Raw genomic sequence first — 92,069 nt, forward strand, 5'->3', positions numbered from 1 at the left:
CGGGGCTTCTCATCCCCCTCAGCGCAGAATATGCAAAAAAAAAGTCCAGAGGTTAGTCTGGACTCTTCTTTGAATGTGGCGGTGAGAGGGGGATTCGAACCCCCGATACGTTGCCGTATACACACTTTCCAGGCGTGCTCCTTCAGCCACTCGGACACCTCACCGCAAATTGTCGCTGACCGCGCTGGGTCAACGGGGCGCTACTATAGGGAGTCGGCCTGAAACGGTCAAGCACTATTTTTCTCTTTTGTTCTATTCGCTTAAGCTCTGAACGAATCGCATTAAGGCTGCGCAAAAGTCGGTTTTTTAGTGCAAAAAACGCGACAGTGCACAGCGCATTTGTCGGGAAGATTCGCCAGGATGCGTAAGCTTACTGCGCGCTTTTTACCCGGTTAGCAAAACTCTTACGCAGCTTTTGCAGTTTAGGTGGAATCACCGCCATGCAGTAACCGTTGCGCTGACCGGCACCTTCCCAATAATCCTGATGATAACCTTCCGCCGGATACCATGCTTTTAACGGCTCAATGGTTGTCACGATCGGGTCATTGTGATCCTGCTGAGCGCGCGCAATGGCCGCCCGGGCTTCTGCTTCCTGATCCGGCGTCTCAACAAAAATAGCGGAACGGTACTGTGTACCGATGTCATTGCCCTGACGATTAAGCTGGGTCGGATCGTGGGTCGCAAAGCTGATGTCCAGCAAATCGCCGTAGCTCACCTTCTCAGGATCAAAACCAATACGAATGGCTTCGGCATGGCCGGTGGCACCGCTGCATACCTGCTCATAGGTCGGATTAGGGCGCTCGCCGCCGGTATAACCACTTTCCACTGACTCAACGCCGATCACATCTTTAAATACCGCTTCTGTACACCAGAAACAGCCGCCTGCGATCACTGCATATTCGATAGCCATAAAGTTACTCCTGTCTGGTCTGAAGGAAAGAGGTGGGGATGGGATCGATCGTTTTCAACGCCACAAGGCAATTCACTCCGTGTCAGCCTGTGGCAGGGTCAGGAAATGACGTGAGGCGAATGACTTAGCGTAGCAGGGATTGCTTGCCTGTGCCTGAAGGGAAACCTGAGGGCAGTGCGGTTTAATGTTTCCTTAATATAAGGAAGAGATACTGCATAAAACGTTACCGGAGAGACCAATGAAAACCACTAGCGTATCCGTCAGTTCTGTTTCGTCGCGCAGCAGCAGCGAATATCTTGCTACCATGATTGCCGTCTGCACAGTGATTGCCTTCCTGGCCTGCTGGTTCAACGGCTAAAGCACGCCAGCGAAGTTTACCCTGGCGCGGCAGCCTGAACGGTCAGGGCGATTTTCCAGCAGAAATTTTCCGTTATGCAGTTGGACAATCCGGCTGACAATACTCAATCCTAGCCCGATGCCGCCATAGCGCGTATCCATGCGCACAAACGCTTTGCTCAGTTCACCGCTCATACTCTCATCAATCCCGGCCCCTTCATCCTCTATAACCAGCGACATGCCGGTGGCGTTTTCAAGCCGAACCGTAATGTTGCCTTCGGGTGGGCTATAGCGATGGGCGTTCTCGACCAGATTACGCAGCAGCATCCTGAGCAATATGGCATCGCCTTTAACCACGAAAGCGTTTTCAACGTCCAGAGTGAGTGTCTGGTTACGCGCCTCAAGCATCGCGCTCAGCTCGGCTTCCATCGGCAGGATCACCTCATCCACCATCGCGACATTCTGGTAGCTGCCAGAGGTAAACTGCTGACCGGCACGCGTGAGTTGCAGCAACTGGGCGACATTTGCAGTCATCTGATCCAGCCGCTGTAATAAAGGCTGAGTATCGACCGCCTGATTACGTTGTAACAGCTCAAGATGTAACCGCAGCCCGGCCAAAGGCGTCCGCAGTTCATGGGCAACATCGGCAGTGAAGAGTCGTTCACGTTCCAGACTGGCGGTTAAGCGCGCGACGAGCCGATTAATAGCCTGCGTCACCGCGTCAATCTCCTGCACCGAGCCTTCAAAGACAATCGGTTCCAGATTCACTTCACTGCGACTTTCGAGTTCGTGCTGCAGTTGATAAAGCGGGCGCGTAATCCATCTTACCGCCTGATAGCACAGCAGCAGCGTCAGGGTAATCATCACCAGGCTTGGCAAGGCAAGGCTGACGATGGCTTCGCGCACTTCTTTATTAACGTGCTTATCCATATTGCGGTTATGCAGATGGGCTTCAACCAAAAACTGTACCTGCTCTTTGCTTTCATGCCAGAGCCACGCAACGCTGATCAACTGAAAAAACAGCATGATCAGTCCAATCGTGAGCATCAGCCGAAAACGCATCGTGGTGCCAGAGCGATAAGGATTCATGGTTATCACGACTCTTTTTCTGTACGCGACGGCGATAAGGCATAGCCGAAACCGCGCACTGTACGGATCATGCTTTTGCCAATCTTGTCACGCAGGTTATGAATATGAACTTCAAGCGTATTGGTGGAAGGTTCATTATCAAAGTTGTAGATGTCCTGATACAGCAACTCGCGATGAACAGGATGGCCCGCCTTAAGCATCAGGCGGGACAGGATGGAGAACTCTTTTGGTGTGAGGTCCAGTAGCGTATTGTCCAGATGAATCTGGCGGTGAGTCATATCCAGCGACAGATTACCCACCTCGACGCGGGAGTCACCCTGATTAACGTGACGCCTGATCAGCGCACGAATCCGGGCCAGCAACTCATCCAGTGCAAAAGGCTTTATCAAATAGTCATCAGCCCCGGCGTCCAGTCCCGCAATGCGCTCCTCTATGGTATCGCGAGCGGTCAGGATCAACACCGGCTGCATCTGCTTTTGCCGACGCAAACGTTGCAACAAATGCAGCCCGTCTTCATCTGGTAGGCCGATATCCAGAACCAGCAGGCTATAGAGCCCATTAGCCAGATGCGCTTCTGCGGAACGCGCCGTCGAAACACCATCACAAACGTAGCCTGCACCTTCCAGCGCCAGTACCAGTCCCTGTAAGAGCAGGGTATCGTCTTCAACAATCAATATCTTCATAATCGTTTTTTGGGGACCTTTACCAACCAGCGCAGGTTATTGGAAGAGAGGTTGCAGCGCCTCCGCCTCAACAGACTCGGATTTCTCAGGACATGCATGTTGAGCATTTTGACCGAAAACCAGAAGGCCGCCTATCGAATCCGGGGAAATGCGACTTTTACATCGCACGACGAATATCTGTTACAGGCATCCCGTACTCAATGCCTGAATGATACCGCGTTTACGCCGGCGGCCTGCCCGCATTTGCTAAGACCAGAAAGCGCGTTAACGTGCACGTTTATCGTAAAGCACGCATCCCTTTCGGCAAATACAGCGTTCAGCATTGGTAAAAATAATCTAATCAGTAAAAAAGGACAGTGCGCCAATTTAAAAAGGAATCATCAGAAAAAGAGGGTAGCCATACGCTATAAGAAAAAACAATTAATCACCCTTATTATCAATTGAGGAATATTCATTTAACCCAGAAGCAAAAGCCGGGATCAAAATGTCCAGAACAGACAGGACATATTTGCCGACAATAATATTGTCGAGTCTGCCTGTGAAAGATTAGGAAAACCTTAAACAGGTCCATTTATTACATTTATGTTTCGTCTGGATTTGCGCAAAAACGATCCAGTAATCGCGAAATGCAAGTGAAATTTTCTACGACCCTGTTAAAGCGAGACGGCTGGCACGGGAAATGCATATTTCTGGCAGAACAGAAGATAGCGACTACACTTTATGTGGCGACAATGACAGTCAGCGGGTTTATCAGCATTGAAACGCGTTTGTTTTTGGAGATAACGTTATAGAATTGCAGGGTTTTACCACGCACTCTCCTTACTTCATATGGCCTTGAGCCAACCTCTTGCTGAAATCCCTCTGCTGTAATGTCCTGATGATGAACCTATTTACAGGAGAAGACACGTGACCCAGACGGCAGATAGTGATGCCTCATTCCCGTCATTGAGCGGCGGTCTGTATGCCTTCTTTTTTGATGTTGATGGCACGCTGGCAGCGATTCAGTCCCAGCCAGATGCCGTTTTCATTCCAGAAAATGTCGTCGCACAACTGCAACGGCTCTCATTTTTATGCCACGGCGCACTGGCGCTGGTCTCAGGTCGACCCGTTGAACAACTTGACGCACTGGCGGCTCCTCTGCGTGCACCAGCAGCGGGCGTTCATGGCGCAGAACGGCGCGATGCGACAGGCGAGCTGCACCGGGTGACCTTGCCGGACGACGTTGAACGTCCGCTAAAAATCATGCTTGAGAATGCGATGGCGCAGTGGCCCGGCACGCAACTTGAAGCCAAAGGCATGGCGTTTGCGCTGCATTTTCGTCGCGCACCGCAGTACGAGCAGGATGTCATGCAGCTGGCAGAGGCGGCAGTCAGCCGTTTTGATGGCCTTGCGCTGCAGCCAGGCAAATGCGTCGTTGAAATCAAACCTACCGGTATTGATAAAGGCGCAGCCGTCCATAAATTTATGCAGGAAGCGCCATTCTCAGGCCGTATCCCCGTATTTATCGGCGACGACCTCACAGATGAAAAAGGATTCGCTGCAGTGAATGCGATGCAGGGGATCTCGATAAAAGTCGGAGAAGGCCCAAGCGAGGCACGTTATCGTTTACATGACGTTACGGATGTCCATGCCTGGCTTGAAAGAACACGATTACAATTAGAGAAAGACAACGTTGGTAAGGAGTTTAGGTTATGAGTCGTTTAGTGGTTGTATCTAACCGTATCGCCATGCCAAATGGTAACAAAACCAGTGCAGGCGGCCTTGCAGTCGGTATTCTGGATGCGCTTAAGAGCACTGGCGGACTCTGGTTTGGCTGGAACGGTGAGATTAGTGAGTTTTCAGGCGAGGAAGAAAACCCGGTATCGGTCATGGAGCACGACGGTATTGAGTACGCTTCTTTCCCTTTGAGCCAGAACGAGTACGATCTCTACTACTGCCAGTTCTCCAACACCGTTATCTGGCCTGCCTTCCATTACCGCCTGGATTTAGTGCAGTTCCAGCGTGAAGCCTGGGAAGGCTACTGCGAGGTAAATGATGCGGTGGCACAGCGCCTGAAGCCATTGATCCAGCCGGATGACATCTTGTGGATTCATGATTACCACTTTTTGCCGTTCGCCGCCGCGCTGCGTCGGGCAGGCATCAACAACCGCATCGGTTTCTTCCTGCATATTCCGTTCCCTACGCCGGAAATTTTCAATGCGCTGCCTCCGCATCAGGAACTGCTGGAGATGCTGTGCGAATACGATTTACTGGGTTTCCAGACAGAATCAGATCGCGTCGCCTTTCTCGACAGCGTCAGCCAACTGACCCAGTTGCAGAACAAGGGTGATAAGAAACATCGCGCCTACGGCAACACCTTTATGACGGAGGTTTACCCTATCGGGATTGAACCAGACAGCATTAAAGAGATGGCAGAAGGGCCATTGCCACCGAAGATGGCCGCGATGAAAAAAGAGCTCGGCGATGCGCGTAATATCATTGCCTGTGAACGGCTGGATTACTCCAAAGGGCTTCCCGAGCGCTTCCTGGCTTATGAAGCGCTGCTGGAAAACTATCCTCAACATCGGGGTAAAATCCGCTACTCGCAGATCGCGCCAACGTCACGTGGTGATGTGCAGGCTTACCAGGACATCCGCCATCAGCTTGAAACCGAAGCAGGGCGCATCAATGGTAAATACGGTACGCTGGGCTGGACACCACTCTATTACCTCAACCAGCACTTTGATCGTCGCTTGCTGATGAAAATCTTCCGCCTAACCGACGTCGGTTTGGTCACACCGCTGCGTGATGGTATGAACCTGGTGGCGAAAGAGTATGTTGCGGCGCAGGACCCGGATGACCCAGGCGTACTGGTGCTGTCCCGTTTTGCCGGTGCAGCTAATGAGCTGACCTCGGCATTGATAGTGAATCCTTATGACCGGGATGAAGTGGCCGCAGCGCTGGATAAGGCCATTACCATGCCCCGTACAGAAAGGATTTCACGCTATAACGACATGATGGCGGTATTACGCAAAAACGATATCACCGCCTGGCGTGAAAGCTTCTTACGCGATCTGGAAAAGATTGCGCCACGTAGCGCAGATCATGGAATAGCGAATAAAGTGGCAACCTTTCCTAAACTCGCCTGATGCCTCAGCAAGCCACGGATGGCTTGCTGTTTGCCGTACTTATCCCTTACCTCGCAAAACCCTTTCTCACCCCCACAAAACGCGTCTGGCCTCGCCAGTCCCATGACTCAGGTTTCTAATAGGTTATCCTTAACGCAAAGCCTCACCTGACCTGCGGCTGTACGGTATGACGCCATCCTGACCTCAGGATGAGTAACAAAAATGGCAAAACACTATTTTTACCTGGTTAAGCTAAAGTTCTCTTCAATTCTGCCGATAGTCTAAGTGCACAAAAGTATCCTGCCTGCAATTCATTCACGTTCTTAATGTAACTCCTTGTTACATCGACGATCGCCTCCTAAACACCTTGCTGTCGGCCTTTATACCGGATTGTCAGAAAGCGCCTAATCCTTCTGAGCTGCCTTTCATTACTGGTTGTCTTCAGGGGCCAGTAAACGTCTAACTGTCTAATTTGAATACGAATAATTGTTTCTGGTGACAGAGTATTCCACTGGTTTTATGGTTTTGGCTGGTTCTAAATAGGGCGCAAATTGCATTCGCGAACATAAACGTGAGCTCAACCACCCTGTTTCAATTCCGTCTTGGTTTTGTTGCCAATTAAGTCCTTGTCAGGACAAATCCCTACAAAAAAAACACGGATTTGTTCAAAAATTAGCCATGCAAAGTGTGATCATAAAGTATTTCTGAAGAAAATAGGGGCAAAAGTGTGACCTGCGTCACACTTTATCTAAAATTTAACCTAACTGTCGTTGTATGTGAGGATCAGACGATATAGATTTGCCTTGTTTTCGGATTAGTCTTAAAAAATGTGAAAAGACCTCACGGAAGAAGGTTAACGACTTAAGAATAAAGTGGACTGAAAAATGACTTCTGACCCGGACGTAAAAGGGTCACAAAAAGAAGCAGTGCTCAGAACCATTGGCTGTTTATGATTAATTATTTTGCCATCTTTAGATTTACCAACCAGCAGCTCGATACGCAGAGAAGTTATCTGCGGTAAGTTACGTCGCGTCTCTCAGGATGGAAAAATGGGTACATCTGAATTACTAAAACATATTTACGATATCAACTTGTCATATTTACTGCTCGCGCAGCGATTAATTAACCAGGAAAAAGCTTCGGCAATGTTTCGCCTCGGGATTGATGAAAAGATGGCAGACGCATTGTCTGAATTAACCTTACCTGAAATGGTAAAATTAGCTGAGACCAATCAACTTGTGTGTCAGTTTCGTTTTACCGATAGCACCGTTATTAATCGCCTGACGCAGGAATCACGCGTGGATGATTTACAACAAATCCACACCGGGATTCTGTTATCCAGCCGTTTACTACGCAGCGCGTCTAAAGACGCCGCGCCTACTAAAAAGAGGGCGGTATAATGGGTGAAAAAAGTATTGTTCAGGAAGCACGTGATATTCAGCTCGCGATGGAGTTGATCACACTGGGTGCGCGCTTACAAATGCTGGAAAGTGAAACCCAGCTTAGCCGCGGTCGCCTGATTAAACTGTATAAAGAGTTGCGTGGTAGTCCGCCACCAAAAGGCATGTTGCCTTTCTCTACTGACTGGTTCATGACGTGGGAACAGAATATTCACTCTTCCATGTTCTGTAACGCCTGGACTTTCTTACTGAAAACCGGTTTGAGCAAAGGTATTGATGCGGTAATTAAAGCCTATCGTCTCTATCTTGAGCAGTGCCCGCAATCGGACGAGGGCCCGCTGTTGGCGCTGACACGCGCCTGGACCCTGGTGCGATTCGTTGAAAGCGGTATGCTGGAATTATCTGACTGCAAAAGCTGCAATGGTAGCTTTATTAATCATGCACATCAGCCCATTGGCAGTTTTGTTTGCAGCCTGTGCCAGCCGCCATCACGTGCCGTAAAAAGACGTAAACTTTCTGCAGATACTGCCGATATCTTTCCACAACTGCTGGATGAACAGGTTAAACAAGCCGTTTAAATTTGTTCGCAATGTGGAAGTCATCCAGCAGCGGTTAATCCCGCTGCTTTTTTTTTGCCTCCATGTGGTGAATATCACCTGGGTCTCTGGCTTAACGTCGACCAACACGTTACGGACGTAAGGATTTTTTGTGCTGATAATTATAGGTTACATCGTTGTATTAGGTTCCGTGTTGGGCGGATACGCTTTAGTAGGCGGCCATCTTGGCGCGCTGTACCAGCCTGCTGAACTGTTGATGATCGCCGGTGCAGGTCTGGGTGCTTTTCTGGTGGGGAACAACGGTAAGGCGATTAAAAAAACGCTGAAAGCCCTGCCGATGCTGTTTCGCGGGTCCAAATACAACAAAGCGGTGTACATGGATTTAATGGCCCTGCTTTACAGGCTAATGGCGAAATCTCGCCAGCAAGGCATGTTATCGCTGGAGCGCGATATTGAAGATCCTGCGCAGAGCGAAATTTTTGCTAATTATCCCCGCATCTTAGCCGATAAACAGTTAGTAGATTTCATCACTGATTATTTACGCCTGATGGTCAGCGGCAACATGAATGCGTTTGAGATTGAAGCATTGATGGATGAAGAGATTGAAACCTACGAACACGAGTGTGAAGTGCCTGCGCAAAGTATCTCAGCAGTAGGCGATGGCCTGCCAGCCTTCGGTATCGTGGCAGCGGTAATGGGTGTGGTACATGCCCTTGCATCCGCCGACCGCCCAGCTGCAGAGTTAGGCGCGCTGGTTGCACATGCGATGGTGGGAACCTTCCTCGGGATTTTGCTGGCATACGGTTTTGTTTCGCCTCTGGCGTCAGTATTACGTCAGAAATGTGCTGAAACGACCAAAATGATGCAGTGCGTCAAAGTGACATTGCTGTCCAGCCTGAATGGCTACGCACCGCAAATCGCCGTCGAGTTTGGTCGTAAAACGCTTTACTCAGCCGAACGTCCTTCGTTCAGCGAACTGGAAGAACACGTTCGCAACGCGAAGAACCCGGCTAAACAGACTTCGGATCAGACCTCATGAAACATGGCAATCGCCCAATTGTGCTGATTAGAAAGCGCAAACATAAAAAACATGAAGGAGGACATGGCTCATGGAAAATTGCCTATGCCGACTTTATGACGGCGATGATGGCATTTTTTATGGTGATGTGGCTGCTGTCGATCGCCAGTCCACAGCAGTTGATCCAGATAGCGGAATATTTTCAGACGCCATTAAAAGTGGCGCTGACGGGTGGACAGCGAAGCAGCGATAGCAGCAGTCCTATCCCCGGCGGCGGTGACGATGCGACCAAGAAGGATGGCGAAGTTAAAAAGGTTGTGGATATGGATGCGCAGAAACGCAAGCTGGATGAGATTCGCCTCAACCGGTTGCGTGAAAAGCTCGACCAGCTGATTGAAGCCGACCCACGCCTGAAAGCACTGCGTCCGCATTTGATCATCAATATGGTGGAAGAAGGGCTGCGTATTCAGATTATCGATAGTCAGAATCGCCCAATGTTCAAAACCGGCAGTGCTGAAGTTGAACCTTATATGCGCGATATTTTGCGTGCGATTGCACCGGTTTTGAATGATATCCCCAACCGAATCAGTATCGCGGGGCACACGGATGACATTCAGTATGCCAGGGGCGATAAAGGCTACAGTAACTGGGAGCTGTCGGCTGACCGTGCCAATGCTTCACGTCGTGAGCTGGTGATTGGTGGCCTGGATGGTGGGAAAATTCTTCGTATCGTCGGCATGGCTGACACGATGAAACTGAAAAACCGCGGTGGTGATGATGCAGTAAACCGCCGTATTAGCCTGCTGGTCTTGAACCATGATACCGAAGCCGCGATTGAAAAAGAGAACGCTGAAAGTGACGCCGTTCAGGTCAGCGATCCGGCAGCCATTGAAAAGGTGACAGCACCCTCAGCTTCAATAGGGAATGCGATAGACAACGTGACGTCTGCGCCTTCATCCGCTGCCACATCCGCGGGTGCGGCTAAATCAGCCACATCCACGCCGCCATCATCATCGAGCGGTGCGGTAAAAACAGGAACTTCCACGCAGCCAGCGTCTTCGACGGGTGCGGTGAAAACAGCAACATCCGCACAACCAGCGTCTTCGACTGGTGCGGTAACCACAGTATCTCCTGCACCGTCAGCTTCGTCGACGAGTGCGGTGATAACAGTAACCTCTGCACCGCCAGCGTCATCGGCTGGTGCGGGTAAAATAACCTCCGCGCCGCCAGCGTCATCGGCGGGTGCGGTGACTACAGCAGCCCCCTCACAGCAGAGGTGATTCCCGTGAGCATGGACATCAGCGATTTTTACCAGACGTTTTTTGATGAAGCCGATGAGCTGTTAGCGGATATGGAGCAACACCTGTTGGGACTCGATCCCCAGGAGCCAGACTCTGAACAGCTTAACGCCATCTTCCGCGCCGCCCATTCTATTAAAGGCGGAGCCGGAACCTTTGGTTTTACGGTTTTACAGGAAACAACCCATATCCTGGAAAACATTCTGGATGGTGCTCGTCGCGGCGAGATGCAGCTCAGCACCGACATCATCAATCTGTTTTTGGAAACTAAAGACATTATGCAGGAACAGCTAGATGCTTATAAAACCGCGCAAGAGCCTAACGCGGAAAGCTTCAAGTATATCTGTGAAGCATTACGCCAACTGGCGTTAGAGGCTAAAGGTCTTCCGGTTGCAGCACCGGTTGTGGTTTCACTTGATGTGCCAGTAAGTCAGGCAGAATCAGCGAAAGCGGGCGCAGACAGCGTCCACCTGCAGCTGGTCGATCTGAAAGAAAAAGACATCGACCTGATGCTGGAAGAGCTGGGTAACCTCGGCACGCTCAGCGACGTCAAGAAAGGCTCGACGTCTCTTGAGTGCCACATCACTGGCGTCGGTAAAGACGATATTGTTGCCGTACTCTGCTTTGTGATTGATGAAGCACAGATTCGCTTCCCGAGCGCAGACGCCGACGCTGCTGCAGCGGCGGAAAGCGATGCTGAGCCTGAGGTTGCAGAAGTGCAGACCGCCACCGTCACCGAATTGCCGGTTGCTGCCGTCAAGCGCGAAAGCAAACGTGTTGCCGCACCGGCCAAGACCAGCGAATCAAGCAGCATCCGCGTAGCCGTAGAAAAAGTCGATCAGTTGATTAACCTGGTGGGCGAACTGGTGATTACCCAGTCTATGCTGGCGCAGCGTTCAGGTGAGCTGGACCCGGTTGCCCATGGCGAACTGCTGAACAGCATGGGGCAGTTGGAGCGTAATGCACGCGACCTGCAAGAGTCGGTGATGTCGATTCGTATGATGCCGATGGAATATGTGTTCAGCCGCTTCCCGCGTCTGGTTCGCGATTTGGCCAGCAAACTGGGCAAAGAAGTCGAGCTGACCTTACTCGGCAGTTCTACCGAACTGGATAAGAGCCTGATCGAACGTATCATCGATCCGTTAACGCATCTGGTGCGTAACAGTCTTGACCACGGTATTGAGTCGCCGGACAAGCGTATTGCCGCAGGAAAAGTGGCAACGGGCAACCTGACGCTGTCGGCAGAACATCAGGGCGGCAACATCTGTATTGAAGTGTCAGATGATGGTGCGGGCCTTAACCGTGAACGTATTCTTGCTAAAGCACTCACATCCGGCTTGCCGGTTCACGAAAACATGAGCGACGAAGAAGTTGGCATGTTGATTTTCGCCCCAGGCTTCTCCACCGCAGAACAGGTAACCGATGTGTCTGGTCGTGGTGTGGGCATGGATGTGGTGAAACGGAACATCCAGGAAATGGGTGGTCACGTTGAAATTGCCTCTAAACAAGGTAAAGGCACCACGATCCGTATCCTGCTGCCGCTGACGCTGGCCATTCTGGACGGTATGTCAGTGCGCGTAGCCGATGAGGTCTTCATTCTGCCGCTGAACGCGGTGATGGAATCATTACAGCCTCGCGCAGAAGAGTTAAAACCGCTGGCGGGTGGCGAGTGTGTTCTGGAAGTCCGTGGTGAATATCTGCCGCTGGTTGAGCTGTGGAACGTCTTTGATGTGAAAGAAGCCAAAACAGAAGCGACGCAAGGCATCGTGGTGATTTTGCAAAGCGCGGGCAAGCGTTACGCGCTGCTGGTAGACCAGTTAATCGGTCAGCATCAGGTTGTCGTTAAAAACCTGGAAAGCAACTATCGCAAAGTACCAGGTATTTCAGCCGCCACCATCCTCGGCGATGGCAGCGTGGCGTTGATTGTTGACGTTTCGGCGTTGCAATCACTTAACCGTGAAAAACGTGTGGCCGGCGCTGCCGCCTGATTGATAACGAAAAGGTAAATAACATGAGTGGAATGGCAACCGTGACAAAAATTGCTGGCGAAACCGTTGGTCAGGAATTCCTGGTGTTCACGCTGGGCGATGAAGAGTACGGCATCGATATTCTTAAGGTTCAGGAAATTCGCGGTTACGATCAGGTAACGCGCATTGCTAACACGCCTGACTTTATTCGCGGCGTGACCAACCTGCGTGGCGTTATCGTGCCCATCATCGATTTGCGTGTGAAGTTTGCACAGGCCGATGTTGAGTACAATGAGAATACGGTCGTAATCGTCCTTAATCTGGAAAACCGCGTAGTCGGTATCGTGGTTGATGGCGTTTCTGATGTCCTGTCGTTGACGCAGGAACAGATCCGTCCTTCACCAGAGTTTGCGGTGACAATGTCCACCGAGTACCTGACCGGTCTGGGTGCACTGGGCGACCGCATGTTGATTCTGGTTGACATCGAGAAGCTGCTGAGCAGCGAAGAGATGGCGCTGGTAGACAACCTGCGTACTGCCTAATCTTCCTTCACGGGTCAGTGAAGGCTGGCCCGTGTTGATCTCCATAGCTTTCTGCATTCTCGCCTGCTTCAAACGCGTTAACAGCGTTCGCAATATGTTAATTCTTCTCGCGTTGTCTGTGATCGTTCCCGCTAAATAACACAATTAACTGATATCAATAATTACAAAAGCCTTAAACGCTGCTTTTTCCTCGAACTTCACTAAAACATCTCATCTTCCCGCCGATACAGCCCCTGCACTTTACTTATTACGCTCGGGGAAAACGATGTTAAAACGAATAAAAGTGGTGACCAGTCTTATTACGGTACTGATGCTTTTCGGTGCCATGCAGCTGCTATCGGGCAGTCTGTTCTGGTCAGCGCTGCACAAAGATAAAGAGGCTTTTGCCCTGTCGCAAATTTCCACCCGAAATGTTGCGGCGATGACCGATGCTTATATGGCGCTGAATCAGTCACGTACCACGCTCAACCGCGCCATGCTGCGCTTACAAACCAGCCTGGCGACACAGATGAATGGCGGTCAGCTGGAGAGCCTGACAGATAAAGCCATCAGCGAGGCTAACAAAGGTGAACAGTTCCTGACGGAGTTTAACGCCATTCCTGAAACGCCAGGGGCCGATACCGAATTGCGCGATCAGCTGCAACACAATTTTGCCGCCTACCTGACCGGACTGCGCGGCATGATCGCCAGCCTGAAAGCGAAAGACCTGGAAGGCATGTTTAAACAAAACATTGAGCAGAAGCAGCAGGCGATGCAGGCCACCTATTCAACATGGCGCATGAAGCAGAGTGAACTGTCTGCGCACGGGGCAGAGCAGAACCAGCAGGCCTTTACCCAGATGATGTGGCTGCTTGGCATGGTTGGCGTACTGGTTATTGTTGTCATCATGGGCTGTTGGTTTGGACTGCGCCAGCTTCTTATCCATCCTCTGCAACGTCTGCTGGTGGATATTCGGACCATCGCCTCTGGCGACCTGACGCAACCCATTCTGGTGGAAGGCCGCAATGAGATGAGTCAGCTGGCAGAGGGCATTCATGAGATGCAACGCTCTCTGGTTTCCACGGTGGGTGAGGTGCGCAGTGGATGTGATGCCATTTTCACCGGTGCCAGCGAAATCGCCGCTGGAAACAACGATCTTTCTGCCCGTACGGAAGAGCAGGCAGCATCGCTTGAACAAACCGCTGCCAGCATGGAGCAGTTAACCGCGACGGTGAAACAGAATGCGGATAATGCCCGCCAGGCTTCTCAGCTGGCGCAAACGGCATCGGAAACTGCGCTTCAGGGCGGCAAGGTAGTGGACGGTGTTGTAACCACCATGAAAGAGATTGCCGGTAGTTCGAAGAAAATTGCTGACATCATTAGCGTGATCGATGGCATTGCTTTCCAGACCAACATTCTGGCGCTTAACGCCGCCGTCGAAGCGGCACGTGCAGGTGAGCAGGGCCGTGGCTTTGCCGTCGTGGCGGGTGAAGTGCGCAATCTGGCGCAGCGCAGTGCCCAGGCCGCTAAAGAAATTAAAGGCTTGATCGAAGACTCCGTCGCGCGCGTTGACAGCGGTTCGCTCCAGGTTGAAAGCGCAGGCAGCACCATGAATAACATCGTTGGCGCTGTAACGCGCGTCACCGACATCATGGGCGAGATTGCGTCTGCCTCTGACGAACAAAGTCGCGGCATCGACCAGGTAGGTCAGGCCGTAACGGAAATGGATCGCGTGACGCAACAGAACGCCTCACTGGTTGAAGAGTCCGCCGCCGCCGCCGCTGCGCTGGAGCAACAGGCCAGCTCACTGTCACAGGCCGTGGCCGTATTTAAAATTTCCCGCTTATAAGTTTTCCAACACTTTTTACGGCCGGCGTGAACCTCTCTTCACGCTGGCCGTAAAGTTCCGCACGTCCGGGCCGATAAACAGAATCGAATTGCTAATGAATGAGGTTTCTATGTTTAGTCGAGTACGTGTTGTCTCCGGTCTTCTATGTGTATTGGCACTGTTCGCATTACTGCAAATTTTTTCAGGTGGTGTGTTTTACAAGACGGTGACGGAAGATAAAGAAAACTTTGCCTATAACCAACGTCTGAGTACTCTTCAACGCGCCATGGGCACCTCCTGGGTGGCACTGGTTCAGGCGCGAAATACCTTAAACCGCGCCGGAATTCGTTATTTACAGGACGGACAAATGGCGGGTTCAGGTGCCACGGTAAAAGAATTAGTGGCGCTGGCAGATAGCGAATTAAAGCGCGCCGAGGAAGGCTATGCCTTGTTCAACGCGAATCTTTCTGAGAAAGGCAAAAGCGCAGCTAACGTGCTGACGCTGCAGGCGAACTATAAGCAGTTCCATGACGGGCTCGCTGAACTGATTGTGTTTCTGGGTAACGGTAACTTTAAGGGATTTGTTGATCAGCCGACGCAGAGCTATCAGGACAAATTCCAGAAAGACTACGATGACTGGCTCAATTATAACCTTAAGCTGAGCCAGCAGGGTGTGGATGCCAATGATGCCGCCTATAAGAGCATGATTATGCTGGTGATCGGTACGCTGGCGGTCACGCTGTTAGTGATCGTGCTGGTATGGAACCTGATGCGAAGCCTGCTTATTCGCCCGCTTAAACAAAGCATCGAACACATTCAACATATCGCGAATGGCGATCTGACGCAGCCGATTCATATCTCGGTGCGTAACGAAATTGGCGATTTGCTGACCTCCCTGCAAGACATGCAACAGGCGCTGGTACGTACTGTCAGCACCGTACGTGACGGTGCTGATGCGATTTATACCGGTGCCAGCGAAATTGCTGTTGGCAATAACGATCTCTCGTCCCGAACGGAACAGCAGGCGGCGTCGCTGGAGCAAACGGCGGCCAGCATGGAGCAGCTTACCGCCACCGTGAAGCAAAATGCGGAAAACGCCCGTCAGGCTTCGAAGCTGGCGCTTAACGCCTCTGAAACCGCGCAGCAGGGCGGCAAAGTCGTGGATGGCGTGGTGACAACCATGAAAGAGATTGCCGGCAGTTCGCGCAAAATTGCCGACATTATCAGCGTGATCGATGGTATCGCTTTCCAGACCAATATTCTGGCGCTTAACGCCGCCGTTGAAGCCGCGCGCGCAGGCGAACAGGGCCGTGGCTTTGCTGTCGTCGCGGGTGAAGTGCGTAACCTGGCCCAGCGTAGTGCGCAGGCGGCCAAAGAGATTAAAGGGCTGATTGAAGATTCTGTTGGTCGGGTTAACACCGGCTCAGTCCTGGTCGAAAGCGCGGGCGACACCATGAGTGAAATCGTCAGCGCGGTGACGCGCGTTACCGACATCATGGGTGAAATTGCCTCTGCATCCGACGAGCAAAGCCGTGGCATTGACCAGGTGGGCCAGGCGGTGACGGAGATGGATCGCGTGACACAACAGAATGCTTCACTGGTTGAAGAGTCTGCTGCAGCCGCGGCTGCACTGGAAGATCAGGCCAGTAACTTAAAACAAGCAGTTTCTGTCTTCAATATTGGTAAAGAAATTGTCACGCAGGCCGTTAACAAGACTACGGCGGTAAAAAATTTACGTTTAGAAAGTCCGTCAGAAGGTATTCGCCAGCCATCACCACGCGGTGATGAGAACTGGGAAACCTTCTAATTGCCTGGATGGCCCAACCGCTGATGTGCGGTTGGGCGTAGCAGCAGATGTTCAACAGGTTTAGTTCAGGCCAGGTGCAAAGATGAAGAAATCGACGTTATTAGATCAACCGGAGGCGACCACGCTGCTGTCACAAATGGTACAGCGCCTGCCCCTCTCCGATACCCATTTTCGCCGTATCAGCCAGCTCATTTATCAGCGTGCGGGTATTGTGCTGGCCGATCATAAGCGCGAGATGGTTTACAACCGTCTGGTTCGTCGTCTGCGCACGCTGAATATTGATGACTTTGGTCGCTACCTGGCGCTGCTAGAGAATGATCAGAACAGTGCAGAGTGGCAGGCGTTTATTAATGCGTTAACCACCAACCTGACGGCTTTTTTCCGTGAGGCGCATCATTTTCCAATCCTGGCGGAACATGCACGTAAACGTCAGGGTAATTTTAGCGTCTGGAGTACGGCTGCCTCAACCGGCGAAGAACCTTACTCTATCGCGATTACGCTGGCAGAAACATTGGGCGCGGGACCGGGTAAATTCCAGGTTCACGCCAGTGATATCGATACCCAGGTGTTGGAAAAAGCCGTGGCGGGCGTTTACCGCCAGGAAGAGCTGCGCACGCTGTCGCCTGCACAGTTACAGCGTTTCTTTTTACGTGGCACGGGTCCGCATGCTGGCATGGTTCGTGTACGTTCCGAACTGGCGAACATGGTGAACTACAGCCAACTTAATTTGCTGGCAAACGACTGGGCCTTACCCGGACCTTTCGATGCGATTTTTTGCCGCAACGTAATGATCTATTTCGATAAAGAAACACAAGAAAAAATTCTACGCCGTTTTGTTCCACTGCTTAAGCCTGGCGGCATCCTGTTCGCCGGACACTCAGAGAACTTCAGCCAGATTAGTAAAGAGTTTTGGCTGCGTGGGCAAACCGTGTATGGACTGACGAAGGAAAGATGATGAGCAAAATTACCGTGATGTGCGTAGATGACTCTGCGCTGATGCGGCAACTGATGACCGAAATCATCAACAGTCATCCTGATATGGAAATGGTGGCGACTGCCCCCGATCCATTAGTGGCACGCGATTTAATTAAACAGTTTAATCCGCAGGTGTTAACGCTGGATGTGGAAATGCCGCGCATGGATGGCCTGGATTTTCTTGAAAAACTGATGCGTTTACGGCCGATGCCCGTCGTTATGGTGTCATCACTGACCGGACAGGGCTCAGAAATCACGTTGCGCGCGCTGGAGTTAGGCGCCATTGATTTCGTCACCAAGCCGCAGTTGGGTATTCGTGAAGGCATGCTGGCCTACAGCCAGATGATTGGTGACAAAATTCGCGCCGCTGCCCGGGCACGTCTGCATGTGCGTAACGTGATGCCAGCACCGCTCACGTTGAAAGCCGGCCCGTTGCTGAGTAGTGAAAAGTTGATTGCCATTGGTTCATCAACGGGGGGCACAGAAGCGATTCGTCACGTTTTGCAACCGTTACCCGCGACCAGCCCGGCGCTGCTGATTACACAACATATGCCGCCAGGTTTTACCCGTTCCTTTGCTGAACGGCTGAATAAGCTGTGCCAGATCACGGTGAAGGAAGCGGAAGACGGCGAGCGTATTCTGCCAGGCCATGCCTACATTGCGCCCGGCGCGATGCATATGGAACTGGGCCGTAGCGGTGCCAACTACGTGGTGAAACTGAATGAAGGTCCGCCGGTCAACCGGCATAAACCTTCCGTCGATGTCTTATTTAAATCGGTTGCGATCAACGCAGGGCGTAATGCCGTCGGCGTCATCCTGACCGGTATGGGTAACGATGGGGCTGCAGGCATGCTGGAAATGCATCGCGCCGGCGCCTGGACCATCGCACAAAATGAAGCAAGTTGTGTCGTTTTTGGCATGCCACGCGAGGCGATAGCCAGCGGTGGCGTGAGCGAAGTAGTGGATTTAAGCAACATCAGCCAGCATATGCTGGCGAAAATTAGCGCCGGACAGGCATTGCGTATATAACAGGCCCGTCCTGCCGGGCGAGATAACACAGGAGTAGATATGGCTGATAAAAACATGCGCTTTTTGGTAGTGGACGACTTCAATACGATGCGTCGTATTGTGCGTAACCTGCTGAAAGAGCTGGGCTTCAATAACGTAGAAGAAGCAGAAGACGGCGTTGATGCGTTAGGCAAACTCAAGGCAGGTGGTTTCGATTTCGTGATCTCTGACTGGAACATGCCGAATATGGATGGCCTGCAACTGCTGCAGACCATTCGTGCCGATGCTGCCATGGCGAGTCTGCCGGTACTTATGGTGACGGCGGAAGCGAAGAAAGAAAACATTATTGCTGCCGCTCAGGCGGGTGCAAGCGGCTACGTAGTTAAGCCGTTTACGGCCGCCACGCTTGAAGAAAAGCTGGGCAAAATTTTTGAAAAACTGGGTATGTAAGGAGATGTGATGAGCGACCTTCCGAAATCAGCTGAGCAAGCCGCGGCACATGATATTATTTCCCGCATCGGTTCACTGACCCGCATGCTGCGTGACAGCCTGCGTGAGCTGGGGCTGGATCAGGCCATTGCAGAAGCTGCTGAAGCCATTCCTGACGCCCGCGACCGTCTGGACTATGTAGTGCAAAAGACCGCCCAGGCGGCCGACCGGGCGCTGAACAGCGTCGAAGCTGCGCAACCGCACCAGGATAAAATGGAAGCGGGAGCGGTAGCGCTGAAAGGACGCTGGGATGCGTGGTTTGAAAATCCAATTGAACTTGCCGACGCGCGCGAACTGGTGACGGATACGCGTGAGTATTTAGGGGAAGTGCCTGAGCACACCTCTTTTACTAACAAGCAGTTGCTCGACATCATGATGGCGCAGGATTTCCAGGACCTTACCGGTCAGGTTATCAAGCGCATGATGGATGTGATCCAGGAAATCGAGCGCCAGTTGTTAATGGTGCTGCTGGAAAACATGCCAGAAGTCAGCGCCGAGAAACGTCAGGTTGGCACCACGCTGCTCAATGGCCCGCAGGTAAACTCTGCTGCGCCAGGCGTTGTGGCTAACCAGGACCAGGTTGATGACCTGTTGGATAGCCTGGGCTTTTAACCGCCAGCCTGTCTGGCGATGGCTGACCCACAACCGGGTCGCCATCGCCCCCTTCTTCAAGATGGCCTGTTTCTGACAGGCCACTTCTCTTTTCTCTTTTGCCATCCGTGAAAGAGCGCGTGTTTTTCACGTTTTATCCACGCTTTAACCAAACCCAAATTTGGCATTCTATGCTCAGAATTCCTGCCAACCGAGGTGTGTGGTGTCAGAAAATAGCGACGAAGACAAAACAGAATCGCCCACGGCCCACCGACTTGAAAAAGCACGTGAAGAAGGCCAGATTCCGCGTTCGCGCGAACTGACCTCATTGCTGATGCTGTTAGCCGGCATCATGATTTTATGGATTGGCGGCACCATGATGGCTCACCGACTGGGTGCCATGGTGTCAACCGGGTTACGTTTTGACCACGGCATGGTCACCGATGACAAAATCATTATTGCCCATGTCGGCAATCTGATTATGCAGGCTCTTGGCGCACTGTTGCCGTTACTGGGTGGACTAGTTCTGGTCGCCATCGCCTCGCCGATGCTACTGGGCGGCGTAGTGATTAGCGGTAAATCCATCAAAGTGGATTTCGGCAAGCTCAATCCGCTGACAGGCTTTAAACGTATGTTTGCGGCGCAGGCATGGACCGAACTGTTTAAAGGTATCCTGAAAACTATCCTGGTTGGCTGTGTGGCAGGCTGGTACATCTGGACGCACTGGCCGGATATGCTGCGTCTGATTGCCGAGTCACCCACAACAGCACTGATTCACGGCATGGATATGATTGCCATCTGCTGTTCGCTGGTCATGCTCGGGTTGATCCCCATGGTGGGCTATGACGTTTTCTGGCAGCTGTACAGTCACTTTAAAAAGCTACGCATGTCACGTCAGGAAATTCGCGATGAGCACAAGCAGCAAGAGGGTGATCCGCATGTTAAAGGACGCATCCGTCAACAGATGCGTGCCGCAGCCCGGCGTCGCATGATGGCCGATGTCCCCAAAGCGGATGTGATCGTCACTAACCCGACGCACTATTCGGTTGCTCTGCAATATAACGAGAAAAAGATGAGTGCACCGAAGGTCATCGCCAAGGGCGCAGGGGATATTGCCTTACGCATTCGTGAACTGGGCGCGGAACACCGTATCCCGGTTCTGGAAGCACCGCCGCTGGCGCGTGCGCTGTACCGACATACTGAAATTGGACAACACATTCCGGGCGCGCTGTATGGCGCTGTGGCAGAAGTGCTGGCCTGGGTCTGGCAGCTACGTCGCTGGAAGCGCGAAGGCGGCCTGATACCCGTAAAACCTAAAGACCTGCCGGTCCCGGCAGAGATGGACTTTGCAGGAGAGAACAAAAACGATGGCTAATCTGGCCGCTAAACTACGCCTACCGGGCAACTTCAAAGACATGCAGTGGCAGGTGCTTGCTGGCCCGGTCCTGATCATCATGATTTTGTCGATGATGGTCCTGCCGTTACCGCCATTCATCCTGGATCTGTTGTTCACCTTCAACATTGCCTTGTCGATTATGGTGCTGCTGGTCGCGATGTTTACCCAGCGGACGCTGGAATTTGCGGCGTTCCCGACCATTTTGCTGTTTTCGACCTTACTGCGCCTGGCGCTGAACGTCGCCTCAACCCGTATCATTTTGCTGGAAGGTCACACGGGTGCGGCCGCAGCCGGACGGGTGGTTGAAGCCTTTGGCCACTTTCTGGTCGGGGGCAATTTTGCCATCGGTATTGTGGTGTTTATCATCCTGGTGATTATCAACTTTATGGTTATCACCAAAGGTGCTGGCCGTATCGCTGAAGTGGGCGCGCGTTTTGTGCTTGATGGGATGCCCGGTAAACAGATGGCCATCGACGCCGACCTGAATGCGGGGTTGATTGGTGAAGATGAGGCGAAACGCCGCCGTGCCGAAGTCACCCAGGAAGCCGACTTTTACGGCTCAATGGACGGTGCCAGTAAGTTTGTGCGTGGTGATGCCATCGCGGGCATTATGATCATGGTGATCAACGTGATCGGTGGACTGTTGGTCGGTATCGTTCAGCACGGTATGGATGCAGGACATGCAGCAGAGACCTATACGTTGCTGACCATCGGTGACGGCCTGGTCGCCCAGATCCCGGCGCTGGTTATCTCCACGGCGGCAGGTGTGATTGTGACCCGCGTAGCGACCGACCAGGACGTGGGTGAGCAGATGGTGGGGCAGCTGTTCAAAGATCCCCGCGTGTTGATGCTGAGTGGCGGGGTGATTGGTTTGCTGGGCTTAGTGCCGGGCATGCCAAACTTTGTTTTCCTGCTGTTCACCGCCGCATTGCTGGGCCTGGCATGGTGGTTACGTGGCCGTGAAATGCAGCCTAAAACAAATATCGAATCGCCGGGCAGCCTCACCAAATCCATGGACACACCGGCATCGGCTGAAGCCTCCTGGACCGATGTCCAACTGGAAGATACGCTGGGCATGGAAGTGGGCTACCGCCTGATTCCGATGGTCGATCATAACCAAAACGGCGAACTGCTCGGTCGTATCCGCAGCATTCGTAAAAAGGTGGCGCAGGACGTCGGGTTCCTGCCTCCGGTGGTGCATATCCGCGACAACATGGAATTGCCACCAGCCCGCTATCGTATTCTGATGAAAGGCGTGGAAATTGGTAGTGGTGACGCCTATCCGGGACGTTGGATGGCGATCAACCCAGGCACCGCCGCAGGGACCTTACCGGGTGAAGCCACGGTGGACCCGGCCTTTGGCCTTGCCGCCGTCTGGATTGATGGCGCGCTGAAAGAACAGGCGCAGATTCAGGGCTTTACCGTGGTGGAAGCCAGTACCGTGGTGGCAACCCACCTTAATCATCTCATTGGTCAGTATGCCAGCGAGCTGTTTGGTCGTCAGGAAGCACAGCAACTGCTGGACCGCGTCTCTTCAGAGATGCCTAAACTGACCGAAGATTTGGTGCCGGGCGTTATCAATCTGACCACCCTGCATAAAGTTCTGCAAAACCTGCTGGTAGAGCGTGTCTCAATTCGCGATATGCGCACCATTATTGAAACCCTGGCGGAGCACGCCCCGGTACAAAGCGATCCGCAGGAATTAACCAGTGTGGTACGCGTGGCATTGGGTCGGGCAATTACCCAGCAGTGGTTCCCGGGTAACGGTGAAGTTCAGGTGATTGGACTGGATGCCACACTGGAGCGCCTGTTGCTGCAGGCCCTGCAGGGCGGTGGCGGACTGGAGCCGGGGCTTGCCGACCGTCTGTTAGCGCAGACGCAAGAAGCATTGCAGCGTCAGGAGATGATGGGCGCACCGCCGGTATTACTGGTGAATCATCCATTACGTGCCTTACTGGCCCGCTTCCTGCGCCGTAACATGCCGCAGCTGGTGGTGCTGTCAAATATGGAATTAAGCGATAATCGCCAGATTCGAATGACCGCCACCATCGGAGGCAAACAATGAGATCGATGATGCTGTTTGCGCTACTGCTGCCGATGTTTGCTCAGGCCGCAGATGGTGCATGGAGTGCCAGCGCCGCAGGGCCATTGCTGGTCAATCGCGGGAGCTGGCAATCGTCCCAGCCGTTGACGCCGCCGGGAGAGGTCAAAGGGGCAATCAGCCTCGTAAACTGGCGCTATCAGTTTACCCAGCCTGCGCCGTCAGGCCTGCAGGTTCGGCTTTGTGCTGAGCAGCGTTGTACCGATCTGGAGGGGGCAAATGGTGGGACGCGCGGTCTTACCGGGGTTGCCGCAGGTGAAACGTTGCACATGGTGTTTGGTTTCGCCGGCAGCGGAAGCTTACCGCCGGGACTAAAAGTGGTCAGAACAGAAGTGACGGTCAATTATCACTGAGTCGGGCCATCAACCGGCTCATGTCAGACCGACAGCGTGCGATCCTGTTGCCGCTGCCGGTCTGGGCGATGACCCACAGGTTCGGTCATCACCGTCATCCATTAGTCTTTACTTGCCAGCAAATAACGATAGAGCAACCCGCCAGTTACACCGCCCACCAGCGGCACCAGCCAGAATACCCACAACTGCTGTAACGCCCAGGTTCCCTGGAATACCGCCATCGCCGTACTGCGCGCCGGATTCACCGACGTATTGGTTACGGGAATGCTGATTAAATGAATAAGCGTTAAGGCGAGGCCAATCGCCACCGGCGCGAAACCCGCAGGCGCGCGTTTATCGGTCGCACCCTGAATGATGATCAGAAAAAAGGCGCTGAGCACCAGCTCAGTCACCACGGCTGCGCACAGTGAATAGCCGCCTGGGGAATGTTCGGCAAAGCCATTGGCAGCGAAACCGCTGGCTGCCACATCAAAACCAGCCTGGCCCCGTGCGATCAGATACAGCAGAGCCGCCGCGGCGATACCGCCAGCCACTTGCCCAATCATATAGGGGAAAATAGTCTGATATCCGATGCGGCCACCGGCCCACAGCCCCAGAGTGACGGCAGGATTAAAATGCCCGCCTGAGAGATGACCAACAGCAAAGGCCATGGTCAGCACGCAGAGGCCAAAAGCCAGAGCCACGCCAGCAAAACCAATCCCGGTTTGCGGAAAATTTGCGGCGAAGAGGGCGCTCCCGCAACCCCCCAATACCAGCCAGAATGTACCGATGAATTCGGCAAATGTTTTTCTTAACATCGATGGATTATCCTTTCTCGAAACACGTAAAGACCTGATGAAATGCGGGCTTATAGTAGAGTTCGGTACTGAGAATGGCATCACGTCATGAGATTTTGCCGATAAACAGGGGATGTAGGTTGTCTGCGCCGATAGGGCTGCCGCCAGGCATGACGATGTCTTGTTTTGAGGCAATAGTGTGCTGATTTATGTCGTTACCACCTTCAGGTGCGAAGACAGGCATGCAGAGGGGCGCAGAGGAAATCATGAGGCAGCGGGGGATAAGACAAATGGGAGGATGACAGACAGGCGCTGAGTCAGAGTGAGGACTCAGCGCCTTAAGCAATTACATGCGATCGACGGTTTTGATACCCAGCGTATCCAGCCCCAGCTTCAGGGTTTTAGCGGTCAGGGCAGCAATCTGCAAGCGGCTCTGGCGGGTCGCGTCATCCTCTGCCGCCAGAATCGGGCAGTGTTCGTAGAAGCCAGAAAACAGACCGGCCAGGTCGTAGAGGTAAGCACACATCACATGCGGCGTGCCGTCGCGGGCAACCTGGGTGATGACCTCTTCGAACTGTAGCAGGCGCGTTGTCAGGAGGGCTTCACGATCGTCGCTCAGGGTGATGTCTGCCTGAATCGTCTCGGCCTCGATGCCCGCTTTGCGGAATACGGACAGCACACGCGTATAAGCGTACTGCATGTAGGGCGCGGTGTTACCTTCAAACGCCAGCATGTTGTCCCAGTCAAAGATGTAATCCGTGGTACGGCTTTTTGACAGATCAGCATATTTCACTGCGCTGATGCCCACCACTTCCGCGAGCGAAACTACGTCGTCTTCGCTCATATCCGGGTTTTTTTCGCGCACCAGCGTGTAAGCACGCTGATAGGCTTCATCCAGCAGATCGGAAAGTTTAATGGTACCGCCACTGCGGGTCTTAAACGGACGACCGTCTTTGCCCAGCATCATGCCAAATGCGTGATGCTCAAGCGGGACAGATTCAGGTACATAGCCGGCTTTACGCACGATGGTCCATGCCTGCTGCAGATGCTGATGCTGGCGCGAATCGATGTAATAAATTACGCGATCGGCGTGCAGCGTCTCGTAACGGTATTTCGCACAGGCAATATCGGTTGTGGTGTAAAGATAGCCGCCGTCTTTCTTTTGAATGATGACGCCCATCGGCTCACCTTCTTTATTCTGGTATTCATCCAGAAAAACGACCGTTGCACCTTCGCTTTCGACCGCTAAGCCTTTTGCTTTCAGGTCGGCGACAATACCGGGCAACATATCGTTATAAAGGCTTTCGCCCATGACATCTTTACGGGTGAGGGTGACGTTCAGACGGTTATAAATATGCTGGTTTTGACTCATGGTGATATCAACCAGCTTTTTCCACATCTGACGGCAGTACTCGTCGCCGCCCTGTAACTTCACCACGTAGCGGCGCGCACGCTCCGCAAAATCAGGGTCTTCATCGTAGGTGCGCTTGGCTTCACGGTAAAAGCCTTCTAAGTCTGCCAGCGCCATTTCGGCGTGGTTCTCGTTTTGCTGTTTCTCAAGAAAGGCGATCAGCATACCGAACTGCGTGCCCCAGTCGCCAACGTGGTTGGCGCGGATGACGTTATGTCCCAGAAACTCCAGGGTGCGCACGGCCGCATCACCAATAATGGTGGAGCGTACGTGACCGACGTGCATCTCTTTCGCCACGTTCGGCGCAGAGTAATCCACCACCACCGTTTGGGGTTCAACGGTGCTGACACCGAGTCGCGGATGATGCAGTGCTTTTCTGGCGTTATCTGCCAGCCAGCTGCGATCGAGAAAGATATTAATGAAACCCGGTCCGGCAATCTCAACCTTGCTGGCGATACCGCTAAGGTCCAGATGTTGAATGACGGTTTCGGCTAGTTGTCGTGGCGCCTGGCCCAGTTTTTTAGCAACGGCCATAATGCCGTTTGCCTGATAATCACCAAACTGAACTTTGGCCGACTGGCGAACCTGAGGTTCACAATCGGAGGGAGCACCAGCCAGCACCATAGCCTGACTGACTTTTGCGGAAAGAAGCGCCTGAATATTCACCGGATTACCTTAAATATGCTGAGAAAAGCACGCTGACAGCGCAGCGAGCTGTCATCATCATTCTGCCGGATGGAGTGAAAAGATCAATCATCAGGCAGAACGGAAAAAATGAGGGAAAAAGTATACGTGAAATGTCAGCTTGAGTCAGTAACTGGATAAAGGCGGGGGAAACAGGCCCGAAGATGTTTCCCGGCGGCGTCAGCGACGGCGTGCGTGGCGCGCGTTTTTAACACTTTTGTCTTCTCGCACCTTCCAGTGGCGCGCAAGGGCAAATCCCATCAGTGCGATCAATGTTGCAACAACGATGAGCATAGTCATAAAAACTTTCCTTATAATGGTATCAATGCAAATTTATAAGAAAGGCGACGCAGCTGCAATCAGTTCGGGATTAAATGAGACTTATCTTATTGTATTAATTATATTCAATAAAAACATTATATTAGCTGGTGTTTATCAACTTAAGAGTGGATCTAAAAAGAAGATAACTCTGAATTAAAAACGTTATTTATTCGCTTTAGCTGAAAATAATCACCCAAATAAGATGAATCTCACCCTTTTGTCATTTACGATTCAACGTTGACAATGAGTTACGAACCTTAAGTAATTAAATTTGATCGGGAGAGAAGTAACAGTGAGTACCCCCTTTCCAGCAGAACTGGACGACTTACGCGACGATCTGGCCGCCTTTGAACAACGGTTACAAAAGTTTTCACAACGTTTGGGGTTAAAGGGTGACGAACTGCACGTTGATCACGTTGCTGTGCGCTGTCACCAAAATGCCACCGCCGAACGTTGGCAGCGGGGATTGGCACAAATGGGGCGGCAGTTCTCGGCGGCCATGATTAATGGTCGTCCTGTCTGCCTGTTTAAACTGTATCAACCTCTGGTCATTGCCAGTTGGCACATTGACGTGATTGAACTGCCGTGGCCGGGAGAGAAACGTTATCGCCATGAAGGTTGGGAGCATGTGGAAGTGGTATTGAGGGGCGAGCCAGAAACCCTTGGGATGCGTGCGATGGCGCTACTGTCTGACCACGCGCTCGCACAACCCGGTATTTCTTTTAAAACCAGCTCGCCTAAAGGGGAAAATGAGCGTCTGCCTAATCCGACCCTGGCGGTGACCGATGGGGAAACCACGATAAAATTTCACCCGTGGAGCCTGGAAGAGATCGTAGCCAGTGAGCAGTCTTAGGCGAGAGCCTCGACGGCGCGTTTAAGCCGTTTGACCGCTTCTTCCAGCAGGGCGCGCGGGCAACCGAAATTAATCCGCACAAAGCGGTCATCGCCAAAATCGCGACCCGGTGAGAATCCCAGTCCGTGCTTTTCGAAGTAAAGTGCCGGACTGGCCACCGGCAAGGCGCTGGCATCGATCCAGCCAAGATAGCTGCCTTCGGGGGATGTCATTGAGAGCCCGGGCAGCGCATTCACCTGAGAAACCAGCCAGTCGCGATTACCCCGCAAATATTCAAGCTGTGCATCAAGCCAGTCATCATTGTCGCGCCAGGCAACCTCGGCAGCGACCAGCGCCAGAATATCCACCGAGGGCACAATGCACTGACGCACGGCGGTAAAACGTGCGCGCAGTTCGGGGTTGGGGATGATGGCGACGGAGGCGCCCAGGCCCGCAATATTAAAGGTTTTTGAGGGGGACAGCAGCGTGACGCTGCGCTGGGCAGCATCATCGCTCAGCGAGGCAAATGGAATATGCTGCAAGCCCGGCGTTAACAGCAGATCGCAATGAATTTCATCAGAACACACGAGTAAATCATGCTGTTGGGCAAATGCCAGCTGTGCCTCCAGTTCCTCCCGACGATAAACGGTGCCGCCTGGGTTCTGAGGATTACAGAGCATCAACAGCTTTTTGTCCTGCATCTTTCCCTCCGCTGCGCGCAGATCCATCACCCAACGTCCTTGCTGCAAGGTTAATGGCAGGCTCAGCTGATCGCGCTCTGCCAGTCTGGCGGCCGAACGGAAAGGGGGATAAATCGGTAAGGGGGCAACGGTGCCTTGCTGTGGCGAGGTAAAGGCCCGAACCGACAGATTTAAGCCGCAGACCACGCCGGGTAAAACCACTATCCATTCGGAATCAACCTGCCAGTGATAGCGCGATGCACAACGTGCGATCAGCGCTTTTATCAGGCCGTGAGGCGCATCACCGTAACCAAAAACGCCGTGGTCAACGCGACTTTTAATGGCTTCAATGATCGACTCAGGCGATCGAAAATCGGTATCGGCGACCCACAGTGGCAGAATATCCTGACCCGCATATTTGTGCCATTTAAGACTATCACTGTGACGGCGGTCTATCCGTTGGTCAAAATTGAATGTCATAGTTAGTTTTCCACGTAAACTGTTCTAAGGGATAAGCATACCTGACGAATTTGGCGTGAACAGGAAGCCATGTAAAGGAGAAGAGAATGACCACACTGGAAATTTGTTGCTATGGCGTGGATTGTGCATTAACCGCCCAGCAGGCGGGAGCCGATCGCATTGAGCTTTGCGCGGCGCCACGTGAAGGCGGACTGACGCCTTCTGCAGGCATGCTGGAAGTCGCCCGTCGTGACATTTCTGTTCCGGTGCATCCTATCGTTCGCCCGCGCGGCGGCGACTTTTGCTATTCCAGCCGTGAATTTGAAACGATGAAGTCAGACGTAGCACGCATCCGTGAACTGGGGTTCCCGGGCATCGTGCTGGGTATGTTGGATGAAGATGCCAATATCCACGCCAGCCAGATGCGCCAGATTATGGCGCTTTGCGACGGTATGGCGGTGACCTTTCATCGCGCCTTTGATTTGTGCCATCGGCCTAAGCGATCGCTTGAGGTGTTGACGGACTTCGGCGTCCGGCGCATCCTGACCTCTGGCCAGCAACAAAGCGCGGAAAACGGAATTGCATTATTGAGGGAACTTAATGAATACAGCACAGGTCCAATCATTATGGCCGGTGCTGGGGTACGTCTCAGCAACCTGCAAAAGTTTCTTGATGCGGATATCCGCGAGGTACACAGCTCGGCCAGCCACCTTGTGGCATCGCCGATGCGCTACCGCAAAGCGGGTGTCTCCATGTGTTCCGAAGCCGAAATTGATGAGTTCAGCCGTTACTGCGTCGACAGCGATGTCGTTGAAGCAATGAAAAGCGTGATGCAGATGAATACCGCCCGAGTGGCCTGACTCACTACCAGTTTTGCCGCGCAGCACGCCGTTTGATGACGTGATGTTTGCAAGTACCAAACCCCAGCACATTTGCTGGGGTATTTTTTGTCCAAAATTCCGTCATGACGCCTCTGGGATGGCCTGTGAGGCAATCGTGCTGTCAAAATAATTCTGCTTTCCTTCATCAGTCGGTTCCTGCTATTTAAGGTAAACCGTTAACGACATTGACGTCCGAGGCTCATACCATGCGATGCGTTCTGCTGTCCGCTGTAATCACCCTGATTTCATTCCCCTCTTCATGGGCAGCAGCATGCCAGCCACACAATAAAGCGGTGACCAACAGCAATAACTGGATTCTGCTGGGCGGTAGCGCAAAGGGTGAGGTACGTCAGGTCATCGCCGGTGAGTTTGGCAAAGACGTTAATTCACAAAAGCGGGTGCTGGGGCAGTTCGACCGCTGTGGCGATCTGCTGGTGGCCGATATCAGCTACGACAAAAATGAGCGTAATGTCATCCTGAGTATGGAGCAACACCTGGTGCGGGTTCAGGGCGGCTGGGTCGCGGAATATGCCTATCTGGTTAAAGTGTTAAAGCAGGGTAGCGAAGTGGTGGTGGATAATCGCCAGGGCACGATTAACTGGCAGAAGGGTAAAAACGGCAACATCATCAGCGCGTCAGATAAATTTATCAGCATGGGCAAAGACGGTTTTACCGATACGACTTACCGTTATGACAACGGCTTCCGTTTGCTGAAAAGTGTTGCGCGGGGAACCGATCCCGTCAGTAACGGTGAATACCGTTATCAATGGAATTCGCAAGGTCTGGTAACGCGTTCGACCTCGGCCCGTCGCAAAGATACTTACACCTACGACAAGCAGGCGCGGGAACTGCGCCTGAATGGCACCGCGACGACCGACGTCAGCACCTTGCGCTCCGTGGATGAATGCCAGTTTTGGGATGAAAAGGGCAATTGCACGCTGAGTTATCTGAATGAAACCGAAGTGTTCGAAAAAGGGACCATTCAACGTCACCTCAGCGCGGTCTATAAATACCAGTACTGGGATAACCCCGCTGAGGCGACGGAATAGCGATTATTTTACCGTCTGACTAAAGGCATCCAACCCCAGCAGCGCATGGGCAATCTGCTCCGGTGCCAGGTTGGGGTTAAGGTTTTTCAGCGTATCGCCTTCACTGTTGGCCAGCGCCCCTATTTTTACCAGATTCTCCCAACTTAACCCGTCCAGATGCATCTCTTTCAGCGTTGTTGGCATATTGATCGAGCGGTAGAAACGGATGTAGCGGGCAATTTCCTCATCGGGACGCTGCTCCAGTACCATCTGGGTTAAGGTGCCGTAGGCCACTTTCTCGCCGTGAGTGAGGTGGTGAATATCGCCTTCGATGGCGGTAAAACCATTGTGAATGGCGTGCGCGCCTGCCAGACCAGCATTCTCAAACCCCAGTCCTGACAGCAAGGTATTCGCTTCCACCACCGCCTCGACCGCAGGCGTCACGCGTTTTTCTTTAACGGCCACATAGGCGCTGTAGCCCCACGTTAATAAGGTCTCTTCGCAGGCGCGGGCGATTGCCAGCCCGGCGATGGTCGGATCGCCATTCACCATCGATTTAGCATGGCTACGGGCTACTGCCTGGGCTTCGACCCAGGTGGCCAGACCATCCGCAATGCCCGAGGCAAATAAGCGAGCAGGCGCGGCGGCGCAGACTGCAGTATCGACCAAAACCAAATCCGGGTTTTTACTGTAGAAGCGATAGCTTTCAAAGACGCCGCTGTCAGAATAGATCACCGACAGGGCACTACAGGGCGCATCGGTGGAGGCAATCGTCGGGACGATAACCACCGGTTGCTTGAGTTCATCGGCAACTGCTTTAACGGTATCCAGCGTTTTACCGCCACCCAGCCCAATCACCACGTTACAGCCTTGTTGCTGTGCCTGCTGGCTGAGGCGGGTGATTTCATTACTGGACGCTTCACCATTGAACTGCTGGCGAATAACCTTCACGCCCGCCTGGGTCAGCGTAGAGTGCGCCCGCTCACCGACCAGTCCCCAGACGACATCGTCTGCCACCACAAAAGCATGATTACCCAACTCGGCGACATAGTTTCCCAGTTCATCGAGTACGCCAGCACCTTGCACATATTTGCGGGGTGAAGAGAAAATAAATTTCATAAACGTTGCTCCTGGTTACATAAATGAAGGCCGTTACCGGCCCGAAGATAAAGCCCTTAAAAAGAATAGCAGCTAATGCTTTTTTGCTGGCTGTACAGACAGAAATGCGCTTGATATCGTGAGTCGGTGTTTATCGGGGATACGCATATGACGGCTTCTTTACTCTCTTTCCTGTTTGCTATTGTGATTTTGACCCTGACACCGGGATTTGATACCGCCTTAATCCTGCGGTCGGCAGCGGCACAAGGCTGGCGGCGCGCCAGCGCCACGGCATTAGGCGTGGCCTCAGGGTGTTTGTTGTGGGGGATAGCGGTGGGGCTGGGATTGGGCGCGCTGCTGCTGGCCTCTGAAATGGCTTATAACCTGTTGAAGTGGATAGGTGCGGCCTACTTACTTTATCTGGGCGTCAAGCTGCTGTGGCACCCACGCACCCAGAGCGCGTCGCTGCCTGCTGAAGCCGTGGCTCAGCAAAGCCATCTGGTCTGCTTTAGCCGTGGCTTGCTGGGTAATCTGCTGAATCCCAAAGTCGGCGTTTTCTATGTGACATTTTTGCCACAGTTTATTCCGCAGGGTGCTTCCGTGGCGATCTGGTGCAGCCTGATGGCGTTGACGCATATGCTGGTGGGATTGGCCTGGAGCACGGTGCTGATCGGCAGCAGCCATTATTTTGCTGAGCAGTTAAAACGGCCTCGGGTACTGAAGGTCATGGACCGTTTAACCGGCTGTGTGTTTATAGGCTTTGCGGCGAAACTGGCGCTGTCTCGCCGCTGAGGGCTACGGTTTTGTGGCAACCAGCACGGCGCGCAGCGGGGCTGGATAACCTTCAACGGTTTTGCTGCTGTCGTCGGGGTCGAGAAACTCGGCCAGTGATTCACTGGTCATCCAGTCGGTACGGCGCTGCTCTTCGGTGGAGGTCAGGGCGAAATCAACAATACGCACGTCAACAAAACCGCACTTCTCCAGCCAGCTTTTCAGCGCCTCAGCCGAGGGGATAAAATAGACGTTGCGCATCTGCGCATAGCGTTCGCCTGGCACCAGTACCTGATTCACATCGCCTTCGATCACCAGCGTTTCCAGTACCAGTTCGCCGCCGTTCACCAGCTGATTTTTTAACTGAAGAAGGTGGTCAAGCGGGGAGCGACGGTGATACAGCACGCCCATGGAAAACACCGTATCAAATGCCTGAAGAACCGGCAGTTGTTCAATGCCGAGCGGCAGCAAATGGGCGCGCCGATCGTCATTCAGCAGTTTACGCACGGCTTCGAACTGGCATAAAAACAGCTGCATGGGATCGATACCTACCACCAGATGCGCGCCCGCACCAATCATGCGCCACATGTGATAGCCACTGCCACAACCGACATCCAGCACGGTTCGTCCGGCCAGCGATGAAATATGAGGCAGCACGCGCTCCCATTTCCAGTCCGAACGCCATTCGGTATTAATCTCAGTCCCATACAGAGAATAGGGGCCTTTACGCCACGGCATCAGGTTTCGCAGCAGTTTCTCAATGCCCTGACGATGACGATCGCTGATATCATCACGATCGGCGCTCACACTATTCAACAGATCCAGCCGCTGGGGTTCCAGCAGCGGTAAATATTCCAGCGATTTGTACCAGTCACGGAAATGTCCATGCAAATTTTCCCGCTGCCAGTCGCTGATCTGTGCGGGCAGCACTTCCAGCCATTTTGCCAGGGGGCCAACGGCGATTTGCTGATAAAAACGGCCAAAGTCGATCATTTTAATGCCACCAACGAACCAAAATTAAAGCACTGAAACCATAACTCAGCATGGGAAAAACCCGCCTGCTTCAGGCGTGCCTTATGCGCTTCCACGCTGTCGGTCAGCATGACATTTTCCAGCATGCTGCGCTTCTGGCTGATTTCCAGCTCGCTGTAACCGTTGGCACGCTTAAAGTCATGGTGCATGTTAAACAGCAGTTCGCCGACTTCAGGATCTTCAAAGCTAAACTTCTCAGAAAGCACCAGCGCACCACCGGGATTCAGCCCCTGCCAGATTTTACTCAACAGCGTAAGACGGGCCGGTGGCTCAAGAAACTGCAGGGTGAAATTGAGCACGACCAGAGAGGCGTTCTCAATGTCAATGTCACAGATATCCGCTTCAACCACGCTAACCGGCGTATCGGCGCGAAAGGCATCGATATGGCGGCGGCAGCGCTCGACCATGGCCGGAGAGTTGTCCACGGCAATAATCTGGCAGCCGGGCACGTGAATATTGCGGCGCACCGAGAGCGTGGCGGCACCTAATGAGCAGCCAAGGTCAAACACCTGGCTGTTGGGCTGGACGAACCGTTCAGCCAGCATCCCAATCATCGAAATAATATTGGAATAGCCGGGCACCGAGCGCTGAATCATGTCGGGAAACACTTCAGCTACACGTTCGTCAAAAGTCCAGTCGCCCAGTTTTGCAATGGGCGCAGAAAAGAGTTGATCGCGATCAGACATATCGAAAATCCGAAGAGACAGCGGAAAGGGCGCTATTCTGGCAGAAACTGCCGCGGCCTGCACCCTTTAAGCCGCGAACATTAATGCAGGGTGAGCACCAACTGCCAGGGCAGATAAATGAGGTTAAAAACCACCATTCCACACAGGGCAAACAGCGTCAGCATCATGCCATATTTGCGGCCGCTCATGGCGTCATTGCGCAACCCATAAGCGTGCAGGAAACGGCCAATAAAAAACAGGATGCCCGTCAGGTGAACCATCCAGACATCTGCGCCGTTCATTTCCAGCGTCACGAGTAGCAGCAACGCCAGGGGAATCGTTTCAATGGCATTGCCGTGAATACGGATAGCCATATTCAGGTCGTGATGGCCGCCATCCCCAAAGGCAACCTTGTGCTGACGCCGAAAGCGAACGACGTTGAGCGTGAACTTCATTATCAGTAAAGCACCTATAACCACATATAACGCGCTGATCATCATTGATTCCTTTTTTATCGATATCACCAGAGGGGGCGAGGCTGCCCATTGCTATCAGAATAGCGAATCCTGTTGCGGCCAGTCAGGTCCGGGACCGATGCTGGCATCAATTTTTTGGAGTTCAGGCCATAAAGCCTGCACCAGCGGAAAAACCTGTCCCATATCCGGCGTGTGAATAAACACCAGCGGTTCACTCTGGGTGTGCCATTCCGCCAGCTTTGTCAGCCAGATGTGAAACAGTGGCAGGCTTTCTTCCAGATTGTCGCTGCCGACAAAGCGAATCATGGGCCGCGAACCGGTCAACAGCGCGTGCGGCGGAACGCGAGGCTTTTGCTGACGGGCGTGAAGCGCTGCCGGACTTTGCGAGGTGGAGCTATGGACCGGGCGGCTGTCCAGTACGACGCGATTCACGCCACGCTGCAGCAGACCGCGGTTCAGGGCGCGTTCTGCCTCACCTTTGGCAAAAAACGCGGCATGACGCACTTCTACGCCATAGGAAAAATGCGCCGGTAAGCTGTCCAGAAAGCGCCAGAGATCGTTCAACTGGGCGGGCGAAAAGCTGGCAGGCAGCTGTAACCAGTACTGACCAATGCGATCGGCGAGCGGTGTCATCAGGCGAAAAAAGTCGGTGACTAAATCGTCAGTATTTTGCAGAGCTGCCTGATGGCTAATGCTGCTGGGAAACTTAAAACAGAAACGAAACTGGTCATGTGTCATATCCCGCCAGCGCAGGACCGTTTCGGTATCCGGCAGCGCATACAGCGTGGTATTGCCCTCCACCGTGCCGAAATAACGCGCATAGTCAGCCAGGGTTTCGATGCCCCATCGCTTCCAGTGCGCATGGTGCCATTGTGGCAAACCAATACGAAGTGTCACGCCTGACTCCCGCCGTTGAGTGTGATAGTAATTATCCTGTAAGGCAGTATATTGACGCAAACCGGTGAAAAGCGAACAGGAAATGCCGCGCTTTAATGTGGCTCCACTTATCCTGTTTGCCTTTTTCCATTATAATAGCGGCCTTTTTTACGACAGCACCTCATCAGGTTACGCGGCCCGGTGCTGTCAGCTGCAGCGGCGAAGTTAAAAGGATAGTGTTATGCGTACAGAGTATTGTGGACAGCTCAATCTGTCTCATGTAGGTCAGCAAGTCACGCTTTGCGGCTGGGTCAACCGCCGTCGCGATCTGGGAAGCCTGATTTTTATCGATATGCGCGACCGTGAAGGTATTGTGCAGGTATTTTTTGATCCCGATCGTCAGGATGCATTCAAGCTGGCTTCTGAACTGCGTAACGAATTCTGTATCCAGATCAGCGGAACTGTGCGTGCGCGTGACGGGAAAAACAAAAATGCCGATATGGCGACCGGTGAAGTCGAAGTGTTTGCCGAAACGCTGAATATCATTAACCGTTCCGAACCGCTCCCGCTCGATTCCAATCAGAACAACAGCGAAGAAGCGCGTCTGAAGTACCGCTATCTTGATCTGCGTCGTCCGGAAATGGTTGAGCGCTTAAAGACCCGTGCAAAAATCACCAGCTTTGTGCGTCGCTTTATGGATGAGGCGGGCTTCCTGGATATTGAAACGCCGATGCTGACGAAGGCTACGCCGGAAGGCGCGCGTGATTACCTGGTGCCGAGCCGCGTGCACAAAGGGAAGTTCTACGCACTGCCTCAGTCACCGCAGCTGTTTAAGCAGTTGCTGATGATGTCGGGTTTTGACCGCTATTATCAGATCGTCAAATGCTTCCGTGATGAAGATTTACGTGCTGACCGCCAGCCTGAATTTACGCAAATCGACGTGGAAACCTCCTTCCTGACCGCGCCGCAGGTGCGTGAGATTATGGAACGCATGATCCGCGAACTCTGGCAGAGTGTGAAGGGCGTGGATCTCGGTGAGTTTCCGCAGATGACCTTTGCCGAAGCCATGCATCGCTACGGGTCTGACAAACCGGACCTGCGTAACCCGATGGAACTGGTGGATGTTGGCGATCTGCTGAAAACAGTGGAATTCCAGGTGTTCTCCGGCCCGGCTAACGACGAGAAAGGCCGTGTTGCTGCGCTGCGCGTACCCGGCGGTGCGCAACTGAGCCGTAAACAGATTGATGAATACGGCAAGTTTGTCGAGATCTACGGTGCCAAAGGTCTGGCGTGGATGAAGGTAAATGAACGCGCGAACGGTCTGGACGGCGTGCAGAGTCCGGTGGCGAAATTCCTTAACGCTGAGATCGTCGAAACCGTTCTCAGCCGCACCGGCGCTCAGGATGGCGATATCCTCTTCTTCGGTGCCGACCGTGCCAAAGTGGTGGCGGATGCGTTAGGCGCACTGCGTCTGAAAGTGGGCCGCGACCTGCAGATCACCGATGAGAAAGCCTGGGCACCGCTGTGGGTTATCGACTTCCCGATGTTTGAAGAAGATGACGAAGGTGGCCTGGCCGCAATGCACCACCCGTTTACCGCACCGAAAGCGATGAGTGCGGAACAGCTGGCGGCCGATCCTACCCAGGCCGTAGCGAATGCTTACGACATGGTGATCAACGGCTATGAAGTGGGCGGCGGTTCTGTGCGTATCCATAACGGTAAAATGCAGCAGACGGTGTTTAGCATTCTGGGCATAGAAGAGCATGAACAGCGTGAGAAGTTTGGCTTCCTGCTGGATGCACTGAAGTACGGCACGCCGCCGCATGCTGGCCTGGCCTTTGGTCTGGATCGTCTGACCATGCTGTTAACCGGTACCGATAATATTCGTGACGTTATCGCCTTCCCGAAAACCACGGCAGCGGCCTGTATGATGACTGAAGCGCCAAGCGAAGCCAATCCGGCCTCACTGCTTGAATTAGGCATTCAGGTGGTCAAGAAAGATAAGCTTGAGAATAAGTAATGCCGTATAAACATCCGGTTTCTGTGTTAGTGGTGATTGTTGCGCAGGACAGTGGCCGGGTGTTAATGCTGCAGCGCCGTGATGACCCGGACTTTTGGCAATCGGTCACCGGCAGCCTTGAAGCGGATGAAGTGCCGCTTCAGGCGGCTGAGCGCGAAGTGGGTGAGGAATTAGGCATTGATGTGCAGGCCGAGCAGCTAACGATAGAAGACTGTCAGCGTGAAATCGACTTTGAGATTTTCCCGCACTATCGGCATCGTTACGCGCCCGGCACCACGCACAATCGTGAGCACTGGTTCAGGTTGACCTTACCGACTGAGCGCGACCTGCTGCTCACTGAGCATCTTGCCGCGTGCTGGCTTGAGCCTGCCGCCGCCGCGGCCCTCACTAAGTCCTGGAGTAATCGTCAGGCGATTGAAGAATTTATTTGAATGCTTGCCGCAACGCGTTATTTGCGCGGCGAATGCATTAAGTTTTATGAAGCGGGTAAGTTGCCACACAACTTCACCAACGCATTGAACAGTCGAGCGTAAACGGCGCAGCGAGGCCGGTTACCGCCAGCGTACCGCAACCGACGCGTACTTGGGTACGTGAGGATGACGGGTGATGCTCGCCCCTTCGGGGCCGCCTTTTCCGGGCGTTCAGGTTGTCTGCAACCTGGGTGAGCACTGGCGGGAGTCGGGGTCGCACGTCAGATAGCTCGGGCGAAATAAAAGATTGGAGAGAAAGTAAGATGGCTGGACACAGTAAATGGGCGAATACCAAGCACCGCAAGGCGGCACAGGATGCCAAACGCGGAAAAATCTTCACCAAAATCATTCGTGAGCTGGTCACGGCGGCCAAACTGGGCGGCGGCGATCCTGGCTCGAACCCGCGTCTGCGTGCGGCGATGGATAAAGCGCTGTCCAACAACATGACGCGTGACACCATGAACCGGGCGATTGCACGCGGCGTGGGCGGTGAAGATGATTCCAATATGGAAACCATCATTTATGAAGGTTACGGTCCTGGCGGGTCAGCCGTGATGATTGAGTGCCTGAGTGACAACCGCAACCGCACCGTTGGTGAAGTGCGTCATGCCTTCACCAAAACCGGCGGCAACCTGGGCACCGACGGCTCCGTGGCCTATCTGTTCAGCAAAAAAGGCGTGATCTCCTACGCACCGGGACATGACGAAGATGCGGTCATGGAAGCGGCGCTGGAAGCGGGCGCAGAAGATGTGGTCAGTTACGATGACGGTGCCATCGACGTGTTTACCGCGTGGGAAGAGATGGGTGCAGTGCGTGATGCGCTGGAAGCGGCTGGCCTGAAAGCCGACACGGCCGAAGTGGCGATGATCCCGTCAACCAAAGCGGAAATGGATGCGGAAACGGCCCCCAAACTGCTGCGTCTTATCGATATGCTGGAAGACTGTGATGACGTGCAGGAGGTTTACCATAACGGTGAAATCTCCGACGAGGTGGCGGAAACGCTTTAATGCTGTACTGCCGCACGCTCAGGCTGGAGACGCGTTATGTCGATTATTTTGGGGATTGACCCCGGCTCACGCGTTACCGGTTATGGGGTGATTCGTCAGACCGGTCGCCAGCTCACTTATCTGGGCAGCGGCTGTATTCGTACCAACACAACGGAATTACCAGCACGTCTCAAGCTGATCTATGCCGGGGTCTGCGAAATCATTACGCAGTTTTCCCCGGATTTTTTCGCGATAGAACAGGTTTTTATGGCGAAGAATGCGGATTCTGCCCTGAAGCTGGGGCAGGCGCGAGGTGCTGCTATCGTGGCGGCGGTTAACCATGATTTGCCGGTATTCGAATATGCGGCGCGTCAGGTGAAGCAAACGGTGGTGGGCACAGGCGGTGCGGAAAAAAGCCAGGTTCAACATATGGTCAAATCCCTGCTGAAACTGGCGGCGAATCCGCAGGCCGATGCCGCCGATGCACTGGCAATCGCCATCACGCACTGCCACGTTGCACAAAACGCGGCGCGCATGAGTGACAGCAAGCTGGTGCTGAGCCGTGGCAGATTGCGCCAGAGTTAACAGCAACCGCAGCGTAATCGCTATCAGGCTGGATATTCATCCAGCCTTTTTTATGGTATAAATTCCGCCACATACTTTGGATAAGGAAGGCATCAGGTGATTGGTCGTTTACGGGGCATTATTCTGGAAAAGCAGCCGCCGCTAGTGCTGCTTGAGGCGCATGGCGTCGGCTATGAAGTACATATGCCAATGACCTGTTTTTATGAGCTGCCTGATCTTAATCACGAAGCGGTGATCTTCACCCAATTTGTGGTACGTGAAGATGCGCAACTGCTGTTTGGGTTTAACAGCAAGCAGGAACGCGCGCTGTTCCGCGAGTTAATTAAAGTGAACGGCGTTGGCCCTAAGCTGGCGCTGGCGATTCTGTCGGGCATGTCGGCACAGCAGTTTGTGACGGCAGTGGAAAAAGAAGAGATCGCCGCGCTGGTTAAACTGCCGGGCGTGGGCAAGAAAACCGCTGAACGTCTGGTGGTGGAAATGAAAGATCGCTTTAAAGGCATGCATGGCGATCTGTTCGGCGGGGATTCGGCCTTTACGCTTACCACGCCTGGCCCGGAGCCGGAGACCAACGACGCAGAAGCGGAAGCGGTTGCAGCGCTGGTTTCCCTGGGTTATAAACCGCAGGAAGCGAGCCGTATGATCAGCAAAGTTGGCCGCCCTGATGCGGATTGCGAAACGTTGATCCGTGAAGCGCTCCGCGCCGCTATTTGAGGTAATTCATGATTGAAGCCGATCGCCTGATCTCCGCTGTCAGCATTAACGAAGAAGAGGGCCTCGACCGCGCTATTCGTCCGAAAATGCTGACCGAATATGTGGGCCAGCCTCAGGTGCGCGAGCAGATGGAAATTTTCATCAAGGCTGCGCAACTGCGCGGCGATGCGCTGGATCATTTGCTGATTTTTGGTCCGCCCGGATTGGGTAAAACCACACTGGCCAATATTGTGGCAAACGAGATGGGCGTTAATCTGCGCACAACCTCTGGCCCGGTGCTGGAGAAAGCGGGCGATCTGGCGGCGATGCTGACCAACCTCGAACCTCACGATGTGTTGTTTATTGATGAGATCCACCGCCTTTCGCCGGTGGTGGAAGAGGTCCTTTATCCGGCCATGGAAGATTACCAACTGGATATTATGATTGGCGAAGGCCCGGCAGCGCGCTCAATCAAACTGGATCTGCCGCCTTTTACCCTGATCGGTGCCACGACGCGGGCTGGCTCGCTGACCTCGCCCTTGCGCGATCGCTTCGGCATCGTACAGCGTCTGGAGTTTTATCAGGTAAAAGATCTCCAGCATATCGTAGGCCGGAGTGCCGCCTGCCTTGGCCTGGCGCTGAGCGAAGAAGCCGCGCTGGAAATTGCCCGCCGCTCTCGGGGCACACCACGTATCGCCAATCGCCTGCTGCGTCGGGTACGCGATTTTGCGGAGGTGCGTGCAAATGGTCTTCTGAGCGGCGAGGTGTCGGTAACAGCACTCAATATGTTGAATGTGGACAGTGAAGGCTTCGACTATATGGATCGTAAACTGTTGCTGGCCATTATTGATAAATTCACCGGTGGCCCGGTGGGGCTGGACAACCTGGCGGCGGCGATTGGTGAAGAGCGGGAAACGATCGAAGATGTCATCGAGCCATTCTTGATTCAACAGGGCTTTATTCAGCGCACACCGCGCGGCCGGATGGCCACGCAGCATGCCTATCGCCACTTTGGTATCACCAAAGACGCGTGATTACAGCGCCGGTTTGCGCACCATGCTGAGCATAAAAAGTATGGCTGCGCACAGCACCACTGAAGGGCCGGCAGGCGTGTCATAAAATGCCGAGAAGGTTAATCCACCGGTTACCGCTATGATCCCAATCAGTACGGCGACCGCCGCCATCATTTCAGGTGAACGGGCAAAGCGCCGGGCGGTGGCGGCCGGAATGATCAGCAGCGATGTGATGATCAGTGCGCCAACAAATTTCATCGCCACACCAATGGTCAATGCGGTTACCAGCATCAGCATCAGTCGGGTGCGTTGAATATTGACGCCGTCAACCTGAGCCAGCTCCGGGCTGATGGTCATCGACAACAGTGCGCGCCACTGCCAGGCCATCACGGCCAGGACGAACAGCACGCCAGCCGCCATCGCCCACAGATCGCTGGGCGTTACCGCCAGCAAATCACCAAACAGATAGGCCATCAAATCCACCCGGACATTCGACATCAGGCTTACCACGACCAGCCCAAGTGAGAGTGCACTGTGTGCCATAATCCCCAGCAGCGTATCAATCGCCAGATGTGGGCGGCGTTCCAGCCAGACCAAACCCAACGCCAGACAGACCGTCACCATGATCACGGCGTAATAGGGATTGACGTTGAGCAGTAAACCAAAGGCGACACCGAGCAGTGAGGCATGCGCCAGCGTATCGCCGAAATAGGACATCTTGCGCCAGACGACAAACGAGCCCAGTGGACCGGCCGCCAGCGCCAGCATCACGCCGCCCAGCCAGCCCGGAAGCAGTAATTCAATCATGATGGACCCGGTCCTTTGCGTAATACGATACGTCCCTGAAGATCGTGACGGTGATTATGATGATGACGATAGATAGCCAGTTCCTGCGCGCCACGCGGTCCAAACATCGCGATAAACTCGGGATGCTGTGACACCGCTTCAGGCGTACCTGAACAGCAAATATGATGGTTAAGACAGAGTACTTCATCCGTTTTTGCCATGACTAAATGCAAATCATGGGAAACCATCAGCACGGCACAATTCAGTTCATGACGCAGCTGATTGATCAGATCGTAAAGCGCGACTTGCCCGTTAACGTCCACGCCCTGAGTCGGTTCATCCAGCACCAGCAACTGAGGCTGACTGAGCAGGGCGCGGGCCAGTAACACGCGCTGGGTTTCGCCGCCCGACAGTTTCTGCAACGGTGATTTCAGCAGGTGTCCGGCCTGAACGCGCTTCAGGGCCGGCAAAATATCCTGATTACGGGCGCCGCGTGACAAACGCATAAACCGCTCGACCGTCACCGGCAGCGTAGGATCGATATGCAGTTTCTGTGGCACGTAACCGATACGTAAGTCCGCACTTCGGCGAACCTGACCGGACGTGGGCGCAAGCAGGCCAAGTACCACCCGAACCAGCGTCGATTTACCCGCGCCGTTAGGACCCAGCAGCGTTAAAATTTTACCAGGATGAAGTTCTAAACTCACGCCAGATAACACCGGGCGATGATCAAAACTAATGGATACGTTCTCAAGTGTGACAAGTGATGGCATAAGATTTACAGGTTGCACAGAATTTCGAATGTTATAATATCACATCCAATCTGTTGATGACGAAGGAATGACGCATTATGTTACATAATAAAAAAGGGGTATTTTTTACCCTGACTGCGATGGCTTTTGCGACCTCTGCTGCCTTACCCGCGCATGCCAATATCGTGGCCTCAATTAAGCCCGTGGGGTTTATCGCCTCGGCCATTGCTGATGGCGTGACGCCCGTGGACGTTTTGCTGCCTGATGGGGCATCCGAACACGATTATGCCTTGCGTCCCTCTGACGTAAAACGCTTACAAAACGCGGAGTTAGTTGTTTGGGTTGGTCCTGAAATGGAAGCTTTCATGACCAAATCGGCCGCAGCACTGCCCGAGAAAAAGAATCTTGAGATAGTGCAAATTTCCGGCGTAAAACCGATGCTGCTCCGCGGTGGTGAAGACGATGATCATCATGACCACGACGATACTGAGCACGATCACGATGCAGAGCATCACCATCATCATGGTGAGTTTAATATGCACTTGTGGATGTCACCAGAGATAGCGAAAAAAACCGCGGTTGCAATCCATGGCAAATTATTGGAACTTATGCCGCAGGATAAAGCCAAACTTGACGCCAACCTGCAGCACTTTGAGGCAGAATTAGCGAACACAGATAAGCGCATTATCTCACAGCTTGCTCCGGTTAAAGATAAAGGGTATTTCGTTTTTCACGACGCTTACACGTACTTTGAAAAACACTACGGTCTCTCGCCCACAGGGCATTTTACCGTTAACCCAGAAATTCAGCCTGGAGCACAGCGCTTACATCAAATTCGAACACAGTTGGTTGAGAAAAAGGCCGTTTGCGTCTTTGCTGAGCCACAATTCAGGCCGGCGGTCATCGATGCTGTTGCCCGTGGAACCCAGGTGCGAAAAGGCACGCTCGATCCACTGGGCACAGACATCAGCTTAGGAAAAGACAGCTATGTGAAATTCCTCTCACAGTTGTCGAGCCAGTATGAGACCTGCCTGAAAGGAGCATAGAGGAATAGTTCAACGTGCAGCAGATAGCCCGCTCTGTCGCCCTCGCATTTAATAATTTGCCGCGCCCCCACCGCGTTATGCTGGGATCGTTAACCGTTGTCACTTTGGCCGTCGCAGTCTGGCGGCCTTACGTCTACCACCCCAGTAACGATGTGACCCCCATCGTCAAAACCATCGAACTGGACAAAAACGAATTTCGGACACTGCTTCCTGAAGCCAGTGAACCCATCGATCAAAGCACCCCTGAACCGGATGAAGAGCTTCCTGCGGATGATGTCGATCAGGATGTCGCAGACAGCGCTGGTACGCATGAATACACGGTTTCTTCTGGTGACACGCTCAGTAGTGCATTGAATCAGTACGGTATCGACATGGGCGATATTAACGCCCTGGCCTCCAGCGATCGTGATCTGCGTAATTTGCAGGTCGGTCAGCAGCTTAGCTGGACGTTAAACGACGACGGCGCACTGAACACCTTTACCTGGGAAATTTCGCGTCGGGAAACCCGCACCTATGAGCGCATCGATAACGGTGGCTTTAAAATGCAGTCGCAGATGCAGCAGGGCGAATGGCGCAATAGCGTGATGCAGGGTGAGGTACACGGCAGCTTTGCCGCCAGTGCCCGCCGTGCCGGCCTGACCAGTGGTGAAGCCAGCAGCGTCATCAAAGCGATGCAGTGGCAAATGGACTTTCGTAAGCTGCGTGCAGGCGATAAGTTTAGCGTGCTGATGTCACGTGAAATGATGGACGGCAAGAGTGCTCAAAGCCAACTGCTGGGTGTGCGTTTACGCAGTGGGGGTAAAGATTACTACGCCTTCCGTGCGGATGACGGCAAGTTCTATGACCGCAGTGGCGCAGGCCTGGCTCGTGGCTTTATGCGCTTCCCGACCGTCAAGCAGTACCGCGTGTCGTCTAATTTTAATCCCCGTCGCCTTAATCCGGTAACGGGACGCATTGCGCCTCATAAAGGCGTCGATTTCGCCTTACCGATCGGTACCCCTGTTCTGGCGGTTGGCGATGGTGAAGTCGTGGTGGCCAAAAATGGCGGCGCAGCCGGTAACTATGTTGCCATTCGGCACGGGCGTCAGTATATGACGCGCTATATGCACCTCAAAAAAGTGCTGGTGAAACCGGGGCAAAAAGTGAAGCGTGGCGATCGTATTGCGATCTCTGGCAACACCGGCCGTTCAACCGGTCCACACCTGCATTTCGAGATCTGGATTAATAACCAGGCTGTGAACCCCTTAACGGCCAAGCTGCCGCGTATGGAAGGGCTGGCGGGTAAAGAACGAACACAGTATCTTGCTCAGGTGAAAGGCTGGCTACCCCAGTTGGGACTGAAGTAAGTTTTTGATAAAGTCGACGGTATTGCCGTCGACTTTTTTTATCTCTGGCGCAGGATGATTGCAAATTTACTCGTCGCCACTATCATTAGCCCGTCATTGATTGAGGCGAGTGCATGGAAACCCGTAAAAAAAATAACAGTGAATTTATTCCCGTTTTTGAACGTTCTTTTTTAAAACCAAAATACTGGGGCAGTTGGCTGGGCATTGGTGCGCTGGCTGGCATTGCGTTAGTACCGGCAAAAATGCGCGATCCGCTTCTGGGGCGGCTGGGTAAATTTGCCGGAAAGCTGGCGAAAGGGGCGCGTCGCCGTGCGCTGATTAATCTCTACTATTGCCTGCCTGAACTCAGTGAATCTCAGCGTGAAGCGATCGTGGATCAGATGTTTGCGACTGCGCCACAGGCCATGGCAATGATGGCGGAACTGGGCATGCGCGATCCGGCTCAGGTGCGAAAACGCGTTGAGTGGCACGGTCGTGAAATTATCGATCAGATGCTCGCCGAAAAGGAGAACGTGATTTTCCTGGTGCCGCATGGCTGGGCCATCGATATTCCCGCCATGCTGCTGGCGTCAGAAGGGCAAAGCATTGCTGCGATGTTCCATCACCAGAGCGACCCGCTGTTGGATTATGTCTGGAACCGCGCCCGACGCCGCTTTGGTGGACGTATGCATGCGCGCGAAAACGGCATTAAACCCTTTATCAGCTCGATCCGTCAGGGATACTGGGGCTATTATTTGCCCGATCAGGACCATGGCCCTGAACATAGTGAGTTTGTGGATTTCTTTGCGACCTATAAAGCCACGTTGCCTGCCGTTGGCCGGTTGATGAAAGTCTGCCGTGCGCGGGTTATACCGATGTTTCCGGTTTATAATGCCGAAAGCCACAAGCTGGACATTTATGTCCGTCCGCCGATGGACGATTTAGTGGAAGCCGATGACCGTCAGTTGGCTCGCCGGATGAATGAAGAAGTGGAAGTGTTTGTGCGCCCTCATCCGGAACAATATACCTGGATATTAAAGCTGCTTAAAACACGCAAAGCGGGAGACAAAGAACCCTATTCGCGTGACGAGCTGTATCCACGCAAATAACATGCAGGCCGCAAGGCGGCCTGCATGATTTAAAGTGGCGTCACTTTTGCGTGGCGCTTACGTTCGCGCAGAAACATCAGCACCAAACCAAACCACAGTATGCCGCTGATAAAGTTAATCAGGCTAAACCCGATCACCCCGCTGTTAAAATAAAAATGCTTAGCCAGTTCAATGCCCGTGGCCAGCGTCATAATGCTGACCATGCCCAGCATCGCCGCTACGCTGCCTTTGCCCTCATCGCTGGCATACAGCGTCAGACGATAAAGACCGGCATTGACCATTCCGCCGCCAAACGCATACAAACTGAGCCCCGCCGTAATAAACAGGTAGCTGTGCGCGTTAAGCAGTGTGGCTAACAGGGCGAGGCTCAGGCCCAGCAGTATCGGCCATGCCGCAAACCTGACGGGTTGTTCAATCGGCATCCGGCCTACCAGCTTACTCAACGTCACGTTGCCGGCGATCATCGCCAGAAAAACCGGGAGCTGGAGCAGGGCGTACTGCATACGGGAAAGCCCTTCATCCCGCATTAAAATCACCGGGGACAGCGCAACCCAGGTCAGGATGGGGATAAACACCAGCCCAATAGCGAAAGAGCCAAACATCACCTGACGATCTTTGAGAAGACGGCCGTAGTTGCGTGCCAGCACAGGCAGCGCAACAGACTGGGTGCGATCCCCGGCGGTTTCAGGCATGACGCGCCATAAAACGATAAATGCCACAGCGCTACAGGCGGCGAACAGCCAAAACATACTGCGCCAGCTTCCCACTGTCAGCCAGGCTGCGCCCGCCAGCGGGCCGGCAAGGGGAGCCAGTAAGGCCACGTTTGCCATCAGCGCCATGATGCGCACCGCTAAGGCTTCGTCAAAAGCTTCCTGGATGGCCGCATAACCTACCGCGCCAATAAAACACAAGCTGATGCCCTGGACGAAACGCAGGCTGACAAACTCCTGAATATCACTGACCCAGGTGGTCAGAATGCAGGCGGCAGCGAAAAACAGAATCCCAAACAGCAATACTGGCCTACGGCCATATTTATCTGACAGCGGGCCAAGTAACCACTGCAGCACAACGCCGCCCAGTAAATAGGCTGTGAGAGAGGTGGATACCCATTCTGCGCCTACATCGAATTCGGCAGTCACCAGCAACATGCCGGGTTGAATCATATCGTGAGCAATATAGGTCGCAAATTCGTACAGCACCATCGCCAGCGGAAACAGCATCATGCGACCAGTGAGCTGGCTGATGGGTTGGTAACGGGCCATCCGGCCTCCTTGTCAAAAAACAAAAACGCGACTGCAGGGCAGTCGCGTTTCCAATGGTAATACAGGTGAGGCTAAAAAGGCGGAATTAATCGACGCGCAGCACACGACCTGTATTGGTTGTGCCGGTGGCACCCATGACGTCACCCTGGGTTACTACAACCAGATCGCCAGACACCAGGAAGCCCTTGTCGCGCAGCAGATTTACGGCATCATGGGCGTTAGCCACGCCTTCATTGTTGCTGTCAAAGAACACCGGTGTGACACCACGGAATAAGGCCGTGATGTTCAGCGTGCGCTCATGACGAGACATGGCGAAGATGGGCAAGCCAGAGGTAATGCGCGAAGTCATCAGGGGCGTACGACCGGATTCCGTCATGGTGATAATCGCGGTTACGCCCTGCAGGTGGTTGGCGGTATACATCGCCGACATAGCGATAGCTTCTTCGATATTGTCAAACTGTACGTCCAGACGGTGTTTGGAGACGTTAACGCTTGGGATTTTTTCTGCACCCAGACAGACTTTTGCCATGGCAGCCACCGTTTCAGCAGGATACTGGCCTGCGGCGGTTTCAGCTGACAGCATTACGGCATCCGTCCCATCCAGCACGGCGTTGGCCACATCCATGACTTCTGCACGGGTTGGCATTGGGTTTGTGATCATCGATTCCATCATCTGGGTCGCGGTGATGATGGTACGGTTAAGCTGGCGGGCGCGGCGGATCAGCGCTTTCTGGATACCGACCAGTTCAGGATCGCCAATCTCGACGCCAAGGTCACCACGGGCGACCATAACAACGTCTGAGGCCAGAATGATGTCGTCCATGGCTTCCTGAGAGGCAACCGCTTCAGCACGTTCCACCTTGGCGACCATCAGGGCATCACAGCCGGCATCACGCGCCAGACGACGTGCATAGTGCATGTCTTCGCCGCAGCGCGGGAAGGAAACGGCCAGGTAATCAACGTTAATTTTTGCCGCAGTAAGGATGTCTGCTTTGTCTTTCTCGGTCAGCGCTTCGGCCGACAGACCGCCACCCAGTTTGTTAATGCCTTTATTGTTAGAGAGCGGGCCACCAACGGTGACTTCGGTAAAGACTTTTACGCCCTGAACTTCCAGCACCTTTAACTGTACGCGCCCATCATCCAGCAGCAGGATATCGCCAGGCACCACGTCTTCAGGCAGACCTTTATAGTCGATGCCCACGCGCTCTTTATCGCCTTCACCTTTCCCCATTGATGCATCCAGCAGGAAAGGGTCACCGACGTTCAGGAAGACTTTGCCTTCTTTAAAGGTTGAAACGCGGATTTTAGGCCCTTGCAAGTCGCCAAGAATGGCAACATGCCGCCCCAGTTTTGCCGCAATCTGGCGCACTTTGTCAGCACGTAGTTGGTGATCTTCAGCGGTGCCGTGGGAAAAGTTAAGACGCACGACGTTAGCGCCAGCAGCAATGATTTTTTCGAGGTTATTGTCGCGGTCAGTGGCTGGGCCGAGGGTGGTTACGATCTTGGTTCTTCTTAAACGTCGGGACATAGGGATTCCTTTGGAGGTTGGAACTGAGCTGAATCATTACATTTTAAGGGGTTAACCTATCAGATCATGCTTACCACACAGAGGTATTATTATACATTCGAGTGTGTCAGAACTGTGGCACCGGGCCTTAACGAAGTAAAGTAAAGGCATTTTTCTTAGATACAATACTGAGACTCACCAAGGAAGTCATCCCCTGGACGGCTTTAGCGAAAGCTTAATTGACCAGACGCAAGCCAGGTCGCTTTTTCGCACAGGCTACGCGCCAGCCAGATGCTGCCCGACCAGCCGGTGAATCAGGAGATATCGTTATCGGCGATAGCGGTTTTGTCGTAGCGCGAGGCCTTCAGGGCTTCTTTAACCCGCTTCAGGTTCTGCCGGAAGGATGGCCCCCGTTCCAGCGTAAATCCGGTAGCCAGCAGATCGATCACGGTGAGTTGAGCCAGTCGCGAGACCATTGGCAGATAGATATCGGTGTCCTCCGGCACATCGACGAGCAGCGCCAGCGTGGCGTTAAGCGCCAGCGGCGAGCCTGCTGACGTGATGGCGATAACGGTAGAACCGTTGGCGCGCGCGAGCTGCGCCAGCTCGACCATATTGCGGGTGCGCCCGGTATGGGAGATCAAAACAAACACCTCGTTGTCGCGGCTGTTGATACAGCTCATGCGTTGCATCACCACATCGTCTGACCAGATAACCGGCAGGTTAAACCGCAAAAACTTGTTGAAGGCGTCATGCGCTACCACGGCGGACGCACCTAAACCAAAGAAGGTAATTTTATCGGTACGCGTTAAATAAACCACGGCCTGTTGCAGGGCAGCAAGATCGAGGCTGTCCCGTACCCGCTGAAGACCGGCCAGGGCGGAATCGAAGATTTTCTCGCTGTAGCGCTCAACGCTGTCATCTTCCTGCACATCCCGACTCAGCCAGTTAGGTGACTTCACCAGGGCCTGGGCAAGCTGAAGTTTAAAGTCGGGGAAACCCGCCGTGCCCAGGTGTCGGCAAAAGCGGTTTACCGTGGGCTCACTGACCTCGGCTGCCCGAGCCAGCGTGGCAATACTGGAATGTATCGCTTGCTCAGGTGCGGCGAGAATATGGTGTGCCACTTTACGTTCTGACTTACTGAGCACAGTCATCTGCGCACGAATTTTATCCAACATAGTCCTGACCTGCTAAGCATGGCGTATCTGTTAAAATGAATAATTGCTGTTGTTACAGTTAATTAACAGAGAATATACCCTGCCTGACCGACAGGGGCGCAAGGTCTGATAAGTCTGCAGCACTTTTTTTTGCGATAATCAGGCCCACGCTGGATTTTTGCCAGACAATATTTGACACAGAAAAATAGAGGAAAGCGCACGGGTCAACCTACCTCAGATGCTAATTGGGTGCAGAGTTAGCGTCGTGACGCCGCTGGCTGGTTTACCTGGCCTGGGGAAAAAAGTACATTGTGCTGAAAGAACATGACAACGTGGACCCGGTGCTCAGGACGCAACGCCACCGGGACAATCCTGCAACGAGGAGAGGAAAATGGCGGTAACACAAATAGCCCAGGCATGCGATCTGGTAATTTTCGGCGCCAAAGGCGATCTCGCCCGTCGTAAACTATTGCCCTCGCTGTATCAGTTAGAAAAAGCGGGCCAGATTCATGAAGAAACCCGAATCATCGGTGTGGGCCGGGCTGAGTGGGATAAAGCTGAATACACCAAAGTGGTGCGTGAAGCGTTAGAAACCTTCATGAAGGAAAAGATTGATGAAGCGCTCTGGGACAAGCTCAGCAGCCGTCTCGACTTCTGTAATCTTGATGTGAATGATACCTCGCATTTCCCACGACTGGGTAAGATGCTGGATCAGAAAAACCGTACCACCATCAACTATTTTGCCATGCCGCCAAGCACCTTTGGTGCCATTTGTCAGGGACTGGGCAAGGCGAAGCTGAATGACAAGCCGGCGCGTGTCGTGATGGAGAAACCGCTGGGCACCTCGCTGGAAACGTCAAAAGAAATTAACGACAGCGTGGGCGAATATTTCGACGAGAGCCAGGTTTTCCGCATCGACCACTATCTGGGCAAAGAAACGGTGCTGAACCTGTTAGCCCTGCGATTTGCCAATGCCATCTTTGTGAATAACTGGGATAACCGCACGATCGATCACGTGCAAATTACCGTGGCCGAAGAAGTCGGTATCGAAGGCCGTTGGGGCTATTTTGATAAAGCTGGGCAGATGCGCGATATGATCCAGAACCATTTGTTACAGGTTCTGACGATGATCGCCATGTCTCCGCCTTCCGATCTCAGTGCCGACAGTATTCGCGATGAGAAAGTGAAAGTGCTGCGCTCGTTGCGTCCAATCGATCAAACCAACGTCCGCGAAAAAACGGTGCGCGGTCAGTACACGTCTGGCTTTGTGCAGGGCAAGAAGGTACCAGGCTACCTGGAAGAAGAAGGCGCGAATAAAACCAGCGCTACTGAAACCTTTGTGGCTATCCGCGTGGATATCGATAACTGGCGTTGGGCAGGCGTACCTTTCTACCTGCGTACCGGTAAACGTCTCCCGACAAAGTGTTCAGAAGTTGTGGTGTATTTCAAAAACCCTGAGATGAACCTGTTCAAAGATTCCTACTCTCAGTTACCACAGAATAAACTCACTATTCGTCTGCAGCCTGACGAAGGTGTTGATATCGAGATCCTGAACAAAGTGCCAGGCCTGGATCATAAACATAAACTGCAAACCACTAAGCTGGATCTGAGCTACTCAGAAACCTTCAACCAGTCTCATCTGGCGGATGCCTACGAGCGCCTGTTGCTGGAATCCATGCGCGGTATTCAGGCGCTGTTTGTGCGTCGCGATGAAGTGGAAGCCGCCTGGACGTATGTGGATTCGATTATCGATGCATGGGCCGCAGATGGCGATTCATCCAAGCCTTATCAGGCAGGGACGTGGGGGCCGGTTGCCTCCGTCGCCATGATTACCCGTGATGGTCGTTCCTGGAACGAATTTGAATAAATGTCTCAGCCCGCCGCGTGCGGGCTTTTTTTTGCACTCACTCTCAAAAATGAACTGCCGTTTTAAAAATCTCAACTGGCAATAGACGGATAAACCGTGAATCCTGTATGGTAGTAGCGCTGTTAACAGGGCTGACGCTGTGTTTTCTCCGGCGTGCCGCTCCCAATGTTATGCATCAGGGGATGTGATGAAAAACTGGAAAACGAGTGCCGAACAGATTCTGAAAACCGGACCGGTCGTGCCGGTAATTGTGGTTAATAAACTGGAACATGCGGTTCCTATGGCGCAGGCGCTGGTCGCAGGCGGCGTCAAGGTGCTTGAGGTGACGTTACGCACCCCCGTGGCGATGGAGGCACTGCGTGCCATTATCAAACATGTGCCTGACGCCATTGTAGGGGCCGGCACCGTGCTTAACCCTCAACAGCTGCAGGAAGTCACAGACGCGGGTGCTCAGTTTGTGATCAGTCCGGGTATTACTGAGCCGTTGCTCAAGGCTGCGGTGGAAGGCCCGATCCCGCTGATTCCTGGTATTAGCACGGTGTCAGAATTAATGACGGGTATGGATTATGGTTTGCGGGAATTCAAATTTTTCCCGGCGGAGGCCAACGGCGGGGTAAAAGCGCTGCAGGCTATCGGCGGGCCTTTCCCTCAGGTCCGTTTCTGTCCGACGGGCGGTATCTCACCAGCGAATTACCGTGACTATCTGGCGCTGAAAAGCGTGCTTTGCATCGGCGGCTCCTGGCTGGTGCCCAACGATGCACTGGAAGCGGGTGACTGGCAACGCATTACCCAACTGGCGCGTGACGCCGTCGCTGGCGCGAAGTAAAGCAAGTCAAAAGTGTGCGGTGAGTCCTGGACTCACCGCAAACGGTATTAACCCTGAACGCTGACTGCTGCCGCGCTGGCGACCGCGCGCGCAACGGCTTCTTCGGTTGTATCAGCACAGGCCAGGGCGACGCCTAAACGGCGCTGGCCCTCAATGTCCGGTTTGCCAAACAGGCGCAACTGTAAACCTGCACCCAGCGCGGCTTCCACATTCACGAACTGCACATTCTGGCTGGTTAACTGCGGCAGGATCACGGCTGATGCAGAAGGGCCGTACTGACGAATGGCACCAATGGGCAGACCAAGAAAAGCACGAACGTGAAGGGCGAACTCAGACAGGTCCTGTGATATCAGCGTCACCATACCGGTATCGTGCGGCCGGGGTGAGACTTCACTGAATACCACGTCATCGCCACAGACAAACAGCTCCACGCCGAACAGTCCATAGCCACCTAAGGCTTTTACCACGGTTTCAGCGATATGCTGAGCACGTTGCAGTGCCAGTTCGCTCATCTGTTGAGGCTGCCAGGATTCGCGGTAATCGCCGTCTTCCTGACGATGGCCAATGGGCGCACAAAAATGAATGCCGTCAACGGCACTGATGGTCAGCAACGTGATCTCAAAATCAAACTTCACCACGCCTTCGACGATAACGCGTCCTGCGCCCGCACGGCCACCTTGCTGGGCATAGTCCCAGGCTTTTTCCAGCTGGCTGGCATCCCGGATAAAGCTCTGACCTTTACCTGAAGAGCTCATCACCGGTTTAACGATGCATGGAAACCCTATCTCGGCGGCGGCAGACACAAAATTATCTTTACTGTCGGCAAAACGGTAGCTGGAGGTAGGAAGCACCAGCTCCTCTGCCGCCAGACGACGAATGCCCTCGCGGTTCATGGTCAGGCGCGCGGCGCGTGCGGTGGGCACCACGTGCTGGCCTTGCTGCTCCAGCTCCAGAAGCTTATCGGTCGCGATAGCTTCAATTTCGGGCACGACAAAGTGAGGCTTTTCCTGCGCGATAACGGCGGCCAGTGCATCGCCATCCAGCATGTTAATCACATGGCTGCGATGGGCAACATGCATCGCAGGCGCATCGGCATAGCGGTCAACCGCGATCACTTCCACACCCAGACGCTGACATTCCAGCGCAACTTCTTTGCCCAGTTCACCTGAGCCCAACAGCATAACGCGCGTTGCGGCAGGGCGCAGCGCAGTTCCGAGAGTCGTCATAAATCCACCTAAAATCAAAGCAGTCAAAATGCGCGCGCAGTATATACGAAAACGTTTGCGTTCTCACCCCTTCTGCTTTTGAGGCAGGGTTTGCGCTACTTTTCCTGCTCTGACGTTTCCTGACATCTTTTTGGTAATGATGATGTTTCCGAATGGTAAAGGGAGTGAACGATGAATAACTGGCTGCAACAGATTCAATCGCTGCTGGCTAAAAAAAGCAGCGATGGCAAATCCAGCGGTGGATTGAGCGATATGTTGGCTCCGGGTGCACTGGGTGGGCTGGCAGGCATGCTGGTGGCCAGCAAATCATCCCGGAAGTTGTTAACCCGCTACGGCGGCAAAGCATTGATTATCGGCGGCGGTGCAGCAGCAGGGGCTGTACTGTGGAACAAATACAAACAACGGGTGCGGGAAACCCATCAGAATGACCCCGGCTTTGGCGAATGGCAAACGCCTGTGGATCAGCGGGCAGAACGTCTGGTAACCGCTCTGGTCTTTGCCGCCAAAAGTGATGGTCATATCGACGATCGGGAACGCGCAGCGATTGAGCAAAATATTCATCAGGCAGGCTACGGTCAGGATGCCGAAACGCTCATCCAGCAGGCTATGCAGCGACCGCTGGACCCTGAGTGGCTCGCCGCTGATGTCAAAAATGAAGAAGAGGCACTTGAACTCTATTTTCTGAGCTGTGCCGCCATTGATGTGGACCATTTTATGGAGCGCAGCTATCTATCGGCACTGGGCGATGCGTTAAAAATCCCACAGGATGTCCGTGATGGCATTCAGCAAGATATCCTCCAGCAGAAAGCCAGCTAATCCCGTACAGGGCCGCCACATGGCCCTGAATTAATTAACAATGTTCGTACTTAACTTGGCATCTGATTACATTAGTGCCACGCTTAGTGTTCATTACATTCAGCGGGACGGATGACATGAAAGCACCGAGCGCAAAAAAAATACCTTATGAACTCTCGTTGCATGGCGAGACGCGCGTTGATAATTATTACTGGTTGCGTGATGACAGACGTGAAGACAGCGACGTACTGGACTATTTGCGCGCTGAGAACAATTACGGCCAAAAAATCATGGGTTCACAGCAGCCCTTACAGCATCGTATTCTGCATGAAATTATCGACCGCCTGCCACCGCAGGATCACTCCGTACCTTACGTGAAAAATGGCTATCGCTATCAAAGCCGGTATGAAAGCGGCAATGAATACGCTGCCTATTACCGACAGCCAGCCGCCAGCGAGGAGAGCGAGGCGTGGACGTTGCTGCTGGATGCGAATCTGCGTGCGTCGCACAGTGATTTTTACACCATGGGCGCGCTGCACATCAGCCCGGATAACCGGGTAATGGCGCTGGCAGAAGACTTCCTTTCCCGGCGTCAGTACGGTATCCGCTTTCGCAATCTGGATAACGGCAGTTGGTATCCAGAGGTGCTCAACGATGCGTCCTCCAGCTTCGCGTGGGCCAGCGATTCGCGCACGCTCTATTACGTACGTAAACATCCGCAAACCCTGTTGCCTTACCAGCTCTGGCAACATGAGTTGGGCACGCCGCAGAGCGACGACCGGTTAGTGTACGAAGAAAAAGACGATACCTATCACCTCAGCATCCATAAAACCACATCGAAACAATTCATCCTGGTCGTGCTGTACAGCACCAGCAGCAGTGAAATTCAGCTGATTGATGCCAATTTCCCGGACGCTATTCCACAGGTTTTTTTGCCCAGACGGCGCGATCACGAATACAGTCTCGATCATTATGACCATACGTTTTTTATACGCTCGAATCGCGATGGGAAAAATTTCGGCCTGTATCGCAGCCGCTATCTGGAGGAGTCACGTTGGGAAACCGTGATCCCGGCGCGCGACCATATTGTGATGGAAGACTTTCAGCTCTTCCGTGACTGGCTGGTGGTGGAAGAGCGCCAGCGTGGGCTGACCAGCCTGCGGCAAATCAACTGGCAAACGGGAGAAACCAGCGGCATTGCGTTTGACGATCCCACCTACGTCACCTGGCTGGCATACAACCCCACGACCCGCACCAGCAAGCTGCGCTATGGTTATTCGTCAATGACCACGCCCGCCACGTTGTTTGAACTGGATATGGACACGGGCGAGCGCCGCATTTTGAAACAGAGTGCGGTAAAAGACTTTAATCCGGATGATTACAAAAGCGAGCACCATTGGATCACCGTCTCTGACGGGACAGAAGTACCGGTCTCGCTGGTGTACAACCGCAAGTATTTCCAGAAGGGGCAAAACCCGATGCTGGTTTACGGTTACGGCGCCTATGGCAGTAGCATGGACGCTGATTTTAGCGTCAGTCGCCTCAGTCTGCTGGATCGGGGTTTTGTCTATGCACTGGTGCATGTGCGAGGCGGCGGGGAGATGGGACAGCAGTGGTATGACGGTGGTCGACTGCTGAATAAAATGAACAGCTTCACCGATTTTATCGATGTGACGAATGCGCTCGTGGCTCGCGGATTCGGTCATTCAGACCGGCTTTACGCGATGGGCGGAAGTGCGGGGGGATTACTGATGGGCGCGATCATTAATCTGGCCCCAACGCTTTATCATGGCGTGGTCGCACAGGTGCCTTTTGTCGATGTGTTAACCACCATGCTGGACGAGTCTATTCCTCTGACGACCGGAGAATATGAGGAGTGGGGGAATCCCAATGAGGCGGAATACTACCGCTATATCCGGCAATACAGTCCTTATGACAATGTTGAAGCAAAAACCTGTCCCCACCTGCTGGTGACAACCGGATTGCATGATTCACAGGTGCAATACTGGGAACCGGCTAAGTGGGTGGCAAAACTGCGGGAGCATAAAACGGATGACAATCTGCTGCTGCTCTGTACCGACATGGACTCAGGGCACGGCGGCAAGTCCGGTCGATATAAGGCTTATGAAGGCGTAGCCCTTGAGCTCACCTTCATTGTCGCCCTTGCGCAGGGCAGCCTGCCACCGGCAGATCTTACGGAAGCTGACTAAGACACTTACGCAGCGCCTGCCGCAATGGTGGGCGCAAATCTTTTACGTTATCCAGCATCCATTTCAAATAACCCGGATCTTTACGGGCAATCACGACCAACGCCTGACCACGATACTTGCCAAATGGCAGCACATCATCACGTTGAGCGGCAGGCTGCGAGCGTTGACACATTTCTTCCGCATTCCAGCCGGAGATTTCCATAATCCTGATGAGCAGGGCGGCCGTGACATAGCAGTCGTAAAGTGCCCGGTGGGCATGTAACTCCGCAGGCGGGGTAACTTCCAGCTTAAGGCTATGGCGCAGCGCCTGATTGCCATATTTGATGCCCGGCCACAGCTGACGTGCCAGCGTCATCGTGCAGATCCACTCGCCGTGCATTTCCGGCAACATCCGGCGATCGAAACTGGCGTTATGTGCCACATAAAAGGCACTGCCGTGATAGCGGGCGACGGCCTCTTCAATCGGCGGTTTGCCGATGACCATGGCTTCCGTAATGCGGTGCACGGCCATGGCCTGGCGACTGATTGGCCGGTCAGGTGACACAAGATCGCTCATTGGATTGACGATCTGGCCGTCAACCACATCGACCGAGGCAACCTCCACCACGCCGCCTTGCAGCCCGCAGGTTTCTGTATCAATTACGCGTAGCATCATTATTTCTGTTTAGGCTCGTAGGGCAGGCGTGACAAGTTGAGAGAGGCCTGACGGTAATGCATTAAACGCTGACGAAACCAGTCGCGCAGGGCTTCTGGTTGTTCATTCGCGACCATTTCAGCCACGACAGGCATGTTATAGCGCTCTTTAAACGCAACGCCTGCCGCCGCCAGATCGACATTAACTTTGTCTTTCTCTTCCTGCGACAGCAAGGCAAGGTTATGACTCATGATGTTCTCCCGATAAACGTGGCCAAACGGAATGTTTTCCTCCGCATAGCGCAAGGTACAGGATAGCATTGCTGGCCTCGACAGTTAAATCGCTGCGGCGTATTCTTGCGCCACGCTCGTGGCCTTAACGACAGCTAACAGGATGATGTGATGAACAAAACAGCGATTTCTCGTGTGGTAATCGGCCTGGTTGCCACTGGCACCCTGGCTTTTAGCCAGTTCGCGCTGGCCCATGCGCATCTGCAGTCTTCGACGCCTGCAGCCAACGCGGCGGTTTCACCCGCCCCACAGAACATTACGCTGACCTTTACAGAAGATGTGGAAGCGGCATTCAGTGGCGTTGAAGTAACCAATGCACAGCATAAAGCCGTAGGCGAAAAGGCCCGGCTGGATGGCAAGCAGCACAACCGCCTGCTGGTGGATTTTGCCCAACCGCTGGCGCAGGGCAGTTATCAGGTCAACTGGCACGTGCTGTCCGTGGATGGGCATAAGACGCACGGACGTTACGCTTTTACCGTGAAATAAATCTGTGACCCTGTTGTGGCTGGTGCTGCGCGCGCTGCATTTCACGGCGTTGATATTGCTGGTGGGAAGCACCTTTTATACCACGCTGCTGGCACCTGCTGCGTTTCGGCCATCACTGGCAACCCGTCTGTTTCCCTTGCTGAAGGCAAGCGCCTGGCTGGCGCTGTTAACGGCGTTGGGGATGCTGGCCACGCAAAATGTGCTGATGAGCGGCGACTGGCACAATCTGTCAGACATGTCTGTCTGGTTGGCGGTGTTCTCAACCCGCTGGGGATCGGTATGGCAATGGCAGCTACTGTTTGCGCTGTGCGGCCTGGCCGCGATAAGCCTGCGCGGGCGGCTACGTCAGCAGGTCTGGTTGTTGTCTGGCCTGCTGCAGACCGGCTCCCTGGCGCTCACCGGCCATGCCGCAATGCGCGAAGGTATAACCGGACTGCTGCAACAAGGTAACCACGCAGTACATTTAGTCGCCGCCGCCTTCTGGGCGGGCGGGTTAGTGCCGATACTGGTGCTGATGCGAGTGGCACGTAATATTGAATTCCGGACTGATGCCATCCGAACCATGATGCGTTTTTCCCGTTATGGTCACATTGCTGTAGCCTTAACGATCGTCACCGGTGTGATTAACAGCCTGCTGATTGCCGGGTCGCCAGTAGACTGGCATCTCAATGATTATGTTGTACTGTTGTTGTGCAAGGCAGGGCTGGTGTCACTTATGGTGCTGATTGCGCTCTGGAACCGTTACTGGCTGGTCCCGCGCTTTCATGTTGCGGGCCTTGCTGCGCAACGTCTGTTTATTCGTATGACTCAGCTGGAAATTGTGCTGGCATGCGGCGTAGTGGGGTTGGTCAGCGTGTTCGCCACGTTGTCGCCAACCTGATTGATAAGAACCCGATAAAGGTAAGTTATGTTGCTGAAGAGAGCGATCCCCACACTGCTGTTATTAACGCTGGCTGGTCAGGCGCTGGCGGCGCAAATCATCACCGTCAGCCGTTTTGAAATTGGCAAAGACAAATGGCCATTTAATCGTGAAGAGGTGATGTTAACCTGCGAGAAAGACGGATCGCTGTTTGCCATCAATCCCAGTACTCTGATGCAGTATCCGCTCAATGATAAAGCGGATGCCCAGCTCAATGCTAAGCGGGTGACAGCGCAGCCCATCAGTGTGATTCAGGCACCCGATAAAGCACATCCGGGTCAGATGATGAGTCTGCAACCGATTGTTGAACGCGCCCAGGCGCTCTGCACCCAATAAGACTCAGGGCACGGTGACGTGCCCGAATCACCGCAAATTTGTCTTACCGGTCACAAACCTGTCGGGTTTATGGACTGAGCCGCTGCGCTGGCTGGAAAATCTACAGGGTTGTCCTACGCTTTATTAGCAAGGCGAGAGCCTCTATCAATACCAACTTTTAGCGCACGGCTCCTTGAGAGCCATTTCCCTGGACCGAATACAGGAATCGTGTTCGGTCTTTTTTTGCCTTTCTGCACGCTACATGACGGCGCAGATTGTCTGATATGTTATCCACCCGACAGCACCCGGCCCCCGCAACCGGAGGGCCGAAACGTAACCGGCGCGGTCACGTTTCATTGCCTTGTGCTAAAGGGCGTTACACCTGGAACGCTGCAACCATGCCGCGCAGGGCGTGTGCCTGTTCAGAAAGTGACTGTGATGCCGAGGAGGACTCCTCAACCAGTGCGGCGTTGTTTTGGGTAACGCTGTCCATCTGACTCACGGCGATGCTGACCTGCGAAATCCCCTGCATCTGTTCGGACGAGGCCAGAGAGATCTCATCCATTGCCGTTGCCAGTTCACCCACCATGTTAACAATCTTCAGAATACTTTGACCGGTTCCACTCGCGACTGTCACACCGTCTGCAACCTGTTGAACGGCCTGTTCAATCAGCGTTTTTATTTCCTTGGCGGCGATAGCACTACGCTGGGCCAGATTTCGGACTTCCCCTGCCACTACGGCAAAACCGCGACCCTGCTCTCCGGCCCGCGCGGCTTCAACGGCGGCATTAAGCGCCAGAATATTGGTCTGAAAAGCAATGCCTTCAATGACGCCGGTGATATCACGGATCTTTGTCGCACTGTCTGAAATCTCTTTCATGGTTTCCGACATCCGTTGCATATCTGCCTCGCCACGCTGAGCCAGATTGGCTGTCTCGCGCGCTGATGTCGCTGTGTGCTGTGCCCCAGAGGTATTGCTCTTCACTGTCGCGGTTAACTGCTCCATGCTGGCAGCGGTTTCCTGTAAGGCGGCAGCCTGCTCTTCAGTACGGGAAGAGAGTTCGGTATTGCCTTGTGCGATTTCATCGGCGGCCAGCGCGACGTTAGCGGAAGAGCTTTTGATCTCTGAAACCAGGCTGCGGAGCCTGGCCTGCATACCGTCAAGGGAGGCCAACAGGCTTGAAGTATCGTTACGACGCAGTAGCACTGCGGAGGTCAAATCACCGTTGGCAATCGCAGCCGCAATAGACTGGGCCTGAGCAGGCTCGCCCCCTAACTGACGCATCAGCACACGGGTGATAATAAATCCGGTGACGACTGAAAACACGATGGAAAGCAGGCCCAGGATAACCAAAATGAGCGTTGAGGTTCGGGTTGAACGACTGTTATCTTCGACTGATTTACGGCTGTTATTCAACTGAACGGTAGTCATTTCGCTAAGAGAACTGAGAAGTGCACGTTGAGCAGGACGCACCGTTACCATCAGGTAATTTATGGCTTCTTGTGAACGGTTATCCAGACCAAACTGACCGGCCTTTTCCAGACCTGAGAGCACCTGATCTTCATTGACCTGAAGTTTTTCCAGCGCGGCACGCCCGGCGGCCGTGGAGTCCGTACGCATGATGGTTTCAAGGGCTTCACGATTTTTTAAATAAGCCGCTTTTTGCAGTTTCAGCCGCTCCCACTCAGGCTGCATTGCTTTGATATCGGTAAGAAGCGCGAGGTTTCTCGCTGCAATAGCCATATCTCTCAGTTCATCTCGCATATCAACGGCGAGTTGATATTTGCGCATCTTAACATTGACCGCATCATCCATACCGGCACTGGCGGAATTAAGGGCTTTGAAAGAAATAACAATACAAATAATAAAAAGCAGAATTAACAGGCCAAAACCTATTGCCAGACGCGTTGAGATTTTCATCGTAGAATTCCTGAAAGTTAAGTTCAGGGTTCTTATCGGCAGAAAATATATAAAAAATTAATAAAAATGCACATTTTTGAAATAATAAAATCTGTATGTAGGGTGAAAGTTTCTGGGGGAATGGTCCTTTAAAAGGACTTATAAATTTAATTAACCAATTGAACGTGGCTGATGATAGGGAGGAGGATAATTTTTACAAAGCTATTATGCAGCACAGCAGTGGATCGCTAAAGATGTGCCACGAGGAAAGAACTGCATTTTCCTTAATTTGAAATAAGTGCCCCCATTTTCCTTATGCGTGACGCTTTTGTTAAATTAACAGACAAGTTTATCCGATCGCCTGCTACATTAAATTTAACGACATTTTAAAATGTGTTAACGAAACTCTGTCTCAAAAACTAAACTGCGATTCGAACCGGTGATTTTCTTTCACGGGAGTGAAGCACGCTCGCGCCTTGATGAAGACTGCTGATAGCTTTAGTCACTCAACCCGGTGCGTCGTAAATGATAGTTAACCTGGTAATCGTAGGTGTTTCTGTACATCACTGCATAGTTGATAAATGCGCCCGTATTGCTGTATGAAAGCGAATCGACTCTGAGTAGCAGTGTTTTCTCAGCGATATTCATGAGGTGCGACAGGCGCTTATCTGATAAAACCGGGCTCAAAGATTCGTAATTGCCCTCTAAAACAATGCCACATTCCTGCTCGATATAGTCAAATTTAGATTTTTCCAGATGGGCCAGGGTAAGATCAGGAAATGTTTTAACTGGCATATAACTTTCTTCAAGCATCAGCAGCTTTTCATCAACATATCGTAACCGACGTGAGAAAAAGAGGCGTTCACCACTGTTTATGCGTAACTGACTGGCTACGGCGGGAGGCGCGGCGATTAATTCAAATGCCAGAACTTTACTAATAACCTCCTTTCCCTGCAGACGTAATACCTCAGCCAGCCCGGTGAGCGAACTGGTTTCATGACAAATATCCTTTCCTGAAACGTAGGTTCCGCTGCCATGTCGTCGCTCCAGCAACCCTTCACTGACCAGCAAATCTATTGCCTTACGTAGGGTCATTCTCGCCACGCCAAATTCTGTGGCGAGCACTTTTTCAGCCGGTATAACACTACCGACTGCCACGTAGGGTGAATTTAACCGGAGACGAAGTTTGTCAGCAATACATTTATAGATCACTTCTGTACCTCCTGGAATGGCGACATAACCGCCAACATACGTAGCATAACGTTAAGGCGTGCAGGGGTTATAAATAAACTCAATTTTTATTTTTTTTAACCGCACGGCAAGATGTCTGGTTATTACCATGAAAATAGACATCATGATTAAAAAATAAAACCATGAGGGTGCTCACAAATTCGCCAGTGACCACGTATGTCAGGTGAGCTATTGCCTTATTTTGACTGCGGTTACATTGACTATAACGATATATTCTTAGAGTCGTTGCGTGAGGAACTAAAATGCTCAGTCAAATACAGCGTTTTGGCGGCGCCATGTTTACCCCAGTATTGTTATTTCCCTTTGCCGGCATCATCGTTGGCCTTTCAATTATGTTACGCAATCCTTTATTTGTAGGGGAAGCACTAACGCATCCAGATAGTTTATTTAATCAAATAGTGTTCATTATTGAAGAAGGCGGCTGGACGGTTTTTAGAAATATGCCGTTAATTTTTGCGGTTGGCTTGCCGGTGGGGTTGGCAAAACAGGCTCAGGGACGTGCCTGCCTGGCCGTTGTCGTCAGTTTTTTAACCTGGAATTACCTGATTAATGCCATGGGCAGCACCTGGGGCGATTTTTTTTCCGTCGATTTTTCCAAAGGCACTGAAGCCGGAAGCGGACTGGCCATGATCGCCGGGATAAAAACGCTGGATACCAGCATCATCGGTGCCATCGTCATCGCCGGTCTGGTGACGGCGCTACACAATCGTTATTTTGATAAACCCCTGCCGGTGTTTCTGGGTATTTTTCAGGGCTCATCATTTGTGGTCATTGTTGCCTTCTTAGCGATGATTCCCTGCGCCTGGTTAACGCTGTTTGGCTGGCCCAAAATTCAAATGGGCATTGAGTCGCTTCAACAGTTTTTACGCGATGCGGGCGCTGTTGGCGTGTGGGTTTATACCTTTCTTGAACGCATTCTGATCCCCACCGGACTGCACCATTTTATTTATGGACCTTTCATCTTTGGCCCGGCAGTGGTTGAAGGTGGCATCCAGGTTTACTGGGCCGAGCATCTGCAGGCGTTCAGCCAGAGCACGCAACCCCTCAAACAACTGTTTCCTCAAGGCGGTTTCGCCCTTCATGGCAATGCCAAAGTGTTTGGCGCAGTGGGGATTGCGTTGGCGATCTATTCGACAGCCTCACCGCTTCAGCGGATCAAAGTCGCAGGGTTATTAATTCCGGCCACGTTGACGGCCGTACTGGTCGGCATCACAGAACCCCTGGAGTTTACCTTCCTGTTTATTTCGCCTCTGTTGTTTGCGGTGCACGCTGTGCTGGCCGCCAGCATGGCGACAGCAATGTATATGTGCGGCGTCGTGGGGAATTATGGCGGCGGCTTACTGGATCAGTTTCTGCCGCAAAACTGGATACCCATGTTCCCTAATCATGCTGGCATGGTCCTGACCCAAATAGGCATTGGCCTGGTTTTTACGGGCCTCTACTTTGTGGTTTTTCACCAACTCATCCTGCGGTTGAACCTGAAAACGCCCGGTCGTGAGGACAGTGAAGTCAGGCTTTACAACAAAGCCGACTACCGGGCAGCACGACACGCGTCTGCTTCATCTGATGGGCAGAACCCGCAACACGATCAGGTACGGGGTTTTCTGCATGCATTGGGCGGGGCCAGCAATATAGCCAACATCAACAACTGCGCCACGCGCCTGCGGATAACCCTGGTCGATGAGGCTAAAACGCAAAACGATGCCGCGTTTATGGCGCTGGGGGCGCACGGTGTCGTCCGGCGTGGCAACGGTATTCAGGTCATCGTGGGCTTACAGGTCCCCCAGGTGCGCGAGCAACTTGAAAGCCAAATGAAAGACCAGGCCGAATCTGAAGCAACACCTTCCATGGAGAAACCATTATGAAGACATTCTCAGTTTTAATTGCGGGCGGCGGCAGCACGTTTACGCCGGGTATTGTGCTGATGCTCCTGGCGAACCGGCACCGCTTTCCTTTGCGCCAGCTGAAATTTTACGATAATGACGCCGCCCGTCAGGAAACTATTGCACAGGCCTGTCAGATTATCTTGCAGGAACAGGCACCTGAGATTGCGTTCAGCTACACCACCGATCCGCAGGAAGCATTTAGCGACGTCGATTTTGTTATGGCGCATATACGGGTCGGTAAATATCCCATGCGTGAGCAAGATGAAAAAATCCCGTTGCGTCATGGTGTGCTGGGCCAGGAAACCTGTGGGCCGGGTGGCATTGCCTATGGGATGCGCTCAATCGGCGGCGTCCTTGAGCTCGTCGATTATATGCAGCAGTACTCACCCGATGCCTGGATGCTGAATTATTCTAACCCGGCTGCCATCGTGGCTGAGGCAACGCGGCGCCTGCGACCTGAGGCGAAGATCCTGAACATTTGTGATATGCCGATTGGTATAGAAGGTCGGATGGCGAAAATTGTCGGTCTGCAAGACCGCAAACAAATGCGGGTACGCTACTACGGACTCAATCATTTTGGCTGGTGGACTGCTGTTGAAGATCTGAAGGGAAATGATTTGATGCCACAACTGCGTGAGTACGTGGCGAAACACGGCTATGTGCCGCCTTCAGAGGCGTCGTCAGTAGAGCCGAGTTGGAACGACACCTTCGTGAAGGCGCGCGATGTGCAGGCGCTGGACCCACTGACGTTGCCCAATACCTATCTGAAATATTATCTGTTTCCAGATTATGTGGTCGCGCATTCCAATCCTGCACGCACCCGCGCTAATGAAGTGATGGAGCATCGTGAAAAGCAGGTATTCAGTGCCTGCAGGGCAATCAGCGATGCAGGTCATTCATCTGCCGGCGAGTTGGAGATAGACGAACATGCCTCCTACATTGTCGATCTGGCAACCGCGATCGCCTTCAATACTCAGGCGCGTATGCTGTTAATTGTGCCTAACCGGGGTGCCATTTCCAATTTCGACCCGGAAGCGATGGTGGAAATTCCCTGTCTGGTCGGTCATAACGGTGCGGAAGCGCTTCAGGTTGGAGACATTCCTACTTTCCAGAAGGGCTTAATGAGTCAGCAGGTTGCGGTCGAAAAGCTTGTGGTGGAGGCATGGGAACAGCGTTCCCGGCAAAAGTTATGGCAGGCCATTACCTTGTCTAAAACGGTGCCGAGTGCGACGGTCGCAAACGCGATTCTCGACGATCTTATCGAGGCGAATAAAGCCTTCTGGCCGCCATTGAGCTAAACCGCCAGCCAGCCTGGGATTGCGTTCAGGCTGGCTGACTTCAGCGCACACAGGGCGAGCCAACAGAATCGAATGCCGTTATGGATCACCCTGTGGATGGAGCGCGGGAGATGCCAATATTCTAACGTGCACTGAGCGGCGATAGCCGTGCTGTGCGCAGCGCGCGAGGTAGATACCTGTGAGCCATTCATCTTCACCGTAACCCATTCTTGATTTTCAACACGCATCCCGCCACATTACCTCCTCGCATCCTGCCTTTTGTAACGGAGTTGATAATGTCGACGGAAAACCAACTGGCTTTATTGCAGCGTATTGATGAACGCTACCGCGCACTCACCGGACGCGGCCTTTATTGCCCCGATGAGCGTGTTGATCGCTACCTGTGGCTGCATGAACATGCACCGTACAGCATTCTGGCCCACAGTAGCGAAGCCGATCCGGTATTTGTTTATGCCAATCGTTGTGCACTGAGCTGCTTCAAATACAGCCTGGAAGAGATGCTGCAATTGCCTTCACGACTCAGTGCCGGACCTTCCGACAGGGAAGCGCGGCAGCGCCTGCTGGACATTGTCAAACGCGACGGCATTGCCATCGGCTACAGCGGGCCGCGGGTAGATAAACAGGGCAAGCATTTCATCATCTATGAGGGCGAGGTATGGCAGTCAGACAGGGACGCAGAGGCCGGCTGGGGCCAGGCCGCACTGTTCTGGCCCGGTCCCCGTAACGGGATGGCAGAGATAACCTGATCGGTCAGGTCATCTCTGCCAGATGAAGAGGGCGCATTTATACCCTGAAGGCTTCGACCATGCCCCGCAGGGCGTGCGCCTGTTCAGAAAGTGACTGTGAAGCGGACGATGACTCTTCCACCAGGGCGGCGTTATTCTGCGTGACGCTGTCCATCTGGCTGACGGCAACGCTGACCTGAGAAATGCCCTGCATCTGTTCGGAAGAGGCCAGTGAGATCTCATCCATCGCACTGGCCAGATCGCCCACCATGCTGACAATCTTCAGGATGCTGTCACCTGTACCGCTGGCGACTTTGACGCCGCTACCAACCTGTTCCACTGCCTGCTCAATCAGTGATTTTATCTCTTTCGCTGCGGTAGCGCTGCGCTGCGCCAGGGTACGGACTTCGCCCGCCACCACCGCAAAACCGCGGCCATCTTCGCCGGCCCGTGCGGCTTCAACCGCAGCATTGAGCGCCAGAATATTGGTCTGGAAGGCAATCCCTTCGATGACGCCGGTGATATCGCGAATTTTAGACGCGCTCAGCGAAATCTCGTTCATGGTTTCCGACATCCGGTGGACGTCGCTTTCGCCGCTGCGTGCCAGTACGGCGGTCTCGCGAGCCGTAGATGCGGTACTCTGAGCACCGGCGGCATTACTTTTCACTGTGGCGGTAAGCTGTTCCATGCTGGCTGCGGTTTCCTGCAGCGCGGCTGCCTGCTGTTCGGTACGGGAGGAGAGCTCCGTATTACCCTGGGCGATTTCTTCAGCCGCCAGCGCGACATTGCCCGAGGTCTGTTTAATTTCCGATACCAGACCACGAAGTTTGGCCTGCATGGCATCCAGTGAAGCAAGCAGGCTGGTGGAATCATTACGACGGAGCGTGACGCTGGAGGTCAGATCGCCTGCGGCAATCGTGGCCGCCAGCACCTGTGCCTGCGCCGGTTCACCGCCAAGTTGGCGCATCAACACACGGGTTATCATATAGCCGGTGGCCACCGAGAACAGCACGGAAAGCACGGATAAAAACACCAGGGTCAGCGAGGCCCGACTGGTGGCATTGCTGTTGACTTCCACCGCATTTCGGCTGTTGTGCATCAGAATGTCGGTGGTTTTATTTAGGGCGTTCAGCATATCGCGTTGCAGCGGACGCAGGGTTTCCATGAGATAACGTGTCGCTTCATCTCGCTCATTTTTCAGTCCCAGTTGCCCGGCGGACTCAAAGGCACCCATCACCGTGGCCTCAAGTTCTTTGATGTGACTCAAGGCAGCTTGTTCTTCAGCAGTGGACTGGCTCTGCATAATGGTTTCGAGCGTTTCACGGTTTTTGGTGAAGAGGCTTTTCTGTGTTTCAATGCGTTCCCATTCTGGCTGCATCTCTTTCGTGTCAGAAAGTAAGGCCAGATTTCGCACGGCTATCGCCAAATCCCGCAGCCCGCCGCGCATATCAAGAATAAGCTGGTACTTCCTCATTTTGACATTCACGACCTCATCCATCCCCGTTTTAGCGTTATGCAGCGAGTTAAGGGAGACGGAGGTACAGATAATAAAAAGCAGAATTAACAAACCGAAACCGATTGAAAGACGAGTAGAGATTTTCATGTAGATGTTCCCGATGGATTACCGTTTTGTTCTCTATCGGCACCAGTCTGGAAAAGGATTAACGAAAAAAGCAAAATTTACATAAGTTTCTTTAATATTATTTTTATAAATCAGAAAAATGATCTTAATCAATAAAGAGGGATATTTTTGTTATGGGCAGTATATTCAGGCAGAAGTCAGGAATTTAAGATGGCAGGTTGATGTGTTTAATCGGTTTGAGCGCGGATTCTCGGTGAAAACATAAATTATAATGGTGGTTGCGATTAACCCTGATAGCGCTGATTCAGCGGACATCAGGATTATGCCCGCGACCTGCTATCAGGCTTTAGCCAGTGCCTTAACGCATAACGCCTATCGCACACGGCGATGCCATCCTCTCTCCGCGGAGAGGACGCAACATTACCGAACGGATAACACCGGGTGCCGAGATAGCAGGATGCAACCGGGTGCTGTGCCCGCAGAAAGAGAGGATAAACAGCAGCAAGAATATGTGATCAAGGTAACAATCTTGACGCGAATTTTAAGTTTATCAGACACTTCATTACGCCAGTTTCTTCACTATAGCGACTCCATTCACAGCATGGGAAAGCGCAATGAAGAAACCGTTAGCCGTGGCCTGGTTATTTTTGATGATTTCATTTGGGGCAACCGCACAAGGTCTGGTGCACACCAGGATCGATCGCGTTCATGTCGCCGGATTAAAAACCCATAGCAGCATCGCCGATACGCCGGAGTCACCGGATGAACACGTGAGGGAAAGGCAGCACGAGGTGGGTAAAGCCGTGTGAAGTGAATAAAATGGCTCGCACTCGCGAGCCATTGTTCGGTCAGCGTGCAGGCTTAGGCGCCAGGAACCTCTTGCCCAGATTAATCCCCGGTTTTTCCACGTATTTGAACAGTAACGATGCCAGTCCATAGGTCAGCGGAATCGACACGGCGCATACGATCAGGAAACGCGTCAGATCATGTTGATACTCGATATCCGTCTGATTAAGCAACAGCGCAATCGCTGGAATCACGATCAGCAGGTGCAGCAAATAAACCGAAAACGAGACGTCACCTAACCATGTACTCAGTCGGTTGTTCAAAAGCTTGCGTGGGATCTGGATCAGTTTCGCCATCAGACTGTTTTCCTGATACTGCCACAGCACGGCCGCCATACCGATAATCATGACGGCTTCCAGCATCACCTGCAGCTTGATGGCACCCAATCCGATAAGAACGCTGACTGCCGGACCGGCTAGGGCAAACACGATATAAAGCAGGGATTTGCGTCGAACAGCTTCGGCCAGCAACATACCTGAAATAAACATATTCAGTTTAATCAGAATCATCGATGGCATTTCAAACGCTTCATAGTAGTCGGGCAGCAGGTAACGACCGGCACAGCTCAGCGCCATAATGCTCAGCAGGGCGGTGGCATAGCCAAAGCGCATCACCGCCAGCATAATAAAGGGAAACAGCAGATAGAACTGCATTTCCAGCCCAATGCTCCAGTCGGGCAGCGTTGTATTGAACCCATAGGCGGGCAGCAAGCCGAACAGGAATGACAGGTGCGTTAGCACGTTCATCAACGACTGATCGGCATAGCGGGAGGATTCTGTCGCGGTGCCGGAATAAAACTGTGCAATGGTATCGCGCATTTCACCAAACCAGGGGCCGTAAATCAGCGCAACGGCCAGCAGCAAATAGTAGAGTGGGGCGATGCGGAAAAAACGACGTAACCAGAATTTCTTGATGGTTTCCGCACTTTGCCAGGGCTCTTTATGCTGGCGTTCTACGTAGTTTTTCGCCATCAGATAACCCGAAAGCAGGATAAACAGATCCACACCAATGCCGGGTGAGGAAATCAGGGTGATATGGCAATGGATAAGCAAACTGATGTGCCCCAGCAGTACCCAAAGAGAAGCAATGCCACGCAACCCCTCCAGCTCCGTGGACCAACCTCGTGTCGCAGACATGGTAAAACCTCGTTAATCAGTTAGTTATACTGGCTCTAAGGCGGTAACTAAGCCTTAACGCTGTTGCCAAGTCCACCCGCAAACAAAAAAGTGAGAGGATTCTGACGCTGTGGTTAATAATTGAACGGCGAGATGATGTGCTCGCTAACGCTGTCTGGTACGTCAAACGGGAACCGAAAACATGAAAAAGAGTGGCAATACGTTGTTGATTACTGGCGGGGGATCGGGCATTGGGCGGGCACTGGCACATCGCTGGCACGACGCCGGAAATCAGGTGATTATCACCGGACGTCGGCAGGAAACCTTAGACGATGCGGCAGCCGGACGAGAGCGCATTGCAACCTGGGTGATGAATGTTACGGATTCAGCCGACGTCAACAACGCCATTCCTCAACTACTGCGCACCTACCCGCACGTGAATGTTTTAGTGAATAATGCCGGTGTGTTCAGCCCCGAAGATATCACTACAGTGCGGGATCTGAGCGAGGTAGCCAGAATGACAGAAACCAATTTTATTGCTCCCATCAGGCTCACGGATGCGCTGATCGATCATCTCAGCGGTCAGCCTGATGCGGCCATCATCAACGTCTCCTCAGGATTGGCTTTTGTGCCTTTTCCGGCGTCACCAACTTACAGTGCGACCAAAGCGGCACTCCATTCTTATACGGCGGCTATTCGGCCGCTATTGCAGGGAAAGGTGGAGGTGATTGAGATTATCCCGCCCCAGGTGCAGACCGAGCTGGCGCCCGGACAGTCACAGGATGCCAACAGTATGCCGCTTGATGTGTTTGCCGATGAGGTGATGACGTTATTGCATAGCGGGGCAACGCCTGCGGAAGTCTGCGTGGCGCGCGTGCGCTATTTTCGCGAGGCCGAAGCGAAAGGCCACTTTGATGAGGCTTTGCAAATGCTCATGCAGTACAGCTAAGACCACGCGGGAACGGTCGGATAACCAGGATAGCCCCATTGGTATTGGCCGGGTCATCGGGGACGGAGGATGCTTTTTTGTCATTACGGATATTGCAGTGATCCCGCAGCATCAAAAGAAAGGCGTAGGCGATCGTATTATGCGTGCGCTGATGAATTATATTCAGCGTCACGCACCGCCGTCAGCTTATATCAGTTTAATCGCCAGCCACGGTACGCCCGTTTTTTATGCGCGCTATGGTTTTGAACCGGCACTGCCTCCCGAGCGCGTAGGGATGTTTTTGCGCATCGCCTGATACGCGTGACGTCATAAATGACAATGGGGGACGTCACCGTCCCCGCAGTGTCAGGCCAGTTTAAGGATAATCATTCCCAGTAATAGCAGGGCAAGCCCGGCCCAGCCTGTTCGGTTGAGCCGCTGATCAAACAGAATCCATCCTGCTGCCACGGTCGCGACGATGCCAAAGCCGCCCCACAGGGCATAAGCAATCGACAGCTCAATGCCTTTTACCGCTTGAGACAGCGCGCTAAACGCCAGCAGCACGCAGGCCAACGACAGAATCCCATAACCGGGTTTTTTAAAGCCGTTGCTGTACTTAAGTAAAATATTAGCGGCGATCTCCAGCAGTACGGCCAGCGCCAGCCAGGCAAAGTGAATCAGATCAGGCAGGATCATGTTCTGCCTCCTTGACCTCACCGCTGCCGGCTTTCATTAACAGGATGCCGACAACCAGGGTGAACAGGCCGCAGACTTTCATCAGCGATAAGGTTTCGTCAAACAGCTGCACGCTAAATACGGTGATCAGCATAATGCCAACGCCTTCCCAGAGCGCATAAGCGACACCCAACGCAATGCGCTTAATGGCGAAACTCAGAAAGAGATAAGAACAGGCAATCATCCCCAGCATGATCACATATCCCGTCTGGCTTTGATTCAGGCTGGACCATTTCATGGTTAAGGTGCCAATGATTTCCGTAACAATAGCGAGTGCTAATAATCCCCAGGCGCGCATGGGTTTTCTCCACAAATAAACGTCATGATTTACCGTGATGCGTAACGCAACGGCAGAAAGAGAAATTTGCTGGCAGAGAGGGGACTAAAGCGCGCTGCGCCAGTGCTGATCGACGGCGTTAACGCTGAAAGCGGTAAGGGTTAAAAGGGCGGTAAAAAGCGTAATGAACGTCCTGCTCATAATTTAACAATGCATCCACGTTGTTGCTTCTCTTCAGTGGACGGATAAAGCCTCCGGTAATAAATACCACAGCGTTATATCACGTAGTCAGATGAAGAGACAGTCTGTTTGTTCGGATATTTGACGAATATCAGGTGAATATGACGTGGGTTGAGGCGCGGTTTCGTTCTGGCAGAGAAATAAAAAAGCCGGACAGATGTCCGGCTTGGTGGTGGCACAGAAAACCGTTACGCCGTGCGTTCTGGCGCCGTGCGGACGGGAGCATCCCCTGCAACATAGTAGTCTGCCGTGCTGCGTGGCAGTGGTTCAAGGCCACGAATGCTGTCGGCAATTTTTTCACCGATCATGATGGTGGTCGCATTCAGGTTACCGGTGATAATCAGCGGCATGATAGAGGCATCGACAACGCGTAGCCCCTGCAGTCCGTGAACGCGGCCTTCACTGTCAACGACCGACATCTCATCGTTGCCCATTTTACAGGTGCCACAAGGATGGTAGGCCGTTTCGCCGTGGTTACGCACGAACTCATCCAGCTGTTCATCGGTCTGGCATTCAATACCGGGACTGATTTCGCGACCACGGTATTTATCCAGCGCGGGCTGATTAATGATCTCACGCGTGATACGAATCGCATCGCGGAATTCATGCCAGTCCTGTTCATGAGACATATAGTTGAACAGGATAGCCGGATGGCGACGCGGATCGCGTGATTTCAGGTGCACGTGACCGCGACTCGGTGAACGCATTGAACCCACGTGGCACTGGAAACCATGCGCATCAACCGCGTTCGAGCCATTGTAGTTAATCGCTACCGGCAGGAAGTGGTACTGAATATTTGGCCAGCTAAACTCTTCGCGGCTACGAATAAAGCCGCCCGCTTCAAACTGGTTACTTGCTCCCACGCCGGTGCCGTTAAACAGCCACTCCGCACCAATCTTAGGCTGATTCCACCATTTCAAGGCCGGATAAAGCGATACCGGTTCTTTACACTCGTACTGCAGATACATCTCAAGGTGATCCTGCAGATTTTCACCGACGCCTGGCAGGTCGTGTACCACGGGAATATCGAACTGCTTCAGTAGCGCTGAGGCACCGACGCCGGAGCGTTGCAGAATTTGTGGTGAGGCAATGGCACCCGCACACAGCAGGACTTCACGACGTGCGTGAGCCGTGTGCAACGTATTGCTGTCACCGATTAAATACTCGACGCCAATCGCGCGCTTACCTTCAAACAAAATGCGGTCAGTCGTGGCATGTGTGGTGATTTTCAGGTTAGGGCGGCTTTTCGCCCTGTCCAAATAGCCGCGAGCGGTACTGGAGCGTCGGCCTTCAGGCGTCACAAACCGATCCATCGGGCCAAAGCCTTCTTGCTGATAACCGTTAAGGTCATCGGTACGCGGATAGCCCGCCTGAACGCCAGCCTGAATCATCGCTTCAAACAGAACGTTATTGCCTTTCTTCGGCGTGGTGACGCTGACCGGGCCGTCACCGCCATGGTAATCGTTGGCACCGGTATCGCGCGTTTCTGATTTACGGTAGTAGGGCAGACAGTCCAGATAGCTCCAGTTCTCCAGCCCAGGCATGTCAGCCCAGTTGTCCAGATCCATGGCGTTACCGCGGATATAGCACATACCGTTGATCAGCGATGAACCGCCCAGGCCTTTGCCCCGGCCACATTCCATCCGGCGGTTGTTCATGTAGGGCTCAGGCTCTGTTTCGTACGCCCAGTTATAGCGTTTTCCCTGTAAAGGGTAAGCCAGGGCTGCAGGCATCTGGGTGCGAAAATCAAAACGGTAGTCAGGGCCGCCCGCTTCCAGCAGTAAGACATTTACGTTGCTGTCTTCGGTGAGTCGGGTAGCCAAAACATTCCCTGCGGATCCGGCTCCGATGATAATGTAATCAAATTCCATTCGTCGTTCCTCAGGTTAGGGGATTAAAATACAGACTGAAAACGCGTCAGTTCCACCTGAACCGCCTTGACCTGGGTGTAGCTTTGCAGCGTCATCAGGCCGTTTTCACGTCCCACGCCAGAGTGCTTGTAACCGCCAACCGGCATTTCGGCGGCGGACTCACCCCAGGTGTTAATCCAGCAAATGCCGGCTTCAATCTGATGGATCACCCGGTGTGCGCGGTTCAGATCCTGCGTCACCAGACCTGCAGCCAGGCCGAACTCGGTGTCATTGGCGCGGCGCACCACTTCGTCTTCAGAGGTGTAACTCAGAATCGACATGACCGGGCCAAAGATTTCTTCACGGACAATCTTCATCTCATCACGGCAGTCGCTGAATACGGTGGGTTCAACCCAGGCACCCTGATCAAAGCCTTCGCCGGTTAAGCGCTTACCGCCGCAAAGCAGACGTGCGCCTTCTTCAATGCCAGATGCAATAAAGCGCATGACATTATCACGGTGGCTAAAGCTGACCAGCGGACCAAAGTTAGTGTCAGGATCGCGCAGGTCGCCTGCTTTAATACGTGCAACGCGCTCAAGAATCCTGGCCTCAAAGGCAGACTGCAGCGCGGCAGGCACAAACACCCGCGTACCGTTGGTGCACACCTGGCCAGAACTGTAGAAGTTGGCCATCATGGCAATATCGGCTGCCAGGTCGAGATCGGCATCATCAAAAATAATCAGCGGAGACTTACCGCCCAGCTCCATCGTGACGTCTTTCAGCGTGGAACCTGCCGCGTTCGCCATGACTTTCTTGCCACTGACCACACCGCCGGTGAATGACACCTTATCAATGCCCGGATGTTCGGTCAGCAGTTGGCCGGTGACCGCGCCGGTGCCCGGCAGCACGTTAAACACACCATCTGGCACGCCGGCTTCTGTGTAGATTTCAGCCAGTTTCAGCGCCGTCAGCGGGGTAACTTCGCTGGGTTTAAAGATCATGGCGTTGCCCGCCGCCAGCGCTGGCGCAGACTTCCAGAGTGCAATCTGAATCGGGTAATTCCAGGCACCGATGCCTGCGACAACGCCTAGTGGTTCGCGGCGGGTATAAACAAATGAGGTATCACGCAACGGAATTTGTTGGCCTTCCAGCGCAGGGATCAGCCCAGCGTAATATTCCAGCACGTCGGCACCGGTAACGATGTCAACGCTTGCGGTTTCACTGAACGGCTTACCGGTATCAAGCATCTCCAGTTCAGCCAGCTCATCATTGCGCTCGCGCAGGATATCAACCGCACGACGTAGAATGCGTGAACGTTCCATTGCGGTCATGGCCGCCCAGACTTTTTGTCCTTTTCGGGCAGCGGCAACGGCGCGATCGACATCCTCGCGTCCGGCGATCTGAACATCAGCCAGTACCTCACCGTTAACCGGGTTAATGCTCTGGAAGGTTTCACCAGAGGTAGCGGCAACGTAAGTACCATTGATGTAGAGTTGTTGCTCGTTGAATCGGGACATAATTTCTCCTGGTTCCGTTACTCGTGTTCGCCAGCTAACTGCTGACGAATGAATTGGGTGGTCAGTGTCCGGGCGGTAGCCGGATCAAAAGGCTTTCCGCTCAGTGCGGCGCGTAACCACAGGCCATCTATCATGGCGGCCAGCCCGTGGGCGGCAAGGCGGGCCTTTTCTTTGGGCAACTGGCGGCGAAATTCCACTGCCAGCGCTGAAAACAAGCGCCGGTGGCTGACCCGTTCCAGCCGTCGAAGCTGAGGCTGATGCATGCTGCTTGACCAGAAATCAAGCCAGGCTTTCATTACCGCGCGTTCCACCTGACTTTCGTCAAAATTGCCGTCGACGATAGCGCGCAGCCGGACTTCTGCCGAAGCCTGCGCCAGTGGAGCCAGCCGATGCGCGACCGCTTCACGCAGTTGTCGGGTGACATCGCGCATGGTGGCTTCCAGCAAGCCATTCTTGTCCTTGAAATAATGACTAATGATGCCCGTTGAAACGCCTGCGCGCCGCGCAATCTGGGCAATGGTGGCATCATTAATGCCGACTTCATTGATGGTGCCCAGCGTGGCATCAATCAACTGCCGACGTCGTATTGGCTGCATCCCTACCTTTGGCATGACTTTCACTCCAGCCTGAAACCGAGCCTCTATTTAAACTTTTTTTGATTGGATGTTCAATATAAATAGAAACCTTGTTAGGATGATGTGTCTTAAAAGTTGAGTAAGTGAAGCGGTAAGTGTGGCAGATTGGCTAGTTTTGACCAGAATGTAACGGCAGGAAACGAAGCGTAAAAAAACACATGCCGCCAGGGCGCCGGATTTTTAACCGGATTGATCTCTTGCAGAATTTACAAGCCAACAACCAGAGGTAAACGATGACGAGTCCACCAACTAGTGAAAAAGACAGAATCAATCCTGTAGTGTTTTACACATCGGCAGGATTGATTCTGACGTTTTCACTCATCACCATTCTGTTTAGCAACGAAGCTGCAGGCTGGATTTTAAAGGCAGTTAACTGGGTGTCAGCCGCGTTTGGCTGGTATTACATGCTGGCGGCAACGCTGTACATTGTCTTTGTGGTTTATATGGCGTGTTCGCGCTTCGGCTCGATCAAGCTGGGGCCAGAGCAGTCAAAGCCTGAGTTCAGTGTACTGAGTTGGTCGGCGATGCTGTTCGCCGCCGGTATCGGTATTGACCTGATGTTCTTTTCGGTAGCGGAACCTGTTTCACAGTATATGCAGCCGCCGGAAGGTGCAGGGCAGACCATGGAGGCGGCCCGCCAGGCGATGGTCTGGACGCTGTTCCACTACGGCTTAACCGGCTGGTCAATGTATGCCTTAATGGGGATTGCGCTGGGTTATTTTAGCTACCGTTATAATCTGCCGTTAACCATCCGCTCGGCGCTGTATCCCATCTTTGGAAAGCGCATTAACGGCCCGATTGGACATACCGTGGATATTGCGGCGGTTGTCGGCACGATTTTTGGTATCGCAACCACGCTGGGCATCGGCGTTGTTCAGCTGAATTACGGACTGAAGGTGTTGTTTGATGTTCCCGAAGGGCTGACCGCCCAGACGGCCCTGATCATTCTGTCGGTGGTTATCGCGACCATCTCTGTCACCTCTGGCGTGGACAAAGGTATCCGTATTCTGTCCGAGCTGAATGTGGCACTGGCACTTGGCCTGATTCTGTTTGTCCTGTTTGCCGGTGATACCAGCTTCCTGCTTAATGCGCTGGTCCTTAATGTGGGCGACTATATCAACCGCTTTATGGGCATGACGCTGAATACCTTTGCTTTTGATCGGCCAACGCAGTGGATGAACAGCTGGACGCTGTTTTTCTGGGCCTGGTGGGTTGCCTGGTCGCCATTCGTTGGCCTGTTCCTGGCGCGTATATCACGCGGTCGTACCATCCGTGAGTTCGTTCTTGGCACGCTGGTGATTCCTTTTACCTTTACGCTGCTTTGGCTGTCTGTATTCGGTAACGCCGCCCTGTATGAAATTATTCATGGCGACGCGGGCTTTGCCCAGGAAGTGATGACGCACGCAGAGCGCGGTTTCTATAGCCTGCTGGCCCAGTATCCGGCATTTAAGCTGAGCGCATCGGTGGCAACCATTACCGGTATGCTGTTCTACGTCACCTCGGCGGATTCCGGTTCGCTGGTGTTAGGTAACTTCACCTCAAAACTGAAAGACATCAACAGCGATGCGCCCAACTGGCTGCGTATCTTCTGGTCGGTGGCGATTGGTGTGCTGACGTTGAGTATGTTGATGACCAACGGCATCACCGCGTTGCAAAATGCCACAGTGATTATGGGGCTGCCGTTTAGCTTCGTGATCTTCTTTGTGATGGCGGGATTGTATAAGTCACTCAAGGTTGAGGACTACCGTCGTGCCAGTGCGACACGCGATACTGCGCCTTACCTGGCACATGCGACCGATCGTCTGACCTGGAAAAAACGCCTGTCGCGGCTGATGAACTACCCCGGCTCGCGTTACACGCTGAAGATGATGGAAGAGACCATCTTCCCTGCCATGCAGGAAGTGGCAAAAGAGCTGGAGCTGCGTGGCGCCAGGGTCTCGCTGGATAAGGTGGCGGCTGACGACGAGCATCCGCTGGGTTATCTGGATTTGCGCGTTCAGCTGGGCGACGAGCAGGACTTCCTCTATCAGGTCTGGCCGCAGCAATACTCGGTACCTGGTTTTACCTACCGGGCGCGTAGCGGTAAGTCCACCTATTACCGGCTGGAAACCTTCCTGCTGGAAGGCAGTCAGGGCAATGACCTGATGGACTACAGCAAAGAGCAGGTGATTATTGATATCCTCGATCAATATGAACGTCACCTGAACTTTATCCACCTCCATCGCGAGGCACCGGGAAGCAACATTACCTTCCCCAACGCCTGAGTCAGCAGCCCGTAAGCCGAGAGGTTTACGGGCTTTTTTCATAGTCGGAATAGTCCCGACCTAAACCGTCACAAAATCAACTATCTTTAAAGATTACAGGACACCGATTACCGTGGTTGACAGGGAGTCGTATGCGAAAAATTCTTAGAACATTTCTGCCGCTTTACACCACTACGTTGCTGATGCTACTGGGGTCGGGGTTGCTGACGACCTATGTGTCGCTGCGCCTGGCGCATGAACAGGTTAACGGGGCGGTGATCGGTGCGATTATCGCAGCCTATTACATTGGCCTGGTGATCGGCGGAAAAGTGGGGCACAACCTGATTGCGCGCGTCGGCCATATTCGTGCGTATGTGGCCTGTGCCGGTATTATCACCGCGTCGGTGATAGGGCACGGGCTGACAGACTTTATACCGCTATGGGTTTTTCTGCGTCTGATTATCGGCCTGTGCATGATGTGCCAGTATATGGTGCTGGAAAGCTGGCTCAATGATCAGGCGGAATCTTCACAGCGCGGCCTGATTTTTGGCTTCTATATGGTGGCAACTTACCTTGGATTGAGTAGTGGCCAGGTGGTGCTGACGCTGCAAAGCGGGTTTGGTATCAATACGTTGTTGATTGTGGCCCTCTGTTTTGCGCTCTGTCTGGTACCCATCGCCCTGACAACGCGCACCCATGTGCGGCCCATGTCGCCCGCGCCCATGGAACTGAGCTATTTTATTCGCACGATTCCAAAGTTGCTCAGTACCACCTTGTTAACCGGTATGGTGGTCGGTGCCTTTTATGGTCTGGCACCGGTTTACGCCAGCAGTAAAGGGTTCAGCGATGCCCAAACCGGGATATTCATGAGCCTGACTATTTTCGCCGGGCTGGTTTCACAGTTTCCCCTCAGTTGGCTGTCTGATCGCTACGACCGCCAGCGACTGTTGTTCTATATTTCCGTCGTATTGATGCTGGCCTGTTTGCCGCTGGTTGTATTGCCAAACCTCTCTTTCAACTGGGTGCTGGGCATCGCGTTTGTCGCCAGCATGGTGCAGTTTTCACTTTATCCTTTACAGGTCGCTCTGGCTAACGATCAGGTGGCTGCCGAGCAGCGCGTGTCACTCACGGCCTGTTTATTGATGGCCTTTGGCATCGGTGCCAGTATCGGTCCTTTGCTGGTGGGGGCATTAATTCAGCCGTTTGGCAGCAACATGCTTTATCTGTTCTTCACCCTGTGTACGCTGCTGATTGCCGCATTGAGCTATATGAAGACGCCGCTTCCGTTGCCGACCACCGAAGTACCGCTGCCCCATGTGGTCTTGCCAGACAGCCTGGCGACATCGCCATTAGGTGCAGCGCTTAACCCGGTGCTGGAAGATGAGGCGATTCAGGCGGCGATGGTGAATAGCGACGAAGAGAAAGAGGATGACGAAGAGGATAAAGAGGACGATGACGATCGGGGCAGCAAGGATACGCAAAATCAGGAACACGCTAACCGCTGATAAAATCCATACGGCATCCTGATGGCAAGATGAAAATCCTCGACAAGCGGTGCGGCTTTTGCCACGCTGACAGCCGCTACCGCCAAGGAGGATGCCATGTTAGAACTGCGCCCTAACTGTGAACGCTGTGATACCGACTTGCCTGCCGCATCCTACGATGCACGCATCTGTTCGTTCGAATGTACCTTTTGCGCTCCCTGTGCTGAGCAGCATCTTAAAGGGCTGTGTCCAAACTGTGGCGGGGAATTAGTCCGGCGGCCAATCCGGCCTGCGGCTAAACTGCTGACGCATCCCGCCAAACTGCGCAACGCATAAAGGCTGAACGCGCCGGCGGCGTCCGGCGTGATCCTGTCCTGTTTAACGCATCTTCCATCACATCACGCCCGATTTAACCGCAATCCTGAGTCAAAAACAGGGCACCCAACGTGACAGTGTCACATTGCATGCGTGCGTGCGCTTAGCGGAACAGCCTGCCATCACGCACCAGCTCGCGCGGGTAGCTGTTTTTAATGCGGCTACCAACACGTTTGGCCAGCCCGAGCGGCTGATGTTGATAGGTCACTATCATTTCGTCGAGGGTTGGCGCATTTTCAGGATAGATATCACGACCGCGATACCATTCTTCGGCTTCCGCCGTGCTCAACGCAAACGTCTGCTCAGGGCGCGGTGAGGCCAGCGCGATAACCGCCTCGTGTTGCCAGCGATAGCCTTTTGCAAAGGTCTCTGCCAGCTTCAGGCCAATCCGCGAGAAGCGCACCTTACCTAACAGCGGTGTAACCGCGGTCGGGAACAGCCAGATCTCTTTATCACGCTGCCAGAGCTGCAAACTGTCATCCCATTGAATGGCGACCTTCGCGGCTGCCTGCACAATCTCGCTTTCGAGCTTGCGGCTCAGGTGGCTAAACGGCAGCTTACCGACTTTATAAGTCGGTTCGGGCAAACGCTCGACGGACGCCGTTTTACGTAAGCGGGCGACGAAGAAACCTTCACTGTCAAACAGCTGAGGAAAAACGTGCAGGAAACCCTCAGGCGTGGCTGCCCGCTCCGCACCTGCGAACAATGACTGCAAGGGGGCAATTTCGACGGCATTCGGATAGCGCTCAAGTAGCCCGGCTACCACCTGTTGGTTCTCAATCTGATTCAGCGTACAGGTGGAGTACACCAGCGTACCGCCTGGCTTCAGGGCATGAAACGCGCTGTCAATCAGATCGCGCTGGGTAGCGGCAATATCATGGGTACTGGCAAGCGACCAGTTTTTCAGGGCATCAGCGTCTTTACGCATGACACCTTCGCCGGAGCAGGGCGCATCCAGCAAGATCGCATCAAACTGCTCCGGTAGCGCAGGTCCAAAGACGCGGGCATCAAAGTGCGTGAGTGCGCTATGGGTGACGCCGCAACGGGTAATATTGGCGTGCAACACTTTGACCCGGCTGGAGGAGAACTCATTGGCAAGGATGACGCCCTGGTTATGCATACAGGCGGCAATCTGGGTGGTCTTTGAGCCGGGTGCCGCGGCCATGTCCATGACGCTCATCGCATCGGGGTGCGCATCAAACAATGCCGTTACCGGCAGCATCGAGCTGGCTTCCTGGATATAGAACAGGCCGCTCAGATGCTCGGCGACGCTGCCCAATGGCAGGCTTTCATCCTCGCGGGTGATCCAGAATCCCTCTTTGCACCAGGGCACGGGCGTTAACTGCCAGCCGTAGTGGGCCGTTTGTGCCAGAAAGTCGCTCACGCTGATCTTTAAGGTGTTAACCCGCAGGCTGCGGCGCAAAGGCTGCAGGCTGATATCCATAAACTGCTGCAGGCTGGTGTCATCGGGCAAACTCTGGCGTATCAGGTCGAGGAAGTCGTCAGGGAAGCGTGAGGCGGAGTCGGACACGGATAGGTTCTCTTTGAGGCAAAGGTGGCAGTGTAGCACGCAGAAAGAAAACGGGCAGCCTGCGCTGCCCGTCTGTCTTAAGGCTGATTCGGGTCCGGAATCGCCGTTCCCCAGTTCCGCCACGCTTTAGGCGGTTCATCCTGCAACAGGAAGTGTTTATCTGCGGTCGCCTGCGGAGCCAGCGGCACCGTTGGCGGCGTAGCAAACTGAATACCACCGCGAATAAACTGCTGGAAGGTGCCGGTTTTCACCACACCACCAATCAGTCCAAAGTCCAGGTTGTAGCCAGAGGCCAGCCAGAACACGGAATTATTACGCACCAGATGTTGGTATTTCTTACTGATGCGCAGGGCGATCTGGACGCGGTCCGCCATATTACCCAGCGAGGTGCCGGTCACCGTACCCACTTCCACCCCGCGGAACAGCACCGGCGTCCCCAGTGACAGGGAACCCGCCTCGGTGGCATCGACATAGATGTTCAGGCCGTTGAGGTAACGTGAGTCGGTAATGGTGCTTTCCTGCAGCTCAAACGTCCGCGCGCCACGGCCTTTACCCGGATCGACGTTAACGTAGGGCTGCAGGATGGTTTCCAGATGATTGACGCCCGCAGCAGAAATCTCTGGTGACACGACGGAGAACCGGCTGTCGACACGGGCGAAACTCTGGACATATTCAGGGTAAAGCACGGCTTTCGCCACCACCTGATTGTTGTCATTGCTCAGCGACAGTGACTCAATTTGCCCGACGTTAATCCCCAGGTAGCGAATTGGCATACCGGCGGACAGTTTGCTGGCGTCATAGGTATGTAACGTAATCTGGCTGCCGACCGCACGGGCCGCAGTTTCAGACGGATACAGCACCCGCTTAACGCCTTTATCAACTTTCGCGCCCGTCAGGTTATCAAAGCTGATGGCCCCTTTTAACGCACGGTTCAAAGGTGACGCCTGCACGGTTAAGCCGCTGCCGTTAAGCTGAACACGTGCGCCGCCTTCCGCCCAGAACACACTTTCGCCAGAGACCAGCTTGCGGTATTCCGGTTTGATGTGGACCGCAATATCAAACGCATCGGCTCGCGGCGTGACATTGGTAATTTCACCCACCTGGAATTTGCGATAGAGCACGATGGAGCCAGCCTGCACGTCAGGTAAGCTTTTGGCGGTCAGCATCAGTGTGGTTGACGGGCCATCGCCGGTAATACCTTCTTCTGCGCGTTCGGCATCGGCAAACAGCGGATAAGCCGTATTGGGTGCGCCTTGCTTACCCGGCTCCAGGCGAATGCCACCGTCAACCCATTCGCGGGCGCTGGCACCCAGCACCTGCATGCCATCCAGACCAAACTTCACGTCAAGACGACTGTTGACAATGAATTTGCTGTCACCATGGACCAGTTGCCGCTGTTCAGGATCGACTGCGACCACAAAGTTAACGCCGTTTTCATCCAGATCCCGCGAAATTACCTGGCCAATTTTCAGGCCGTGCAACATCAGCGGCTGTCCCGCATCAATGCCATAGCTCTCGGGAGCACTGAGCTTAACCGTGAGGACATTGGGTTTTTGCAGTAACGTCTTGTTGGGCGCGACCACCGTGAAATGCTGCTGCGGCGCACCGTCGCCCGGCACCAGTTCAAAGGTGTTACCGGTGAGTAAGCTGCTCAGGCTGGTATCGGTAAGGCTGAGTTTAGGACTGCGCATCTCAATGCGGGTGCCTGCGCGCATCAGGCCCACGACCGACGGATCGATCGTCATCTCGCCCGTCACTTTACCGCCATCCTGCAAATTCAGCTTGGTCAGGGTGCCCACTTCTAAGCCCTGGTACATCAGCGGCGTCCGGTTTGCCGAGAGGTTATCCCCGCTGGGAAGATCAAGTGATATCAGCACGCCGCGCTGGCTGTGTGCCAGATCGGGATACAGCTGGTAGTTCTGATCGGTTTTCGCGGCTTCAGCGCCGTCAGGGGAGTCGAAGGCGATAGCGCCGTTGACCAGTGCCGCCAGGCTTTCAAGCTGGACTTTGGCACCGCTCAGGCTGACGTCAGCGTTCATCCCCGACACATTCCAGAAGCGGCTGTTGGTTTTCACCAGGTTCACGAAGCGACGTTCAATAAGGACGTCAATCGAAACGCCGTTATTTTGACCGTTGATGCTGTAATCATAAACCCGACCTACCGGGATTTTACGGTAATACACCAGCGAGCCGGTATTCAGCGAGCCGAGGTCAGGTGAATGCAGGTGAATCATCAGTTCACCGGTGTTCACGCGGTATTTGGGCTGGGTATCCAGTGCGGTGAAGGTGTCACTTTCTTTACCATCACCTGGCATCATGCCGATGTAGTTACCGCCAACCAGCGCGTCAAGACCGGACACACCCGCCAGCGAGGCTTTCGGCGTGACCAGCCAGAACTGCGTATTTTCACGCAGCGCATCGCGCATATCGCTTTTGATGCTGGCTTTGATCTGAATCTTGCTGTAGTCATCGCTCAGATTGATGCCCTGCACCGTACCGACTTCCACGCCCTGATAGCGAATAGGCGTCCGCCCAGGCACGATGCCATCGGCCGTCTGGAAATTGATAGAAATGGTGGTGCCGCGCTCCTGAAAGCTTGTCCAGAGCAACCAGCCCGCAATCAGCATTGCGATAATGGGCAGAAGCCAAAAAGGCGAAATCTTACGCTTATTGCGCAGCGTAGCATTAGTCGGTGTAGTCGGCGTTTCCTGTTGCATGTGCATCCCAGAGCAGGCGGCTATCCAGCCACTCAACGGCCATAATGGTCAGGACAACAGCAGCGCCAAAGTAAAACGCGGCTGGTCCCATGGTAAAAGCCAGCAGTTGATCACGGTTGACCAACGACATGGTTAGTGAAATGACAAACAGATCCAGCATAGACCAGCGTCCAACCCAGGTAACAAAACGCAACAGACGAATGCGGGTTTTCATGCCTTGCTCGCAGCGGAAATGGATACTGATCAGCAGCGCCAGCATCACCAGCACTTTGGTAAACGGGACTAAAATACTGGCGATAAATACCACGGCGGCCACGGGGACGTTACCGGAGGCCAGCGAAAGGATACCGGAGAAAATCGTGTCCTCCCGGCGCGAACCATTCAGATACACCACAGAAATCGGCAGCAGATTGGCCGGAATCAACAGCACGATAGAAGCGATCAGTGCGGCCCAGGATTTTTGTAAGCTGTGGCGACGCCGAAAGTCGAGCGGCGTATGACAGCGCGGACAGCGCCCGCGCGCATCAGGAATGTCGGTATAGTGGCAGTTGAGGCAGACCTGCAAATCGTCCCGGCGCGTCACCTGAGGCTGTTGTGGGTAAAAATGTTCCCAGAGTTGCTCCATGTTCAGATGGATCAGGGTTATCACGCTCAGCACGGTTAACGCCACATAGGCCACCAGCCCATAGCCCAGTTCAAGATCGGCATAATCCTGCACTTTGATTGAGGCCACGGCGATGCCAATCAAAAAAATATCCAGCATGACCCATTCTTTAAGCTTATCCAGCATCAACAACACCGGACGGAGGTTCATGCCTAAACGCTGACCCAGCGCCAGGTAGCCGAGGCCCGCCACCAGGGTGACCGGCGCACCGATAGTACAGAACGCCACCATCGAGGCCGTCAGAACATTGCCCTGCAGCGTCATCTGCACGATGCCTTCCAGCACGCTGGCATTAATGCGCATGCCCAGGAGGCGAATGTCGATGAGCGGCATGCTAAAAGCAAAAGGCATCAGCACCAGCATGGTGGCCGCCATCGCCAGTAAACGCGTCATTGACCAGTCACGGCCGCTCACAATCTGCGCGTTGCAGCGGGGGCAGTGCGCTGACTGATGCGATTTCACATCTGGTAAGGAAAAAAGGGTATCGCATTGCGGACAACGCTGATAACGTGCGTGAGGCAATGTCTGGCTGATAGCGTGAATTTTCATCATTAAGTGCAAGTTTCGCTTATTGTCATTAACGCAAAGGGTCAGTAAGACATCGCCTGGGTACCTGTCTTGGGTATCACGCTTCGATCCACAGAATGTTAAGGTTATAGTAACTAACGCTATGATTCACCTTATGGCTATGGATTTTTAGTGCTTATTTTTAACAAGCGGAGTGGTTAGCCGCTCGGATGTCACTAGTAACGGTTGAATAATGAACAAAACTGCCTTTTACGCCGATTTAGATCGCGATATGCGCGCCTTACTGGCGGGAGAAACGGCGTTCCTCGCCGCGATGGGTAATTTTAGCGCGCTGTTGTATGAACGTCTTGAAGGCGTGAACTGGGCAGGCTTCTACCTGCTGACGGAAGCGGACACGCTGGTACTTGGCCCGTTCCAGGGTAAGATTGCCTGCGTCCGCATTCCGGTGGGTAAAGGAGTTTGTGGTACGGCACTGGCGCAGGAACAGGTTCAGCGTGTTGATGATGTCCATGCTTTCCCCGGACACATCGCCTGCGATGCGGCCAGTAATGCAGAAATTGTGATTCCTCTGAAAATAAACGGTCAGGTTGTCGGCGTTCTGGACATCGACAGCGTGGAATACAATCGCTTTGATAGTGAAGATGAAAAAGGGCTGGTCGCCTTGACTAACGGGCTTTGCGACGTGCTCGCGAACAGTGACTTAGAAAAATATTTGCAACTGACGCGCAGCTAATCGACTGGATTGCATGGCATTTGGCGATGTTGTCATTATAATGTCGCCTGTTCATGCCTGCTCTGGTCGGCAAACCCGTAGTAATCAGGAAATTTCATGGAAAATCAACCTAAGTTGAATAGCAGTAAAGAAGTCATTAGCTTTCTGGCGGAGCGCTTTCCGCACTGCTTTAGCGCTGAAGGTGAAGCGCGTCCGCTCAAAATCGGTATCTTTCAGGATCTGGTAGAGCGCGTTCAGGGCGAAATGAACCTGAGCAAAACGCAGTTGCGTTCGGCCCTGCGCCTTTATACCTCCAGCTGGCGTTATCTCTACGGTATCAAAGCGGGCGCAACCCGCGTGGATCTCGATGGAAACCCATGTGGTGTGCTCGATGAGCAGCACGTGGAGCATGCCCGCAAGCAGCTTGAAGATGCGAAAGCGCGTGTTCAGGCACAACGCGACCAGCAGCGAGCCGCGCGTCGTGAAGCCGGTGAAGGCGAAGAAGGTGCATCTGCACCACGTCGCCCACGTAAACCTGCTCCGCGTAAACCGGCAGAAGGCGAGGCCGCGCGTAAGCCGCGTCCACAGTCCGCTGAGCGTCCTACTGCATCACAGAATCGCAAACCGGCACCACGCCCGGAGCAGCAGACTAAACCCATCACTGATACCTCAACTTTGCAACCCGGCCAGAGTATTAAAGTTAAAGCAGGCAAAAGTGCGATGGACGCGACCGTTCTGGAAGTATCAAAAGACGGCGTCCGGGTGCAGCTCGCTTCCGGCATGGCAATGATTGTGCGCGCAGAACATTTGCAGTTCTGAAACGGAGGCTGACCCCGGCATGAACACCCTTTTAAAAGTTGGATTGATCGCGGGCCTGCTGTTGTCAGGCCCTTCCTTTGCGGCCGAGAACATCACGCGTGCCGATCAAATTCCTCAATTGCACGAGGACCCGCAGGATCCGACGGTGAGCGAGCGTGTGACCTCGCGGTTTACCCGTTCTCACTACCGCCAGTTCGATCTTGACGGTACGTTTTCCGCTAAGATTTTTGATCGCTACCTGAATATGCTCGACTACAGCCACAACGTATTGTTGGCGTCGGATGTCGCGCAGTTTGCCAGCAAGAAAGCCCAACTGGGTGATGAGCTGCGTAGCGGTAAACTGGATATTTTCTACGATCTTTATAATCTGGCGCAGAAACGCCGCTTTGAGCGCTATCAGTATGCGCTCACGGTGCTGGCTCGCCCGATGAACTTTTCCGGCAATGACACGATCGATATTGACCGTGCTAAAGCTCCGTGGCCGAAAGATCAGAGCGAGTTAAATGCGCTGTGGGACGCCAAGGTCAAATACGATGAGCTGAGCCTTAAACTCGCCGGGAAAGACGAAAAAGAAATTCGTGAAGTGCTGACCAAACGTTATAACTTTGCGATACGCCGTCTGGCGCAGAGCAACAGTGAAGATGTGTTCCAGCTGGCCATGAATTCGTTTGCACACGAAATCGATCCGCACACCAACTATCTCTCGCCGCGTAATACCGAGCAGTTCAATACTGAAATGAGTTTGTCGCTCGAAGGTATTGGTGCCGTGTTGCAGATGGATGATGACTATACCGTTATCAACTCGATGGTGGCAGGCGGTCCGGCGGCGAAAAGCAAAGCCATTACCGTTGGCGACCGGATTGTCGGCGTCGGTGAGCCGGGCAAGCCAATGGAAGACGTGATCGGCTGGCGTCTGGATGATGTGGTCGCCAAAATTAAAGGGCCGAAAGGCAGCAAGGTTCGCCTTGAGGTTCTGCCTGCAGGCAAAGGCACCAAGACCCGCATTGTGACGTTAACGCGTGAGAAAATCCGTCTGGAAGATCGCGCCGTTAAAATGAGCGTTCATAACGTCGGTAAACAGAAAGTCGGCGTGCTGGACATTCCGGGCTTCTATGTTGGCCTGACCGATGACGTTAAGGTCCAGCTGCAGAAACTGCAGAAGCAGAATGTGGACAGCATTGTTATTGACCTGCGTACCAACGGCGGCGGTGCGCTGACCGAAGCGGTTTCGCTTTCCGGCCTGTTTATACCCAGCGGCCCGGTTGTGCAGGTGCGTGATAACAACGGCCACGTGCGCCAGGACAGCGACAACGACGGCATTGTTTACTATAAAGGCCCGCTGGTGGTGCTGGTTGATCGCTTCAGTGCTTCAGCATCAGAAATCTTCGCGGCTGCCATGCAGGATTATGGACGTGCGCTGATTGTTGGCGAGCCGACGTTTGGTAAAGGTACCGTTCAGCAGTATCGTTCTCTGAACCGGATTTACGATCAGATGCTGCGCCCGGAATGGCCGGCACTGGGTTCGGTGCAGTACACGATTCAGAAGTTCTATCGCATCAACGGTGGCAGTACTCAGCGCAAAGGCGTTACGCCTGACCTGCTGATGCCGACCGGCGTAGAAGCGGCAGAAACGGGCGAGAAGTTTGAAGATAACGCGTTACCGTGGGACAGCATTACGGCCGCCACGTACACCAGGACCGGTGATGTCAAAGCGCTGGCACCGCAGCTGACCAAAGAACACGACGAACGTATCGCTAAAGATCGCGAGTTCCAGTACATCATGAAGGACATCGCTCGCTTTAATGCCATGAAAGACAAACGCAATATCGTGTCACTCAATCTTGCCCAGCGTGAGAAAGAGAATCACGAAGAAGATGCACTGCGTCTGGAACGGATTAATGCGCGCTATCAGGCTGAAGGTAAAAAGCCGCTGAAAAGCCTGGATGATTTACCGAAGGACTATAAAGAGCCCGATCCTTATCTGGATGAAACGGTCAAAATTGCCAATGATCTGGCGCAACTGGAGAAGTCATTACCCGACGCTCCCGCGGCAAAGACCAACTAACGGCATAAGATTGACGAAAAGCACCGCTCAGCGCGGTGCTTTTTTTTATCATTAATTTGGCAGTGATTAGCGAAGTTAATGTGTTCTTCCGGGCGGTTTTCGGCAGGTTACGCGGAAGGTTGTGTCATATTGTAAAGTTATGTCTTTTTAGGCACTTAAACGTTAAGGTCGCTTGAAAACCCGCGTAATGCTCATAGGATATGTATCCGCGCATGAGCGCATGAACTACTGAGGAAGATTAACCGTTATGATGCGTATTGCTCTTTTCCTGCTGACCAACCTGGCTGTGATGTTGGTATTCGGGCTGATTCTCAGCCTGACAGGAATTCAGTCAAGCAGTGTTCAGGGCCTGATGATAATGGCAGGTCTGTTTGGCTTCGGCGGTGCGTTTGTCTCACTGCTGATGTCGAAGTGGATGGCGCTCCGTTCGGTCGGTGGTGAAGTGATTGAACAACCACGCAATGAAACCGAGCGCTGGTTACTTGAGACCATTGGCCGCCAGGCACAGCAAGTGGGCATCGCGATGCCACAGGTCGCTATTTACCACGCGCCGGATATCAATGCGTTTGCAACCGGTGCGCGACGTAATGCTTCCCTCGTCGCCGTTTCTACCGGCCTGCTGCAAAACATGAGCCGGGATGAGGCGGAGGCCGTGCTGGCGCATGAAGTTGCGCACATTGCGAACGGCGACATGATTACCATGACGCTGATTCAGGGTGTGGTGAACACCTTTGTTATCTTTGTGTCGCGCATCCTGGCACAGATTGCGGCCGGTTTTATGTCCGGCAACCGTGATGGTGAAGAAAGCAGCAACGGTAATCCGCTGGTGTACTTTGCCGTTTCCATGGTGCTTGAGCTGGTGTTTGGTATCCTTGCCAGCATTATTACCATGTGGTTTTCACGCCATCGTGAATTCCATGCCGATGCCGGTTCGGCCAAACTGGTTGGGCGCGAGAAGATGATTGCGGCTTTGCAGCGTCTGAAAACCAGCTATGAGCCGCAGGAACCCAGCAGCATGATGGCGTTTTGTATCAACGGCAAAGGAAAGTCATTTAGCGAACTCTTTATGTCGCATCCGCCGTTAGACAAACGTATCGAAGCGCTGCGTAGCGGCGAATATCTGAAGTAAACTGACTAGTCCTGGCATAGGTTGACACTTTTTTTATCTTTTAAAACGCCTGATGTACCTCATCAGGCGTTTTGTATTTTAATGACAGATGAGGACGCTGGCTGTTATAGATCCTGACTGACTCACTGACCATCCTGCCTGCCTGCACCACGTCTGCCGGACGCGTAATCAGTAATTCATTTTTCAGTATGCCGTTAACCCTTTCTGCCAGCGCATTCTGATAGCAGTCGTAGCCGTCCGTCATTGAACAGACAAGACCGTGTTTTTTATGCACTGACTGATACATTGCCGAACAGTACTGAAGTCCGCGATCTGAGTGGTGGATCAGGCGGCCCTTTCCCTGCCGCTCCCTCAGTGCCATTTGCAGCGCCTTAATAACGTGTTCCGTATGCAGACTTTCATGAACATGATACCCCACGATTTTTCGTGAGAAAGCGTCCGTTACCAGACTGATGTAGGCCATACCTGTTCTTACCGGAAGCCAGGTGATGTCGGCAACCCATACCTGCTCCGGACCGGAGATTACCGTCTGCTCCGGCCCCGCTTTCAGCAGATTCGGATGTCTGTAAAAATGATGACGGCTGTTCGTTGTTTTATGATAAGCCCTTGCCGGATGAACCAGTAACCGGGCTTCCCGCAGCACAGCGAACAGACTGTCCCGCCCGATATGCAATGCGGCATCTTCCCGCTCGTTAAGAATATGCTGCAGTTTCCGGGTACCCAGGCGGGGCTGCTGTAACCTGATAAGTCTGACTTCTTCAGTAATGCGGTGTGCCTTTTCAGCCCTGCGCATTTCACGCCGGCATCCCTGATACCAGGCCTGACGGCTTATCTTTAAATACCGGCAGACCCTGACGACAGTCAGTTTCAGGGATTGTGTCTGTGCTTTCGCGATAAGGACGCTAACTGCTTCTTTGTGAGTGTGGCACCGAATTCGGTGTTCATCACCTTCACGACAGCTTCAAAAAACTGCGCTTTAACTTCGGATTCAGCCAGTTGCTGCTCAAGCTCTTTGATTCGCTGTTCAGGTGTGAGGGGGAGAGATTTTGTCATGTTTCCTCCACGGGTGGTGCGCTGCCGGGATGACTGCCAGTCCAGATGACCGTATTTACGTAACCACATGAGCACGGTGGAACATCCCTGGATGCCGTAGCGTTCCTGAGCCTGGCGGTAAGTCATCTCGCCTTTTTCAACCTGCTCCACGACTGCCAGCTTAAAAGACAGAGAGTAATCCCGCTGAGTGCGTTTAACATACTGTTTCATCACATTCTCCTCAAAACCAGTGGAAAATGTGTCAACGCTATTCAGGACGGGACA

At 53.3% G+C, this 92,069-nt stretch carries 83 protein-coding genes and 1 tRNA gene; 51 read left to right on the forward strand and 33 right to left on the reverse strand.

The window, feature by feature from the left end:
* Positions 1-76: 76 nt before the first annotated feature.
* The 4 genes from CMR03_RS06715 to pmrA all read right to left on the reverse strand — a co-directional run bounded on the left by CMR03_RS06715 (position 77) and on the right by pmrA (position 3,018).
* A tRNA-Ser gene (locus CMR03_RS06715) sits at positions 77-164 on the reverse strand.
* Positions 165-370: 206 nt separating this feature from the next.
* Positions 371-910: a peptide-methionine (S)-S-oxide reductase MsrA gene (gene msrA / locus CMR03_RS06720; RefSeq protein WP_096011139.1), complete on the reverse strand. Its 540-nt coding sequence runs from the start codon at positions 908-910 to the stop codon at positions 371-373.
* Positions 911-1,264: 354 nt separating this feature from the next.
* Positions 1,265-2,335 (reverse strand): two-component system sensor histidine kinase PmrB, encoded by a 1,071-nt coding sequence (gene pmrB / locus CMR03_RS06725; RefSeq protein ID WP_063881194.1) that lies wholly within the window; start codon positions 2,333-2,335, stop codon positions 1,265-1,267.
* Positions 2,336-2,340: 5 nt separating this feature from the next.
* On the reverse strand, positions 2,341-3,018 hold the full coding sequence (gene pmrA, locus CMR03_RS06730; RefSeq protein WP_063879929.1) for a two-component system response regulator PmrA: 678 nt from the start codon (positions 3,016-3,018) through the stop codon (positions 2,341-2,343).
* Between the two features lie 96 nt (positions 3,019-3,114).
* On the opposite strand from pmrA, the gene CMR03_RS06735 reads away from it, so the two are divergent.
* From CMR03_RS06735 to flhE, 18 genes are all read left to right on the forward strand, one after another.
* Positions 3,115-3,462, forward strand: a complete 348-nt coding sequence (locus CMR03_RS06735; protein WP_063879928.1) for a hypothetical protein — start codon at positions 3,115-3,117, stop codon at positions 3,460-3,462.
* A 462-nt stretch (positions 3,463-3,924) separates the two neighbouring features.
* The gene (otsB, locus tag CMR03_RS06740) at positions 3,925-4,713 is read left to right on the forward strand and encodes a trehalose-phosphatase (protein ID WP_096011140.1); all 789 of its coding nucleotides are present in this window, start codon (positions 3,925-3,927) and stop codon (positions 4,711-4,713) included.
* Positions 4,710-6,146, forward strand: a complete 1,437-nt coding sequence (gene otsA, locus CMR03_RS06745; protein WP_063879926.1) for an alpha,alpha-trehalose-phosphate synthase — start codon at positions 4,710-4,712, stop codon at positions 6,144-6,146. The genes otsB and otsA overlap by 4 nt, the downstream gene beginning before the upstream one ends.
* 1,028 nt (positions 6,147-7,174) lie before the next feature.
* A complete protein-coding gene (gene flhD, locus CMR03_RS06750) occupies positions 7,175-7,525 on the forward strand; it encodes a flagellar transcriptional regulator FlhD (protein WP_006120236.1) in 351 nt (116 codons plus the stop codon).
* On the forward strand, positions 7,525-8,103 hold the full coding sequence (gene flhC, locus CMR03_RS06755) for a flagellar transcriptional regulator FlhC (RefSeq protein WP_063879925.1): 579 nt from the start codon (positions 7,525-7,527) through the stop codon (positions 8,101-8,103). The genes flhD and flhC overlap by 1 nt, the downstream gene beginning before the upstream one ends.
* Before the next feature lie 130 nt (positions 8,104-8,233).
* Positions 8,234-9,121, forward strand: coding sequence for a flagellar motor stator protein MotA (gene motA / locus CMR03_RS06760; RefSeq protein ID WP_063879924.1), 888 nt, complete (start codon positions 8,234-8,236; stop codon positions 9,119-9,121).
* The gene (gene motB, locus CMR03_RS06765; RefSeq protein WP_063879923.1) at positions 9,118-10,380 is read left to right on the forward strand and encodes a flagellar motor protein MotB; all 1,263 of its coding nucleotides are present in this window, start codon (positions 9,118-9,120) and stop codon (positions 10,378-10,380) included. The genes motA and motB overlap by 4 nt, the downstream gene beginning before the upstream one ends.
* An 11-nt stretch (positions 10,381-10,391) precedes the next feature.
* A complete protein-coding gene (gene cheA, locus CMR03_RS06770) occupies positions 10,392-12,386 on the forward strand; it encodes a chemotaxis protein CheA (RefSeq protein WP_172823927.1) in 1,995 nt (664 codons plus the stop codon).
* Between the two features lie 23 nt (positions 12,387-12,409).
* Positions 12,410-12,907 (forward strand): chemotaxis protein CheW, encoded by a 498-nt coding sequence (gene cheW / locus CMR03_RS06775; protein WP_013026106.1) that lies wholly within the window; start codon positions 12,410-12,412, stop codon positions 12,905-12,907.
* Positions 12,908-13,172: 265 nt separating this feature from the next.
* A complete protein-coding gene (locus CMR03_RS06780; protein WP_096011141.1) occupies positions 13,173-14,735 on the forward strand; it encodes a methyl-accepting chemotaxis protein in 1,563 nt (520 codons plus the stop codon).
* Between the two features lie 109 nt (positions 14,736-14,844).
* The gene (locus CMR03_RS06785; RefSeq protein WP_063881193.1) at positions 14,845-16,521 is read left to right on the forward strand and encodes a methyl-accepting chemotaxis protein; all 1,677 of its coding nucleotides are present in this window, start codon (positions 14,845-14,847) and stop codon (positions 16,519-16,521) included.
* Between the two features lie 82 nt (positions 16,522-16,603).
* On the forward strand, positions 16,604-17,476 hold the full coding sequence (gene cheR, locus CMR03_RS06790) for a protein-glutamate O-methyltransferase CheR (RefSeq protein WP_096011142.1): 873 nt from the start codon (positions 16,604-16,606) through the stop codon (positions 17,474-17,476).
* Complete coding sequence (locus CMR03_RS06795) at positions 17,476-18,525, forward strand: protein-glutamate methylesterase/protein-glutamine glutaminase (protein WP_063879919.1); 1,050 nt, start codon at positions 17,476-17,478, stop codon at positions 18,523-18,525. The genes cheR and CMR03_RS06795 overlap by 1 nt, the downstream gene beginning before the upstream one ends.
* Before the next feature lie 39 nt (positions 18,526-18,564).
* On the forward strand, positions 18,565-18,954 hold the full coding sequence (cheY, locus tag CMR03_RS06800; RefSeq protein WP_013026101.1) for a chemotaxis response regulator CheY: 390 nt from the start codon (positions 18,565-18,567) through the stop codon (positions 18,952-18,954).
* 9 nt (positions 18,955-18,963) lie between these two features.
* Positions 18,964-19,605 carry a protein phosphatase CheZ gene (gene cheZ, locus CMR03_RS06805; protein ID WP_063879918.1) on the forward strand — a complete coding sequence of 214 codons (642 nt, stop codon included), beginning with the start codon at positions 18,964-18,966 and terminating at the stop codon, positions 19,603-19,605.
* Between the two features lie 202 nt (positions 19,606-19,807).
* Positions 19,808-20,959, forward strand: a complete 1,152-nt coding sequence (gene flhB, locus CMR03_RS06810; RefSeq protein ID WP_063879917.1) for a flagellar biosynthesis protein FlhB — start codon at positions 19,808-19,810, stop codon at positions 20,957-20,959.
* Positions 20,952-23,045 carry a flagellar biosynthesis protein FlhA gene (gene flhA / locus CMR03_RS06815; protein WP_096011143.1) on the forward strand — a complete coding sequence of 698 codons (2,094 nt, stop codon included), beginning with the start codon at positions 20,952-20,954 and terminating at the stop codon, positions 23,043-23,045. The genes flhB and flhA overlap by 8 nt, the downstream gene beginning before the upstream one ends.
* Entirely contained in the window at positions 23,042-23,434 is a 393-nt protein-coding gene (gene flhE, locus CMR03_RS06820) for a flagellar protein FlhE (protein WP_096011144.1), read from the forward strand. Before flhA ends, flhE begins: the two co-directional genes overlap by 4 nt.
* Positions 23,435-23,535: 101 nt before the next feature.
* Here the strand turns inward: flhE and aqpZ are convergent, their stop codons facing one another.
* Together aqpZ and argS are read right to left on the reverse strand one after the other, a co-directional pair.
* Positions 23,536-24,231, reverse strand: a complete 696-nt coding sequence (gene aqpZ, locus CMR03_RS06825; RefSeq protein ID WP_096011145.1) for an aquaporin Z — start codon at positions 24,229-24,231, stop codon at positions 23,536-23,538.
* Positions 24,232-24,556: 325 nt separating this feature from the next.
* Positions 24,557-26,287, reverse strand: coding sequence for an arginine--tRNA ligase (gene argS / locus CMR03_RS06830; RefSeq protein ID WP_063879913.1), 1,731 nt, complete (start codon positions 26,285-26,287; stop codon positions 24,557-24,559).
* A 631-nt stretch (positions 26,288-26,918) separates the two neighbouring features.
* Here argS and CMR03_RS06835 point away from each other — a divergent pair.
* Positions 26,919-27,479, forward strand: a complete 561-nt coding sequence (locus tag CMR03_RS06835; RefSeq protein ID WP_096011146.1) for a VOC family protein — start codon at positions 26,919-26,921, stop codon at positions 27,477-27,479.
* Here CMR03_RS06835 and CMR03_RS06840 read toward each other — a convergent pair.
* The gene (locus tag CMR03_RS06840) at positions 27,476-28,618 is read right to left on the reverse strand and encodes a MalY/PatB family protein (RefSeq protein ID WP_096011147.1); all 1,143 of its coding nucleotides are present in this window, start codon (positions 28,616-28,618) and stop codon (positions 27,476-27,478) included. The genes CMR03_RS06835 and CMR03_RS06840 overlap by 4 nt on opposite strands.
* A gap of 86 nt (positions 28,619-28,704) precedes the next feature.
* On the opposite strand from CMR03_RS06840, the gene cutC reads away from it, so the two are divergent.
* Together cutC and CMR03_RS06850 are read left to right on the forward strand one after the other, a co-directional pair.
* Entirely contained in the window at positions 28,705-29,457 is a 753-nt protein-coding gene (gene cutC, locus CMR03_RS06845) for a copper homeostasis protein CutC (RefSeq protein ID WP_063879909.1), read from the forward strand.
* Between the two features lie 227 nt (positions 29,458-29,684).
* Complete coding sequence (locus tag CMR03_RS06850; RefSeq protein WP_063879908.1) at positions 29,685-30,527, forward strand: hypothetical protein; 843 nt, start codon at positions 29,685-29,687, stop codon at positions 30,525-30,527.
* 3 nt (positions 30,528-30,530) lie between these two features.
* On the opposite strand, the gene CMR03_RS06855 is transcribed toward CMR03_RS06850, so the two are convergent.
* Positions 30,531-31,625 carry a glycerol dehydrogenase gene (locus tag CMR03_RS06855; RefSeq protein ID WP_096011148.1) on the reverse strand — a complete coding sequence of 365 codons (1,095 nt, stop codon included), beginning with the start codon at positions 31,623-31,625 and terminating at the stop codon, positions 30,531-30,533.
* Between the two features lie 147 nt (positions 31,626-31,772).
* On the opposite strand from CMR03_RS06855, the gene CMR03_RS06860 reads away from it, so the two are divergent.
* Positions 31,773-32,396, forward strand: coding sequence for a LysE family translocator (locus CMR03_RS06860; protein ID WP_096011182.1), 624 nt, complete (start codon positions 31,773-31,775; stop codon positions 32,394-32,396).
* A gap of 3 nt (positions 32,397-32,399) precedes the next feature.
* Here CMR03_RS06860 and cmoB read toward each other — a convergent pair whose 3' ends face one another.
* From cmoB to CMR03_RS06880, 4 genes are all read right to left on the reverse strand, one after another.
* Complete coding sequence (gene cmoB / locus CMR03_RS06865) at positions 32,400-33,368, reverse strand: tRNA 5-methoxyuridine(34)/uridine 5-oxyacetic acid(34) synthase CmoB (protein WP_096011149.1); 969 nt, start codon at positions 33,366-33,368, stop codon at positions 32,400-32,402.
* Positions 33,365-34,093 carry a carboxy-S-adenosyl-L-methionine synthase CmoA gene (cmoA, locus tag CMR03_RS06870; protein WP_096011150.1) on the reverse strand — a complete coding sequence of 243 codons (729 nt, stop codon included), beginning with the start codon at positions 34,091-34,093 and terminating at the stop codon, positions 33,365-33,367. The genes cmoB and cmoA overlap by 4 nt, the downstream gene beginning before the upstream one ends.
* Positions 34,094-34,173: 80 nt before the next feature.
* Entirely contained in the window at positions 34,174-34,569 is a 396-nt protein-coding gene (locus CMR03_RS06875) for an MAPEG family protein (RefSeq protein WP_063879904.1), read from the reverse strand.
* A gap of 54 nt (positions 34,570-34,623) precedes the next feature.
* Positions 34,624-35,445: a DUF72 domain-containing protein gene (locus CMR03_RS06880; RefSeq protein ID WP_063879903.1), complete on the reverse strand. Its 822-nt coding sequence runs from the start codon at positions 35,443-35,445 to the stop codon at positions 34,624-34,626.
* Between the two features lie 220 nt (positions 35,446-35,665).
* On the opposite strand from CMR03_RS06880, the gene aspS reads away from it, so the two are divergent.
* The 6 genes from aspS (at position 35,666) to ruvB (ending at position 41,209) form a co-directional block, all read left to right on the forward strand.
* On the forward strand, positions 35,666-37,444 hold the full coding sequence (gene aspS, locus CMR03_RS06885; protein ID WP_096011151.1) for an aspartate--tRNA ligase: 1,779 nt from the start codon (positions 35,666-35,668) through the stop codon (positions 37,442-37,444).
* On the forward strand, positions 37,444-37,875 hold the full coding sequence (gene nudB / locus CMR03_RS06890; protein ID WP_063879901.1) for a dihydroneopterin triphosphate diphosphatase: 432 nt from the start codon (positions 37,444-37,446) through the stop codon (positions 37,873-37,875). Before aspS ends, nudB begins: the two co-directional genes overlap by 1 nt.
* Before the next feature lie 302 nt (positions 37,876-38,177).
* Positions 38,178-38,921: a YebC/PmpR family DNA-binding transcriptional regulator gene (locus CMR03_RS06895; RefSeq protein ID WP_063879900.1), complete on the forward strand. Its 744-nt coding sequence runs from the start codon at positions 38,178-38,180 to the stop codon at positions 38,919-38,921.
* 36 nt (positions 38,922-38,957) lie between these two features.
* Positions 38,958-39,485, forward strand: coding sequence for a crossover junction endodeoxyribonuclease RuvC (gene ruvC, locus CMR03_RS06900; RefSeq protein ID WP_063879899.1), 528 nt, complete (start codon positions 38,958-38,960; stop codon positions 39,483-39,485).
* Between the two features lie 96 nt (positions 39,486-39,581).
* Positions 39,582-40,196, forward strand: a complete 615-nt coding sequence (ruvA, locus tag CMR03_RS06905) for a Holliday junction branch migration protein RuvA (protein ID WP_063879898.1) — start codon at positions 39,582-39,584, stop codon at positions 40,194-40,196.
* Between the two features lie 8 nt (positions 40,197-40,204).
* Positions 40,205-41,209 (forward strand): Holliday junction branch migration DNA helicase RuvB, encoded by a 1,005-nt coding sequence (gene ruvB, locus CMR03_RS06910; protein ID WP_063879897.1) that lies wholly within the window; start codon positions 40,205-40,207, stop codon positions 41,207-41,209.
* Here ruvB and znuB read toward each other — a convergent pair whose 3' ends face one another.
* Complete coding sequence (gene znuB, locus CMR03_RS06915) at positions 41,210-41,995, reverse strand: zinc ABC transporter permease subunit ZnuB (RefSeq protein WP_063879896.1); 786 nt, start codon at positions 41,993-41,995, stop codon at positions 41,210-41,212.
* Positions 41,992-42,747, reverse strand: a complete 756-nt coding sequence (gene znuC / locus CMR03_RS06920; RefSeq protein WP_096011152.1) for a zinc ABC transporter ATP-binding protein ZnuC — start codon at positions 42,745-42,747, stop codon at positions 41,992-41,994. The genes znuB and znuC overlap by 4 nt, the downstream gene beginning before the upstream one ends.
* Before the next feature lie 77 nt (positions 42,748-42,824).
* Between znuC and znuA the strand changes: the two genes are divergently transcribed.
* The 3 genes from znuA (at position 42,825) to lpxM (ending at position 46,206) form a co-directional block, all read left to right on the forward strand.
* Positions 42,825-43,772, forward strand: coding sequence for a zinc ABC transporter substrate-binding protein ZnuA (znuA, locus tag CMR03_RS06925; protein ID WP_096011153.1), 948 nt, complete (start codon positions 42,825-42,827; stop codon positions 43,770-43,772).
* A gap of 14 nt (positions 43,773-43,786) precedes the next feature.
* The gene (mepM, locus tag CMR03_RS06930) at positions 43,787-45,118 is read left to right on the forward strand and encodes a murein DD-endopeptidase MepM (protein ID WP_096011154.1); all 1,332 of its coding nucleotides are present in this window, start codon (positions 43,787-43,789) and stop codon (positions 45,116-45,118) included.
* A gap of 113 nt (positions 45,119-45,231) precedes the next feature.
* Positions 45,232-46,206 (forward strand): lauroyl-Kdo(2)-lipid IV(A) myristoyltransferase, encoded by a 975-nt coding sequence (gene lpxM, locus CMR03_RS06935; protein WP_096011155.1) that lies wholly within the window; start codon positions 45,232-45,234, stop codon positions 46,204-46,206.
* Positions 46,207-46,235: 29 nt separating this feature from the next.
* Here the strand turns inward: lpxM and CMR03_RS06940 are convergent, their stop codons facing one another.
* The 3 genes from CMR03_RS06940 to CMR03_RS06950 all read right to left on the reverse strand — a co-directional run bounded on the left by CMR03_RS06940 (position 46,236) and on the right by CMR03_RS06950 (position 50,153).
* Positions 46,236-47,468 (reverse strand): MFS transporter, encoded by a 1,233-nt coding sequence (locus tag CMR03_RS06940; protein WP_063879891.1) that lies wholly within the window; start codon positions 47,466-47,468, stop codon positions 46,236-46,238.
* A gap of 85 nt (positions 47,469-47,553) precedes the next feature.
* Positions 47,554-48,996, reverse strand: a complete 1,443-nt coding sequence (gene pyk, locus CMR03_RS06945; protein ID WP_063879890.1) for a pyruvate kinase — start codon at positions 48,994-48,996, stop codon at positions 47,554-47,556.
* 293 nt (positions 48,997-49,289) lie between these two features.
* Complete coding sequence (locus CMR03_RS06950) at positions 49,290-50,153, reverse strand: MurR/RpiR family transcriptional regulator (protein ID WP_096011156.1); 864 nt, start codon at positions 50,151-50,153, stop codon at positions 49,290-49,292.
* 370 nt (positions 50,154-50,523) lie between these two features.
* Here CMR03_RS06950 and zwf point away from each other — a divergent pair, with 370 nt between their 5' ends.
* Both zwf and CMR03_RS06960 read left to right on the forward strand, forming a co-directional pair.
* Positions 50,524-51,999 (forward strand): glucose-6-phosphate dehydrogenase, encoded by a 1,476-nt coding sequence (gene zwf, locus CMR03_RS06955; RefSeq protein WP_063879888.1) that lies wholly within the window; start codon positions 50,524-50,526, stop codon positions 51,997-51,999.
* Between the two features lie 187 nt (positions 52,000-52,186).
* Entirely contained in the window at positions 52,187-52,825 is a 639-nt protein-coding gene (locus CMR03_RS06960; RefSeq protein WP_096011157.1) for a bifunctional 4-hydroxy-2-oxoglutarate aldolase/2-dehydro-3-deoxy-phosphogluconate aldolase, read from the forward strand.
* A gap of 47 nt (positions 52,826-52,872) precedes the next feature.
* Here CMR03_RS06960 and purT read toward each other — a convergent pair whose 3' ends face one another.
* Complete coding sequence (purT, locus tag CMR03_RS06965) at positions 52,873-54,051, reverse strand: formate-dependent phosphoribosylglycinamide formyltransferase (protein ID WP_096011158.1); 1,179 nt, start codon at positions 54,049-54,051, stop codon at positions 52,873-52,875.
* A 171-nt stretch (positions 54,052-54,222) separates the two neighbouring features.
* Between purT and CMR03_RS06970 the strand changes: the two genes are divergently transcribed.
* Positions 54,223-54,867 (forward strand): tellurite resistance TerB family protein, encoded by a 645-nt coding sequence (locus CMR03_RS06970; RefSeq protein ID WP_096011159.1) that lies wholly within the window; start codon positions 54,223-54,225, stop codon positions 54,865-54,867.
* Positions 54,868-54,983: 116 nt separating this feature from the next.
* Positions 54,984-57,056, forward strand: coding sequence for a prolyl oligopeptidase family serine peptidase (locus CMR03_RS06975; protein ID WP_096011160.1), 2,073 nt, complete (start codon positions 54,984-54,986; stop codon positions 57,054-57,056).
* Here the strand turns inward: CMR03_RS06975 and exoX are convergent.
* Positions 57,040-57,708: an exodeoxyribonuclease X gene (gene exoX, locus CMR03_RS06980; RefSeq protein ID WP_096011161.1), complete on the reverse strand. Its 669-nt coding sequence runs from the start codon at positions 57,706-57,708 to the stop codon at positions 57,040-57,042. The genes CMR03_RS06975 and exoX overlap by 17 nt on opposite strands.
* 2 nt (positions 57,709-57,710) lie before the next feature.
* A complete protein-coding gene (locus tag CMR03_RS06985; protein ID WP_019105100.1) occupies positions 57,711-57,941 on the reverse strand; it encodes a DNA polymerase III subunit theta in 231 nt (76 codons plus the stop codon).
* 150 nt (positions 57,942-58,091) lie between these two features.
* Here CMR03_RS06985 and copC point away from each other — a divergent pair, with 150 nt between their 5' ends.
* From copC to CMR03_RS07000, 3 genes are read left to right on the forward strand one after another with little or no spacing between them, the layout of a single operon-like run.
* Positions 58,092-58,466, forward strand: coding sequence for a copper homeostasis periplasmic binding protein CopC (gene copC, locus CMR03_RS06990; RefSeq protein WP_096011162.1), 375 nt, complete (start codon positions 58,092-58,094; stop codon positions 58,464-58,466).
* 4 nt (positions 58,467-58,470) lie between these two features.
* Positions 58,471-59,346 carry a copper homeostasis membrane protein CopD gene (gene copD, locus CMR03_RS06995; RefSeq protein ID WP_096011163.1) on the forward strand — a complete coding sequence of 292 codons (876 nt, stop codon included), beginning with the start codon at positions 58,471-58,473 and terminating at the stop codon, positions 59,344-59,346.
* A gap of 27 nt (positions 59,347-59,373) precedes the next feature.
* Positions 59,374-59,721, forward strand: coding sequence for a YebY family protein (locus CMR03_RS07000; RefSeq protein WP_063879880.1), 348 nt, complete (start codon positions 59,374-59,376; stop codon positions 59,719-59,721).
* A 355-nt stretch (positions 59,722-60,076) separates the two neighbouring features.
* Here CMR03_RS07000 and CMR03_RS07005 read toward each other — a convergent pair whose 3' ends face one another.
* Together CMR03_RS07005 and CMR03_RS07010 are read right to left on the reverse strand one after the other, a co-directional pair.
* Entirely contained in the window at positions 60,077-61,621 is a 1,545-nt protein-coding gene (locus tag CMR03_RS07005; protein ID WP_096011164.1) for a methyl-accepting chemotaxis protein, read from the reverse strand.
* Positions 61,622-62,098: 477 nt separating this feature from the next.
* Positions 62,099-62,812 carry a GntR family transcriptional regulator gene (locus CMR03_RS07010; protein WP_096011165.1) on the reverse strand — a complete coding sequence of 238 codons (714 nt, stop codon included), beginning with the start codon at positions 62,810-62,812 and terminating at the stop codon, positions 62,099-62,101.
* 281 nt (positions 62,813-63,093) lie between these two features.
* On the opposite strand from CMR03_RS07010, the gene CMR03_RS07015 reads away from it, so the two are divergent.
* The 3 genes from CMR03_RS07015 to CMR03_RS07030 all read left to right on the forward strand — a co-directional run bounded on the left by CMR03_RS07015 (position 63,094) and on the right by CMR03_RS07030 (position 66,781).
* Complete coding sequence (locus CMR03_RS07015) at positions 63,094-64,716, forward strand: alpha-glucoside-specific PTS transporter subunit IIBC (RefSeq protein WP_096011166.1); 1,623 nt, start codon at positions 63,094-63,096, stop codon at positions 64,714-64,716.
* On the forward strand, positions 64,713-66,035 hold the full coding sequence (locus tag CMR03_RS07020) for a 6-phospho-alpha-glucosidase (RefSeq protein ID WP_096011167.1): 1,323 nt from the start codon (positions 64,713-64,715) through the stop codon (positions 66,033-66,035). The genes CMR03_RS07015 and CMR03_RS07020 overlap by 4 nt, the downstream gene beginning before the upstream one ends.
* A gap of 275 nt (positions 66,036-66,310) precedes the next feature.
* Positions 66,311-66,781: an MEKHLA domain-containing protein gene (locus tag CMR03_RS07030; protein ID WP_096011168.1), complete on the forward strand. Its 471-nt coding sequence runs from the start codon at positions 66,311-66,313 to the stop codon at positions 66,779-66,781.
* Between the two features lie 37 nt (positions 66,782-66,818).
* Here CMR03_RS07030 and CMR03_RS07035 read toward each other — a convergent pair whose 3' ends face one another.
* Positions 66,819-68,363: a methyl-accepting chemotaxis protein gene (locus CMR03_RS07035; RefSeq protein WP_096011169.1), complete on the reverse strand. Its 1,545-nt coding sequence runs from the start codon at positions 68,361-68,363 to the stop codon at positions 66,819-66,821.
* A gap of 593 nt (positions 68,364-68,956) precedes the next feature.
* Between CMR03_RS07035 and CMR03_RS07040 the strand changes: the two genes are divergently transcribed.
* On the forward strand, positions 68,957-69,151 hold the full coding sequence (locus CMR03_RS07040) for a hypothetical protein (RefSeq protein ID WP_063879871.1): 195 nt from the start codon (positions 68,957-68,959) through the stop codon (positions 69,149-69,151).
* A 39-nt stretch (positions 69,152-69,190) separates the two neighbouring features.
* Here the strand turns inward: CMR03_RS07040 and CMR03_RS07045 are convergent, their stop codons facing one another.
* A complete protein-coding gene (locus CMR03_RS07045) occupies positions 69,191-70,324 on the reverse strand; it encodes an acyltransferase family protein (RefSeq protein ID WP_096011170.1) in 1,134 nt (377 codons plus the stop codon).
* 181 nt (positions 70,325-70,505) lie between these two features.
* Here CMR03_RS07045 and CMR03_RS07050 point away from each other — a divergent pair, with 181 nt between their 5' ends.
* On the forward strand, positions 70,506-71,252 hold the full coding sequence (locus tag CMR03_RS07050; RefSeq protein ID WP_096011171.1) for an SDR family oxidoreductase: 747 nt from the start codon (positions 70,506-70,508) through the stop codon (positions 71,250-71,252).
* Positions 71,218-71,547 (forward strand): GNAT family N-acetyltransferase, encoded by a 330-nt coding sequence (locus CMR03_RS07055; protein ID WP_096011172.1) that lies wholly within the window; start codon positions 71,218-71,220, stop codon positions 71,545-71,547. The genes CMR03_RS07050 and CMR03_RS07055 overlap by 35 nt, the downstream gene beginning before the upstream one ends.
* A gap of 50 nt (positions 71,548-71,597) precedes the next feature.
* On the opposite strand, the gene mdtI is transcribed toward CMR03_RS07055, so the two are convergent.
* The 5 genes from mdtI to betI all read right to left on the reverse strand — a co-directional run bounded on the left by mdtI (position 71,598) and on the right by betI (position 76,461).
* The gene (mdtI, locus tag CMR03_RS07060) at positions 71,598-71,927 is read right to left on the reverse strand and encodes a multidrug/spermidine efflux SMR transporter subunit MdtI (RefSeq protein ID WP_096011173.1); all 330 of its coding nucleotides are present in this window, start codon (positions 71,925-71,927) and stop codon (positions 71,598-71,600) included.
* A complete protein-coding gene (mdtJ, locus tag CMR03_RS07065; protein WP_096011174.1) occupies positions 71,914-72,264 on the reverse strand; it encodes a multidrug/spermidine efflux SMR transporter subunit MdtJ in 351 nt (116 codons plus the stop codon). The genes mdtI and mdtJ overlap by 14 nt, the downstream gene beginning before the upstream one ends.
* Positions 72,265-72,671: 407 nt before the next feature.
* Positions 72,672-74,354, reverse strand: a complete 1,683-nt coding sequence (gene betA / locus CMR03_RS07070) for a choline dehydrogenase (protein WP_096011175.1) — start codon at positions 74,352-74,354, stop codon at positions 72,672-72,674.
* Positions 74,355-74,377: 23 nt separating this feature from the next.
* Entirely contained in the window at positions 74,378-75,850 is a 1,473-nt protein-coding gene (gene betB, locus CMR03_RS07075) for a betaine-aldehyde dehydrogenase (RefSeq protein ID WP_096011176.1), read from the reverse strand.
* Between the two features lie 17 nt (positions 75,851-75,867).
* Positions 75,868-76,461, reverse strand: a complete 594-nt coding sequence (gene betI / locus CMR03_RS07080) for a transcriptional regulator BetI (RefSeq protein WP_096011177.1) — start codon at positions 76,459-76,461, stop codon at positions 75,868-75,870.
* Between the two features lie 257 nt (positions 76,462-76,718).
* On the opposite strand from betI, the gene CMR03_RS07085 reads away from it, so the two are divergent.
* From CMR03_RS07085 to CMR03_RS07095, 3 genes are all read left to right on the forward strand, one after another.
* Positions 76,719-78,749 (forward strand): choline transporter, encoded by a 2,031-nt coding sequence (locus CMR03_RS07085; RefSeq protein WP_063879863.1) that lies wholly within the window; start codon positions 76,719-76,721, stop codon positions 78,747-78,749.
* A 131-nt stretch (positions 78,750-78,880) separates the two neighbouring features.
* Positions 78,881-80,233, forward strand: a complete 1,353-nt coding sequence (locus CMR03_RS07090; RefSeq protein WP_096011178.1) for an MFS transporter — start codon at positions 78,881-78,883, stop codon at positions 80,231-80,233.
* 96 nt (positions 80,234-80,329) lie between these two features.
* Positions 80,330-80,548, forward strand: a complete 219-nt coding sequence (locus CMR03_RS07095) for a DUF1272 domain-containing protein (RefSeq protein WP_063879861.1) — start codon at positions 80,330-80,332, stop codon at positions 80,546-80,548.
* A gap of 142 nt (positions 80,549-80,690) precedes the next feature.
* Here CMR03_RS07095 and rsmF read toward each other — a convergent pair whose 3' ends face one another.
* The 3 genes from rsmF to yebS form a co-directional block, all read right to left on the reverse strand.
* Positions 80,691-82,118: a 16S rRNA (cytosine(1407)-C(5))-methyltransferase RsmF gene (gene rsmF / locus CMR03_RS07100; RefSeq protein ID WP_096011179.1), complete on the reverse strand. Its 1,428-nt coding sequence runs from the start codon at positions 82,116-82,118 to the stop codon at positions 80,691-80,693.
* A gap of 77 nt (positions 82,119-82,195) precedes the next feature.
* The gene (locus CMR03_RS07105) at positions 82,196-84,835 is read right to left on the reverse strand and encodes a PqiB family protein (RefSeq protein WP_096011180.1); all 2,640 of its coding nucleotides are present in this window, start codon (positions 84,833-84,835) and stop codon (positions 82,196-82,198) included.
* Complete coding sequence (gene yebS / locus CMR03_RS07110; RefSeq protein ID WP_096011183.1) at positions 84,804-86,048, reverse strand: membrane integrity lipid transport subunit YebS; 1,245 nt, start codon at positions 86,046-86,048, stop codon at positions 84,804-84,806. Before yebS ends, CMR03_RS07105 begins: the two co-directional genes overlap by 32 nt.
* Positions 86,049-86,259: 211 nt before the next feature.
* Here yebS and CMR03_RS07115 point away from each other — a divergent pair, with 211 nt between their 5' ends.
* The 4 genes from CMR03_RS07115 (at position 86,260) to htpX (ending at position 90,752) form a co-directional block, all read left to right on the forward strand.
* Complete coding sequence (locus tag CMR03_RS07115; RefSeq protein ID WP_063879858.1) at positions 86,260-86,760, forward strand: GAF domain-containing protein; 501 nt, start codon at positions 86,260-86,262, stop codon at positions 86,758-86,760.
* A gap of 96 nt (positions 86,761-86,856) precedes the next feature.
* Complete coding sequence (gene proQ / locus CMR03_RS07120) at positions 86,857-87,558, forward strand: RNA chaperone ProQ (protein WP_096011181.1); 702 nt, start codon at positions 86,857-86,859, stop codon at positions 87,556-87,558.
* 19 nt (positions 87,559-87,577) lie between these two features.
* Positions 87,578-89,623 carry a carboxy terminal-processing peptidase gene (gene prc, locus CMR03_RS07125; protein WP_063879857.1) on the forward strand — a complete coding sequence of 682 codons (2,046 nt, stop codon included), beginning with the start codon at positions 87,578-87,580 and terminating at the stop codon, positions 89,621-89,623.
* Between the two features lie 247 nt (positions 89,624-89,870).
* Positions 89,871-90,752: a protease HtpX gene (htpX, locus tag CMR03_RS07130; RefSeq protein WP_063879856.1), complete on the forward strand. Its 882-nt coding sequence runs from the start codon at positions 89,871-89,873 to the stop codon at positions 90,750-90,752.
* A 40-nt stretch (positions 90,753-90,792) separates the two neighbouring features.
* On the opposite strand, the gene CMR03_RS07135 is transcribed toward htpX, so the two are convergent.
* Positions 90,793-92,015, reverse strand: a protein-coding gene (locus tag CMR03_RS07135) for an IS3 family transposase (RefSeq protein ID WP_425270632.1) whose coding sequence is annotated in 2 segments (ribosomal slippage) — positions 90,793-91,668 and positions 91,671-92,015 — 1,221 coding nt in all. Because the reading frame shifts where the segments join, the coding sequence is not laid out codon by codon here.
* Positions 92,016-92,069 lie beyond the last annotated feature (54 nt).

Origin of the sequence: Pantoea allii (assembly GCF_002307475.1) — a bacterium.
Lineage (GTDB): Bacteria > Pseudomonadota > Gammaproteobacteria > Enterobacterales > Enterobacteriaceae > Pantoea > Pantoea allii.

Excerpts from the sequence above, each read along its gene's own strand:
- msrA (WP_096011139.1), bottom strand. The coding sequence starts at position 910 with ATGGCTATCGAATATGCAGTGATCGCAGGCGGCTGTTTCTGGTGTACA.
- pmrB (WP_063881194.1), bottom strand. The coding sequence starts at position 2,335 with ATGAATCCTTATCGCTCTGGCACCACGATGCGTTTTCGGCTGATGCTC.
- pmrA (WP_063879929.1), bottom strand. The coding sequence starts at position 3,018 with ATGAAGATATTGATTGTTGAAGACGATACCCTGCTCTTACAGGGACTG.
- CMR03_RS06735 (WP_063879928.1), top strand. The coding sequence starts at position 3,115 with ATGTTGAGCATTTTGACCGAAAACCAGAAGGCCGCCTATCGAATCCGG.
- otsA (WP_063879926.1), top strand. The coding sequence starts at position 4,710 with ATGAGTCGTTTAGTGGTTGTATCTAACCGTATCGCCATGCCAAATGGT.
- flhD (WP_006120236.1), top strand. The coding sequence starts at position 7,175 with ATGGGTACATCTGAATTACTAAAACATATTTACGATATCAACTTGTCA.
- flhC (WP_063879925.1), top strand. The coding sequence starts at position 7,525 with ATGGGTGAAAAAAGTATTGTTCAGGAAGCACGTGATATTCAGCTCGCG.
- motB (WP_063879923.1), top strand. The coding sequence starts at position 9,118 with ATGAAACATGGCAATCGCCCAATTGTGCTGATTAGAAAGCGCAAACAT.
- cheA (WP_172823927.1), top strand. The coding sequence starts at position 10,392 with ATGGACATCAGCGATTTTTACCAGACGTTTTTTGATGAAGCCGATGAG.
- cheW (WP_013026106.1), top strand. The coding sequence starts at position 12,410 with ATGAGTGGAATGGCAACCGTGACAAAAATTGCTGGCGAAACCGTTGGT.
- CMR03_RS06780 (WP_096011141.1), top strand. The coding sequence starts at position 13,173 with ATGTTAAAACGAATAAAAGTGGTGACCAGTCTTATTACGGTACTGATG.
- CMR03_RS06785 (WP_063881193.1), top strand. The coding sequence starts at position 14,845 with ATGTTTAGTCGAGTACGTGTTGTCTCCGGTCTTCTATGTGTATTGGCA.
- cheR (WP_096011142.1), top strand. The coding sequence starts at position 16,604 with ATGAAGAAATCGACGTTATTAGATCAACCGGAGGCGACCACGCTGCTG.
- CMR03_RS06795 (WP_063879919.1), top strand. The coding sequence starts at position 17,476 with ATGAGCAAAATTACCGTGATGTGCGTAGATGACTCTGCGCTGATGCGG.
- cheY (WP_013026101.1), top strand. The coding sequence starts at position 18,565 with ATGGCTGATAAAAACATGCGCTTTTTGGTAGTGGACGACTTCAATACG.
- cheZ (WP_063879918.1), top strand. The coding sequence starts at position 18,964 with ATGAGCGACCTTCCGAAATCAGCTGAGCAAGCCGCGGCACATGATATT.
- flhA (WP_096011143.1), top strand. The coding sequence starts at position 20,952 with ATGGCTAATCTGGCCGCTAAACTACGCCTACCGGGCAACTTCAAAGAC.
- flhE (WP_096011144.1), top strand. The coding sequence starts at position 23,042 with ATGAGATCGATGATGCTGTTTGCGCTACTGCTGCCGATGTTTGCTCAG.
- aqpZ (WP_096011145.1), bottom strand. The coding sequence starts at position 24,231 with ATGTTAAGAAAAACATTTGCCGAATTCATCGGTACATTCTGGCTGGTA.
- CMR03_RS06840 (WP_096011147.1), bottom strand. The coding sequence starts at position 28,618 with ATGACATTCAATTTTGACCAACGGATAGACCGCCGTCACAGTGATAGT.
- cutC (WP_063879909.1), top strand. The coding sequence starts at position 28,705 with ATGACCACACTGGAAATTTGTTGCTATGGCGTGGATTGTGCATTAACC.
- CMR03_RS06850 (WP_063879908.1), top strand. The coding sequence starts at position 29,685 with ATGCGATGCGTTCTGCTGTCCGCTGTAATCACCCTGATTTCATTCCCC.
- CMR03_RS06855 (WP_096011148.1), bottom strand. The coding sequence starts at position 31,625 with ATGAAATTTATTTTCTCTTCACCCCGCAAATATGTGCAAGGTGCTGGC.
- CMR03_RS06860 (WP_096011182.1), top strand. The coding sequence starts at position 31,773 with ATGACGGCTTCTTTACTCTCTTTCCTGTTTGCTATTGTGATTTTGACC.
- cmoB (WP_096011149.1), bottom strand. The coding sequence starts at position 33,368 with ATGATCGACTTTGGCCGTTTTTATCAGCAAATCGCCGTTGGCCCCCTG.
- cmoA (WP_096011150.1), bottom strand. The coding sequence starts at position 34,093 with ATGTCTGATCGCGATCAACTCTTTTCTGCGCCCATTGCAAAACTGGGC.
- CMR03_RS06875 (WP_063879904.1), bottom strand. The coding sequence starts at position 34,569 with ATGATCAGCGCGTTATATGTGGTTATAGGTGCTTTACTGATAATGAAG.
- aspS (WP_096011151.1), top strand. The coding sequence starts at position 35,666 with ATGCGTACAGAGTATTGTGGACAGCTCAATCTGTCTCATGTAGGTCAG.
- nudB (WP_063879901.1), top strand. The coding sequence starts at position 37,444 with ATGCCGTATAAACATCCGGTTTCTGTGTTAGTGGTGATTGTTGCGCAG.
- CMR03_RS06895 (WP_063879900.1), top strand. The coding sequence starts at position 38,178 with ATGGCTGGACACAGTAAATGGGCGAATACCAAGCACCGCAAGGCGGCA.
- ruvC (WP_063879899.1), top strand. The coding sequence starts at position 38,958 with ATGTCGATTATTTTGGGGATTGACCCCGGCTCACGCGTTACCGGTTAT.
- ruvB (WP_063879897.1), top strand. The coding sequence starts at position 40,205 with ATGATTGAAGCCGATCGCCTGATCTCCGCTGTCAGCATTAACGAAGAA.
- znuB (WP_063879896.1), bottom strand. The coding sequence starts at position 41,995 with ATGATTGAATTACTGCTTCCGGGCTGGCTGGGCGGCGTGATGCTGGCG.
- znuC (WP_096011152.1), bottom strand. The coding sequence starts at position 42,747 with ATGCCATCACTTGTCACACTTGAGAACGTATCCATTAGTTTTGATCAT.
- znuA (WP_096011153.1), top strand. The coding sequence starts at position 42,825 with ATGTTACATAATAAAAAAGGGGTATTTTTTACCCTGACTGCGATGGCT.
- lpxM (WP_096011155.1), top strand. The coding sequence starts at position 45,232 with ATGGAAACCCGTAAAAAAAATAACAGTGAATTTATTCCCGTTTTTGAA.
- CMR03_RS06940 (WP_063879891.1), bottom strand. The coding sequence starts at position 47,468 with ATGGCCCGTTACCAACCCATCAGCCAGCTCACTGGTCGCATGATGCTG.
- pyk (WP_063879890.1), bottom strand. The coding sequence starts at position 48,996 with ATGTCCCGACGTTTAAGAAGAACCAAGATCGTAACCACCCTCGGCCCA.
- CMR03_RS06950 (WP_096011156.1), bottom strand. The coding sequence starts at position 50,153 with ATGTTGGATAAAATTCGTGCGCAGATGACTGTGCTCAGTAAGTCAGAA.
- zwf (WP_063879888.1), top strand. The coding sequence starts at position 50,524 with ATGGCGGTAACACAAATAGCCCAGGCATGCGATCTGGTAATTTTCGGC.
- CMR03_RS06960 (WP_096011157.1), top strand. The coding sequence starts at position 52,187 with ATGAAAAACTGGAAAACGAGTGCCGAACAGATTCTGAAAACCGGACCG.
- purT (WP_096011158.1), bottom strand. The coding sequence starts at position 54,051 with ATGACGACTCTCGGAACTGCGCTGCGCCCTGCCGCAACGCGCGTTATG.
- CMR03_RS06970 (WP_096011159.1), top strand. The coding sequence starts at position 54,223 with ATGAATAACTGGCTGCAACAGATTCAATCGCTGCTGGCTAAAAAAAGC.
- CMR03_RS06975 (WP_096011160.1), top strand. The coding sequence starts at position 54,984 with ATGAAAGCACCGAGCGCAAAAAAAATACCTTATGAACTCTCGTTGCAT.
- exoX (WP_096011161.1), bottom strand. The coding sequence starts at position 57,708 with ATGCTACGCGTAATTGATACAGAAACCTGCGGGCTGCAAGGCGGCGTG.
- CMR03_RS06985 (WP_019105100.1), bottom strand. The coding sequence starts at position 57,941 with ATGAGTCATAACCTTGCCTTGCTGTCGCAGGAAGAGAAAGACAAAGTT.
- copC (WP_096011162.1), top strand. The coding sequence starts at position 58,092 with ATGAACAAAACAGCGATTTCTCGTGTGGTAATCGGCCTGGTTGCCACT.
- CMR03_RS07000 (WP_063879880.1), top strand. The coding sequence starts at position 59,374 with ATGTTGCTGAAGAGAGCGATCCCCACACTGCTGTTATTAACGCTGGCT.
- CMR03_RS07005 (WP_096011164.1), bottom strand. The coding sequence starts at position 61,621 with ATGAAAATCTCAACGCGTCTGGCAATAGGTTTTGGCCTGTTAATTCTG.
- CMR03_RS07015 (WP_096011166.1), top strand. The coding sequence starts at position 63,094 with ATGCTCAGTCAAATACAGCGTTTTGGCGGCGCCATGTTTACCCCAGTA.
- CMR03_RS07020 (WP_096011167.1), top strand. The coding sequence starts at position 64,713 with ATGAAGACATTCTCAGTTTTAATTGCGGGCGGCGGCAGCACGTTTACG.
- CMR03_RS07030 (WP_096011168.1), top strand. The coding sequence starts at position 66,311 with ATGTCGACGGAAAACCAACTGGCTTTATTGCAGCGTATTGATGAACGC.
- CMR03_RS07035 (WP_096011169.1), bottom strand. The coding sequence starts at position 68,363 with ATGAAAATCTCTACTCGTCTTTCAATCGGTTTCGGTTTGTTAATTCTG.
- CMR03_RS07040 (WP_063879871.1), top strand. The coding sequence starts at position 68,957 with ATGAAGAAACCGTTAGCCGTGGCCTGGTTATTTTTGATGATTTCATTT.
- CMR03_RS07045 (WP_096011170.1), bottom strand. The coding sequence starts at position 70,324 with ATGTCTGCGACACGAGGTTGGTCCACGGAGCTGGAGGGGTTGCGTGGC.
- CMR03_RS07050 (WP_096011171.1), top strand. The coding sequence starts at position 70,506 with ATGAAAAAGAGTGGCAATACGTTGTTGATTACTGGCGGGGGATCGGGC.
- CMR03_RS07055 (WP_096011172.1), top strand. The coding sequence starts at position 71,218 with ATGAGGCTTTGCAAATGCTCATGCAGTACAGCTAAGACCACGCGGGAA.
- mdtI (WP_096011173.1), bottom strand. The coding sequence starts at position 71,927 with ATGATCCTGCCTGATCTGATTCACTTTGCCTGGCTGGCGCTGGCCGTA.
- mdtJ (WP_096011174.1), bottom strand. The coding sequence starts at position 72,264 with ATGCGCGCCTGGGGATTATTAGCACTCGCTATTGTTACGGAAATCATT.
- betA (WP_096011175.1), bottom strand. The coding sequence starts at position 74,354 with ATGGAATTTGATTACATTATCATCGGAGCCGGATCCGCAGGGAATGTT.
- betB (WP_096011176.1), bottom strand. The coding sequence starts at position 75,850 with ATGTCCCGATTCAACGAGCAACAACTCTACATCAATGGTACTTACGTT.
- betI (WP_096011177.1), bottom strand. The coding sequence starts at position 76,461 with ATGCCAAAGGTAGGGATGCAGCCAATACGACGTCGGCAGTTGATTGAT.
- CMR03_RS07085 (WP_063879863.1), top strand. The coding sequence starts at position 76,719 with ATGACGAGTCCACCAACTAGTGAAAAAGACAGAATCAATCCTGTAGTG.
- CMR03_RS07090 (WP_096011178.1), top strand. The coding sequence starts at position 78,881 with ATGCGAAAAATTCTTAGAACATTTCTGCCGCTTTACACCACTACGTTG.
- CMR03_RS07095 (WP_063879861.1), top strand. The coding sequence starts at position 80,330 with ATGTTAGAACTGCGCCCTAACTGTGAACGCTGTGATACCGACTTGCCT.
- CMR03_RS07105 (WP_096011180.1), bottom strand. The coding sequence starts at position 84,835 with ATGCAACAGGAAACGCCGACTACACCGACTAATGCTACGCTGCGCAAT.
- yebS (WP_096011183.1), bottom strand. The coding sequence starts at position 86,048 with ATGAAAATTCACGCTATCAGCCAGACATTGCCTCACGCACGTTATCAG.
- CMR03_RS07115 (WP_063879858.1), top strand. The coding sequence starts at position 86,260 with ATGAACAAAACTGCCTTTTACGCCGATTTAGATCGCGATATGCGCGCC.
- proQ (WP_096011181.1), top strand. The coding sequence starts at position 86,857 with ATGGAAAATCAACCTAAGTTGAATAGCAGTAAAGAAGTCATTAGCTTT.
- prc (WP_063879857.1), top strand. The coding sequence starts at position 87,578 with ATGAACACCCTTTTAAAAGTTGGATTGATCGCGGGCCTGCTGTTGTCA.
- htpX (WP_063879856.1), top strand. The coding sequence starts at position 89,871 with ATGATGCGTATTGCTCTTTTCCTGCTGACCAACCTGGCTGTGATGTTG.